Consider the following 108,821-nt stretch of genomic DNA (forward strand, 5'->3'; position numbering starts at 1 on the left):
CAGCATGGGCGAGAACCTCAGCCTGCAGGGCCTGCTGGAAAGCCAGGTCTGGATCGGCGATGTCTTGCGCTTTGCCGACTGCGAGCTGGTGGTCAGCGAGCCGCGCTTCCCCTGCTTCAAGTTCAACGCGGTGATGGGCTTCAACCAGGCCGCCAAGCTGATGACGCAGAACGCCTGGTGCGGCTTCTATCTGGCGGTGCAGCGCCCCGGCAGCCTGAGCGCCGGGGAGTCCTTCGAACTGATCGCCGGTCCGCGCGAGGTCGGCGTGACCGAGCTGTTCAAGGCCCGGACCAGCAAGAAGAAGAACTGATCAGGCGGCCAGTGCCGGGTAGTCGATATAGCCCTGGGCCTCGCCGCCGTACAGCGTGGCCCGGTCCACCGGCTGCAGCGGCGCATTGAGCTTCAGGCGGCGCACCAGGTCGGGATTGCTGATGAAGTCGCGGCCGAAGGCCACCATATCGGCCTGGCCCTCGGCCACGGCCTTGAGCGCCATCTCGCGACTGTAGCCGTTGTTGACCATCCACGGACCCTGGAAGCGCGCGCGCATCGCCGGGTAGTCGAAGGGCGCGACATCGCGAGCGCCGCCGGTCTGGCCCTCGATGATGTGCAGAAAGGCCAGCTTCAGCGGCGCCAGCTGCTCGGCCACATGGTTGAACAGGGCCTGTGCATCGCTGTCCTGGCCGGCGTCGTTGACCGGGGTCACCGGCGACAGGCGCAGCCCGGTGCGACCCGGGCCGATCGCCGCGGCGATGGCCGTCATCACCTCGACGGTCAGGCGGGCGCGGTTGGCGATGCTGCCGCCGTAGGCGTCGGTCCGGTCGTTGATGCTGTCGCGCATGAACTGGTCGAGCAGATAGCCGTTGGCGCCGTGCACCTCGACCGCGTCGAAGCCGGCCTCCATCGCGCAGCGTGCGGCATGCACGAACTGGGCGATCACGGCCGGGATCTCCTCGGTCCTCAGCGCGCGCGGCGCCGACACATCGACAAAGCCCTCGGCCGTGAAGGTCTTGCCCTTGGCCGGCTTGTCGGTGGCCGACAGCGGAGCGGCACCGGCCGGCTGGAACAGCACATGCGAGATGCGGCCCACATGCCAGAGCTGCACCGCGATCTTGCCGCCCTCGGCATGCACGGCGTCGGTGACCCGCCTCCAGGCGGCGATCTGTTCGGGCGTGTGGATGCCCGGGGTGTCCAGATAGCCCTGGCCTTGCGGGGCCACCTGGGTGCCCTCGCTGATGATCAGGCCGGCGCTGGCGCGCTGGCGGTAGTACTCGACGGCCATGGCGCCGGGCAGCAGGCCCTTGGAGCGGCTGCGCGTCAGCGGCGCCATGACGATGCGGTTGGCGAGCTCGAGATCGCCGATCTTGATGGGGTCGAAGAGATTGGGCATGGGGTCGGCTATTAATTACGGAATGATCACTATGATACTCAGATGTGCGATCTGCCGCCGTCCGGTGCGCGACAGCCGTGCCGGCCCCAAGGGCTTGGCGTCATCCGGCCTCGCTAGACTGCACAAGCTGTTACGTGGAGGCCATGCGATGAGTGCTGCAAGAGTCGGTGAGGCGCCGGGGCGCCGCGAGCTGCTGGGCCTGGCGGCGGGGCTGTGCCTGGGGCGGCCGGTGCTGGCGCAGCCGGCGCTGCTGCGCGTCGGCCCCAAGCAGGCGGTGCGCAGCCTGGCCAGCGCGGCTCAGCAGGCGCGCGACGGCATGGTGATCGAGGTCGAGGCCGGTGACTATGTGGCCGATGTGGCCAGCTGGGGCCGAAACGACCTGAGCCTGCGCGCGGTCGGCGGGCGGGTGCGCCTGATCGCCAACGGGGCCGTTGCCCAGGGCAAGGGCATCTTTGTGATCAGCGGCCAGCGGGTCAGCGTCGAGGGCTTCGACTTCATCGGCGCCACCGCCCCCGACACCAATGGCGCCGGCATCCGCTTCGAGCGCGGCTCGCTGCGCCTGCGCGACTGCAGCTTCGCGGAGTGCGAGATGGGGCTGCTGACCAACAACGATGCTGCTGCCGAGCTGGAGATCGAGAACTGCGAGTTCGCGCGCGCCGCGCGCCGCGCCGACGACCGGCCGGCCCATCTGCTCTACGCCGGCGCGATCGCCCGGCTGACGGTCAGCGGCTGCTATTTCCACCATGGCCGCAGCGGCCATCTGCTGAAGAGCCGTGCGGCCGTCAACCACATCCTCTACAACCGCCTCAGCGACGAGCTCGGCGGCACGGCCAGCTACGAGCTGGAATTCCCCAACGGCGGCCGCGCCGTCGTGATCGGCAACCTGATACAGCAGAGCGCGACGACAGCGAACGCCCACCTGATCTCGATTGGCGCCGAGGGCTACAAGCATGCCGACAACGAGCTCTGGCTGGCTCACAACACCCTGGTCGACAACCGGCCCCGCGAGGGCGTCTATCTGCGCGTCGCGCCCGGCCGGGTGCGGGTGCGGGCGGTCAACAATCTGCTGGTCGGCGGCGGGCGCTTCAGCGCCGACGCCGACTGGGATGTGCGCAACAACCCGGCGGTCGACTGGGACGCCTTCGTGCTCGCCGCGCGCGAGAACTATGCGCTGAAGCCCGACTCGGCGCTGCGCGGCAAGGCGGTCGACCCTGGGCCGGGGCCCGAAGGCTTTGCCTCACTGCGGCCGCTGCGCCAGTACCAGCACCCGCGCCGCAGCGTCGCGCTGCCCGGGCCGGCCCTGCATCCGGGGGCGCTGCAGCAGCCGTGAACCGGCCCGGGCAGGCTACAGTTCGCCCATGCTCGCCTATCGACACGCTTTTCATGCCGGCAACCATGCCGATGTCCTCAAACACCTCGTTCTCTCGGAGGTGTTGCGTTATATGGCCGAGAAGGACAAGCCCTACACCCTGGTCGACACCCATGCCGGCGCCGGCGGCTACTCGATCGAGAGCCGCTATGCGCAGAAAAAGGGCGAGTATGCACTGGGCGTCTCACGCCTGTGGGATGCCAAGGACCTGCCGGCGCCGCTGGCCGCCTACCGCGAGCTCTTGCGCCAGTTCAACCCCGACGGCCAGCTGCGCCAATACCCCGGCTCGCCGGCGATTGCCAACCTCTTGATGCGCGAAGAAGACCGGCTGCGCGTCTACGAGCTGCATCCGACCGACTTCCGCATCCTGCAAAGCTATCTGGAGACCCGCCCCAATACCCAGGTGGCCGACACCGACGGCTTTGCCTCGCTGCGCGGCGAGCTGCCGCCGCCCTCGCGCCGCGGCGTCGTGCTGATGGATCCCTCCTACGAGCTCAAGACCGACTACGCCAAGGTGCTGACTGCGCTGCGCGAAGGCCTCGAGCGTTTTGCCGACGGCGTCTTCCTGATCTGGTATCCGCAGCTGCAGCTGCTCGAATCGCACCAGCTGGCCCAGCGCATGAAGGCCGCCGCCGACAACCCCAAGGCCGGCGCCAAGAAGGGCTGGCTGCATGTGCGCCTGACCGTCAAACCGCAGACCGATACGCGCGGCTTCGGCATGCTGGGCAGCGGCATGTTCATCGTCAATCCGCCGTTCACGCTGCACGACAAGCTGCAGGAATGCCTGCCCTATCTGGTCGACAAGCTGGGCCAGTACGACGGCGCCAACTTCGTGCTGGAGCAGAAGACGGTCTGAGCGTCAGTAGCCGACCGTGAAGCGGCGCTGGATGTGCTGCGGCGTCTCCAGCTCGTCGACGATGGCCACCGCCAGATCGGCCACCGAGATATGCGCCGGGCCCTTGCTCGGGTCGATGTCCATCACCGGCGACTCCAGGCCCAGCCTGTAGCGGCCACGGCGCTCGCCCGGCTCCAGATGCACGGCCGGCGACAGGAAAGTCCAGTCCAGCGTGGTCTCGGCGCGTATCAGGTTCAGCGCCTCGCGGGCCGCCAGCGCGCCCTGCTTCCATTCGGCCGGGAATTCCGGCGTGTCGACGAGCTGCAGGCCCGGCGCCGCATAGAGGCTGCCGGCACCGCCCACCACCAGCAGCCGCTTCACGCCGGCCTGCTTGACGCCGGCATAGATGGCGCGCGTGCCGTCGAGGAACTCGGTGTAGATGTCCGCCACGCCCCAGCCCGGGTTGTAGGCGCTGACCACCGCCTCCGCGCCCTGGACGGCGGCGGCCACCGAGTCGGCGTTCTTGGCGTCGGCCTCGACCACGCTGAGGCCGGGCTGGGCCGCCAGCTTGGCCGGGTTACGGGCCAGGGCGACGACCTGGTGGCCGCGCGCCAGCAATTCCTGCAAAACCGGGGCACCGACGAAGCCGGTGGCGCCAATCAGGGCGATCTTCATGAGCAGTCCTTTGGAACTCGTTGCAATGGGATCAACTGTATGAACTTCACGGTGAATCGATAAGCCGGCAAAATTCGCCAGCATTGTTTAGAGAAACTTCATGCTGGACCAATTGAAACGGATGGCGGTGCTGGCGACCGTGGTCGAGCAGGGCAGTCTTGCCGGCGCCGCCCGGCTGCTGCAGACCAGCACCTCGGCGATCAGCCAGCAGGTGCGGGCGCTGGAGCGCGATATGGGCGTGACCCTGCTGCACCGCTCCACCCGCAAGCTCAGCCTGACCCCGGCCGGCGCCCGCTTCCACGAGGGCTGCGTCGCGATGCTGGCGGCCGCCCGCGGCGCCCAGGCCCAGCTGCTGCAGCTGCGCGACGCGCCCGAGGGCGAGCTGCGCGTGGCCTCACCAGTGGGTTTCGGCCGCCAACTGGGGCCGGCGCTGGCGCCGCTGCTGGCTGCCCATCCGCGTCTGAGCCTGCATCTGGAGGTCGAGGACGGCTTCACCGATCTGGTGGCCCAGCGCATCGATCTCGCCGTGCGCTTCGGCCGCCTGCCCGACAGCAGCTGGGTGGCCCAGCCCATCGGCGAAAAAAGCATGGGGCTTTATGCGGCACCGTCCTATCTGGCGCGCTGCGGCGTGCCTTCCAGCCTGGCCGAGCTGGGCCGGCATGACTGGCTGCTGCTGCGCCGGGGTGCCGCCGGCGTGCTGCTGCCGCTGCAGGACGCGGCCGGCCAGCCGGTCCAGCTGAACATCCAGCCGCGTGCCAGCAGCAACAACCAGCTGAGCCTGCAGCAGTTCTGCGAGGCCGGCATGGGCCTGGCGATGCTGAGCCCCAGCGATATCGGTGCCGCAGCCCAGGACGGCCGGCTCGTGCCCCTGTTGCCCGGCTGGCGGCTGCCCAGCCTGCCTATTTATGCGCTGACTCCGCAGCGCGATGCCCAGCCCGCCAAGGTGCGCTATGCGATCGAGGCGTTGAAATCCCATCTGACTGCGGCGAGCACCCCATGAGCCAAGACATTCTGCGCATCGGCGCGCTCGCCCGCCTGAGCGGCGCCACGCCCAAGGCCTTGCGGCTGTACGAGGCGCTGGGCCTGATCCCCGAACCCCGGCGCCAGGGCAGCTACCGCGTCTATGAGCAGCGCCATCTGGACGCGGTGCGCCTGATCCGCCAGGCCCAGGCCGTGGGCTTCAAGCTGCAGGAGCTGCGCGCGCTGACGGCGAGCGCCAACCGGCCCGCCCCGGGCGAGCCGCTGGCCCGCGATGTGGCGCTGCAGGCAGTGCAGGCCAAGCGCGCCGCGCTGACCGCCCAGCAGCAGCGCCTGCAGCTGCAGCTCGACGAGCTGGCGGTCTGCGAGCGCTTGCTGCTGCAGGCCTTCGACTGCCCCGATGTGCAGCCCGCTTGACTCTGTCCCTAGGGACAGGGTGGATGCTGGCGGGCATGAACACGACAGCCAAGAAAACCATTCTCGTCATCAATGCCAACCCCAAGCCGCACAGCCTCAGCGAGGCCCTGGCCCGGCGCTATGCCGAGGCCGCTGCGGCGGCCGGCCACCGCGTCAGTCTGGTGCAGCTGCGTGAGCTGCACTTTGCATCCGATCTCCCGCAGGGCCATGACGCCGATGCCGTGCTGGAACCCGATCTGCAGCGCCTTCAGCAGCAGCTGACCGAGGCGGAGCATCTGGTCTGGGCCTACCCGGTCTGGTGGGGCTCGGTGCCGGCCCTGCTCAAAGGCCTGCTGGACCGGCTGCTGCTGCCTGGCTTCGCCTTCCGCTACCACCAGGGTCAGGCCTTGCCCGAGCGTCTGCTGAAAGGGCGCAGCGCGCGTCTGCTGGTCTGCATGGACACGCCGGCCTGGTACTTCCGCTGGCTGCAGGGCGCCCCGGCCCACCGCATGATGAAAGACGCGGTACTGGAGTTCTGCGGCATTGCCCCGGTACGCATCAGCGCGTTCACGCCGGTCATCAAGAGCACGCCGGCGCGGCGCGAGCGCTGGCTGGCCGAGGCGGGGCGGCTGGGGGCGAGGGGGGCTTGAATAGGAAGGCATGAAAAAAGCACCTGGCCGTGAGGGCAGGTGCCGCTTTTCGCAACTTCATTCATGGTGCGCCCGGTTGGGATCGAACCAACAACCCCTGCCTTCGGAGGGCGACACGTGCCCGTAGCTAAGGCAAGACGCGCCGCAAAGGAAGCAAGTCACTTGGCGTACCCCCTTCCGAGGGATTGAAACCTCTCACCTGCTCACTACAGTCGCCAGCAGCAGTCCTCCGAGGCTGCATCAGGGAGCGGAGCGAACCCATGTTCAAGACCTTGCCGCGCGTGCTGCGCGGAGTGCTGCTGTGCGCTGGCCTTCTTGTTGTCTCGTCGACCGGCCTTGCTCAATCGTCGAGTTCAACCACCTTGGACTTGACAGCATCGGCTGCTGCGGGCCAACCGCAAGAGCTCTACGTTCAGACCGCACAAGCCTCCAGCACACCGTCGACGACCGTGTACATGGAGCAAGGACAGCTTGCTCGGGCCTCGCAGAACGTCACGGCGCTGGGCGCGGATCTGATGGGTGACCGTGTCAATCTCTACACGGGTGCCCTGGAGTTCAACCACACCGATGTCAGCTTGCCGGGCAACAGCGGCCTGGCCGTTGCCTTGAACCGTCGCCTGACCGCCGGACGCTCCGAGATGGTTGTCGGCCACTTCGGTAACTGGGACCTCGACATCCCGCGCTTGCAGGGGGTGTTTACCGCGAGCAACGGATGGGTCAACGGCGCTGGTGCCATCAATCGTTGCTCCTGGTACAGCCAGCCGCCAACGGCAATGGGCGGATCGAACACCAGTTGGTGGGCTCTGGAGTATTGGCAGGGCAATACCTTGCAATTACCAGGTGGAGGGGGCGAAGAAATACTGACGCGCGCTCCCGCCAACACCGCCACGCCCACTGATGGCCACAGCTACCCGCTCGTGACCCGAGGTGGCTGGCAGTTCCGCTGTCTGCCCAGCCTGGCCTCTGGAGCCGGCGAAGGCTTCCTGGCCGTAGCACCCGATGGCACGCAGTACCGCTTCGACTGGATGGCATCACGCTACTACCCCTCGATGCGGCATGAAAACGGCGCGCTATTGCTGCGCCGTGAAGTCTGGCTCATGCCGACGCTGATCACCGACCGCTTTGGCAACACGGTGACCTACAGCTACGACCCCGCCAACCCTTGGAAGCTGCTGCGTATTGAAGCCAGCGACGGTCGTTATCTGCAGCTTGGCTATGCCCCTCTGGGCAATACCGTGGCGGTGCAATCTGTCAGCGATGGCATTCGGACCTGGAACTACGACTACAGCGCGGCCGGCGAGCTTGAACGCGTGCGCCAGCCCGATGGGTCCAACTGGCAGTTCAATCTCAGTGGCTTGGTGCGGCCGCTGACCAATGAAGAGACGGGTGCCACCTGCAACTGGGCCGGCGCGGTACCCAGTGGCACCTACAGCGGCACCATCACCCATCCTTCGGGGGCGGTGGGTCAATTCGTCACGGCCTTCACGATGCATGGGCGCGCCGGAGTCGACAAGGTCTGCCGCCAAAAGCGAGCTCAGCCCGATGCACCGACATTTGCACAATGGCCGCACCAGTTGATCACGCAGGCGCTTAGCAGCAAGACAATCTCCGGTCCAGGCCTCGGCAATCAGACCTGGAGCTACGGCAGCAGCTCAGTCGGCAGTTGGGCACCTTGCAACGGGTGCAACGATAAGCGCATCGTGACGGTCACCGACCCGCAAGGTCATGTGACCCGCCATGTCTATGGCAATCTGTTTCGTGTGAACGAGGGGCAGCTGCTGCGGCAAGACCAGGGCTGGAACGGCAGTACGGCGCTGCGCAGCACCAGCTACGCGTATCAGTCGCCGTCGGGCATGAGCTATCCAGAGCCGGTTGGCATCAGCCCCTCCGAGGTGAGTGATGACTTGGCTTCCCGTCACCGTCCCCAGCACCAGCGCGTGATCACGCAACAGGGCACCAGCTTCAGTTGGACCGCCAACAGCTTCGACAGCTTCGCCCGCCCCACCAGCGTCACGCGCACTGGTCCCAGCGGCAGTCGCAGTGAAACCATCAGCTACTTCGATCAGACCTCGCGCTGGGTGCTAGGCCAGACCGATGCCATCGTGTCCGGCGGAATGACGGTACTGGACCATGACTATGACACCGGCACCGCGTTGCCGACAGCTATCCGTAAATTTGGCGTGCTGCAGCAGAGCTACACCTATCACGCCGATGGCACAGTGGCCACGGTCAGTGATGGAAAAAGCCAGACCACCCACTACAGCGACTACAAACGCGGCCTGGCTCAGCGCATCGATCATGCCGACGGCAGCACCCAGAGCGCCCAGGTCAACGACATCGGCCTGATCACCAGCCTGACCGACGCGGCCGGCTACACCACCGGCTACAGCTATGACGAGATCGGCCGGCTCGAACAGGTCACGCCGCCAGCCGGATGGAACGCCACCAGCATCGTGTTTGAACCGGTGGCTGGCAGCGAGTACGGCCTGAGCAGCGGCCATTGGCGCCAGACCATCAGTCGCGGCAATGCCCGCACGATCAGCTACTTCGATGCGCTGTGGCGTCCGGTGATGACGCGCACTTTCGATGCCGCTGACGAGGCGAGCACGCGCAAGGTCGTCGTTCGCGGCTTCGATGTCGACGGACGCAAGGTCTACGAGAGCTATCCCCAGCGTGACGCCGCCAGTGTCAGCAGCAGCCTGCCTGCTGGCACGCGTACGGCCCATGACGCACTGGGGCGCGCCTTTCGTAGCGAGGCCGATAGCGAACTGGGCGTGCTGACCAGTACGACCGACTATCTGGATGGCTTCCAGACCCGCACCATCAACCCCCGTGCCAAAGTGACCACGCAAGGCTTCTGGGCTCTGGACAATCCAGACGAGGCCGCGCTGGCCACTGTTGCGGCGCCGGCTGGCGTCAACCTCAGCATTGTTCGTGACGCGTTCGGAAAACCCACTGCCATCACGCGAAGCGGCCTCCACTTGGGAGCGCCGATCAGCGTGACACGGCGCTATGTCTACGACGGAGGCCAACGCTTGTGCAAGACCATCGAGCCTGAGCTTGGTGCCTCCGTGCAGGACTATGACGGCGCCGGCAATCTGGCTTGGCGGGCGCCGGGCCAGAGCCTGCCGAATGCGAGTGAGTGCGATCGAGCCAGCGTGGCGGCGGCAGCAAAGATTGCCTACGGCTATGACGCGCTCAACCGCTTGACGAGCACGGCCTATGGCGATGGCAGTCCCAGCATCAGCCGCAGCTACTGGCCAGACGGCAAGCTACGCAACGTCAGTACCAGCAGCGGCTCCAGCTGGAGCTATGCCTACAACGCACTGCGGCTGTTGAGCAGCGAGACTCTTGGCTATGGGGGCAGCAGCCATGAGCTGAGCCGAAGCTATGACAGCAATGGCAATCTGAGTGCTCTGGTCTACCCCTCGGGCGGACCGACGCTGACCTACAGCCCGAACGCGCTGGGCGAGCCCAGAAGTGTTGGAGCCTACGCCAGCGCCATCAGTTTCCATCCGAACGGCGCCGTGGAGGCCTACCGCTTGGGCAATGGCATCCAGCACACCCAAAGCCAGAATCTGCGCGGACTGCCGCTGCTCAACCGCGACGCGGGCGTGGTGCAAGACCTCTATGCCTATGACGCCAATGGCAATGTTTCCAGCATCACCGACCAGCAGGAAAACCACTTCCATCGCACGCTGGGGTACGACGACCTGGACCGGCTGATCAGCGCCAATGCACCCAATGTCTGGGGCAATGCCAGCTATAGCTACGACCCGATCGATAACCTGCGCTCGGCAACGGTGGGCAGCCGGTCCAGCACGCTCAACTATGACGCGACCAACCGGCTGAGCAGTGTCACCACCAATGGCGGCACGACCAGCTATGGCTACGACGCCCTGGGCAATCTGCGCAGCAAGGGGCTGCAGACCTTTACCTTCGACATCGGCAATCGCTTGAGCAGCGCCAGCCTGGGCGGCAGCTATGTGTATGACGGCCACGGGCGGCGCATCAAGATCGTCAGCACCGATGGCAGCACGCGGCTACAGGCCTACAGCCAAGACGGGCAGCTCTTGTGGGCGCAGCGTAGCGGCGGCGCCTCGGTGCCGGCGGTGCTGGTGTATGAATGCCCGGCGGGTACGACCTTGTCGGGTGATCGATGCCTGGGCAGCAGCAGCGTCTCGGCCACGCTGAGCTATAGCTGTCCGGCCGGCTACACGCTGTCGGGCAGCCAATGCAGCCAAAGCACGCAGAGCAGCAGCCCCGCCACGCTGAGCTACAGCTGCCCTGGGGGGTACACGCTGTCGGGCAGCGAATGCCTCAGCAGCAGCAGCGTGGCGGCGATGCCCATCTATGCCTGCCCCGCCAGCTATCAGCTCAGCGGCTCAAGCTGCTCGCGCCCCACGGTGAACGAGGCCACGGCCAGTTATAGCTGCAAGGGCTATGTAAACACTGATCCGTATAGCCCCGGCTACTGCTTCACGACCTATGTTGCCGGGGAGATCGACTACGAGGCGGTGGCTAACTGCCAAGTTGAAGCGAACGCTCGCGGTCTGCGGTACGGTCAGGTTCAGCGCGTCTATGAAGGTCTCTATCGCTGCTATCTTGCGGCGGCTATCAGCTACAGCTGCCCTGCGGGAGCGGTGCTTAACGGCAGTCAATGCATGGGCACCGAAGTCCAGAATGCCAGCATCGCCAGCTATAGCTGCAGCAGCGGCAGCCTGGTCGGCAGCAGCTGCGTCACGACCACGGCCAGCCCGGCCAGTGCCTCCTACAGTTGCCCGAGCGGCCAAGTGCTGTCGGGTCAGACCTGCTATGCAAGCAGCACTCACACCATCGCGGCCCAGGCGAACTACAGCTGCCCCGGCGGCTATGTCCTCCAGCCCAACAACAGCTGCCTTGCCAGCAGCAATATCGCCGCTACGTCGCGGTACACCTGCCCGCAGGGTGGCACGGTCAGCGGCAGCCAATGCCTGGGCGGCACCAGCTGGACTTATTACATCCACCTGGGCGGCAAGCAGATCGCCGAGACCGGAGCAGGCGTAACCCAGTATGTGCACACCGACGCGCTGGGCAGCCCGGTAGCACACAGCAATGCGGCGGGCGGCATTCTCAACCGCAGCCGTTACGAGCCCTATGGCTATGTGGCCCAGGGCACCAAACCCAGCCCGGCCACCAGCGTGATCGGCTTCACCGGCCATGTACAGGACGCCGAAACGGACCTGGTGTACATGCAGCAGCGGTATTACGACCCGATTGCGGGGCGATTCCTCAGTGTGGATCCGGTAGTCACCGATGCCAACAACGGCAAGTCGTTTGGGCGGTACCACTACGCTGAGAACAAGCCTTATACGCTGATTGATCCTGATGGGATGCAGGCCGATGATCCTGCCAATCTGGAAGCTAGATTGGCAGGGCGTGGTGGCGGGGCTGGACTTCTGGGTGCTCGTGGAATTGACGGGGGGCCGATACGTCAATCCGTTGAAGGCTCGCGTGCCAACCTTGGCGAGGCTCGGGCATCGATTCAAGGCAATGCGCAAGTTACCAGGTCGGGTGGAACGGAGACCACGCACGCATCAACCAGCCAGCGGCTAGCCAATGAAGCAGCTAGATCGGCCGATGCCAAGTCTGTTCACATGAATCAGACCATTAGCACTGTCACAGGCGGCAAGGTAAATTCTGCTGTTCGTCCCGACGTGGCAACCGTGCGACAAGACGGAAAGGTCAATGTGACGGAGGTGTTGTCGCCAGGTCAATCCTCAGCAGCACAAATTCGGAAGAACCAAAACGCTCTCGGAAATCTCGCCGGAGAAATCAAGGCAGTTCCCCCGGACCCAAAGTTAAAGTGAATGTGGCGACGGGGCTACTTGCTCCCACCGACGCTTGGAGTCACCTGTGTTTGAAATTGACGAAAACGACCCGATTCCCAACGTTGATTTGATTGACATCAATAAGGTCAAGCATGGCGGGGGCTCCGATCTATACCTTGTGATAGCCACGCCTATCTCTGGGGAACGGCGCTCTCTGGAGAGATTGCTTCGCAAGCTGGAGAACTACTTGGTCTTCATTCAATCCGATCAGTTCAAATCAGAAAGCGGTGTTCCGACGACGGCGAACACTCGGGTAGTGGTGAAGTTGCACCCCGACTCGGATCCGAGGGCATTTGAACTGATCGAACGAAATCGGCCTTGGGTTGAGAACAACGATGCTACGTTGGTCGTCGATACGAACTTGCTCGCTCTTTGACGCAAGGGCGGCCGGGGGGGCTCCAACCTGAAGTCAAGGCCTGACCCTCAGGCTGGTTCACGTAGGTCATGCGGCCACCCGGACACGTTGACGTAGTAGCGCAGGGCCTTTCCCGTGCTGTGGCTGAAGGGACCTGCCCCTCCTTGCCATACCGACGTCAGGGCAGCGAAGTCTGTCAACCCGAAGAACGACCGTCAACCCAAACACAAGCCACTTCTCAGGTCGCGCGGGAAACAACAGGGGTACTTGAGTCCAAGTTTAAGTCCATGCAGCCGGCCTCCAGTAAGCGGGGTCTAGCATTCATGCGGTCTAGCGGCCAACTACCGTACTTTGTATCGGGGGCGCGTCCAAACGAGCAGCCGCGAACTCCGAATCGGGTCTCTTCGGCGACAGGCTGTTTGGCCTACTTTTGGCCTACCGGAAACGAAAAAGGCCACCTCTGGCAGCCTAAGTCCTTGATTCATATGGTGCGCCCGGCTGGGATCGAACCAGCAACCCCTGCCTTCGGAGGGCAGTACTCTATCCATTGAGCTACGGGCGCAGCGCGTCGCATTCTAGCAGCGCTTGTGGCACCCGGCGCCGAAGGCCGGTGGGGTCTCGCTATAATCTCGCGGTTGTGCTGCCCGCGCCTGAGCGGGGGCCCGATCTACTCCACTGCCCGACGCCAACGAGGATTTCATGAGCGGAACCCAAGACCACGTGCACGACCACGACGCCCAGCACGAAGAGGCGCATGAGGGACCGATCAAGACACCCAAGCAGCTGATCTGGGCCGTGGCGTTTGCCTTTGTCGTGCCGGTGATCGTGATCGTGATGCTGGCCAGCTATGTGACCTCGGACAGCAAGCCGGCCGCCGGCAGCGAGGGCCTGGCGGAGCAGGCGGTGGCCGCCCGCATCCAGCCGGTCGGCGCGATCGAGATCAAGGACCTGTCCGACGCCAGCGCGCTGAAGACCGGCGAGCAGGTCTACTTGGCCCAGTGCGCGGCCTGCCATGGCGCCGGCGTGGCCGGTGCGCCGAAGCTGGCCGATGCGGCCGCCTGGGGCCCGCGCATCAAGACCGGATTCGACACGCTGCTGACCTCGGCCCTGAAGGGCAAGGGTGCGATGGGTGCCCAGGGCGGCGGCGATCACAGCGACTTCGAGATCGCCCGTGCCGTGGTCTATATGGGCAACCAGGGCGGCGCCAAGTTCGATGAACCGAAGGCCCCGGCCCCGGCCGCTTCCGCCGCGCAGTAATCAAGAACCGGCGGCGCTGGCGCGCCCCGCCAACAACCGGCCTCGGCCGGTTTTTTTGTGCCCGCTCGCGGCTATGCTGGCGGCGTGAAGATATTCCAGGGATGGATTTTGATGGTCCTGCTGGCATGGCAGGCAGCACCGCTGGCCGCACAGCCGGTGGACTGGCGCGTCTGCGTCACCGACATCGTCGTGCCACCCTATCTGCACAACAATCCACAGCGCCTGGGCGTGGCCGAGCGCCTGCTGATCGATGCCGGCGAGGCGGCCGGCCTGCGGGTCGAGCTGCTGAGGCTGCCGCCGCTGCGCTGCCGCCTGATGCTGGACAGTGCTCAAGTCGAAGCCACGCTGGCCGCGCCGACGGCGCACAACATGGCCGAGCTGGGCTTCCCGATGCGCCATGGCGCCGTTGACCGCACGCGCAGGCTGGCGCATCTGCGCCTGATGTGGGTCAAGCGCGCCGGTCGTGAGCTGGTCTGGGATGGCCGCCAGATGCATGGGGCCGAGCCCGCCGCGCTGACCGTCGGCGCGCGCGCGACGATGCGCTCGGCCACCGAGGCCTTGCAGAGCCAGGGCTTCAAGGTCGACAGCGCCGCCCTCAACACCCGCCAGCTGCTGGGCAAGCTGTTGGCTGGCAGGGTCGACCTTGCTGTCGGCATCGAGGAAGACCTGCGCCACGCGATGCGCGTGGCGGATCTGCAAGACCTGACCCTGCTGCCGCAGCCCTTTCTGGCGGTGGACTATTACGCCGCGCTGGCCCCGGGGCTGCTGCCGGTGCAGCGCGAGCTGGCCGAGCGCTGGTGGGCCGAGATCGCGCGGCTGCGCGAGCTGCCGCCCTATCGACCTGACTGAGGCGCTGCGGGTCGGTCGATCACGCCATGGCGGCGCAGCAGTTCGGCATGGCTGCAGGGCTCGGGCTGCCACAGCCCGGCCTCGACGGCGTCGGCGGCCAGCTCCATGTCCAGGCTGTGCACCAGGCCCAGGCCCAGCTCGGTGCTCAGCAGCAGCCGGCCCTGTTCATCGAGCCAGACGGCGTCCACCTGGTGCGCCGGCCGCCCGGTATGGCTGTGGATCAGCGGCGCGCCCGCCGGGCCCTTTGTCAGCCGCCAGATCCAGGGCGTGGCCTCCAGCTCGACATAGACGCGCTGCGGCCCGTTCTGGAAGTACCAGGCGCCCTGCGCATCGGCGGCGTAGTTGCGCTCGATGAACTCGCGCAGCTTCTCATGGTTGATGCGGCTGCCCTTGACTTGCGGGAAGGGCCCGGCCGCCTGGATGCGCTCGTCGCGCATATACCAGTCGCCGCGCGCGTCCAGCGCCAGCCAGCCGTAGCAATGCGGCACATTCGGCCATTTCTTCAGCGCGGCTTCGACGATGGGGTCCATGGACGGCAGTCTAAAGCGCCTGCGCCAGCCAGTCGCAGACCTGGCCCGGCATCGCCAGCACATGGCCCGGTGGTGCGCCGGCCGGGAAGCCGACATGGCCGCCCTGGGCCGGCTGCCACAGGGTCACATGGGCGCCGGTGTCGGCCGGGCCGGGCAGGCAGGCGGCCGGGATAAAGGGGTCGTTGAGGGTGTTCAGCACCAGGGCTGGGATGCGGATCTGGCGCAGATGCGGCTTGGCCGAGGCGCGCGACCAGTAGTCCTCGGTGTCGCGAAAGCCGTGCAGCGGCGCGGTGAACAGATTGTCGAACTCGTAGAGATCGCGCGCCTGGCGCAGCCGCTCGCCGTCGAACAGACCCGGGTGCTGCTGCAGCTTGCGCAAGGCCTTGGGCACCATGGTGCGCAGGAACATGCGGGTATAGACCAGGCGGTTGAAGCCACGGCCGATCGCGTGGCCGGAGGCCGCCAGGTCCACCGGTGAGCAGATCGAGCAGACCGCGCGCGCGGTGGCCGCCGCGCTCTGGCCCATCTCCTCGGCCCAGCGCAGCAAGGCATTGCCGCCCAGCGAGACGCCGGCGGCGACCAGCGGCCCGGGGTGGCCGGCCTTGAGCCGGTCCAGCATCCAGCCGATCTCCTCGAAGTCGCCCGAGTGGTAGGCGCGTGGCGCCAGGTTCAGCTCGCCCGAGCAGCCGCGGAAATGCGGCAGCGCGAAGGCCCAGCCGCGCGCGCGGGCGATGGCCGCGAAGGCCTGCACATACTGGCTTTGCGAGCTGCCTTCCAGGCCGTGGAACAGCACCAGCAGCGGCTGGCCGGGGCGGGTCGGCGCAGCGAGGAAATCGACATCGACGAAGTCGCCGTCCGGCGTGATCCAGCGCTCGCGCCGGAACTGCGGCGCCGTGCCCTCGAAGCGGCGCGAGAACAGTGCCGGCCAGATGGTCTGCGCATGGCCGCCAGGCAGCCACGGCGGCGCCCGGTAGGCGAGCGCCATCAATGCAGGGTGGCCGGTTCCTCGACCACTTCCTGGATATCGTGCGCGGTGCCGGGGCTGGCATGGTGGACCACCATGCGCCAGCCCATCGCGGTCTTCAGATAGACATTGGTGGCAATGACCCAGGCGCTTTGCTGGCCCTCGGGACCCTGCACCTGGACTCTCTCCAGCACCTGGTGGATGGCGGTGTCGCCGGTGTGCAGGCGCCGCACCCGCTCGGGATGGACCGAGATCGCGCCCTGGCCGAACACCGACTCGAAGGCCGCACGAATGGCGCCCAGGCCGACAACGCGCGGGCCGCCGGGGTGCACGCAGGAGACTTCCTCCTCATCGGCCCAGACCTCCATCAGCCGCTCCAGATCGGCGCTTTGCAGCGCCTCGTAGAACTGTTGCTCGGTGTCTTCCGGCGCAGCGAGCAGGGCGGCGGTCTGGGCTTTGGGTCGCATCATGATGGGCCGATTGTAAGAAGCGGGGGCGGCGCCGGCATGTCAAAGGGTTGTCCATGCATCCAAATGCAAGGCCGGCACGTAAGAATGGGGCATGAGCACACCCAACCCCGCATGGAGCGAGCGCAGCCAGGAACTGGCCCAGCTGCTCGCCCGCACCGCCCTGGGCGACCGCCAGGCCTTCGAGGCCTTGTACCGCGCCACCAGCGCCCAGCTGTTCGGTGTGGTGCTGCGCATCAACCATGACCGGGCCCAGGCCGAGGAGGTGCTGCAGGAGGTGTTCGTCAATATCTGGCGCGCCGCCAGCGGCTTCGATGCCCGGCTGGCCCAGCCGCTGACCTGGCTGACCAGCCTGGCCCGCAACCGCGCGATCGACAGCCTGCGCCGGCGCTCCGCCGAGCCGGCCACCGTCAGCCGCTTCCAGGGCCTGGACGATGGCAGCGATGAGGGTGGCGAACGCGATCTGCTGGAGGCCATGCCCAGCGCCGAAGCCGGCCCGCTGGACCTGCTCGACGCCGCCAGCCAGGCCCATGAGCTGCAGCGCTGCATGCAGGCCTTGAGCGGCGAGCAGCGCTCCAGCCTGGCGCTGGCCTATTACCAGGGCTTGTCCCATGCCGAGGTGGCCCAGCAGATGAGCCAGCCGCTGGGCACGGTCAAGAGCTGGGTGCGGCGTGGCCTGCAAAGCCTGCGCAACTGCCTGGACCGCGCGGCCGGCCTGGTCGGCGCCAGCAAGGGAGCGCTCTGATGGACTACAGCCGCCCCGATCTGGCCGAGAAACTGGCCGCCGAATATGCGCTGGGTGTGCTGCGCGGTGGCGCACGGCGGCGCTTCGAGCGCCTGCTGCCGGCCCATCCGGCGCTGCAGGATGCCGTGCAGGCCTGGCAGCAGCGCCTGCAGCCACTGGCCGCGCCGGTGGTGCCGGTGACGCCGCCGCCCCAGGTCTGGGCTGCGGTGCAGCGCCGCCTGTTCGGCGCGCCCGAGCGCTCGCCGAGCTGGTGGCAGCGCCTGGGCCTGTGGCAGGGCTTTGCCGGCGTGGCCGGCACCGGTGCCCTGGCCCTGGCTCTGCTGCTGGCCCAGCCGCAGCCGGTGCAGCCGCCGCTGGTGATCGTGCTGAACGCGACGCCCGAGGGCGCCGGCTTCGCCAAGGCCGGCTTTGTCGCCAGCGTCAGCGCCGACGGCGGTGCCCTGGTGCTGAAGCCGCTGGGCGAGCTGACGGTGGAGCAAGGCCGGGCACTGGAACTTTGGGCTGTGCCGGGCAAGGGCGCGCCACGCTCGCTGGGCCTGGTCTCGACGGCGGCGGCAGCGACGACCGTGCTGCGCGCCCGTCTGCTGCAGGACACGGCGGCCTTCGCCGTCAGCCTGGAGCCCAGCGGCGGCTCGCCGACCGGCGCGCCGACCGGGCCTATCGTCTCGGCCGGCCACATCTAGTTCTTTTCTTTGCATCCGATCCTCGCAGGGCTGCGTAAGAGGGGACTCCAACCCCAATCCTTCGAGGAGTTCGCGATGAAAAAGACGTCCCTGATGCTGCTGCTGCCGGTCGCCCTGCTGGGCGCCTGCGCCTCCACGCCGATGATGACGAGCATGGTCGACAACGCCGCGCTGCCCGAAGCGGTGCGCGCGCCGGCCGGCAGCAAGCAGACGATGTGGACCGTCGGCGCCGGCGAGATCACCTATGAATGCCGCGAGAACGCGGCCGGCCAGTACGAGTGGGTCTTTGTCACCCCGGTGGCGACGCTGAAGAACGCGGCTGGTGCGGTGGTCGGCAAGTATTACGGCGGCCCGACCTGGGAGGCCAACGACGGCTCCAAGGTCACCGGCAAGCAGCTGGCCGTGGCGCCGAGCACGCCGGGCAATATCCCGCTGCAACTGGTCAAGGCCGACCCCGCGATGGGGATGGGCGCGATGCAGGGCGTCAGCCACATCCAGCGCCTGAAGACACAGGGCGGTGTGGCGCCGGCGGCGGCCTGCGGCATGACCAACAAGGGCGAGCGCCGCCAGGTGGCCTATCAGGCCGATTACGTGTTCTACAGCATGTAAGCGCCAGCCGGCGGGGACATAGCGCCCCCGTCTGGCGCTCGCTCAGTGGGCGCCGTGCAGCACTTCGCCGGCCTTGAGCTTGTAGACCGTGCCGCAGTAGGGGCACTTGCCGCCGCCCTCGTGCGTGACGTCGATGAAGACCTTGGGGTGGTTGCTCCACAGCGCCATCTTGGGGTTGGGGCAGGCCACGACGCCGGGGCCTTGCACGTCCTGGGCGGTGACTTCGATGATGGATTTGTTGGTGTCGCTCATGTTCTTTTTCTCTGTCTGATCAGACCAGGCTTAGCCACTCGGCGTACTTGGGGTTGCGGCCGTTGACGATGTCGAAGAAGGCCGTCTGGATCTTCTCTGTGATCGGGCCACGGCTGCCGGCACCGAGCTCGATGCGGTCCAGCTCACGGATCGGCGTCACCTCGGCGGCGGTGCCGGTGAAGAAGGCCTCGTCGCAGATGTAGACCTCGTCGCGCGTGATGCGCTTCTCGACCAGCTTCAGGCCCAGGTCCTGGCAGATCGCGAACATGGTGTTGCGGGTGATGCCGTTGAGCGCGCCGGCCGACAGATCGGGCGTGTAGACCACGCCGTTCTTGATCACGAACAGGTTTTCGCCCGCGCCCTCGGAGACAAAGCCCGAGGCGTCCAGCAGCAAGGCCTCGTCATAGCCGTCCTCGGTAGCCTCCATATTGGCCAGGATGGAGTTGGTGTAGTTGCTCACCGCTTTGGCTTGCGTCATCGTGATGTTGACGTGGTGGCGGGTGTAGCTGCTGGTCTTGACGCGGATGCCGCGCTTCAGGCCTTCCTCGCCCAGATAAGCGCCCCAGGCCCAGGCGGCGACCATCAGGTGGATCTTGTTGCCCTTGGGGCTGACGCCCAGCTTTTCCGAGCCTATCCAGGTCAGCGGGCGCAGATAGCAGCTCTCCAGCTTGTTCTCGCGCACCACCTGCTTTTGCGCTTCCTCGACCTGCTCGATGCTGAAGGGGATCTTCATGCGCAGGATCTTGGCGCTGTTGAACAGGCGCTCGGTGTGCTCGCGCAGGCGGAAGATGGCCGTGCCCTTGTCGGTCTTGTAGGCGCGCACGCCCTCGAAGGCGCCGCAGCCATAGTGCAGGGTGTGGCTCAGCACATGGATCTTGGCGTCGCGCCAGTCGACCAGCTGGCCATCCATCCAGATCTTGCCGTCGCGGTCTTCCATGGACATGGGGAACTCCTGTTGTGCTGAGAGAAATGGGTGAGAGCGAGATTCTATGCAAGCCGGCGCCGCCCGGCACCGCGGCCCGTTGGCCGGTGCGCGGTGTGACGCATCTCACGACTGCTCCACGGGTGCGCGGCCGCCACTGTGGCCGACCCCCGTGGCTGCGGGGGGCTTGCCGGCAGCGGCGACCGTAGCGACCGATACAGTGCGTCCTCATTCCCGTTTGACCGTTTCCCCTTCATGCAAAAAGCCATCGCCATTGCCGCCCTGAGCTGCCTCGCACTCGCCCATAGCGCCTGGGCCGCCAAGCCCTCGAGCTCGCAGCCCGAACTGGGCAGCCCGGCCTGCACGGCCGGCGGCGGTGCCTCGGTGACGGCCTTCATCGACTGCGCCGGTTCCTTCAGCGGCAATCTGGGCGGCGCACTGACCCAGGGCCAGATCGCGGTGCTGAACACCGAGTTTGGCGACAAGGGCTTCAGCTACGGCAGCGGTCTGACTTACAGCAAGAGCGATGCGACCGGCCACGGCCTGTTCACCGATCTCGGCGACGACTTCACGCTCAGCTTCGATGGCGGCGCCAGGGCCACCGGCCTGTTCGTGATCGGCCTGAAGCAGGCCAACACCGCTACAGCTTCTATCTGTTCGACGGCGGCACGGCCGGCATCGGCACGATCGATTTCAATGTGCTGGGTGTGGTCAGCAAGCAGACCGATGGGCTGTCGCATGCCGTCTATCTGGGCAATGCGTTGACCGCGCCGGTGCCCGAGCCCGAGAGCTATGCGCTGATGCTGGCCGGCCTCGGCGCGATCGGCTTCATCGCCCGGTGCCGCGCCGGCCGCTGAGCCCGCCCGGGTTCAGTCCTGGCCCGTCTCGGGCCGTTGCAGGGTCCAGTGCGTCACGCGGCCCTGCTCCAGCACCACCTCGACCGAGACCTCGCCCGGATCGGTCCAGACAAAGGTCTCCGGTTCGCTAGCGGTCTTGCGGCCCAGGCTGCGGGCCAGCGGCAGCACCTCCAGCAGGCGCATGCCGACCTTGAGCTTGGCATTGAGCATCACGGCGCTGTCGACATGGCCGATCGGCGCGTCCTTGGCCATGCGCATCACCCGCATCAGCCGGCTGAACTGCATCAGCAGCCAGAACACCACGCCGGTGAGCGCGAAGATCACGCCCTGCCAGCCGAAGAACACGCCGCCCGCCAGCAGCGCCGCCAGCGCCAGGGCCAAACCCAGTTTCTGATTCATGGGGCGGCATCCTAACGCCTGAGCGCTTGAACGCTGAGGCGGCCCGCTCAGGGCCAGAACACGGCCAGCCAGACGCCCACGGCCAGCAGCAGGCTCAGCATCACGGCCGCGCTGCCCAGGTCCTTGGCCCGGCCCAGCAGCGGATGGCGCTCCACCGTCACCGCATCGGCCAGGGCCTCGATGGCCGAGTTCAGCAGCTCCACCAGCCAGACCTGGACGATGGCCGCCGTCAGCAGCAGGGCCCGCCAGCGGTCCGGTGCCAGCCACCAGGCCAGCGCGATCAGCGGCAGGCCGACGGCCAGCTCCTGGCGGAACGCCGCCTCGTGCCGCCATGCGGCGCGCAGCCCGGCCCAGGAATAGCCGGTGGCGCGCCACAGGCGGGCGAGGCCGGAGCGGCTCTTGAAGGCGCTGGTCGGGGTCTTGTCGTCGGGTGGGCTCATGAGGCGGTGTCGGGCTGGGGATGGCCGCAGCATAGGCCGGCTTGCTTAAGCTCAGCTTCATCGGCGCCGGTTGCAATGCGGGCGATGCAAAGCCTGTCCCTCCCTTTGTCCCTGTGGCGCCGTTACCGCCTGGCGAGCCTGGCGCTCGGTGCCAACACCTGGCTGGTGCTGGCCGCCCTGTTCTGGACCCTGAGCGCCAACCGTCTGTTCCTGGGCGCGGCCCTGCAGGGGCGCAGCGCGGCCGAGCCGGCCAGCTGGGGCTTCGCGCTGGCGCTGCTGCTGCTGGTGTTTGCTCTGCATCTGCTGCTGCTGGGCCTGCTGGCCACGCGCTGGACGCTCAAGCCGCTGCTGGTGCTGCTGACGCTGGGGACGGCGTTCGCGAGCTATTTCATGCAGGCCTACGGCGTCTTCCTCGACCCGTCGATGCTGCGCAATGTGTGGCGCAGCGATGCGGCCGAGGCCCGCGAGCTGCTGAGCCCGGCGCTGCTGCTGCATCTGCTGCTCTATGCCGGCCTGCCCCTGCTGGTGCTGAGCCGGCTGCGGCTGCGGCCCGAGCCCAGCTGGCTGCGTGCGGCCGGGCGCCGGCTGGCGCTGCTGGGCCTGGCTCTGCTGACGGCGCTGGCCAGCCTGTTCTCGATCTACCAGCCCTTCTCGTCGCTGATGCGCAATCACAAGGAGCTGCGCTACCTGATCACGCCGGCCAACTACCTGTGGTCCGGCGCGGCGGTGGCGATCGGCGAGGCGCGCGGCGCCGCCCACCCGCGCCAGCCGGTGGGCCTGGACGCGGCACCGGGCGCCTCCTGGGCGCAGCGCCGCAAGCCTCTGGTGCTGGTGCTGGTGGTGGGCGAGACCGCACGCGATGCGAACTGGGGGCTGTCGGGCTACGCGCGCCAGACCACGCCGGAGCTGGCCCAGCTGGGCGTGGCCAATCTGGGGCCGGTGCTGGCCTGCGGCAGCAATACCGAGGTGTCTGTGCCCTGCATGTTCTCGGCGGTGGGGCGGCGCGACTATGACGAGGCCCGCATCCGCGGCCAGGATTCGCTGCTGCATGTGGTGGCCCGTGCCGGCGTGGCCGTGCAGTGGCGCGACAACCAGAGCGGCTGCAAGGGCGTCTGCGCCGACCTGCCCAGCGAGCAGGTCGATGCGCAGAACGGGCCGGGCCCGTGCGCCGAGGGCCGCTGCCTGGACGAGGGCCTGGTGCATGACCTGGACCGGCGCCTGCGGGCCGCGCAGGGCACCCAGCTGTGGGTGCTGCATATGCTGGGCAATCACGGCCCGGCCTACCACCGCCGCTACCCGCGCGAGTTCGCCCGCTTCCAGCCCGAATGCCGCAGCGATGATCTGCAGCAGTGCACGCCGCAGCAGATCGTCAACGCCTATGACAACGCGCTGCTCTACACCGACCATCTGCTGGCCAGCGCGATAGCGCAGCTGAAGGCCCAGGCCGACAAGGTCGATTCGCTGCTGATCTATGTCTCCGACCATGGCGAGTCGCTGGGCGAGCATGGCCTGTTCCTGCACGGCCTGCCCTATGCGATCGCGCCCACGGTGCAGACCCGCGTGCCCATGGTGGTCTGGGCCAGCCCGGGCTTTGCCGCCGGCGCCGGCCTGGCGGACGACTGCCTGCGCCGCGCCCTGCAGCCCCAGGCCCAGCGCCCGGTGAGCCATGACCATCTGTTCCACACCGTGCTGGGTCTGCTCGATGTGCGCAGCCGTGTGCATGAGCCGGCCTGGGACTTGAGCCAGGGCTGCCGATCATGAGGCGCGGTGCCGATGCATGGCTCACCTTGCTCGCGCTGGCAGCCTTATTGCTGTGGGAGCTGCTGGGCTGGGACCTGGGCCTGAGCCGGCTCTACGGCGGTCCGGCCGGCTTTGCCTGGCGCGACGCCTGGCTGACCCGCGATCTGCTGCACGAGGGCGGCCGGCTGCTGGGCCTGGCCGGGCTGGCCCTGCTGGCTTGGCAAGTTGTGCACCCGCCCGCCGATGGGCCGGGGCGGGCCGAGCGCGGCTACTGGCTGGCGGTGATGCTGGCTTGTGCGCTGCTGGTGCCGGCGCTGAAGAGCCTGAGCGACAGCAGCTGCCCCTGGAGCCTGGCCGAGTTCGGCGGCAGCGTCGCCTATGTGCCTCATTGGATGTTGGGCGTGGCCGATGGCGGCCCGGGCCACTGCTTCCCCTCGGGCCATGCGGTGTCGGGCTTTGCCTTCTTCGGGCTCTATTTCCAATGGCGCGACAATGACCGGCGGCGTGCGCGCCGCTACCTGGCGGCCACCCTGCTGCTGGGCACTGCCTTTGGCTGGGCTCAGCTGGCGCGCGGCGCGCATTTCGCCAGCCACAGCGCCTGGTCGGCCTGGCTGTGCTGGACCTTGGCGGTGCTGGCCGCGCGCTGGGCGCCGGCCAGGAAGAACCCGGGCACCGAGCCGCCATCGCACGCTCTCCCCATGCGCTGACGGCCCGGGGCCCGGGGGCTTCACAACTTCCTGTCGATCAACGTACCACGGCCAGTGCCTCGCGCGTGCCGGCCTTGTAGGTGTAGAGGGTCAGTGCGCCGTTCTTGATGTCGCCCTTGCTGTCGAAACCGATCGTGCCGGTCACGCCAGGGTAGCCTTCGGTCTTGGCAAGTACCGGCAGGTACTTGGCCGGCTCGGCCGAGCCGGCCTTGACCATGGCCGCGACCAGCACGCCCACCGCGTCATAGGAGTAGGGCGCATAGACCTGCACCTCCAGCTTGGAATAGGCCTTGAAGCGGGCGCGGAAGTCGTCCATCGCCTTTTTCTGCGTCGCGTCGACGCCGCCGGCCTCGGCGCAGAAGACCTGGCCGTCGGCCATCGTGCCGGCCGCAAGCTTGGGCAGCTCGGCGGTGCAGATGCCGTCGCCGCCGATCAGCTTGATGTTCAGGCCCAGGGCTTTCATCTGGCGCAGCATCGGGCCGGCCACCGCGTCCATGCCGCCGAAGAAGACCACATCGGGCTTCCTGGACTTCAGGGTGGTCAGGATGGCGCTGAAGTCGGTGGCCTTGTCATTGGTGAACTCGCGGCCCACGATCTTGCCGCCACTGGCTTTGGCGCCCTTCTCGAACTCATCGGCCACGCCCTGGCCGTAGGCGGTGCGGTCGTCGATGATGGCGATGGACTGGCCCTTCAGCTCCTTGACCGCATAGCGACCCAGGGTGCCGCCCAGATGCACATCGTCGGCGACCACGCGGAAGGCGGTCTTGTAGCCGTTGCGGGTGAATTTGGGGTTGGTCGACGAGGGGCTGATCTGTGGAATGCCGGCATCGGCATAGACCTTGGACGCCGGAATCGTGGTGCCCGAGTTCAGATGGCCCACGACACCGTTGACCTTGGCGTCGGCCAGCTTCTGCGCGGCCTGCGTGCCCTGCTTGGGATCGCCAGCATCGTCCTCGCCCATCAGCTCCAGCCGCACTTTCTTGCCGCCGATCACGACGCCCTTGGCATTGAGCTCCTGGATCGCCAGGCGGGCGCCCAGTTCGTTGTCCTTGCCCAGATGGGCGATGGGGCCGCTGGTCGGGCCGACATGGCCGATCTTGACGACCTGGTCCTGTGCCAGGACGGTGCCGCTACAGAGTGCCAGCGCGGCGGCGGCGATGGTTTGATGAGGACGGTGGGTTTGCATGGTGGGTGTGCTCCGGTTGAGAGTAAGCCGCTGCAGGCTCAGGGTGTGGGCAGGGAAAGAAGCCAGCGCGCCGCCTGCTCGGCCTGGGCCGGGCTGAGCTGCGTGTTGGCCGGCATGCGCGCGGTGCCCCAGATGCCGCTGCTGCCTTCGAGAATGCTTTGCTTCAGATGGGCCAGCGCGCCGGGCTGGCCCCGGTAGCGCTCGGCGATGCGCAGAAAAGGCGGTCCCGCCAGCGGCTCGCTGAGCGTGTGGCACAGCACGCAGCTGTCGGCCCAGGCCGGCGGCTCCATCGCGGCAGCCGCGGCCGGCAGGGCCAGCGCGAGCAGGCAGGACCGCAGGGCCATCATTTCTTGGCCGGCAGGTCGAAGACCGGCGCGCCCAGCAGCGGGCTGGAGATCGCGTAGCCGCCGTGGTTGGTGAAGACCCAGATCAGCTTGCGGTCCCATTCGATGAAGACGCCATGGGTCTGGTCGCCGAAGTGCTGGTTCATCTTCGGGTCCACCGTCGGCGGCACGAAGTAGCCGGCGATCTTGGGCGCGGCGGGGTTGCTGACGTCAAAGATCTGGGCACCGGCGTTGTAGAAGGCGTAGACCAGGTATTGGTCGCTGGGCGTGCCCGGCTGGTGCCAGTAGCCGCTGCGCTTGGGGCCGAAGCTGCCGCGGCGCTGGCAGTAGTCGGTGAAGGTCGCGCCCTTGGGCGGTGTGGGTCGCGGCAGCGTCGCGATCACCTTGGGGCTGGCCGGGTTCTTGACGTCGATAGCGTAGATGTCCTTGTAGGGCTCGTAGCAGTCTTCGTTGAGCGGGTAGCCGCTGTAGTAGACGACGCCGCTCTTCTCGACCTTGCTGACATCGATGTTGTCACCCTCGGTGCCGGCCTGGCTGACCGGCATGTCGAGCTTGCCGACGCGCGTCAGCTTGGCCGGGTTGGAGACGTCGATCACATGGAAGCCCATGCCGCCCATCGCCGCATAGCCGTACTTGCCGCCCTTCTCGGGGTCCTTGGGGATGAACAGCGGCATGCGCGCGCCCATCCACGCAGTCTTCTTGCCGACGCGCGGGTTCTTCTTGTATTCCTCTTCCTCGCCGGCGCGCGAGCCCGGCACCCACCAGGTCGACAGGCGCTTCGGTGCGCGCGGGTCGCTCAGATCGAAGGCCATCTGGGCCTGGTTGTAGAGGAAGTTGGCGTATTCCTGGTTCGAGAAGCTGTCGTCCGGCGCTCCCGAGACGAACAGGTACTTGCCACCCCAGTAGACGGGGATGTCGCCGCAGCCCGAGCCCTGCTGCGGGAACTTGTCGGCGCTGCTGTTAGCGTCCAGCGGCAGCTCGGAGAGCTTCTTCCACTGGGCCGGGTCGGGGCCGTCCAGCTCGAAGACGCGGAAGCCCCGCAGAATGGGCTGCTTGCGGATGGTGTCTATCTTGTCCTGCTGCTCCGGCTTGTACTTGTTCTCGAGGATGCCGAAGCGCGTCACCTCGTAGCACTGCACGGCCACATGCTTGCCGAGCTTTTCGTTGAACTGGATGGTCAGCGGGCCGAAAGGGTGCTCGCTGCTGCCCCAGCCCCACTTCTTCTGCGCGATCAGCTGGGCCTTGCGCGGGTCGGTGATGTCGAAGACCTTGTAGAAGGACTTCTCGTGGATGACCATATAGCGGCGGCCGTTCATGTCCACCGTGGTCTGCCAGCTGTGATACGGGCTGCCCAGCATCTCCGGGTGCAGGGCCTCGACCTTGGTGTTGTGCAGATAGCTGCTCTGGTCCAGATGGTCGAGGCTGCCCTTGAAGGGATGGGTGCCGCCGATGCTGGGGGTCTCGGCCGGGTGCTTGTAGACGCCGGTGGCCGGGTTCAGGCCGTAGCTGGCGGGGTCAGGTTTTGCCGGTTCCCCGGCGATGCCCTTGGCGGACTCGGGGTTCTCCTTGACCGGCAGCTTGGGCGTGCCGGCGGCCGGCGCGACGATGGTCTGGGCCAGCGCCTGCTGGGCCAGGCCGGCGCTGATCAGCAGCGCGATGAGTTTGAGTTTCATGACGGGATCTCCTCGATCAGAATTTGTGGCGCAGGCCCAGCTGCAGCCCGCGCGGGTTTTCGTTGGACAGCGGGTTGGCGTGGTTGAAGCTCACCGGGAAGCGCATGTCCGAGTCGCGCGCATGCTTGACCGCGCCGACGATGGCGTAAAGGTCGGTGCGCTTGGAGAAGCCGTAGAGATAGCCGGCCACCCAGCTGGTGGCGTCGGACAGCGCGGCGTCGAGCTTGTCGTTCTTGCGCACGACGCTGGCGAACACGCGCTGCTGGGCGTTGAACTCGTAGCGCAGGCCCAGCTGCAGGTCCTGGCCCTTGGACGTGAAGTCCGCATAGGGCGGGTAGGCGTAATAGCCGTTGTAGCGGTGGTAGAGAAAGGTCAGGTCCAGCGCACTGCTGACGCTGTAGACGCCGCCCAGGTAGTAGTCGCGCGAGCGTCGCATCTGCTTGGCGTCGGACAGATCGCGGCGGTGCTGCTGGTCGACAGCGGCCATCAGGTAGAGCTCGCCGGCGAAGTAGTCGAGGGCGGCGCTGCGCACCTGGGCGTCCTTGCTGCCGTCTTCGCGGCCGGCGGTGGCGGCCAGCTGGGCCTGGAAGTTGGCGATGCGTGGCGTCGTGTAGAACAGGCCGTTGCTCTCGCGCCAGGGTGCGTAGTACAGCATGGTGTTGCTGATCGGGCTGTAGTCGCCCGAGTAGGTCGGGTCGATATAGCCATACATCTCGGCCGAGGGCAGGTCGCGGCGACCGGCGCTGAGTTCGCCCCAGTCCTTGGATCCGATCTGCGCATAGGTGTGGCGCGGCGAGCCCTGCTGGCCGCTGTCGGCCTTCAATGTGATCTCGTGCACGGCCGTGACCTTGAGGCCGCCGCCCAGGTCTTCCTGGGCCTTGAACTGCAGGCGCGAGGTGTTCAGGCCGCCGGAGCTGAGGCCCTTGATGGATTTGCCGCCGGACTTGGCGTGCTCCATATTGATGTCGACGAAACCGGACAGCGTCACCTGGGCCAGCGCCGGGCCGGCGGCCAGCGCGGCGGCCAGCGGCCACACACTCTTCTTGATACTTCTCTTCTTCAACTTCATCTTCATGGGAAGCTCCTGGACGGGGTAGGTAAGAGGAGGCGCAGGGAGAGTGCGGGGAGGGAGGGAAACGAAAAACTCAGGTCACTGCCTTCTTGGCCTGGTGCTCGGGCAGCGCCCATTCGCGCCGGGCCATCACGGTCTGCAGCGCGGCCACCGCGTCCCAGACATCGGCGTGGCTGAGGTAGAGCGCGGCAAAGCCGAAGCGCAGGATGTCGGGGGCGCGGAAGTCGCCGATCACGCCGCGCGCGATCAAGGCCTGGACGATGGCGTAGCCCTGCTCATGGGTCAGCGAGACCTGGCTGCCGCGCAGGGCCGGGTCGCGCGGCGTCGCCAGGCTGAAGCCCTGGCCGGCCAGCTGCCGGTCGACCAGCGCGATAAAGGTCTCGGTCAGCGACAGGCTCTTGGCGCGCAGCAGCTGCAGGTCCACGCCGTCAAAGGCCGTCAGCGCCGCCTCCAGCGAGATCAGGCCCAGCTGCGGCGCGGTGCCGACCAGCATGCGGTCCATGCCGGCGCCGGGCGCATAGGTCTGGCCAAAGGCAAAGGGCCTGGCATGGCCATGCCAGCCGGTCAGCGGCTGCTGCACCGCGGCCTGGTGGCGCCGCGCGACGAACACAAAGGCCGGTGCACCGGGGCCGCCGTTCAGGTATTTGTAGCCGCAGCCCACCGCGAAATCGGCCTCGCAGGCGTTCAGCTCGCAAGGCATCGCGCCGGCCGTGTGGCACAGGTCCCAGACCACCAGCGCGCCGACCTCGTGGGCGCGCCGCGTGATGGCCGCCATGTCGTAGACCTGGCCGCTCTTGTAGTTGACATGGGTCAGCGAGACGATGGCCACGTCCTGGCCGTACTGGTCCAGCGCGGCCAGCACCGCATCGGCGTCGACGGCGCGGAACTCGGCCCCCATCAGCTCGGCCACGCCGCCGGCCACATAGGCATCGGTCGGGAAGTTGGCGTTCTCGCCGAGGATGATCTTGCGGCCGGGCCGCAGGCGCAGCGCCGCGACCAGCACCTTGAAGAGGTTGACCGAGGTCGAGTCGGCCATGATGACCTCGTCGGCCGCCGCACCGATCAGCGCCGCCACCTGGCCGCCGACCCGCTGCGGCGCCGGATACCAGTCGGCATCGTTCCAGGAGCGGATCAGGCCCACGGCCCATTCCTGTTCGATCGCGCGCTGCATGCGCGCCGGCACCGCGCGCGGCATCGCGCCCAGCGAGTTGCCGTCCAGATAGATCACGCCCTCGGGCAGTGCGAAGCGCGCGCGGCAGGCGGCCAGCGGATCACGGGCGTCCAGGGCCTGGCAGTCGGCGCGGGTCAGCGCGCGGGTGGCAACAGAGGGCAGGGCAGAGTTCATATGGGCTGGAATGCTGTATTTGCATTCGTGTTTATGTATACAACAAGGCCAGTCTATGCATTGCACGTCTTGTTTATCACCCTGCTAACCCTACCCATGCTTGTTTGGGGCAAATTGATCCCGTAAGCTGGCTTTAGGAGATTTTTTTATGCAAGTAGAGATCGACCCGACCGACCGACTGTTGCTGCAAGCCCTGCAGGCCAATGCCCGGCTGACCACCTCGGAGCTGGCGCAGCAGACCCAGCTCTCGCAATCGCCCTGCTGGCGCCGCATCAAGCGGCTCGAAGATGCCGGCCTGATCGCCGGCTATCACGCGCGGCTGGACCGGCGCGCGCTGGGCTATGGGGTGATGGCCTTCGTGACCATCAGCATCGAGGGCCAGGACGAGGGCCACTCGCTGGACTTCGAGCGCGCGGTGCGCGACATCCCCGAGGTCGTGATGTGCCACGGCGTCTCCGGCCCCGAGGACTTCGTGCTGGTGGTCGTGGCCCAGGACCTGGATGCCTACTCGGCGCTGATGCAGCACAAGCTGCGCCGGCTGCCGGGCGTCAAGATGGTCAGGACCAGCTTCTCGCTGCAGGAGGTCAAGGGGTTGGACGGGCTGCCTATCCCTGCTTGAGGGGCGGGGGCGGGAGGGCGGGGCCGAGAGCAGCGGGTGAGTGGCTCCGCTCCTGTCCCCCGGGCCGTGCCGGCCCTCCTCCTTTACCTCGCTGAGCCACTCACCCGCTACTCTCGGCAACAGGTTCTGGAGTTTTCCTTGAACTCAACACCCGATGCCAGATCAGGTCGGCTGGGGGCTTTGCGTAGCGAAGTAAAGGAGGAGGGCCGGAACGGCCCGGGGGACATGAGCGGAGTAAAGCCCGCAGGCGGCCTGATCGTGCGACAACGCCAAGTGCCTCACAGCACCAGGCAGGCCGTATCGAAGTCGAGGCGCGGATGCCTTGGAAACAAGCCCGCCGCATCCCCATAGCCCAGGCAGCAGATGAAGTTCACCATCACCTCGCCGCCGAAAAACTCGCGGTTGACGCCGACGGCATCGAAGCCCGACATCGGTCCGCAGTCCAGCCCCAGCGCGCGCGCCGCCAGCATCAGGTAGGCACCTTGCAGGCTGCTGTTGCGAAAGGCGGTGGCTTCGGCCAGCGCCGGGTTGGCTGCGAACGGCGCGGCGGCGTCCGGGTTGTGCGGGAACAGCTGGGGCAGCCGCTCGTGAAAGCGCTTGTCGTAGGCTATCAGCACGCTCACCGGTGCCGCCTGCACCTTGGCCTGGTTGCCGGGCGCCATCAACGGCACCAGCCGAGCCTTGGCCGCCGCGCTGTGGACGAAGACCAGGCGGGCCGGCGAGCCGTTGGAGCTGGTGGGCCCCAGCTTCATCAGCTCGTAAAGCTCATGCAGCTGGGCTGCGCTGACCGGCTTGTCCAGCCAGGTGTTGTGGCTGCGCGCGCTGCGGAACAGCAGGTCCAGCGCGGCGTCATCGAGTCTGGGCATTAGCAGTCCTCCAGCAAGCAGGCGGTGGCGGTGATTTCAACACGCATATCCGGATGCGGCAGCTGGTGCACCGCCACCGTGGTGCGGGCCGGGCCGCTGAGGTCAGGGAAGAATTCGGCGTAGGCGGCGTTGTAGGCGGCGAAGTCGGCCATGTCGACCAGATAGCAGCTCAGGCTGACGCAGTGAGAGAGATCGGCGCCTTCGGCCGCCAGTGCCGCGCGGATCTTCTCGATCACCAGCCGGGTCTGGCGGGCCGCATCGCCGGGCACCGAGCCGTCGGCCTGGCGTGCGCTCATGCCCGAGACGAAGAGCCAGGGGCCGCACCGCCGCAGCGCCGGATAGTTGCCCAGCGGCGCGATGCCGGCGGCGGCGCTCACAGCTTGAAGCCGGCCTCGGCCAGCTCGGCATGCAGGGCCTGCGCGGCCTCGGGCGCCAGGCCCACCAGCGGCGCACGCACACGGCGCCAGCCGGGCTCGCCCAGGCCCTCGGCCAGCACCTCCTTCAGCGCGGCAATCATTGGCCGGGCCTGGGCGATCTGGCGCACCCTGTCGACACCGGCCTGCAAGACCTGCCCCTCGGGGCGGTCCCAGTGCTCGACCAGCCGGCTGATCGGGCCCGGGTTGATATTGACCGTGGCGGAGATGCAGCCGCGCGCCCCCAGCGGCCGGGTGCGCGAGATGAAGCTCTCCGAGGCCGGGAAAATCGCCAGCTCGGGGAAGCGCTCCAGCATCGTGCGCAAATTGTCCCAATCGCCCGAGCTGTCCTTGATGCCGACGACGATGCCGGGAAAGTCGCGCAGCAGGCGCTCGATCACGCCATGGCTGATCGGCACGCCCGACAGCGCGGGGATGTGATACAGGTACAGGCGCAGGCGCGGATCGGCGATGCGTGCGATCACCTCGGCGTAGAAGGCGTAGAGGCCGTCGTCGCTGATGCCTTTGTAGAAGAAGGGCGGCAGCATCAGCACGCCGGCGCAGCCGCGCTGTACCGCATGGCGCGACAGCTGGGCGGCTTCGGGGGCCGAGCAGGCGCCGGTGCCGGGCAGCATGCGGGCCGGCGGCAGGCCGGCATCGATCAGCGCATCCAGCAAGGCCATGCGTTCGAGGGCGCTCATCGAGTTGGCCTCGCTATTGGTGCCGAAGGGCGCCAACCCCGCCCCCTGCGCCAGCAGCCAGCGGCAATGGGCGATGAAGCGGTCCACATCGGGCCGGCCATCGGACAGGAAAGGGGTGACGACGGGCGCGAACGCGCCGGTCAGGACATCGTTGACCATGGGCAGAACTCCAGCAGAAAGAAGGGAAGAGTGGGCGGGCGCCGGCTAGGGGCTCAGGCCGCGCGCGAAGCTCAAGAGGCGCTGGCCGAAGCCGTCGTCGCCGATGCCGCTGTCGAGATGGGCGACGATGGAGGTATGGTTGTGCTCGGGCACCCAGACCAGCTGCGGGCTGCGGCCCTGCGCGAGGCCGACGCGGTGGGCGAACTCCATCGCATAGACATCGAGCCAGGGGTTTTCGTGCTGGGCCACCGCCAGCAGCAGCGGCACTTGCAGATGCGCGGCATGGCTGACCGGCGAATCGGCCTCGTAGCGACTCTCGTCCGTGCCGAAATAGGCGCGCACGCCGGCCGCGTTCGGGTTGTCGGCGCGCTGATCGGCGCGCAGCCGCGCGCTGATCAGCACCGCGCCGGCGATATGCGTCATCAGGGGGCCGGCCAGCGGCTGCAGGCGCGGGTCGGCGAGCAGGCTGGCCACATGGGCGCCGCCGGCCGAATGGCCGATCAGCAGCATGCGCCGCGCGTCGCCGCCAAAGCCGGCCGCGTTGGCGCGCAGCCAGTCCAGCGCCAGGGCCAGGTCTTGCGCGCCGGCCGGGAACGGGGCCTCGGGTGCCAGCCGGTATTCGATATTGACGCCGACAAAGCCGTGGCGCGCGAAGAAGCGCGCCACATTGCCATAGACCTGCGCATTGCTGTCCTTCTGCCCGCGCAGGAAAGCGCCGCCGTGGACGAAGACCATGATGGGCAGGCGCGCGTCGGCGCTCCGGGCCTCGCGGCCCTGATAGATGTCGAGGCGCTGGCGGCCATGCGCGCCGTAGGCGATGTCGCGCGTGACTTCCAGCCCCGGCAGCGGGTTGGCGGCCAGCAGCGGCGTATAGGCCTCGACGATCTGGGCGCGGTGCTTGTTGATGTCCTCGGCCCAGCGCGGGCCGATCTCGCGCAGCAGCTGCTTGAGCATGATCAGTAGACGCCCATCAGCTGCGACAGCTCGGCCATGTACTCGGCATAGCGGGGATGGGCTTTGATCGTCTCGGGCCGGCGCGGGCGCGGCAGATCGATGGTGACCTCGCGCACCACCTTGCCGGGCCGGCCCGACATCACCAGCACCCGGTCCGACAGGAACACCGCCTCGGAGATGCTGTGCGTCACCAGCAGCACGGTCTGGCGCTGCTCCTGCCAGATGCGCAGCAGCTCGACATTGAGCTTGTCGCGGGTCAGCGCATCGAGCGCGCCGAAGGGCTCGTCCATCAGCAGGATCTGCGGGTCCAGCGCGAGGATCTGGCCGATGGCGGCGCGCTGGCGCATGCCGCCGCTGAGCTGGTGCGGGTGGTTGTTCTCGAAGCCCTTGAGCCCCAGCATCGCGATCAGCTCGGCCATCTTGGGCGCGGCCTGGGCCTCAGGGATCTTGCGCAACTTGGCGCCCAGCGCGATGTTCTGGCCCACGGTCAGCCAGGGCAGCATATTGCTGCTCTGGAACACCACGCCGATCTCGGGGCTGGGCCCCTTGACCGGCCGCTGGTTCACCAGCACCTCGCCGCCCTCGTAAGGCGTCAGCCCGGCGACGATGCGCAGCAGCGTGCTCTTGCCGCAGCCGCTGGGGCCGAGTATCGAGACGAACTCATGGGGCCGGATCTCCAGATCCACCGCCTCCAGCGCCTTGACCTCGTGCTTGCCGGCAAAGGTCTTCAGCACCGCGCGTGCGCTGATCGCCGGCAGGCTGGGTGCGGCCACCGGCTTGGGAAGGACTTGATGCAACATCAGGGCTCACCTTAGAAAGAGATGCCACGCCACCAGACGGCCTTGGCCAGGCGCTCGACCGCGGCATACAGCAGCACGGCCAGCGCGGTGATGGTCAGGATGGCGGCGAACATCAGATCGGTCTGCGCATTCGCGGTGGCCATGGTCATCAGATGGCCCAGGCCCTGCTCGGCGCCGATGAACTCGCCGACGATGGCGCCGATCACCGCCAGCGGCATCGCGATCTTGATGCCGTCGACGAAGGCTGGCAGTGCCGCCGGCACCTGCAGCCGCCAGAAGGTGTCCAGGCGCGAGGCGCCCAGCGCGCGGAAATGCTCGTCCAGATTGATGGCCACGTTCTGCATGCCGCCCAGGGTCGCGATCACGATGGGGAAGAAGGCGAACAAAAAGGTGGCCGCCACCTTGGAGCCGAAGCCATAGCCGAACCAGACGATCATCAGCGGCGCCAGCGCGATCTTGGGCATGCTTTGCAGCGCGGTGATCAGCGGATAGAGGGTGCGGCGCGCGAAGCCGCTCAGATGGATCAGCACCCCCAGCAGCACGCCGCCCAGCACCGCCGCCGCAAAGCCCACCAGCACCTCCAGCAGGGTCACCCAGGTGTTCTCCAGCAAGGCGCCGCGCGCGTTCCAGCCTGCCAGCAGCACATCGGACAGCGGCGGCAGCAGGTAGCGACGTATGCCCAGCCAGCCGACGCCGAATTCCCACAGCAGGGCCAGCAGGCCCCAGAACGTCAGGGTCTCCAGCCAGCGCTTCAGCATCGCGTTCATCAGCTCTGCCCCCCGTCATCCGTCGTGTCGGCCTTCGCGCCACCCTGCTTGGCCGCGACCACGGCGGCCGGCGGCGGCACGACAAAGCGCTCGAAGCGGAACTGATCGAAGGATTCGATATTGCGCTCCCAGACCCTGGCCTCGTAGGGCCGCTCGGCCGTGATCTGGGTCATCTCGCAATAGAGCTCGACGTTGTTGCCGTCCGGGTCCTTGAAGACCAGGAACAGGTTCTCGCCAGGCCCGTGCTTGCCGATGCCGCGCACGATCTCGACGCCATGGGCCTGCAGCACGGCCACAGAGCGCTCCATCTCGGCCATATCGTCGACCAGATAGGAGAAATGCTCGACCCCGGGGCGGTCATAGCGCGGCAGATCGTTCAGCGCCGCCGAGTCCTTGGGAATCTGCGACAGCGCCAGGTCGTGGTGGTCGCTGCTGGCACGCAGGAACACCATCTGGTCGCTGATCCAGTCCGACACGGTCAGCCCCATCACCTCGGTGTAGAAGCGCACCGAGGCGTGGATGTCGCGCACCATCAGCACGATATGGCCGAGGCGGCGCGGTCTCAGGCTTGCTCTTGTCTCCATGCTTGTCTGCTCCTGCTTGGGTCTGCGCGCTTCAGTCGCCGATGACGAAGCGGTTGGTGTAGATCTCGGCGCCGCGTACGGCGGCCGTCACATTGAAGGCCTTCTTCGCGAACTCCACCGTGCCATGCATGCGGTCGGCGCGGATATAGCCGGGCTTCTTGTTGTCGGCCGCCGGGTCGCTGATGATGGCCGTGGTTTCCTTGATCTGCTGCAGCAGGATGTCGCGGTTCAGCAGCTTGTTGCCGGCGACGATCAGGTCGGCCGCCTCCTCGGGGTTCTTGCGCATCAGCTCATAGCCGCGGTAGGTGGCCTTGACGAAGCGCCGGACCAGATCGGGGTTGTTCTCGATCAGCTTCTCGCTGGTGACGAGGCCGTTGCCGTAGATGTTCAGATTGAAGTCGCGGTAGGGCAGGGCGCCGAGCTTCTTGCCCTCGCGCGCCACCAGCGATTCCAGCAGCGGCTTGTTGGCGCCCTCCCAGCATTCGGCCAGGTCGATCTTGCCCTGCAGAAAGGAGGGGTTGATCACGGTGGGGTCCAGGCGCAGCAGCTTCAGATGGTCGGCCGGCAGCCCGTTGGCGGCCAGCCAGGCCGGCACGATGTTCTGCAGCGGCGAGGCCGCGCCGCCGCCCAGACTCAGGCCCTTCAGATCGGCCATGCTGCGCAGCGGCTTGCGCTTGCCGTCCTGCAAATAGCACAGCGCCGCCGGCCACACCGTGTTGATCGCGCCCACCATCACGGTCTTGCCGCCGTTGGCGCGGTTCAGCATCACGCTGATCGGGTCGCCGTAGCCGAACTCGAACAGGCCCTGGTCGATCTCGTTGACGGTGCGCTGGCCGCCGTAGCCGCGCTGCGCCTGCACCTCGAGGCCGGCCTCGGCGTAATAGCCCTTGGCGGCGGCCACCAGCACGCCGCCGGTGCTGCCCTGGGGCAGCCAGGCCAGGTTGAACTTGACCTTGTCTTGCGCAAGCGCGCTGCCTGCAGCGCAGGCCAGCGCGAGGGCGAGGCCGCGCAGGACGGTGATGGAAGAGGGCATGGGGCTTCCTTGGCTGGGGTGGGAGGTTCAGAGCGCGGCCGCGACGACGCGGTTGCGCAAGGTGCCGATCTGCTCGATGCTGGCCGTCATCACATCGCCGGGCTGCAGAAACCTGCCCTGGCCCATGCCGACGCCGGTGGGCGTGCCGGTGGCGATCAGGTCGCCGGGGCGCAAGGTCAGCATCGACGACAGATAGGCGATCTGCTCGGCGATATTGAAGATCATGCCCTCGGCGGTGTCGTTCTGCATCAGCTCGTCGTTGACCGCCAGCCGCATGCGCAGCTTCTGCGGCTCGGCGATGCATTGTGCCGGCACCACCCAGGGCCCCATTGGACCGAAGGTGTCGAAGCTTTTGCCGCGGAACCAGTCGTGGGTGAAGGGATAGTCGCTGCGGCGATTCAGGTCGCGCGCGCTGATGTCGTTGAACACCGTGTAGCCGGCGATCACCTCATGGGCCTGCTCGACCGAGACATGGCGGCAGCTGCGGCCGATGATCACGCCCAGCTCCACCTCCCAGTCGAGCTTGTGCGTCGTGGCCGGCTTGACCACATCCTCCTCGGTGGCGATCACGCTGCTCTCAGCCTTCATGAAACAGTAGGGTGCGCTCTCGCTGCGCGCGATCAGCTGGGTGCCCATCTCGGCCGCATGCTCGTAGTAGTTCGATGCGGCGCCGAAGATGCGGCCCGGCTGGTAGGGCACCAGCAGCTTGTAGCTGCCGGCGGGCAGCGGGCGGGCGCGGCCGGCGGCGCGCTCGGCATGCAGGCGCCGCGCCAGCACATCGACCGCGGCGCGCTGCTGCTCCCACTGCGTGATCACATGCTGGCTGCCCAGCAGCAGCGGGTTGGCCTCGGCGCCCAGTGCTGCGGCGTCGTAAAGCTGCTCGTCCAGCACCAGGGCGGCGCGCGGGCCGGAACCCTGCTCGTAGGAGGCGATGGCGTACCAGTTGTTGTGCATCGGTGGTGGTCCTCGGTTTGTTGTTGTGAATACAATATCATTTACATGTATACATAACAAGCCATTCAAGCGACGACTCCGGGAAGTCACCTACACGAAAGCGATGCGATGACCTTGAACGATGCCCAGCCTGACCGCGAGCCGCTGCTGGTCCTGATCCCCCTGCAGCCCGAGGCGTTGGCGGCGCTGGACGCGCGCTATGCGCTGATCTACGAGCCGGCCGGCCTGCGCGATACCGAGGCCCTCGACACACTGGGGGCGCGCCTGGGCGAGGCGCGGCTGGGCCGACTGCGCGCGGTGCTCAGCAACGGCAGCACCGGCCTGAGCGCGGCCGCGATGGCGAGGTTGCCAGCGCTGGGCCTGGTCGCCAGCTTTGGGGCCGGTTACGAGAACATCGACCTGGCGGCGGCGCACGCGCGCGGCATTGCGGTGACGCATGCGCCGGGCGTCAACAATGCCACCGTGGCCGATCATGCGCTGGGCCTGATGCTGGCGCTGGCGCGCGGCTTCGTCGGGCTCGATGCGGCCGTCAAGCGCGGCGACTGGGAGGCCAGCCGCGCCGCCCGCCCGACCCTGAACGGCGCCCGCCTGGGCCTGCTGGGCCTGGGCCATATCGGCCAGCAGATCGCGCGCCGCGCCCAGGCTTTCGATATGCAGATCGCCTACACCGCGCGCACGCCGCGTGTCGAGCTGCCCTATCGCCATGTGGCCGCGCTGACCACCCTGGCCGCCGAGTCCGACTTCCTGGTGCTGGCCTGTCCAGGCGGCCCGGCCACCCGCCATCTGGTCGGTCGCGAGGTCTTGCGCGCGCTCGGGCCGGCCGGCTATCTGGTCAATATCGCGCGGGGCTCGGTTGTCGACACCGCCGCGCTGATCGCGGCGCTGGAGGCCGGCGAGATCGCCGGCGCCGGGCTCGATGTGCTGGAGAGCGAGCCCGCCGTGCCGGCCGCGCTGGCCGCCTCGCCCCGGGTGCTGCTGACCCCCCATGTCTCGGGCCGCTCACCGGCCGCCCAGCGTGCCCAGGTGGAGAACGTGATCGCGAATCTGCAAGGCTTCTTTGCCGGCAGCGGGCCGCTGACGGAGGTCGCTGCCGTCTAGATTTGCCGCCCGGCCCAGGCCGGGCGTAGCATGCTCCAGCGGCCGCCGGTGGCCGCCGCCGGCAGCGCCGCAGAACGGCGTGGCAGCAAGGGAGCTCGCGATGTACGAGAAAAAAGATGTCCCGCAGGAATATATGGAGCGCTGGCAGCAGTCGGCCGATCTGGTGGCGGCCGCGGTGCAGGTGCCGGCCGCGCTGGTGATGCGGGTCTGGCCCGAGCAGATCGAGGTGCTGATCTCCAGCCTCGGCGATGACAATCCCTACGAGGAGCATGAGAAGGCCGATCTCGGCACCGGGCTTTACTGCGAGACGGTGATGGCCACGCGCGAATCGCTGCGGGTGCCCAATGCCTTGCAGGATCCGGCATGGATGAACAACCCGGATATCAAGCTGAACATGATCAGCTATCTGGGCGTTCCGCTGGTCTGGCCCGATGACAGCATCTTCGGCACCGTCTGCGTGCTGGACCGCAAGACGCGCGACTTCATGCCGCCGTCCGAGCAGCTGCTGCGCGGGCTGAAGCAGCTGATCGAGGGCGACTTCCGGGTCATCTGCAAGCTGGAGCGCGAGGCCCAGAACGAGGCGCGGCTGCAGGCCTTCGAGGCCGATGTGCGGCGGCTTTGCCCGCACTGAGTGATGGACCTCGATAGCGGCAGCCCGCAGCCGCACCAGGTCCCCGGCCTGTATCTGCGCAAATGGCAGCGCCTGGTCGATCTGCTGGCCGAGGTGTATGCGGCCGATGCCGCGCTGATCAGCTGCGTCGGCCCGGCGGGCCTGCGGGTGCAAGTCGCCAGTCGCTCGGACGCTCCGCTGTTCGAGACCGGCGACGAACGGCCGTTGCCGGCCGAGGCCTATTGCGCGGCGGTGGTCGCCGGGCGCGCCGCGCTGACGGTGGATGATGCGGCGCAGGACCCGCTGTGGCGGCCGCGGCTGGCTGCCAACGGCCAGATGCGGGCCTATCTGGGCGTGCCCCTGCTGTGGCCGGACAAGACGGTGTACGGCACGCTGTGCGTGCTGGCGCGCGAGGCGGCACCCCGCTCGGCGGCCATGCAGGGCTTGCTGGGCCAGCTGCGCCAGCTGATCGAGAGCGATTTCCGCGCGCTGCACTTTGTCCGCGCGGTCGATCAGCGCGCGGCATCGCTGGAGTCGCTGATACAGGCGCGCACCCAGGAGCTGCAGCGTGTCAACAGCCGGCTGGAGCACGAGCTGGACCAGAGCCATCGCCTGGAGCAGGTCTTGCGCGAACTGGCCGTCGGCGGCTCGGGCAGCTATGGCGAGGCCTATTTCCGCAATCTGGTGCAGCAGCTGGTGCGGCTGTTCGGCGGCGACCATGCTTTCGTCGCGGTGCTGGAGGGGCCGGGCGGTGCCAGCGCCCGCACGCTGGCCTTTTGCTGCGATGGGCAGCAGCAGAACAACCTCAGCTATGTGATCGCCCAGATGCCCTGCGCCGAGGTGGTGGGCCGGCAGAGCCTGGTCGTGCCCGAGGGGCTCAGCCGGCGCTATCCGCAGGCCGCGCTGCTGCAGGGGCTGGTGGCCGAGAGCTATGTCGGCGTGCCGCTGTTCGATATCCGCGGCACGGCGATCGGCGTGCTGGCCGTGCTGGGCCGCGCCAGCCTGCCCGACAGCCGCCTGGCCACCGAGCTGATGGAGCTGCTGGCGGTGCGGGCCAGTACCGAGATCCAGCGCATGCGCGCCGAGCAGCATCTGCGCCGCATGGCCCATGAGGACGATCTGACCGGCCTGCCCAACCGGGCCCGGCTGCAGCAGCGGCTGCGCCAGGCGATCGCGCTGGCGCAGCGCGAGCAGCATGTGCTGGCCGTGCTGTTCATCGATCTGGACAATTTCAAGACCATCAACGACACGCTGGGCCACGAGGTCGGCGATGCACTGCTGATGGATGTGTCGCAGCGCCTGCTCGACTGCCTGCGCGATATCGACACCATCGCGCGCCTCGGTGGCGACGAGTTCGCCGCGCTGCTGGAGAACATCGATGCGCTGCAGGTCAACACGGTGTGCGAGCGCATCGTCACCGCCTTGAGCCAGCCCTTCCAGTGCCTGGGCCACGAGCTCTATGTGAGCGCCAGCATAGGCATCAGCCAGTTCCCCGGCGATGGCGACGATTCGACCAGCCTGCTGCGCGCCGCCGATGCCGCGATGTACCGGGCCAAGGAGCTGGGCAAGAACCAGTTCCAGTACTTCGCCCAGGACATCAAGCAGGCCCTGCAGCGCGACCTGACCCTGCTGACCCATTTGCGCCGCGCCATTGCGCAGCGCCAGCTGGGTGTGCATTACCAGCCCAAGATCCGTATCGCGGACGGCGCGCTGATCGGGGCCGAGGCCCTGGTACGCTGGACCGATGCGGAGCTGGGTCCGATCTCGCCGGCCGAGTTCATCCCGCTGGCCGAGCGCTCCGGCATCGTCGCTGGCATCGGCGAGCTGGTGCTGATGCGCACCATCGCCGACATCGTGGCCTGGCGCGAAGCCGGCCTGGTGGTGCCGCCGATCGCGATCAATGTCTCGCCCAGCCAGCTGCGCGGCAGCGGCTTCGCCGGCTGGCTCAGCGACAGCCTGGCCCGTTGCGGCCTGGCGCCGGCCAGCATCATCATCGAGCTGACCGAGGGCACGCTGATGGAGCGCGGCGAGGCCGGCCTGCAGGTGCTGGCCGAGCTGACCGGGCTGGGCTTCAAGATCAGCATCGATGACTTCGGCACCGGCTACTCCTCGCTGTCCTATCTGAAGCGCATGCCGATCAGCGAGCTCAAGATCGACCGCAGCTTTGTCAACGGCATCGCCGACCATGCCGACGACCGCGCGATCGCCAGCGCCATCCTGAGCCTGGCCCGCACCCTGGGTCTGGCGGTGGTGGCCGAGGGCGTCGAGACCGAGCAGCAGCTGCAGGCCCTGCGTGCCCTGGGCTGCGGCGCCGCCCAGGGCTGGCTGTTCCACAAGCCGATGGCCGAACCGGCGTTCCGCGCGCTGCTGCAGCTGGCGGCGTCGCAGCCCTCGCGTTAAAGAAAAGTGGCCGAACCGTCGCCTCTATCCTGATGAACAAACCCGCCAAGCACTGATTGACAGGCCGCACCTCCACTCCCTACGGAATTTGAATCGATATGTCAGGCCAAGAACTCCCCGCCGACGGCGCTGCCGCCCCTATCCCCGCGTCGATCACGGCTGCCCTGAGCGACTGGGCCCGGCAGTTGGCCGAGGACGCGGCGGCGCCGCTGCGTGACAGCCTGGCGCAAACAGAGGGCGAACTGGCCGCACTGCGGCAGTCGAACGAGCAGGCCTTGGCCCAGCTGGCGGAGCGCGATGCCAGCATCGAGCGGCTGACAGTGGAGCTGCGCCATGCCCGCGATATCGCCTCCAACGCCCTGGTCGGCAAGGCCAAGGATCAGCTGGCCATCGAGGGCAAGGACGCCCAGCTCGCCGAGCTGCGCCGCCAGCTCGAGCGCCAGCTGGCGAGCGCGGCGGGCGAGTCCGATGCGCGCCTGGCCGCCGAGATGGAGCTGGTCGGCGCGGTCACCGCGCGCGACAACCTGGCCGCCGAGGTCGCAGAGCTGCGCGCCCAGCTCGACGCCGGCCGCGCCGCACGCGGCGCCTGATGCCGTGAGGGCCGGTGCCCTGACAACATAAGAAACACAGCGATACGCGGCGCGAAGCGCGGCCGATACCTGCGCTTCTGACACTGCCTCTCGTGCGCCAGCCCGGCGCGTCGACCCGAGAGGCCCTGATGAGCATCCACCTGTCCGCGCTGCTTCGCCGCCACGTCATTGCGCTGCTGCTGGGCTCGATGGCCGGCGCGCTGTGGGCGCAGGACGATGGCATGGAGGCCTTCAAAGCCGTCTTTGCCGCTGATAGCCTGACGGGGCTGGAGCAGCTGATCGCGCGGCAGCAGCGCAGCGGCAAGCCCTATCCGATCGACCCGATGGGCGGCGCCACCGTGCTGCACAAGGCGATACACCTCGGTGCGGGCGAACCGGCCTTGCAGCGCCTGCTGGACGCGGGTCTGGACCCCAACGCGCGCACCAGCGACGATGCCGAGACCACTCTGCACTTTGCGGCCCGCTTCGGCTGCGGGCCGTGCGCCCGGTTGCTGATCGCCCGCGGGGCCCGCATTGATGCGCTGGATGCCGAGGGCAGGCAGCCCATCCATATGGCCGGCTACGCAGCGGTGGATGCCTTGCTGGACGGTGGTGCCGACCCGCTGGCCACCGACCCGCGCGGCAACGTGCCCCTTCACACGGTGTTCCACCCGCGCCTGCTGGTGGCCGGGGTGAATGTGCGCAACCAGAGCGGCCTCACGCCGCTGCACTTTGCCGCCCTCCATGACAGCGTGCGCGGCATCGACTGGTTGCTGGCGCAGGGGGCCGACCCGCAGCTGCGCAGCACGGCACCCTACCGATACCGGGCTCCCATCATGTCGCGCGCCTTCGGGCCGGGCGAGCCTCTGGCCGTCGGGGCGCGCCCGCTGGATCTGGCGCGCCAGCGCGCCGAGGCCACGGCCTGGAATCTGCAGACCCACAAGCGCGCCGTGGCTCGCCTGGAGGCGGTGACGAAGCCGCGTTGGCTGGGCCTGTGGTGAGGCGGTCCGTGATGAGACAGCCACGACTCCTGCTCTTGCTGCTGCTGGCGCTGGTCTGGCGGCCGCTGTGGGCCGAGGACTTTGCCGGTTTCCATGCCCGCTTCCGCGCTGCCGTCGGTGCCCAGGATGGCCCGGCCTTGGCCGGGCTGAGCCGGCTGCCCTTTCTGTTCGAGGGCCGCGCGCTGGACCGTGCCGGTTTCCAGCGCGATATGCCCCGGCTGCTTTTTGCCGACGCCCAGCGCCGCTGCCTGGCCAGGCAAGCGGCGCTGCCGGATGGCGGCGATCGCCGGGTCGTGTTCTGCCGGCCCTACGCCTTCTATTTCGGCCGCGTGGACGGCCAGTACCGCTTCCTCGAGTTCGCCGCCGATGGCGAGGACGCCCCCTGAGCCATCGGCACCACCCCACCCTTAGAAGCAAGGAGTCTTGCCATGAAACCCTGGAAAAAGATCGCCGTCGCCCTGCTGGGCCTCGCCTCCATCGCGGTCAGCGCCGGCCTGTACTTGACCGCCGGCCTGGCCAGCACCGCCGACCAGTTCTTCAGCGCCGCACGCCAGCACGACATGGCCGGCGCACGCGCGCTGCTGGCCCGCGAGCTGCGCGACAGCCTCGGTGAAGAAGGCCTGACGCGCCAGCTGCGCAGCCAGGGCATGAGCGATATTGCCGGCACCAGCTGGTCGGAGCGCAAGGTCAGCGGCGCGCGCGGTGAGCTGCGCGGCATGCTGGAGGCGGCGGGCGGCGCCACCATCCCGGTCAGCATCACGCTGGTCAAGGAAGGCGATGCCTGGCGTATCCAGGCCATCGGGCGCGACCCGGCCGGCATCGCCGACGCCACGACGCCGACCCCGCAGCCCGCCTTGCCCGACGAGCGCGCCAAGGCCGAGATGGTCAAGCTGGCGATGCACGAGTTCACCGTCTCCACCCGCGAGCGCAGCATGGCGCGTTTTCACCGCAATATCTCGCAAACGTGGCAGCGGCAGTTCAGCGTCGCCAAGCTCGACGAGGCCTACCGCCCGCTGTTCGATATCGGCGACCTGACCGTGCTGAACCAGCACGAGCCGCAGATCGAGGCCGCCCGCCTCGACGCCCAGGGCGTGCTGGTGCTGCCCGGGCACTACCAGCTGCGCAAGAGCCGTGTGGACTTCGAGCAGCGCTATGTGCTGGAACAAGGCCAGTGGAAGCTGCTGGCCTTCGATCTGGAGGTGCGCAGCTGAGCTCAGAGCCCGCTGCGCTCGGCCTTCAGTTCCGGATGCCGCAGCTCAGGGCCGTCGGGCCGGGTACCGCCGTCCTTGGAGGCGCCGCCCCAGCCGTGGTCGGTCAGGTCGATGATGACGCCGTTCGGGTCGCGGTACTTGACCTCGTAGAAGCTGTTGCCTTTCACCGGCACCTCGCCCATGTAGTACGTGCCGCCGGCGGCCTCGCACTCGGCGCGCGCCTGCTTGATCTCGTCGACCCAGAAGCCGATATGGTGCAGGCCCACATAGTCGCGGCCGCGCTCGCCGGCGGCCTCGTCGGTCTTGTACTTCAGCAGCGCGATCGTCACGGTGCCGTCGCTGAGATAAATGCCGCGGGCCAGCGAGGAATCGGTCTCGCCGACCTTCTTCAGGCCGAAGGACTCGATGTAGAAGGGTGCGACGGCCCAAGGGTCGGGCACCGAGATCGCGATGTGGCGCAGCTTGCCATTAGCCATGAGAGGGTCTCCTGTGGATGGGTAATTGAGGGGTTCGGGTGATCAAGGTCATATGTATACATGATAATTAATGTGTATTCAATAAGCGCAAAACAAGGCTGTCTTGTGTCTGGCGCAGCTAAAATCCCCGGGGCCAGGTCTTGCGCGTTGTCATCGCGCCTGGCCTGGCGCTACGAACAAGGGCTGGCGCAGCCCACACCCGGGGATTGATCACGCATGGCCAATAACGCATCCGCCGCCATCTGCCGCAGCCTGACCGAGGACATCGTCAGCGGCAAACTGCCGCCGGGCCAGAAGCTCGAGGAGCTGGTGCTGGCCGAGCGCTTCCAGGTCTCGCGCACGCCGATCCGCGAGGCGCTGCGCGAGCTGGCCGCGCGCGGCCTGATCGATCTGCAGCCGCGCAAGGGCGGCATCGTGCGCAGCATCGGGCTGAGCGATCTGTCCGACATGCTGGAGGCGATGGTGGAGCTGGAGGCGCTGTGCTGCCGCATCAGCGCCGAGCGCATGAGCGCGGTGCAGAAGAAGCAGCTGCAGATGTTGCAGCAGCAGAGCGAGGACTGCGTGGCGCGCGGCGACGAGGCCGGTTATCTGGAGCTGAACCACCAGTTCCACCAGCTGATCGGCGCTGGCGCGCAGAACCGCACGCTGACCGGCGTGCTCGACAGCCTGCGCGAGCGGCTGGCGCCGTTCCGTGCCGCGCAGAAAAAGGTCGAGCGCCGGCTGACCGTCTCGCACGACGAGCACCAGGCCGTGATCGCGGCCATCGTCGCGTCGAACGCCGAGGCCTCCTACGAGGCGATGCGCAACCACACGGCCCGTCTCTCCATCAACGTGCTGGAGCTGCTGCGCGAGCAGCAGGCCGGCGAGGCGGCGGCAGCGCCGGCCGCGCGCCCGCGCCGTGCCGCTGCCGCCAAGCCGGCCGCCAAGGCCGCGACGCGCGGCCGGCCGCGCAAGACCGCCGCCTGAGCCGCCACCAGGCATCGGCACCGCCCTCAGAAGCGGTGCGTGATGCCCAGTCCCAGGCCCTGCGGGTCCTGGCCGGCCTGCAGCCCGGCCAGGCTATTGGCTGACAGGTTGTAGAGCGCGTCGGCGCCGTTGCTGATGCGGGTGTAGGCGGCCCACAGCTCGGTGCGCTTGGACAGGGTGTGGCCATAGCCCAGCGACACCTGGCTGGCACCCGAGTCGCTGCCCGGCCGCGCGATGCCGCCGATGGCCGTGCTGGCATTGCCGCTGGAGCGCCCGGCCCGCACATAGGAGGCGCGCAGGCTGCCGCTGGCGCTCAGCTGATGGGTCACGGCCAGCTGCCAGGCATTGCGGCTGAGGTGCTGGCCCGGCGCCGGCTCGTAGCGCAGCCGCTCCCAGCTGCCGCGCAGCCGCGTCGGTCCGAATGAGTAGGCGATGCCAAAACGGTGCGCGCTGTCGGCGCTGCCGGGGCCGAAATACTCGCGGTGCAGCTCGTAGCCATAGGCGGCATAGAGGGGGCCCTGGCTGTAGCTGAGCAGGCCGGAGAACAACTCGGGTGCGGTCTTGTCGGTCTTCTCCTCGCTGGGCGCCCAGGCCAGCCGGGCGCTGAAGCCCTGGATGCTGGGGCTCCAGTACTGGATCAGATTGGGCTGGCGGCGGTCGAAGGAGGCGGCCGCCGCGCCATTGGCCGCGGTCGCGAAGCCGTTGCCTATCAGGCTGTTGGAAGCAAAGATGCCGGCCGTGAAGGGGTCGACTGCATAGATCGAGACAAAGCGCAGCGGTGTCTCCCACTGGCCCAGCACCAGCTCGCCCAGGCTGCCCTTGAGTCCGATGCCGGTGTTGCGGCCGCCCCAGGGACCCTCGCCGGTGTCGGCCCGCACATTGGTTTCGATCTGCGCCCAGACGCTGAGGCCGCCGCCCAGGTCCTCGCGGGCGCGAAAGCCCAGCACCGAGAGGTTGTTGGCCAGGCGCTTCAGGCTGCCGTTGCTGCCGCCGCTGACGATCTCGGCATCCACCTTCAGAAAGCCGTAGATGCTGACCGCGCTGCCCTCGGCCTGAGCCAAGGCGGCGCCGCTGGCGCCCAGCATGGCCACAGCCAACAGCGCGGCCAGCCGGCTGGTCTTGCGCGGCGCAGGGGTCGGAACAGTCTTCTTCATGACATCGGCCTCGTTGAGATGGGATGCTTCAATGATGTCATGTATACACAATATTTATTAGGTATCCAAAATATCCGAACTCCTTTGCGTTCCGGTGCTGCAATCGATCCAGAAACAAAACCACTGAATCAACAAATATTTTGCGTTTGTATTGCTGCTAGGCCCTGTGTCCAATTGCCCCCATGCCTACCGAACAAGCCGCCATCCCCGACGCCGTCGGCTTTCTGCGCGTCGAAGACCCAGCCCTGCTGAGCGGGCGCGGGCGCTTTGTCGGCGATATCCGCCTGCCTGGCCAGGCCCACGCGGTCTTTGTGCGCAGCCCCCATGCCCATGCGCGGCTGCTGGGCCTGGAGATGGCCGAGGCGCGGGCCCAGCCGGGCGTGCTGGCGGTGCTGGGCCCGGCCGATTTCGCCGGCCTGCGCCAGCCCCGCGTCAACCGCCTGCTGGCCGGCATGACCCTGCCCGAGGCCGAACTGGTGCCGGCCGACCGGGTGCTGGCGGTCGGCGCACCGGTGGCCCTGGTGCTGGCCGAGAGCCGGGCCCAGGCCCAGGCGGCGGCCGATCTGGTCTGGGCCGACTATCAAGACCTGGCCCCGGTTCTGGACCACCAGAGCGAAGGCGCCCCCGCGCTTTATCCCGGCCTGCCCGACAACATCGCGCTGCGCAGCGATTTCGCCGTGGGCCGCCTGCCCGGGAACCCGGCCGCCGCCGAGGCGCAGATTGCGCTGCCCCGGGTCGCGCCGGCGCCCATGGAGCCGCGCGCCGCGCTCCTGAGCTGGGACGGCCGGGGCCTGCAGGCCTGGCTGTCGACCCAGACCCCCAGCCGCGCCCGCGAGGACCTGGCGCTGGCGCTGGGCCTGGCACTGGAACAGGTGAGGGTGGTGGCGCCCGATGTCGGCGGCGCTTTCGGCGGCAAGGCCTCGGTGTTTCCGGAAGACCTGATGCTGGCCTGGGCCGCGCGCCGGCTGGGCCGGCCGCTGCTGTGGCAGTCCACCCGTGGCGAGGACCTGCTGTCGGCCACCCACGGCCGCGCCGCGCGGCTGCAGGGCCGGCTGTGGCTGGACGCCGACGGCCACCTCGCCGCGCTGCAGGCCGATCTGTGCTTTGCGTTGGGCCACTGGCTGCCCTATAGCGCGGCCGCGCCGCTGCGCAATGCCTGCCGCATCCTGCCCGGGCCCTACCGCGTGCCGGTGCAGGCGGTGCGCGGCGAGGGCCGCTTGTCGAATGCCGCCGCAGTGGGCATCTACCGCGGTGCCGGCCGGCCCGAGGCGGCCATCCTGATGGAGCGCTTGATCGACGAGGCGGCCGCCGGCGCGGGCCTGGACCCGCTGGCGCTGCGCCTGCGCAACTGCTGGGCGCCGCAGCAGCTGCCCGCCGACTGGCCCAATGGCCAGCGCCTCGATGCCTGCGATCTGCCGGCCCTGCTGCGCCGCGCCGCCGAGATGTTCGGCTACGAAGAGCGCCGCGCCGAGCAGGCGCGCCGCCGCGCGGCCGGCGAGGTGGTGGGCCTGGGCATCGCCCTCTATGTCGAGCCCTGCGGCCAGGGCTTCGAAAGCGTGCGCCTGACGGCCCAGGCCGATGGCCGCTACCTGCTGTCCACCGGCGCCACGGCCCAGGGCCAGGGCCGCGAGACCAGCTATGCGCTGATCGCCGCCGAGGCGCTGGGCTGTGCGAGCGCCGACATCCGCGTGCTTCATGGCGATACCGCCGCCTGCCCGGTGGGCATCGGCGCGCTGGCCAGCCGCAGCACGGCCATCGGCGGCAGCGCGGTGCTGAAGGCGGCGCAGCAGCTGCGCGCCGAGCTGGCCGCCGGCGCGGCATTGCCGCACACGGTGGACCTGGTGCACGAGGTCGCGCACGAGGCCTGGGCGGCCGGCTGCGTGATGCTGGCGCTGACCATCGATCGCGAGACCGGCCAGCCCCGCATCGAGGACCTGGTCTGGGTCGACGATGCCGGCCAGGTGGTCGTGCCGGCCCTGGTCCATGGGCAGCTGATCGGCGGCCTGGCCCAGGGCCTGGGCCAGGGCCTGATGGAGCGCCTGGTCTATGACGAGCAGGGCCAGCTGCTGACCGGCTCGCTGATGGACTACGCGCTGCCGCGCGCCGACGACATGCCGGCGCGCCTGCGGCTTGCCAGCCTGCCGACCCGCAGCGCCGCCAATGCGCTGGGCGCCAAGGGGGTCGGCGAGGCCGGTTGCATCGGTGCGCCGGCCGCACTGCTGAACGCCGCGCATGACGCGCTGCGGCCGCTGGGCGGCCACCCACAACTCGACTTTCCGCTGACGGCCGAGCGCCTGTGGCGGGCCATCCACCAAGACAACACGGAGAGCAAGTCATGAACTACAGCAAGCAAGACGCCAAGGCCTATGCCAAGGCGCATTTCACCGGCGTCTGGGCCGCCACCCTGACACCGTTCGATGCCAGCGGCGCCGTCGACGAAGAGGGCTTTCGCGCGAATCTGCGCCACTGGATGGGCGGGCTGAAGCTCGGCGGCCTGTTCGTCTGCGGCAAGCAGGGCGAGTTCTTCGCTATGTCGCTGGCAGAGCGCAAGCGCAGCTTCGCGATCGCCGCCGAGGAGGCCGCAGCCCTGGGTTCGCGCACCGTGATGTCCTGCTCCGACACCAATCTGGACACGGTGCTGGCGCTGGGCCGCCATGCCCAGGCGGTGGGCGCCGACTGGATCGTCGTGCACAGCCCGGTGCTGCATTTCGGCGCCGATACCGACGAGACCATCTACGAGTACTACCGCCATATCAGCGAGCAGCTGGACATCGGCATCGCGATGTGGAACCACCCGGACTGCGGTTACCTGATGAGCCCGGCGCTCTGTGCTCGCATCGCGCAGCTGCCCAATATCGTCGCGATCAAGTACAGCGTGCCGCGCGAGATGTATATCGAGCTGAGCCGCCTGGTCGGCGATCAGATCCAGGTCAGCACCGCCTCGGAGGAGGAGTGGCTGGACAATATCGAGGAGCTGGGCTGGCGCCTGTACCTGTGCTCGACCCCGCCACTGCTGCTGCAGACCGGCGCCGACCAGCGCATCAACGACTACACCCGCCTGGCCTTCGAGGGCAAGTTCAAGGAGGCCAGGGTGGTGCGCGACAGCCTGGAGTCGGCGCGCCAGGCCTTCAAGGCCTGCAAGCCCAAGGGCAAGCCGCAGGCGCACAGCAAGTACTGGCTGGAGCTGCTGGGCCGCGTCGGCGGACCGGTGCGCCGGCCGCTCTTGCCGCTGACCGAGGCCGAGAAGGCCACGATCCGCGAGCAGTTCGCCCTCAGCGGCCTGAAGCTGGATTGAGCGCGATGCCGCGCCTCACGCTCACCGTCAATGGCCAGGCGCAGGACCTGGACCTGCCGGCCAGCACCTTGCTGCTGGACCTGCTGCGCGAGCAGCTGGGCCTGAGCGGCAGCCACCGCGGCTGCGACACCGCCCAGTGCGGGGCCTGCACCGTGCTGCTGGACGGTCGCGCGGTCAAGGCCTGCAATCTGCTGGCGCTGCAGGCCCAGGGCGCTGCGGTGCGGACCGTCGAGGGCCTGGCGCCTGCGGGTGGCTGGCATCCCTTGCAACAGGCTTTCTCCAAGCACCATGGCCTGCAATGCGGCTTCTGCACGCCGGGCATGTTGATGCGGGCCTGCGCGATGGCGCGGGAGGATGTGCCGGCCGAGCCCGGCCCGGTCAGCGTGGCGCTGGCCGGCAATCTGTGCCGCTGCACCGGCTACGAGGGCATCGTCTCTGCGGTCTGCGAGGGCCTGACGGTGATGCGCGGGGAGGCGGACCATGCATGACTTCGAGTACTGCCGCCCCGGCTCGGTGGCCGAGGTGCTGGCCTTGCTGCGCGACGGCGTCGATGCCAAGCTGCTGGCCGGCGGGCAAAGCCTGCTGGCGGCGATGAAGCTGGGCCTGATGGCGCCGGCGCGGCTGATCGACCTGGGCGGCATCGCGGCGCTGCGCGAGAGCCGCGAGCAGGGCGGCCGCTTGCTGCTCGGCGCGATGCAGACCCATCGCGAGCTGGCCGCGTCGGCAGCGCTGCGCGCCTGGGTGCCGGGTCTTGCGACGATGGCCGGCCATATCGCCGACGCCCAGGTGCGGGCGATGGGCACGGTGGGTGGCTCGGTGGCCAATGCCGATCCGGCCGCCTGCTGGCCGGCCGGGCTGCTGGCGCTGGACGCGAGCTTTGCGACCGAGCGGCGCGAGCTCGTCGCCGATGACTTTTTCACCGGCTTCTTCGGCACCGCGCTGGAGCCGGACGAGCTGCTGTGCGGCCTGCGCCTGCGCCGGCCGCGGCGTTTTGCCTATCAGAAGATCGAGCAGCCGGCCTCGCGCTTTGCGCTGGTGGGCGTGGCGGTGGCCCAGCTGGACGATGGCGCGGTGCGCGTCGCCGTCAGCGGCACGACCCAGGGCGTGCAGCGCCTGCCGGCCTTCGAGGCCGCGCTGGCGCGCCGCTTCGAGCCGGCCGCGCTGCAAGGCCTGCGCGTCGATCAAGACCTGATGGCCGGCGATCTGCACGCCGGCTCCGATTACCGCGCCCATCTGGCGGCCGTGCTGGCCCGCCGTGTGGTGCATCAAGCCCTGGAGATGGCAAGGTGAAACAAGACAACAAAGCAATGAGAGTGGCCCTGATCGGCCATGGGGCGATTGGCCGCGTGATCGCCGCCGAGCTGCTGGCGCTGGGGCCGGCCGCCGGGGTCGAGCTGGTGGGCGTGCTGTGCCGCCATGCGGAGGAGGGCGCGGGCCTGGCCGTGCCGGTGCTGACCGAGATCGAAGCGCTGCTGGCCCTGGGCCCGCAGCTGGTGGTCGAGGCCGCCGGCCACGAGGCGGTGCGCAGCCATGGCGAGGCCTGCCTGGAGGCCGGGGCCGATCTCTTGATCGTCTCGGTAGGGGCGCTGTCCGATGCAGCCCTGCTGGAAGCGCTGCAGCGCAAGGCCGGCGCCGAGGGGCGTCAGGTCCTGCTGCCCTCGGGCGCGCTGGCCGGGTTGGACTGGCTGCAGGCAGCGCGGCTGGCCGGCCTGGACAGCGTCTGCTACCGCTCGCGCAAGCCGCCGCAGGCCTGGCGCGACACGCCGGCCGAGGCCTTGCTGGACCTGGCTGCGGTGCGCGAGCCGGCCGTGTTCTTCCGTGGCACGGCCCGCGAGGCGGCACGCCAGTATCCGAAGAATGCCAATGTGGCCGCGACCCTGGCGCTGTGCACCCTGGGCCTGGATCAGACCCGGGTCGAGCTGATCGCCGACCCGCAGGCCAGCGGCAATGTGCATGAGATCGAGGCGCAAAGCCGGGTCGGCCGTATCAGCCTGCAGGTGCAGAACCTGCCTTCGCCCGACAATCCCAAGACCTCGCTGGTGACGCCTTACTCGGCGCTGCGCACCATCATGGCGCGGTGCGCCGCCGTGAGCGTTTGACCGCGACCGGAGCCTGCAGATGCGTCCTCAGATGCTCGACCATGGCGCGCGCCGCCGGCGACAGCGAACGCTGTTTCAGCTGGGCCAGGCTCAGCTGGCGCAGCACCCGGGGCTCGGTCAGCGGCACGCCGACAAGACCCTGCGGCGCCGCGCCGCCAGCCTTCAGCGCATAGGCCGGCAGGATGGCCACACCCAGGCCGGCGGCGGCCATCGCCATCGCGGTGCTGATATGGGCCACTTCCTGGGCCGGGCGCGGGCAGCCGCCCAGCGGCGCAAAGCTCTGCTCGACCAGGGCGCGCAGTCCGCTGCCGGGCTTGATCAAGAGCAGCGGCTGGTCCAGCAGATCGGCCCAGCGCAGCTGCTGGGCGCCGGCCAGCGCATGGCTGGCGGCGCATACCAGCACCATAGGATCAGCCAGCAGCGGTTCGAACTGCAGATCGGGCTCGGCCGCGTCGTCGAAGGTGGCCAAGGCCAGGTCCAGCTCGCCCAGGCGCAACTGGCCGACCAACTGGTCGGCGCTGGCGTCCAGCAGGCTCAGCGCGATGCCGGGATGGGCGGCCTGGAAGCTCTGCATCAGCTCGGGCATCATGCTGGCGGCCAGCAGCGGCGTCGTGCCCAGGCGCACCCGGCCGCGGCGCGCCTCGGCCACCGCGCGCAGGTCATGGGCGGCATGGTCCAGATCAGCCAGCACCCGCTCGACGGTGGGCACCAGCTCATGGCCGGCCTCGGTCAGCTCCAGCCGGCGCGTCGTGCGGTCCAGCAGGCGCAGGCCCAGCTCGGCCTCGAGCGCGCGTATCAGCGCCGACAGCGCCGACTGGCTCAGGAACAGCTGCTGGGCCGCACGCGTGAAACTGCCCTCGCGCGCGACGGCGGCAAAGCCGCGCAGCTGCTTCAGCGACACATTGGCGGGCCGCAGCTGGTGGGTGGCCGTGCTGGGAAGAAGAGGGTCGTTCGACATGGGCGGCCGGATCATAGATGGAGACTTTTCTAAATGCTTAAATTTGGACCCCCGCTGAATCTGCAGCGCTGGATCGCCGATCACGCGGCCGAGCTGAAGCCCCCGGTGGGCAATCAGCAGATCTGGCAGGACGCCGACTTCATCTGCACCGTGGTCGGCGGCCCGAACCAGCGCACCGATTTCCACGACGACCCGCAGGAAGAGTTCTTCTACCAGCTCAAGGGCAAGGCCCATCTGCTGCTGTGGGAGCGCGGCCAGTATCAGCGCGTCGATCTCCGAGAGGGCGATATCTTCTTGCTGCCGCCCCATGTGCGCCACTCGCCGCAGCGGCCCGAGGCCGGCAGCGTCTGCCTGGTGATCGAGCGCCAGCGCGCGCAGGGCGTGATCGACGCGTTCGAGTGGACCTGCGCCCATTGCGGCGGCCTGGTGCTGCGCCGCGAGCTGCAACTGCAAAGCATCGTCAAGGACCTGCCCACGGTCTATCAGGCCTTCTACGACACCCCGGCCGAGCAGCGCCGCTGCCCGGGCTGCGGCGAGATCCACCCCGGCCGTGCCTGGCGCGACTGGCATGCGGTGCTGGCCGCCAAACATGGCCACGCCGCCGTCCCTCTGTCCACGGACCTGCCCTGATATGTTGATCAAGAACGAGAAACTGCTGCGCTGCGGCCAGGCCGCGGCCTGGGCGGCGCTGAACGACGATGCGGTGCTGCAGGCCAGCATCCCCGGCTGCGAGAGTCTGCGGCGCAGCGCGCCCGAGCAGCTGGAGGCCGTGGTCGCCGCCGCGCTGGGCCCGGTGCGGGCGCGCTTCACCGGCAAGCTGAGCCTGGCCGATATCGAGGCGCCGCACGGCTACCGCCTCAGCTTCGAGGGCCAAGCCGGCCCGGCCGGCTTCAGCAAGGGCACGGCCAGCGTGCGGCTGACGCCGCAAGGCCCGGACCAGACCCTGCTCAGCTACGAGGCCCAGGTGCAGATCGGCGGCAAGCTGGCCCAGATCGGCTCGCGCGTGATCGAGGCCGCCGCGCAGAAGATCATCGGCGAGTTCTTCGGTCGCTTCGAGGCCCAGCTGGCGGCGCCGGTCGCAGCCCCAGTGCCCGTCAACGACGGCCTGTGGGCCCGGCTGCGGCGCTGGCTGCGCGGCCGGCTGTTCTAGGCTCGTAACCCGGCTTGCCGTATTCTTGGCCCGGTCTGGGCTGTGACGGGAGACCGGTGTGAGGAATCGGGAACGAGGCTGGTTGCTGCTGCTCGTGCTGGCCGGCTGCCTGGGCCTGGCGCAGGCCAGGCCCGACTGTTCGCGCCCGCTGAGTCTGGCCCTGCATGACCATGGCCTGCTCTACTCGGCCGAGACCGGTGAGGGCATCGACAAAGACATCGCCGACGAGCTGGCGCGGCGCAGCGGCTGCCGTTTCCATGTCTCGCTGCTGCCGCGTGCACGGATCTGGCAGCTGATCGAATCTGGCGCGCTGGACTTCAGCCTGTCGGGCATCAGCAACGCCGAGCGCGAGAAGTTCGCCGCCTTCGCCTGGTATTTCTCCAACAAGTACTACCTGCTGGTGCGCCGCGATGCCCAGGTCGCGCGGCTGGAAGACTTCGAGCGCAACCCCCGGCTGAAGCTGGGCGTGATCCGCAGCTTCCGCTACAGCGCCAGCGCGAATCGCCTGGTCGATGTGGTCGATGCCCGGCAAGGCCTGACCCTGTCCTCGGGCCTGGCGCCGCTGTTCAAGGCCCTGCAGGCTAATCAGATCCAGGCCATGATCGTCGAGCCCTTCGACCACCCGACGCTGGAGTCGGAGCGCTTGCGCGAGCTGAGCCAGATCATCGAGTTCGGCGATCCGCCGGTGCCGCATGGGCTGATCATGTCGCGTGCCAGCCTGTCCGAGGCCGAGCAGGGCCGCTGGCGGGCCCTGGTCGACGAGATGCGGCGTGACGGCACGGTGCTGCGCATATTTGAGAAATATTTCAAACCCGAGCTGGCAAGGGCTATGGTTCAGTTCTGAAATCAAGAGGTCCTCCATCTTGGGCACCACCGGTCCACATGCCATGGGTTTGCGCTGGCGCGGCTTGCCGTGGCTGGTGCTGGCCGCCGGCCTGGGCCTGAGCCTGCTGGTCTGGCAGCAGCAGTGCCGCCACGAGGAGCGGCAGCTGCGCGCCGCCTTCGATGCCAGCCTGCGCGATGTCGGTCAGCGCGTCGAGCAGCGCATGGCGGCCCATGAACACCTGCTGCAGGGGCTGCGCGGTTTTGTCGAGGCCTATCCGCAGACCGATGCGGCGGCGCTGCGCCGCTATGTCGACGCCTTGCCGCTGGGCGCCGACTACGCCGGGCTGCAGGGCCTGGGCCTGGCCTTGCTGGTCGATGCCACCGACCTGCCCGAGCTGCTGCGCCGGCAGCGCCTGGCCGGCAACGAGTCCTTCCGGATCTGGCCCGAGGGCTCGCGCCCGCGCCATGCCCCGGTGGTGCAGATCGAGCCCGGCGTCGCGCGCAACCAGCTAATGCTGGGGCGTGATCTGCTGGCCGAGCCGCTGCTGGCCGAGGTGCTGGAGGCGGCGCGCGACTCGGGCCGGCTGGCGCTGTCGACCAAGCTGGCCCTGCCGGGCCCGCAGACCGGCAACCCGGCCGGCTTTCTGATGGCCTTGCCGATCTATCGCGGCAATGAGCCGCCGATCTCGGTGACGCAGCGGCGCGAACGGCTGCGCGGCTGGGTGGTGGCGCCGGTGCTGGTGCAGGAGCTGATGGCCAGCCTCTACGGCGAGTTGCCGCCCGGTCTGCTGCTGACGCTGTACGACGGCCAGGAGCTGGCTGCGGACCGGCTGCTGTACCGCTCGGTGCTGGCGGCCGAGGACGAGCCCGTCCGGCCGCTGTTGCAGGCCCAGGAGTTTCTGGTGGTGGGCGGCCACACCTGGACGGTAAGCCTGCAGGCTCAGCCGCGTTTTGCCAGCCTGCGCGGCGCGCTCGGCACCGAAGCCGTCTTGCTGGCCGGCGTCGGCCTGTCGGTGCTGCTGTCGCTGCTGGCCTGGCTGCTGGCTACCTCGCGGGGCCGGGCGCTGGCGCTGGCCGAACGCATGACCCGGGCGCTGCGCGAGAGCGAGCAGCGCTGGGCCTTCGCGCTGGAAGGGGCCGGCGACGGCGTCTGGGATCTGCACACCGCCGACGGCAGCATCAGCAGCTCGGCGCGCTGGAAGACCATCATGGGGCTGCGGCCCGGCCAGGGCGAGCCGAATCTTTCGCAGCTGCTGGCCTGCACCCATCCCGAGGACCTGCCGCGCCTGCAGTCCGAGCTGCAGCGCTGCCTGGATGGGCACAGCCCCAGCCTGGTCAGCGAGTACCGGGTGGCCAGTGGCAGCGGCGATTGGAACTGGGTGCTGGCGCGCGCCACCGTGGTCGAGCGCGACGAGCAGGGCCGGCCGCTGCGCATCATCGGCACGCTGTCCGACATCAATGCGCGCCGCCAGTCCGAGGAGCGGCTGCGCTTCATGGCCTTGCACGACCCGCTGACCGAGCTGGCCAATCGCGCCCATTTCGACGAGCGCATGCATTTCGCGCTGGCCAACTCACGCCGCTACAACGAGAACCTGGGCCTGATCCTCTTGGACCTGGACCGCTTCAAGCCCATCAATGACCAGTTCGGCCATGCGGTGGGTGACCAGCTGCTGCAGACCGTGGCGCGCCGCATCAAGAGCTCGGTGCGCGAGACCGACACGGTGGGCCGCATCGGCGGCGACGAGTTTGTCGTGCTGCTGACAGGCCCGGTGACGCGCGAGACCGCCCAGCTGGTGGCCGACAAGATCTTCAACCAGGTGGCGCTGCCGATGGAGCTGAACGGCCTGCATATCGAGATCACCTGCTCGCTGGGCCTGGCGCTCTATCCGGAGGACGGCCAGGACGAGCTGAGCCTGACCAAGGCGGCCGATGACTCGATGTACCGCAACAAGCGCGCCGGCCGGCGCCTGATGGGCGGGGAGGCGCGTACGCCGGGCGAGTTCAAAGCCCCCTGACCAGATCCATCGCGTCCTCGATGCGCTCGACCGCATGCACGGTCAGGCCCTCGAGATCCTTCTTCGGCGATCCTTTTGGCATATTGGCCTTGGGCACGACGGCGACGCTGAAGCCCAGCTTGGCCGCCTCCTTGAGGCGTTCCTGCCCGCGCGGCGCCGGCCGCACCTCGCCGGCCAGACCGACCTCGCCAAAGGCGATGAAGCCCTTGGGCAGCGGCCTGCCGCGCAGCGAGCTCTGGATCGCCAGCAGCACGGCCAGATCGGCCGCCGGCTCGCTGATGCGCACGCCGCCGACCGCGTTGACGAACACATCCTGGTCCATGGTCGCGACGCCGGCATGGCGGTGCAGCACGGCCAAGAGCATCGCCAGCCGGTCACGGTCCAGGCCGACGCTCAGGCGGCGCGGGCTCGGCCCGCCGCTGTCGACCAGGGCCTGCAGCTCGACCAGCATGGGCCGCGTACCCTCCAGCGTCACCAGCACGCAGCTGCCCGGCACCGGCTCGCCATGGGTGGACAGAAAGATCGCGCTGGGGTTGGCCACGCCCTTGAGCCCCTTGTCCGTCATCGCGAACACGCCGATCTCGTTGACCGCGCCGAAGCGGTTCTTGATCGCGCGCACCAGGCGGAAGCTGCTGTGGGTATCGCCCTCGAAATACAGCACCGTGTCGACGATGTGCTCCAGCACCCGCGGCCCGGCCAGCGCGCCCTCCTTGGTGACATGGCCCACCAGCACCATCGCGCAGCCCGTGGCCTTGGCCGTGCGGGTCAGATGGGCCGCGCATTCGCGCACCTGGGCCACCGAGCCGGGCGCCGAGCTGAGGTGCTCGGAGTAGACGGTCTGGATCGAATCGATCACGCAGAACGCCGGCTGCTCGACCTCGATGGTCGCCAGTATCTTCTCCAGGCTGATCTCGGCCAGCACCCGCACCTTGGCGCCGGCCAGGCCCAACCGGCGCGAGCGCATCGCGATCTGGGCGCCCGATTCCTCGCCGGTGACATACAGCACCGGCAGCCGGGTCGACAGATCGTCGATGGCCTGCAGCAGCAGGGTGGACTTGCCGATGCCCGGGTCGCCGCCGATCAGCACCACGCCGCCGGCCACGATGCCGCCGCCCAGCACCCGGTCCAGTTCCTCCTGGCCTGTGGGGGTGCGCTCGAAGTCGCTGGCCTCGATCTCGCTGAGCGTGGCCACCGGCTGGCTCTTGGCCAAGGCCTGGAAGCGGTTCTTGCCGCCGCTGCCGCCGACTTCGGCCGGGCCTTCGATCAAGGTATTCCAGGCCCCGCAAGCCGGGCATTTGCCCAGCCATTTGGCGCTGGTGCCGCCGCAGTCGGAGCAGGTGAAGATGGTTTTGTCTTTGGCCATAGGGGGATTGTCGCGGCTGGTCTTGGCAGTGCGCCCGACCATGCAAATCTTCCATGTGTTGGAAGACATGCATGGTTGGAAGCGCGGGTCAGGCCGAATGCAGCAACTTCAAGGCATGCGGCAGCGACTGCGCCTCGGGCAGCCAGTGGTCGATCGCCGCGCCGAGCGCAACACCGAGCACCAGCATGGCCAGCGCCGCGCGCCAGGTGTGGCCCAGCGCCCGCAGCAGCCAGCCCTCGCGCTGGCGCCGCCAGGCGAAGCCGCCGGCCAGCGCGGCCAACGCCACCTCGACCGCCACCGCCATCAGCACCTCGACGCCGAACAACGCAAACACCCCGGCGCCCAGCAGCCCGGCCAGCAAGCCGGCGATGGCAAGCACCGCGACCAGCGGCAGAACCACCACCGCGCCTTCGTCGAGGGCCCCCAGTGCCTCGCCGCCGACCTTCAGTGCGCCCTCGGCGAAGTCGCCGCTGGCACCGCCGCCGCCAAAGTCGCCGCCACCACCGCTGCTGAACTCTGGCCCGGAGGAGCCGCCCCGGCGCGGCAAGGGCAGTTCGCCGGCGAGCTCGGCCGCATCGGGCGAGCCTTCTTCGCGGCTCAGCAGATAGGCCGCCCAGACCCGCAACAGACCAAGGTAGACCAGGTAGGTGAAGGGCAGGACCAGCGCAAAGCGCCAGGCCAGCGATTCAACACCCGCTATGCGCAGCAGCGCGCCGCCCAGCCACAGGCAGCCCAGGGTGCAGACCGCGATCAGCAGCACATGCAGGCGTAGCCAGCGCTGGTGCCGCAAGCGCTGCCGGGTCTGCTCGATGAGCCTGCGCTCACTTCGGTGCTGAGAAGCCTGGTTGTGCATTGATCCTCCCGCTATTGTCCGTACCGTTCACGGCACCGTCTGCCGCACGACTGTAAAGCCCGCGCCGGCGCGATCAGGCCCGCCCGTGCTACAAAGCCTGTCTGCGGCGGGCGATGAGCCCGCCGTCTTGCGTTCAGGAGCAGTGGTGATGGATTTGTCGGTGTGGCTGGCTTTTTTTGCGGCGTCCTGGGCGATCAGCCTGTCGCCCGGTGCGGGTGCGATCGCGGCGATGAGCGCGGGGCTGAACCATGGCTTTCAGCGCGGCTACTTCATGACCTTCGGCCTGGTGCTGGGCATCCTGACCCAGATCGTCGTCGTCGGTGCCGGCCTGGGCGCGCTGATCGCGGCCTCGTCGATGGGCTTTGCCATCGTCAAATGGCTGGGTGTGGCCTATCTGGTGTTTCTGGGCGTGCAGCAATGGCGCGCGCCGGCCAAGCCCATGGTGGCGGCCGATGCCGAGGGCGCCGCAGTGACGACGCGCGGCCGCCTGGTGCTGCGAGGCTGGGCCATCAACGCGGTGAACCCCAAGGGCACGGTCTTTCTGCTCGCCGTCGTGCCGCAGTTCCTGGATCTGGGCCGCAGCCTGGCGCCGCAATACCTGGTGATCGCCGCGACGCTGTGCTTCACCGACCTGGTCGTGATGGCCGGCTACACGGTGCTGGCCGCCAAGGTGCTGGCGGCGCTGCGCTCCGAGGCCCATCTGAAGCTGCTGAACAAGACCTTCGGCTCGCTCTTCATCGCCGCCGGTGCCTTGTTGGCAACCTTCAAGCGCGTGGCTTGAACCCCTTCCCCTATCTTTGAAGGCGGGCCGCCGGTGCCTTGGCAATAGGGCGGCCCGATTTTTTGATGCCCACCCTCGCGCAGCAACGCTGGCTGTTCTGGATTCCCACGCTGATCTGGGCCAGCACCTGGCATGTGATCCTCTACCAGCTGGACTCGCCGGTGCCGGTGCTGAACTCGGTGGCCTGGCGCTTTGCGCTGGCGGCCCTGCTGCTGGTCGGCCTGGCGCGCTGGCGCGGCGAGAGCCTGGGCCTGCCGGCCTCGGCCCATCTTTTGATGGCGGCCACCGGCATCGTGCAGTACAGCGGCAATTACTGGTCGGTCTACGAGGCCGAGCGCCACATCCCCAGCGGCCTGGTCGCGGTGCTGTTCTCGCTGATGGTGTTCGGCAATGCGCTGTCGGGCCGGCTGTTCTTCGGCCAGACGGTGACGCGGCGCTTTCTGCTCGCGTCCAGCGGCGGGGTGCTGGGCGTGGTGCTGATCTTCTGGCCCGAGATCGCCGCCACCGGCGCGCGGCCGACGGCCGCGCTCGGTCTGGGCCTGGGCCTGCTGGCGGTGCTGTGCGCCTGCATAGGCAATGTGCTGACCCTCACCCTGACCCGGCGCCAGCTGCCCCTGGTGCCCATCCTGGCCTGGAGCATGGGCTATGGCGCGCTCTTCCTGCTGGCGCTGTCGCTGGGCAGCGGGGCCGGCCTGCAGTTCGACACCCGGCCGAGCTATCTGCTGTCCCTGCTCTATCTGGCGGTGTTCGGCTCGGTGCTCGCCTTCGTGCTGTATTTCAAGCTGGCCCAGGCGCAAGGGCCGGCGCGGGCGGCGCTGACCGGGGTTGTGATCCCGGTGATCGCGCTGCTGATCTCGGCGGTCTTCGAGGGCTGGCAGCCGACGGCGATGTCGCTGGCCGGCATGGGGCTGAGCCTGGTCAGCCTCTATATCGCGACGCGGGCGCGCTGAGCCGCCTCGTGCTTCAGCGCCGCCAGCCGATTTCGCGGGCGCTGCGCGCGCCGACCAGGGTCTCGCCCAGGCCCGCCGGGATGCGCGACTCGGTCTCGCTGAGCGGGATGCGGCCGGCCATCAGCTCGGCCTTCAGCTGGGGCAGCGGCGGGAAGCGCTCCGGCTCGGCATAGCCCTCGGGTGGCAGCGGCTGCAGGCTGGCGCCGTCGTACTTGTCGCTGGCGCCGAAGGTGTGCAGCAGCTCATGGGCGATCACGACCTGGTTGCTGCCCTGCTGGGCCGGGCTGGCGAACAGATGGGCCAGACCCAGCCGGCCTTTTTGCAGGCCGACCGAGTGCGGCAGGCGCTGGGTCTCGCGGCTCGGCGCATGGAACATCAGATAGAGCCGCACATCGGGAACCGGCGAGGTGGCCGGGGTCTCGCGCCAGGCCCACCAGCGCATGCGCAGGCTCCAGCCGATCGCGGCCAGCGGTCCGGCCTGGCTTGGCGGCGCCGGCGGCTGCTTGACCATGCGTCGGCCCAGCTCGAAGCGAAAGGGCTGAACCAGCGCCAGACCATGGCGGGCCGCCTCGGCGGCGAAGAAGTCCTGCAGTGCGCCGAAGGCCGCGCCATCGAGCCGCTGCAGATAGGCCTCGGTGGCCGGCAGGCCGTCGGCGCTGATCGGGTAGAGCGCGACCACCTGGGGCCGGTCCCAGGCATGCATGCGCCAGCGGGCCAGCGCGGCGCTGAGCACGACGGCCAGCAGGATGAAGAGCAGGATCAGCAGGCGCAGGCGCTTGACCATGAGAGTTTTTCTATTCGATGCCGGGCTTGCCCCGCCCGGCCTTGATGCCCGAGCGCAGCGACTTGCCCTGCAGCCGGCGCTGCTGCGAGCCATAGGTCGGCTTGGTGGCGCGGCGCGCCTTCGGGGTGTGGGCCACGCTCTGCACCAGCGCGACCAGCCGCTCGATCGCGTCGGCACGGTTCATCTCCTGGCTGCGGTGCTCCTGGGCCTTGATCACGACCACGCCCTCGCCGGTGATGCGCTGGTCGCTTAAGCGCAGCAGCCGTTCCTTGATCAGCGCCGGCAGGCTGGAGCGCTGGATGTCAAAGCGCAGATGGACGGCGCTGGAGACCTTGTTGACGTTCTGGCCTCCGGCCCCCTGGGCGCGGATAAAGCTGAGCTCCAGTTCCCAGGGCTGAGGCTGCCAGTCGAGTTTCAACAAGCCCCCGGCTGGCGGATCTGCTGGAAGCGCTGCTCCAGCTCCTGGCGCAGCTCGCGGCGCAGCTGGGCCGAGGCGAAGCGCCGGCATTCGTCCGGCGTCACCGGCTTCAGCGGCGGCACCTTGGCCGGCTTGCCGGCGTCGTCGACCGCCACCATCGTGAAGAAGCAGCTGTTGGCATGGCGCACGATCTGGCTGCGGATGTTCTCGGCCACCACCTTGATGCCGATCTCCATCGAGGAACTGCCGGTGAAGTTGACCGAGGCCAGGAAAGTCACCAGCTCGCCGACATGGATGGGCTGGCGGAACATCACCTGGTCGACCGAGAGCGTCACGACATAGCGGCCGGCATAGCGGCTGGCGCAGGCGTAGGCGGCCTGGTCCAGGAGCTTCAGGATGGTGCCGCCATGCACATTGCCGGAGAAATTGGCCATGTCCGGCGTCATCAGGACCGTCATGCTGAGTTGGTGCGCCGGCATGTCCATGGTGTTCACTCCAGATGTTGAATCGTCACAGGCACTCTTCGTGCCAGCGCACACATCAGCTCGTAGCCGATGGTGCCGCCGGCCTTGGCCACCTCGTCGATCGCCAGCACCGCGCCCTTGGGGCCGCAGCCCCACAGCGTCACCTCGCTGCCGAAGCCGGCCTGCGGCAGCTCGCTCAGGTCGACCGCCAGCATGTCCATCGAGACCCGGCCCACCGTGCTCGTGCGCTGGCCCTCGACCAGGATGGGCGTGCCGCTGGGGCAGTGGCGCGGATAGCCGTCGGCATAGCCGCAGGCGACGATGCCGATGCGCATCGCCCGCTCGGCGGTGAAGCTGCTGCCGTAGCCGACCGTGTCGCCGGGCTGCAGGTTCTGGATGGCGATGATCTTGGAGCGCAGCGTCATCGCCGGGCGCAGGTCCCAGTGGGCGGCGTCGTGCTCGGGATAGTCCGGCACGCCGCCATAGCTCATCACGCCGGCGCGCACCCAGTCGCTGCGCACCCGGGCCGTGTGGCGCAAGGTCGCGGCGCTGTTGCTGACCGAGCGCTCGCCGGGCAGGTCGGCCGCGACGGCGTCGAAGGCCGCCAGCTGATGGGCGATGCCGTCGCCGCCCAGGCGGTTCGCATCGGCGTCGGAGAAATGCGTCATCAGCGAGATCTCGTCGACCTGGGGCAGGGCGTTGAGCCGGTTCCAGGCGGCGCGCAAGGCGCTGGCCGTGAAGCCCAGGCGGTTCATGCCGCTGTTCATCTTCAGGAAGACGCGGTGCGGCTCATGGGTCTTGTGCATCGCCAGCCAGTCGATCTGCTGCTCGCAGTGCACCGCATGCCAGAGCTTGAGCCGCGAGCACAGCTCCAGATCGCGGGTCTCGAAGCAGCCTTCCAGCAGCAGGATGGGGCCGCGCCAGCCCAGCTCACGCAGGGTCTGGGCCTCGGCAAGATCCAGCAGCGCGAAGCCGTCGGCGCCGCGCAGGCCCTCGTAGGCCGCGGCCAGGCCGTGGCCATAGGCATTGGCCTTGACGACGGCCCAGACCTTGGCGTCCGGCGCGCAGGCGCGGGCGCGGGCGAGGTTGTGGGCCAGGGCGGGGACATGGATCAGGGCTTCGATAGGACGCGGCATGGGCCGAATTGTGGCATCGCCCCGGCACGCCGATGGTGCAGGCCCGCTGTCCCCCAAAAGGGGTGCATGCTATAAAGCCGCGCTCTTGCCCATTTGTGAAACTTTGCTTCCGGGGGCCAGGCTGGCCCCAGTTCCCGCAGCATTTCCACGCAGTTCACTCACGGGCAGATGAAAAAAGGTTTCTACACCATCATGTCGGCGCAGTTCTTCAGCTCGCTGGCTGATAACGCGCTGTTTGTCGCCGCCGTGGAACTGCTGCGCACCTCGGGCGAGCCGGAGTGGCAGCGCGCCGCCCTGGTGCCGATGTTTGCGCTGTTCTATGTGATCCTGGCGCCCTTTGTCGGTGCCTTTGCCGACGCGGTGCCCAAGGGCAAGGTGATGTTCTACTCGAACAGCATCAAGGTGGTCGGCTGCCTGATGATGCTGTTCGGCAGCCATCCGCTGATGGCCTACGCCATCGTCGGCCTGGGTGCGGCGGCCTACTCGCCGGCCAAGTACGGCATCCTGACCGAGCTGCTGCCGCCCTCCCAACTGGTCAAGGCCAATGGCTGGATCGAGGGGCTGACGATTGCCTCCATCATCCTGGGCGTGCTGCTGGGCGGGCAGTTGGTCGGCCCGCATGCCTCGGCCTGGCTGCTGAGCCTCGGCCTGCCCGGCATCCACAGCGCGCCGCAGGCGGCGATTGCCAGCCTGGTCGGGCTGTATGTGATCGCGGCCCTGTTCAATCTGCGCATCCCGCGCACCGACGCACCGCTGCAGCCGGTGGGTCTGGGGCCGCTGGGCCTGGTGCGCGATTTCGCCAATTGCAATTCCCGCCTCTGGCAGGACAAGCTGGGCCAGATCTCGCTGGCCACGACGACGCTGTTCTGGGGCGTTTCCGGCAATCTTCGCTACATCGTGCTGGCCTGGGCCGCCGCCGCGCTGGGCTATGGCACGACCCAGGCCTCCAGCCTGGTCGGCGTGGTGGCGATAGGCACGGCGGTCGGCGCCGTCGTGGCCTCGATGTATATGCGGCTGGAGCGCGCCACCGCGGTGATCCCGCTGGGCATCGCGATGGGATTGCTGGTGATCTTGATGAATGTGATCAGCAATGTCTGGGTGGCCGCGCCCTTTCTGATCGTGCTGGGCGGCATCGGCGGCTTCCTGGTCGTGCCGATGAATGCGCTGCTGCAGCATCGCGGCCACAACCTGATGGGCGCCGGCCGCTCGATCGCGGTGCAGAACTTCAACGAGCAGGCCTGCATCCTGGGCCTGGGCGCGCTCTACACCGGCATGACCAAGTTCGGCATGTCGGCCTTCGGCGCGATCACGATCTTCGGCATCGTCGTCGCCGGCACCATGTGGCTGATCAAGCGCTGGCACCATAACAACTGCCTGCGCCACCCCGAGGAACTGGAACGCCTGCTGAAGCTGGCGCGCAGCGACTGCCACTGAGGCAGGCCCGGCCGTCTGCCAACGACCGGCTGCCTAGGCCTGGCTCAGGAGCGAGCCCGGGACTGGGCCGGGCTGCGCGGCAGCGGCAGACCCGCGCGGTCCAGCACCGCCTCGATATGCTCCGACCAGGCCCGCGCGATCTTGAAGCTGCCGCTGTGGTTCAGATGGATCTCGTTGTACCAGTCGCCGCTGATGCCGGCGCTGCCGGGCGTGGCCAGGGCCAGCGGCACGGCGGTGGAGTCGAACACATGCAGGCCCGGGTAGGCCGCCGTATCGGCCGCCAGGTTCTTCAGCAACTGGGCCAGATGCATCACCATCAGGCGGCTGACCGCCGCCCAGTCGGCGCTGGGGATGTTGTAGGCCTTGAAGGCCGGGTACAGCCAGGGCCCGGCGCCCTCGGTGCCGGCCGGACGCGGCATCGGCACCGCATAGCAGTGCATGAAGACCGGCTTGCCGGCGGCCGGCCCCTGGTCGCGCAGGCTCAGCAGATGGCGCAGATTGGCGCTCAGATAGGCCGCCAGCGTCTGCCAGCCCGGTTCGGAAAAATAGCGCGCCACGCCATGCGAGGGCGGGCCCCACTCGGTCTGGTGGCGCAGCAGGCGCAGCTGCAGCGGGGTCAGCTCGGCCGCCGGGGTCGGGTCTTGCCCGGGGCGGGTCTCGGGGTGGGCCAGCACGCGGGCGGCGGCGATCAGGTCATTGCCGCCCACTGACAGCAGCACGCCGTCCCAGGTCGGAGCGTCGGCGCCGGTCAGCAGCCGCACGAAATCGGGCTGGGCCTGCAGGTCGACCAGATGGGCCAGGCCCTCGCCCTGGCCGGCGCAGTTGACGGCCGCCGCCGGCTGCTTGAAGACCAGTTCCTGCAGCAGATTGGCATGGGCATCCAGCTTGGCGGCGGCGTTCGAGAACCAGGAGTCCCCCTGCGCCAGCAAACGCCAGCGATAGCCGTCCAGGGTGGGCGCCGGGTTCGACCGCAAGTCCCCCGGCGTGAAGCAGGCCAGATGATCCAAGAGCTGTTCTCCCATAGATAGTGTTGGTGCCGGCGCGCCGGGGCGACCCGCGTGCGCCCGCCGATTGGAAGGCCTAGGGCCGGCATTTCGCCATGCTATAAACCCTGGGCATTGTTGGCCGGCGGCGCACCGTCTAGCCAGCAATTTGCAGAGTTTTCCCCGTGCTTTGGGCCAGGATGTTGCGGCCAGCCAACCGGGCTTGCCTACCCCTAGCCGCTTCTGTTCACTTGGCCTACCTCGCGCTGATCTTCAATGCCCTGATCTGGGGGCTTTCCTGGTGGCCGTTTCGGCAGTTCCAGGCCGCCGGCCTGCACCCCTTGTGGGCCACGGTGACGCTCTATCTGATCTCGCTGGGCGTCATCAGCCTGAGCGCCGGCCGTGCCTGGCGCGAGTTCCTCGGCACCCCCTCGCTGTGGCTGATCATGCTGGCCGCCGGCGCCACCAATACCGCCTTCAACTGGGGCGTGGCGCTGGGCGACGTGGTGCGGGTGGTGCTGCTGTTCTATCTGATGCCGCTGTGGGCCGTGCTGCTGGCGCGGCTGATCCTGGGCGAACGGCTGACCGGGCTGGCCCTGCTGCGCATGGTGCTGGCGCTGGGCGGGGCGGCCGTGGTGCTGGCGCCCGAGGCGGGCGGTTTCCCGCTGCCCTCCGGCCTGGCCGACTGGCTGGGTGTGCTGGGCGGCTTCACCTTCGCGCTGAACAATGTGATGCTCAAGCGCGAATCACACCGGGGCGCCCATGCCCGGGCGTTGGCCATGTTCAGCGGTGGCGTGCTGGTGGCCGGTTCGGCGGCGTTGCTGATGGGGGTCCAAGGCCTGGTGCCCTGGCCCAGCCTGCCGGGCTGGATCTGGCTGCTGCCGCTGACCGGCATGGCCGTGCTGTTCTTCTTCTCGAATCTGGCGCTGCAGTACGGCGCCGGGCGTCTGCCGGCCAATGTGACGGCCATCGTGATGCTGGTCGAGGTGCCGGCGGCGGCCATCTCGGCGCTCTGGCTGGGCGGCGGCAGCCTGGACCTGAAGACCGCCATCGGCGGTGCCTGCATCGTCGCGGCCGCCGTGCTGGCGGCGCTTGAGCGCAACGGGGGCCATTGAGCTAGCATCGCTTCCCAATCAGAGGAGCGCTGCCATGAGCCAGACCGTCTACGACTTCCAGGCCCGGTCCATCAAGGGCGAACCGGCCGACCTGGCCAGCCAGCGCGGCAAGGTGCTGCTGATCGTCAACACCGCCAGCGCCTGCGGCTTCACGCCGCAATTCGCCGGGCTGGAGCGGCTCTGGGAAGACTATGCGGCGCGCGGCCTGGTCGTGGTCGGCTTTCCCAGCAACGAGTTCGGCGGCCAGGATCCCGGCAGCAACGAGGAAATCGCCTCCTTCTGCGAGCTGAACTACGGCGTCAGCTTCCCGATGATGGCCAAGATCAAGGTCAATGGCGCCGAGGCCCATCCGCTGTGGAAATGGCTGAAGGGCGAGAAGCCCGGCATCCTCGGCACCGAGGCGATCAAATGGAACTTCACCAAGTTCCTGGTCGGCCGCGACGGCCAAGTGATCAAGCGCTATGCGCCCAATGACGCGCCCGAGAAGCTGCGTGAGGACATCGAGGCGGCGCTCAAGATCTGAGCCACAGGCGTCGATAGCCACTGCGCAGCCGCCCCTGGACCACCGCCTCGCGCAGCAGCGTGTTGACGGTCTGGCGAGACAGACTGGCCAGTGCGGCCAGATCGGCCTGGGTGGCGGTGATGGCCTGCCAGCCTTCAGCATCGGGCGGGCCGTCGGCGCGTTCGCGCGCCAGCTGGGCCAGGGCCAGGCCGAAGCGCTGGGCCGCACTGCGGTGGCGCGCGGCTTCCAGCAGGCCCAGGGTGCCGGCATAGCGCTGGGCGAACTCGCTGAGCAGGGCGCGGGCAAAACCCGGCACCTCATCCATCAGGAACTGGTAGGCCTGCGGGCCGAACACCCACAGCCGGCTGGGCCGGCGCGCCAGCGCCTCGTAGGCCGAGGGCCGGCCGGTGGCGAAGGCGGCGAGGCCGAAGAGCTGGGGCGGCTGCACATGTTCCAGCACCGAGATCGAGCCGTCGGCCGCGGTGAAGCGGGTCTCGATCTCGCCCTCGGCCAGGCCATAGAAGGCGGCGGTCGACTGGCCCTGGACGAACAGGCTGCGGCCGCGCGCCAGCCTGCGCTCCGTGGCCAGGCTGTTCAGTCTTGAGCACTGGAGGGCGCTCAGCGTCAGCGCCGAGAAGTTGGCGCGCAGCAGGGCCGGCAGATCGTCTGACATGGCCCCATTGTCGGGTAGCCGACATTCATCGCGGCGGCCCGGCCTTAGGCTTGCGCCATGAATGAAGACAGCCAGACACTGGATCAATGGGCGGCTCAGTACCGTCACTTCGCCGAGGTCGAATGCCCGCAGGACCCGCTCTATGTCGCGATCTGCCGCAGCGTGGCCGATTCGGCCGAGCTGCTGGCCCTGATGGCCGAGGCGCCGGCCACGCAGCGCCGGCCCAATCTGCTGCTGGCGGCGCTGCACGAACGGATTCTCTCTGGCGCGGACCATGAGCTGGCCGCCTACTACCCCAGCGTCGGTGGCACCCGCCTGCCCGATGCCGAGCTGCCGGACTTGCTGCTGGACTTCGTGCGCCGGCAGCGGTCGGCGCTGATCGCGCAGCTGCGCTCGCGCAGCACCCAGACCAACGAGATCGGCCGCTGCGCGGTGCTGTGGCCGGCGCTGCAGCACATCAGCGCGCTGAGCGGCCGGCAAGACCTGGCCCTGCTGGACTTCGGCTGCAGCGCCGGGCTGAATCTGGGCGTCGACGCCTACCGCTATGACTACGGCGGCTTTGCGCTCGGCGCGCTGGCGGCGACCGAACGTCCGACCGTCAACTGCCAGTGGCTTGGTGACGCCGCGCCACCGGCGCCCGAGCCCTGGCGGCTGCAAAGCCGCCTGGGCCTGGACCCGGCGCCCATCGATGTGCGGGACGAGGCCGCAGTGCGCTGGCTGCGCGCCTGCCTGTGGCCGCATGACCGCGAGCGCGCGCACCGGCTCGATCAGGCGCTGGCCCTGGCGCGCACGGCCGCCCATCCGCTGCGCCGGGCCGAGGACTGCCTGGCCGAGATCGAGCCCTGGCTGGACGGTCTGCCGGCCGGCGTGCAGCCGGTGTTGTTCAACAGCTGGGTGCTGGCCTATCTCGAGCCTCGGGCGCTGGCCCGGCATCGCGCCCAGGTCGAGCGCCTGCTGCGCGAGCGCGGCTTGATCTGGCTCAGCGCCGAGGCCGCCGCGCTGCGCCCGCCGGCGCTGGCGCAGCCGGCGGTCTGCGAGGCCAGCGACACCTTGTGGACCCTGCAATGGGCCGCCGGCGCCCTGTGCCAGGCGGTGCTGGCCTGCTCGCATCCGCACGGTCGCTGGCTGCGCTGGCTGGCCCCACCGATTCGCGGGTGACCCTGTAAGAGTTGTCAGTGGCGCGCGCCGGCAAAGCAGACTTCGGCCTGTATGCTGGATCTTCAGGGAGATCCACCCGCCACGATGCGAGTCCGCCGTCACTGTTGTCTGCTGTTGAGTGCGCTGTTCTTGCTGCCGGCCTTGCAGGCCCAGCCGGCGCTGCTGCGTGTGGTGGGCAGCGCCGATCCGCCGTTCCGCATCTTTGCCGAGAGTGGGGCGACCGGGCTTTACTACGATCTGATGAACGAGGCGGCGCGCCGCCTGGGCTGGCGTGTCAGCTATGCCGAGGTGCCGTCGGCACGGGCCTTCAAGCTGATGGAGCAGGGCGAGGCCGATCTGATGCTGGGCCCGCTGCGCACGCCGGAGCGCGAGCTCTTTCTCAGCTACACCCGCGTCGTGCTGCCCAGCGAGGACAAGGCCTTCTACACCCGGCCCGACGCCGCGCCGGTGCGCAGCCTGGACGACCTGGGCGGCCGCAGCATCGCCGTGCACCGCGGCAAGCGCTATGGTCGCGTCTTCGATGCCGACACCCGGCTGCAGCGCCAGGAGGTCAACGACTATCGGGCGGCGCTGGAGATGGTGGCGCGCGGCCGTCTCGACATCGCCGTGGCGCCGGAGCGCGAGGGCGATCTGCTGCTGCGCGAAACCGGGCTGGGTCTGCTCAAGCAGCCCTGGCTGCTGGCCGGCGAGCCGCCCCATGTGGTGCTGGCGCGTGCCTCGCCCTGGCTGGCCCGCCAGGCCGAACTGGAGCGCGCCTTCCTGGCCATGCGCGAGGACGGCGCCTGGCGCCGCATCCTGGAGCGCTACGGCCTGCGGGCCGCCCCATAATGCCGGCTGTCCCGATTGGAGTTGCACACCATGTTCAAGCACGTCGACGCCTACGCAGGCGACCCCATCCTGAGCCTCAACGAAGCCTTCCAGAAGGACGAGCGCGCGGGCAAGATCAATCTGTCGATCGGAATCTATTTCGATGACGACGGCCGCATCCCGATGCTGGACTCGGTGCGCCGCGCCGAGCTGGCCGTGGTGGCCGAGGCCGGTGCCCGGCCCTATCTGCCGATGGAGGGCGCGGCAAATTTCCGCAGCGCGGTGCTGGCCCTGCTGTTCGGCGAGAACCATCCGGTGCGCGCACGCACGGTGACGATCCAGAGCGTGGGCTCCAGCGGCGGCCTGAAGGTCGGTGCCGATTTCATCAAGCGCTACTTCCCCGACAGTGCCATCTACGTCTCCGATCCGACCTGGGACAACCACCGTGCGGTGTTCGAAGGCTCGGGCATTGAGGTCAAGACCTATCCCTATTACGACGCCAAGACCGGCGGCGTGCGCTTTGCCGACATGCTCGAAGCCATCCGCGCCCTGCCAAAGAAGAGCATCGTGCTGCTGCACGCCTGCTGCCACAACCCGACCGGTGTGGACCTGAGCCCCTTGCAGTGGGATGAGCTGATCCCGGTACTGGCCGAGCGCGAGTTGCTGCCCTTCCTGGACCTGGCCTACCAGGGCTATGGTGAGGGCATTGAGGAAGACGCCTTCGCGATCCGTGCGATGGCCGACGCGGGCCTGTCCTTCTTCGTCGCCAACAGCTTTTCCAAGAGCATGAGCTTGTATGGCGAACGTTGCGGCGCGTTGAGTGTGGTCTGCCCCGACGCGGCCCAAGCGGTCAATGTGCTGGGCCAGCTGAAATTCATGATCCGCCGCAACTACTCGAACCCGCCGCTGCACGGCGGCCAGATCGTGGCCCGCGTGCTCAGCGATCCGACACTGCGTGCGCTGTGGGAGGGCGAGGTGGCCGAGATGCGTCAGCGCATCATGGCGATGCGCAACAGCCTGTTCGAGGTGCTCAGCGCCAAGCAGCCGGGCCGCAATTTCGACTACTTCCTGACCCAGCGCGGCATGTTCAGCTACACCGGCCTGTCGGCCGAGCAGGTGGACCGGCTGAAGAACGAGTTCGCCGTCTATCTGGTGCGTTCGGGCCGCATGTGCGTGGCCGGGCTCAACAGCAAGAACGTCGAGGCCACGGCCGTTGCGATGGCGGCGGTGCTAGGCTGACGATGCGGCCACATGCGGCCAGGTTATAGGCGGCGCTCGCGCTTTCATTGGTCCTGAGCCCGTCTTGTCCTTACTCTGCCGGCAGATCAGTGTCCAAGAGTCGGGATGAGTCAACATATTGTGGTGATCGGGGGCGGGGTGGTCGGTCTGACGACTGCCTGGGCCCTGGCCGAGCGCGGCCATCGGGTCACACTGCTGGAGCGGGAAGCCGCGCTGGCTTCAGGGGCCAGCCGCGCCAACGGCGGCCAGCTCAGCTACCGCTATGTCTCGCCGCTGGCCGATGAGGGCGTACCGCTGAAGGCGCTGCGCTGGTTGCTTGATGCCGACGGGCCGCTGCGTTTCAAGCCCGAGCTACGCTGGCACCAATGGGCCTGGATGCTGCAGTTCCTGCGCGCCTGCCGGGGCCCGGTGAACCGCCGCACGACGGCGCGGCTGCTGGAGCTCGGCGCGCTGAGCCAGGCGGCGTTCGCCGAGCTGCATCGCAGCGCCGGCCTCGACGCCGACGACATTGCACTGCGTGCGCCCGGCAAGCTGGTGGTCTACCGCAAGCCCGAGGAATTTGCGCGGGTGGCCGCGCGCGTTCGCGCCCAGGATGATGCCGCCGAGCGGGCGCTGAGCCATCAGGAGTGCGTGACGCTGGAGCCGGCGCTGGCCGACGGCGATGCCCAGCTGGCCGGCGGCATCTTCACCGAGGGTGAGGCCGTGGCCGACTGCCACCGGCTGTGCCTGCAGCTGGCCGAGCGCCTGGGTCGGCATGGCCAGTTCCAAGGCGTCGTGCGGGCGCAGGCCCAGGGCTTTGTGCTCTCGCAAGGCCGGGCGGTGGCGCTGCAGACCGATGCCGGCGAGCTGCCGGCCGATGCCTTTGTGCTGGCCGCCGGCCTGCACAGCCGGGGCCTGGGCAAGAGCGCCGGCCTGAACCTGCCGATCTACCCGCTGAAGGGCTACAGCCTGACCGCGCCGATCGGCGCCCAGCATCGCCCGCCCGAGGTCAGCGTGACCGACTTCGAGCGCAAGGTGCTGTACGCCCGCATCGGTGAGCAGCTGCGCGTGGCGGCTATGGTGGACCTGGTCGGCAACGATGCCCGCATCGATCCGCAGCGCATCGCCTCTTTGCAGCGCGCGGTGCGGGCGATGTTCCCACAGGCGGCCGACTATGACGCCGCTGCAGCCTGGGCCGGTCTGCGGCCAGCCACGCCCAGCGGCGCGCCCATCCTGGGCGCCAGCCCGGTGCGCAATCTCTGGCTCAATGTCGGCCATGGCGCTTTAGGCTTCACCTTCTCCTTCGGCTCGGCCCGCATCTTGGCCGAGCTGATTTCCGGCCTCCCCAGCCCGATCGCGCTGGACGGCCTGCGGCTGCCGGCATGAGCGCTCGGCTGATCCCCGCGCTGCCCTATGGCGCGACGCTGGGCCTGATCGCGCCGGCCGGTCCGCCCGCAGTAGGCAGCCTGGAGCGGGTGCCGGCCCTGCTGGCCGCCAATGGCTTCAAAGCCAAGCTGTTTCCCGGCTGCGCCGGCCCCACGCATCTGGACTATCTGGCCGCTAGCGACGCGCAGCGCCTGGCCGATCTGCATGCCGCCTTCGCCGACCCTGAGGTCGACGCGGTGCTGGCGCTGCGCGGCGGCTATGGCTGCGCGCGGCTGCTGGAATACATCGACACCGATCTGCTGCGCCGTCACCCGAAGCTGCTGATCGGCTTCAGCGACATCACCGCCTTGCACGGGCTGCGCGACGGCCTGGGGCTGGTGGGCCTGCATGCGCCGATGCCCGCCTCCAACTTGCTTGACGCCGACGCAAGCGCCGACGCCCATGCCTTGTTCAATCTGCTGCATCGGGGCTTGGGCGTCGGCGAGCAGATCGCACCGGCCCTGCCGGCCCATGGCCTAAACCAGGGTCAGTGCGCGGCGGGCCGCCTGATCGGCGGCAATCTGGCGGTCTTCGCGGCCCTGCTCGGCACGCCCTGGGCGCCGCGCGCCGAGGGCGCGATCCTGTTTATCGAAGATGTGGGCGAGGCGCCGTACCGGGTCGACCGTCTGCTGGTGCAACTGCGCCAGGCCGGTGTGCTCGACGCGGCGGCCGGCTTCCTGATCGGCAGCTTCAGCGACGCCGAATCGCCCGACGCGGTGCTGGCCGATCTGCTGAGCCCGCTGGGCAAACCGATGCTGGCCGGCTGGCCCTCGGGCCATTGCCGTCCGCATATCGCCTTGCCGCTGGGCTTGCAGGTCGAGATGGATGTCGCGGCGGGCTGTCTGACCCTGCTCTGAGCGGGCCGCGCGCTACGCTGTTCTGGGGATGGCGGGCGATCGCCCGGCCGCAAGAATGACGGCCTTGTCCCATTGATGTCCGGGAGATCGCCATGCTGCCCCACCATCCCACACTCGCGCTCGGACTGGCCGCAGCGCTGTTCGCCCCGCTGTTTGCGCCGGTCTGCTGGGCCCAGGACGGGCTGCTGACGCCGCAGGAGATCCAGCAAACCCTGGTCGGCAAGAAGCACCGCTCGACCATCAAGGCCAGCGGCGTGGTCACCCAGTGGGAGATGCGCGCCGACGGCACCATGCAGCTCTTCTATCCGGGCGGCAATGACAGCGGCACCTGGCGCCTCGACGACAAGGGCTACTGCACGATCTGGCGCAAGATGCGCGAGGGCAAGGAAGGCTGCTTCACCGTGCGCCGCCAGGGCGACCAGCTCGAGATCCTCAATGCCGAGGGCGTGGTCGGCTCGACGATCAGCTTGGGTAACTGAGTCCCGGCACGCCAAGGCCCGCCATCGGCGGGCCTTGGGCTTGCTGGCTTACCTGAACGAGTAGCGCAGCGACAGCGATAGCGTGCGGCCGAACGGGTCGCCGACGCGCGGATCCCAGCCGGCACCGACCACGTCATCGACGTTGTGATAGCTGAACGGCGGTGCCGTGTCGAGCAGATTGTTCAGCCCTGCGGTGATGACCATGTTCTTGAAGCCGGTGTAGCTGCCGAACAGATTGAAGGTCGTGTAGCTGTTGACATTGCGGCGCGGCGTGCCGAACCGGGTCATGTCCTGGTCCTTGTAGTCGGACTTGTAGACCGTCGTCAGCGTGGCGCTCCAGTCGTCCCGGCCCCAGCCCAGATCGGCGCTGAACTTGTCGCGCAGGTACAGCGTGCGCAGCGAGAACTCGCCGACCAGTTCCTGCAGCGGCAGGTTCGCCAGCGCACGCTCCTTGTGGCTCAGCATATGGGTGCCGTTGATGCTGGCACGCCAGGTGCCGCTCGTGTGCTTGAACTGGTAGGCGGCGCCCCAGTCGAGGCCCTTGGTCGAGCTGTCGGCGGCGTTTTCCCAGCCGGTGGTGACCAGTGTCACGCGGCCGGAGGCGTCGCGGGCGAAGCGGTCCGAGAACAGCGCGTAGTTATTCTTCACTTCGGACAGCGTCAGCTTGCGCAGACGGTCGTCCAGATCGATACGCCAGTAGTCGGCATACATCGTCAGGTCGCGCACCGGCGACACGACGATACCTATCGTGCCTTGCTTGGACTTCTCGGGCTTCAGATTGGGGTTGCCGGTGACGATGTAGTCCAGCCGGCGTGCGCAGTTCGGGTTGGCTGGATCGGCGACCGGACATTGCGCCGGATCGCGCCAGTCCGAGGTATCGAGCAGCGGCGCCGTATTGGGCGCCAGCTGCTGGAAGCTCGGGGCCTTGAAGCCAGTGTTGACCGAGCCGCGCAGCAGGAAGACATCGTTGGGCTGGTAGCGGAAGGCGATCTTGGGATTGGTGGTGCTGCCGACGTCGCTGTAGCGGTCATGGCGCAAGGCCAGTTGCAGATCCAGCCCCTTGAACACGGGCACGGCCAGTTCGCCGTAAACCGCCTTGATGTCGCGCGACTGCTTGCCGATGGCGCTGTTGCCGGGGCACAGCAGCACATCATTGGCGCCGTTGCTCATGCCGGAGACGCAGTTGAAGGCGTCGGGCTGCGGCGCGAACTCATAGGTCTCCTTGCGCAGATCAAAGCCCAGCGCGAAGTCCAGCGAGCCGGCCGGCAGTTTGAACAGCTCGCCCGACAGCGCGCCGTCGAACTGGGTCAAGGTGGTTTCGCCGCCCTGCAGACGACCGCGCGCCTTGGTCGATTCGATCAGCTCCATCGCGGCCTGGGTCTGCTTCTCGCCGGGCTTGAGCCAGGGGTTGATCAGACCCGTCTTCAGTGCCGTGTTGAGCTTGGCGGTATAGGCATAGCCGTCGATCAGGTTGGACCAGGCCTCGGCCTTGGCGCTCGACAGTCCCAGCTTGTAGGCATAGGCGCCGATCTCGCCGTCCAGACCTGCGGCCAGGCGCTGGTTCTCCGACACGTTCTCGATCACGCGGTTGCCAAAGTCCTGCATGCGCCAGCGGTAGGCGATCGGCTTGGTCGGGTCGAAGTCGTTGACGCCGTAGTCCTTCAGGTTCAGGTAATGGGGACCGTTGACCGGGTAGTGGTTGCCTGCCGCTGCAGTGGTGCTGAACTGTGCCGGCGTCAGCTCGGCCTTGCTTTCGGTGCGCGAGGCGGTCAGTTCGACGAAGGCCGTGTGGCGGTCGTTGATCAGGAAGTTGCCACGCGTCACCAGGTTGTAGGCGTCGTTCGGCGCAGCCAGCATGTACTGGCTGCCGTAGTCGGTGTTGCAGAGGTAGCGAGTCGCCGGTTGAGCGGCGTTCCACAGCTGAGGTTGGTACTGCACGCCGGTCGCGATGGCATCGCAGTCGCCCTGCATGCTGAGCAGATTGATACGCGTGTACTTGGTGGCGTCGCCATTGCCGACAGTGGAGCCGGTGGCGCCCAGGGCCGTGTTGGCAATGTTGATGATGTTGGCAAACGGGTGGCTGGAAGAATCGGGCGAGAGATAGCGACCAGGCTGGAAGCCATTGGCCCAGCTGCGCTCGCTGCCGCGCAGGATGTCGTCCTTGTCCAAGGTCAGGCTGCCAAGGATGTTGAAGCGGTCGCGGTCCAGATTGCCGAAGCCGCCGGTGATGCTGGCGCGGCGCTTGGTGCCGCCACCGGATTCGAGCGGCTGCGAGTAATTGACGGCGACATCGACGCCCTGCATGTCCTTCTTCAGGATGAAGTTGATCACGCCGCCGATCGCATCGGTGCCGTAGATCGCCGAAGCGCCGTCCTTCAGGACCTCGACCCGCGCCACGGCGGCCATCGGGATCGCGTTCAGGTCGACCGCGCCGCCACTCATGCCATGGGTCGAGATGCGGCGGCCGTTCAACAGCACCAGCGTGCTGCCCGGGCCCAGCCCGCGCAGATTGGCATTGGCCGAGCCGCCGGTCAGGCGGTCGGTGTCGCTGCCGAACACATTGTTATTGGCCACTGCGCTGTCGGCGCCGGTGCCGTTGATGCCCATCTGGCTGAGCATCTGCTCGGCCGTCGTGATGCCCTTGCTGTTCAGTTCGGCGCCGGTGATGACCTGCACCGGCAGTGCACCCTCACCACTGAGTCGCTTTATGCTGGAACCGGTGATTTCCACCCGCTCGACTCTTTGTACCGGCGCGGCACCCTGTGCCCATGCCACGCCCAAGGCTTGCGCGCCGATGCCGATCAGCGCAAGGCTGCGCGCGAGTTTGCTCAGTTTCAAAGTGCTACTCCTCTTTGGATTTGTCATGACGCTGGCGCGTCCCCGACGAATGATTGGTGTGCCCGCCTTGCCCTTCGGCCTCGTGGGCCGGCAGGCCGCTCTCGGCTTGCATTCATGATCAAGCACACCCCGGGTTTGCCACCATAGGGCTGCCACCTGTTTGTTGCGCTGGCCCCGATGAATGCTTGTCGCGTGCATATAACCTGTTGGAATGCGGGCCCGGCTTGGGCGGCAGCCAGGCGCTACAGTCGCAAGCCATCCCGGCCCTATCGATACCGTCATGTCTTCGAGTTCCTTGTCCCGACTGGCTCATTCGGTGAGCCTGCTGCTGGCCACGCTGAGCCTGGCCGGCTGCGCCAGCCTGCAGCCCGCTGCGCCCTCGCTGCCCGCCGAGGTCAGGACGGCGCTGGATGCGGCCGGCATGCCCGAGAGCGCGCTGGGCGTCGTGGCCTTTGCGCTCGACGCGCCGGACCAGGGCCTGCGCCTGCAGGCGGATCGCGCGATGCAGCCCGGCTCGGCGATGAAGCTGGTGACGGCCATCGTCGCGCTGGACCGGCTGGGGCCGCACAGCCGCGGCCGCAGCGAGCTGCTGGCCGAGGCCGCGCCGCAGGGCGAGCGGCTGGCCGGCCCGCTGTATCTGCGCGGTGGCGCCGACAGCGCGCTCGACTGGGGCGCGCTGTGGCTGATGCTGCGCCAGCTGCGCGAGCAGGGCGTGCGCGAGATCCAGGGCGGCCTGGTGGTGGACCGCCAGCTCTTCCTTCCGGCGCGTGCGGACCTGGGTGCCCCGCCCTTCGATGAGGCGCCCGAGTTCCCCTACAACGTGATCCCCGACGCGCTGAACCTGAACGGCCAGCTGCTGCGCTACCTGCTGCAGTCCGACGGCGAGCGGGTGCAGGCCCGGCTGTTCCCGGCCTGGCCCGGCATGAAGGTCGACACCAGCCGGCTGACGCTCAATGAGCGGCCCTGCGCCGACTGGGCGCGCGACTGGCGGGTGCCCGAGCTCGGCCGCGACGCGGGCGGCGTGGTCGTGATGCTGCAAGGCGGCTTTCCGAAGCACTGCCGCGCCGCGCCCGAGCTCAATCTGGTCGACCGCCAATGGCTGGCGGCGCAGTCCCTGCGCCAGCTCTGGCGCGAGCTGGGCGGCGTGATCGAGGGCCCGGACCGCGAGGCCGCGACGCCGGCCGGCGCTGTCGTGCTGGCCAGTCACCAGGGTCGGCCGCTGATCGAGGACCTGTTTCCGATGATGAAGCGCTCCGACAATGCGCTGACCCGGCTGACCTATCTGCGACTGGGCGCGGCCGCAGCGGCGCCCGGCGAGCCCACGGCGGCGGCGGCCGAGCGCGTGGTGCGGGCCTGGTTCGCCGAGCAGGGCATTGCCGACCAGGGCCTGGTGCTGGACAACGGCTCCGGCCTGTCGCGCAGCGAGCGCATCACGCCGGCCCAGCTGGCGGCCCTGCTGCAAGCGGCCCAGCGCGGCCGCCATGGCCCCGAGCTGCTGGTGAGCCTGCCGGTGGCCGGCGTCGACGGCACCTTGGCGCGGCGCTTCAAGGGCGGGCCGGCCGAGGGCCGGGCACGCCTGAAGACCGGCACCCTGCGCAATGCGATGGCGCTGGCCGGCTATATGCCCGATGCGCGGGGCCGGCTGTGGGTGGTGGTGGCCTTGCTGAACGACGAGCAGGCCGCGGCCAAGGGGCGGCCGGTGCTGGATGCGCTGATCGAGTGGCTGGCGCGCCGCTGAGCGCGGCGGCTCAGGCGGGCGCCCACTCGATCTCGAAGCAGCTGCCCCGGCCCGGTTCGCTGTCCACGCTCAGCCGTGCCCCCAGGCGCTGGCTGCAGGTCACATAGGCGATGAACAGGCCCAGGCCGCTGCGGCCGCGGCCGAACCGGCTGGAGACATAGGGGTCGAAGATGCGCAGCAGCAGCTCGGGCGCGATGCCGGCACCGGCATCGCGCACCCGCAGGCGCAGCAGCACAGCCTCGGCCATATCGATCTCGACCCGCACCTGGCCGGGGCCGCCGACATAGGCATGCTGACGGGCGTTGTCGAAGAGCTGGGCCAGCACTTCGCTCAAGGCCTCGGGTGCGACCATCGCGCGCTGCCGGGCATCGAAGTCGAGCAGCAGCTGTTGCTGCAGCGGCAGCTCCTCACCCTCGGCGCAGCCGCGCTGCCAGACCGATCGCAGCAGTGCGGCCAGCTGCACCTGCTGGCGCGGCTCGGCCTCGATCTTGAGCTTGTCGTAGCTGGACAGCAGCGCGATGGTGCGCTCCAGGCTGCGCGTCACCAGCGCGCAGGACTGCTGGCATTGCTGCAGCAGGCGCTCGAACTGGCTGCGCGTCAGCCGGCCGGCCGCGCTGTCGTCGGCCAGCTGCTGCAGCTGCTCGGCGACGGTGCTGGCGGCCGTCAGCGCCGAGCCCAGCGGGGTGTTCAGCTCATGGGCCACGCCGGCCACCAGGGCACCCAGACTGGCCAGCTTGCCGGCCTCGACCAGGCGCTGCTGCAGCGCCTGCAGGCGCCGCATGCCTTCGGCCTGGGCGGCCGCATGCTGCTCGGCGCTGAGTCGCTCGGCCTGGGCATGCTCCAGCTGCAGGCGCTGGTGATGCAGGGTCAGGTCTTGCCGGGCGGCCTCGCGCACATCGTCCAGCTGCAGCTCGTAGGCGCGCGCCTGCGCGGCCAGGGCCTCGTCGACCCGCCCCAGCCGGGCCAGCAGCGGCGCCAACTGCTTGAGCCGGCGCGAGATCTGCGGCAGCGCGCGGCGCTGTTCGTAGTGCGCCAGCACCTCCTGCAAGGCCTGCACCGCCGCCTCGGTCCGGCCGCTGGCCGCCAGCCAGACGCCCTCGGCGCAGCGCATCTCGGTGCGCGCCATCGAGACCTTGTCGCCGCCCCGGGCCACATAGTCGAAGCCGCGCGCCAGATCGGCGGCGGCCGCCTCCAGCTGGCCCAGTGCGACCTTCTCCTCGATCACGCCGGACAAGGCATTGGCCGCCGCGCCCCAGCGCTGCTGCGCGGCATTGACGGCCACGCCCTCGTCCAGCGCGGCGAGCGCGGCCGCCGGCCGGCCCAGCGCGCGCTCGCACTGCGCGATGCCGACGAACATCTGCGCCCAGGGACCGGCATCGCCGTTGGCGCGGTACAGCGCGATCGCCTCGCGCCGCACCGCGATCGAGCGCTCGAACTGCTGCAGGCGCTGCAGCGCAAAGCCCAGCTGCATCAGGGCCTGGGCCAGCAGGGCGGGGCGACCCTCGTCGCGCGCCAGACCCATGCCGCGCTCCAGCGCCTGCAGGCCCGGCTCGAAGCGGCCGCTGCGCACATGGCTGCGGCCCAGCGCCACCTGCAGCGTGCTCTGTGCCGCCCGGTCGCCCAAGGCCTCGGCCCAGGGCAGGGCGCTGGCGACCAGTGCGTCCAGCTCCGGATAGCGCATGGTCTCGGTCAGCAGCTCCACCAGCAGCAGCGCCAGATCGACCCCGGCCGCGCTGGCCGGCTCGGGCGGCAGCGCCGCGAAATACTGCAGCGCCGGCTCCACCAGCTCGGACGCCAGCGTGGGCTGGGCCAGATAGCGCGGGCGCTGCTGCGCCAGCCAGTCGGAGAGGGCGTCAGCAGGGCTCATGTCGAGTGATTCTGCCTGCAGCTCAGGCCGGCACCGGCCACTCGATCTCGAAGCGGCAGCCCTGGCGCGGCCGGCTCTCGACGCGGATGCGCCCGCGCAGGCGCTGCATCACGGCCGCCTGCGCGATGAACAGGCCCAGGCCGCTGCGCCCGCGGCCGAACTGGCTGGACACATAGGGATCGAAGACGCGCGGCAGCAGCTCCGGCGCGATGCCGGCGCCCTGGTCCTGCACCAGCAGCCGCGCCTGCCCCTCGCGCACGCCGGCCTGCACCCGCACATGGCCCGGTGCACCGGGCGCATAGGCATGGCGCTCGACGTTCTGGAACAGCTGCACCAGCACCTCGCCCAGGGCCTCGGCATGGGTGTGCAGCTCCAGCGCCGCATCCAGCTCCAGGCACAGCCGGGTGCCGGGGCTCAGCGCCCGCTCCCAGGCCGAGCGCACCAGTGTGTCCAGGCGCAGGCGGCGCGGCAGATCGGGGGCCTGGCCGGCCGCCTGGTAGGCCTGCACCAGGGCCAGGGCCTGTTCGATATTGCGCCGCGCCAGCTCGGCGCCCTGCTCGCAGCTTTGCAGATCGCTGAGGAAACGGCTGCGCGACACGGCCCCGCCGGCCACGCAGCTGCCCAGCGCGCGGCTCAGGTCGGCGGCCGTGCTCAGCGCGGTCAGCGCGGTGCCCAGCGGGGTGTTCAGCTCATGGGCCATGCCGGCCAGCAGCTGGCCCAGGCTGGCCAGCTTGCCGGCCTCCAGCAGCTCGGCCTGCAGCTCGCGCTGCAGCGCCAGCGCCTGCTCCAGCGCGCCGTTCTTGGCCTGCAGTTCCAGCGCATGGGTCTCGCTATGGGCCTGCTGGCTGCGCGCATGGGCCAGCTCGGCGCGCTGCAGCTGGGCGGCGGCGTCCTGGCGGCCGGCCTCGCTGACCTCCTCCAGCTCCAGCGCATGGGCCTGTTCCAGCGCCGCGCAGGCCGCCTCAGCCCGGCCATCCTGCAGCAGCCAGGGCACGGTCTGGCGGATGCGCCGCGCCACCTGGCGCCGCATCGACCATTGCCGGCTCTGCACCACCACCTGCTGCATCAGCTCGACCGCGCGCGCGAACTCACCGCGCCGGGCCGCCAGCAAGGCCTCGGCCGCCAGCAGCTCCTTGACGATGCGTTCGGCCCCGGGGCCGGCCAGCGCCAGGCAGCGCCGGCCCTCCAGCAGCGCGGCCTCGGCGGCCGCCTCGTCCTCGCGGGCCAGGCTTTCCTCGGCCACGCCGGACCAGCTGTTGACCGCCGCGATCCAGCGCCGCTGCGCCATCGCCATCTGCGCGCCCTCGCGCAGCGCCGCCAGCTGGGCCTCGGGCTCACCTAAAGCGCGGTGCGCCACCGAGATCGAGACCAGCAGGTCCACCCAGCGACCGCGATCACCGCCGCTGGCCGCCAGCCGCAAGGCCTCGCGCATGCAGTCAATCGCGCGCCGCCATTCGCGCTGGGCCGACAGGGCCTGGCCCAGCACACGGGCGCGGTGCGCCTGGTCGGCCGGCTGCGGGCTGGCCTCGCTGAGCACCGTCAGCGGCTCCAGCAGGGCCAGGGCCTCGCTCAGGCGACCGAAGCGCAGATGCATGCGGCAGCGCAGCGACAGCGCCGCGATGCGGCTGCTCAGCGAGCCATGGCCGGCCAGCAGCCAGGGCAGCACCGGATCGAGCACCGCCTCGATCTGCTCCGAGCGCCACAGCTCGCCCAGCATCTCGGCCAGGTGCTGGGCCAGATCGACCGCGAAGTCGCTGGGCCCCTCCCGCATCACCTGGTCCAGCAGCGCGCGCGCCGGCTCGATCAGCACCTCAGCGGCGCAGGGCTCGGCCAGATAGGCCTCGCGCTGGACTTGCAGCCAGCGAGTGCGGGCCTCGGGCGATGAGGGACTGCTCTCGGACATGGACCTGTACCTGAAGCTCTGGGCCGATTCTGCGTCATTGCGCGAACCCCTGCCGTTCGGACCGGGGGCCGCGACCAAGCCGTCATCGCGGCTGGCTAACTTCTGGCGCTCACAAAACCCACAGGAGATCCCATGCGCCCCATCCCCCTGGCCACCGCCGCCATTCTTGGACTGGCCCTGCTGGCCCCCGCCCAGGCCGCCGTGTCATTGAACAACGGCAGCCTGGCCTACAGCCAGGACTTCAACAGCCTCGCCAACGTCAACGGCAGCGATCCGCTGTGGAGCAATGACGCCAGCCTGGCCGGCTGGCATCTGCAGGCCGGCGCGGCGCTGGAGCTCAGCCCCGAGCGCCTGCGCGTCTCGACCAGCAGTGGCTCGGACCGCGCCCATATCAGCTACGGCCGCAACGGCGTCAGCGAGCGCGCGCTGGGCATGCAGGGCGGCTCCTCGCACCGCTACAGCCCGGTGGAGCCGGGTGTTGGCGAGGCCTTCGGCGCGATCGCGGTGGCCTTTGTGAACGGCGGCAGCGCGACGCTGGACGGCTTCTCCTTCGGCTACACCGGCGAGCAGTGGCATGTGTCCACCAATGCCAATACCGCGCACAGCCTGACGGTGCAGTACGCGCTGGGCGCGGCCGGCAGCCCGGCTCACACACTGAGCTGGACCGGCCTGGCCGGCGCCGATTTCCACAGCCCCACGCTGTCGGGCGGCACCACGGGCAATGGCAATCTGGCCGCCAACCGCATCACCGGCCTGGGCGCCACCGTGACCGGTCTGCAATGGCAGACGGGCCAGACGCTGTGGCTGCGCTGGGTCGACATCAACGACCCGGCCTCCGACCACGGCCTGGCCATCGACGACTTCAGCTTCACGGCCAGCGTCTCGGCCGTGCCCGAGCCCGGCAGCTGGGGCCTGATGCTGGCCGGCTTGGCGGGCCTGGGCTGGCGCGCACGCCGGCGCGCGGTCTGAGCGGTTTCAGCTGACCACCGGCCGCAGGATCTGCAGCGTACCGGCGTCGGCGTCGATCTCGGCATCGGCGCCGACCGGTATCGTGAACTTGCGCTTGATGTGGCCGATCATCGCGCCGCGATAGACCGGCACCTTCAGCGGCAACAAGTAGTCGTCGAAGACCTCGTCCAGGGTCAGCGTGCCGAAGCCGTCGCCGGGCTCGCATTTGGTGAACTTGCCGATCACGACGCCGGCCAGTTGCTCGAGCACCCCGGCCAGGCGCAGGGTCGACAGCATGCGGTCGACCCGGTAGATGTATTCGTTGATCTCTTCGAGGAAGAGGATGGCGCCGCGGCAGTCGGGGAAGTAGGGCGTGCCGACCAGCGAGGCCAGCACCGCCAGATTGCCACCGACCAGAGGGCCGCGCGCGCGGCCGCCGCGCAAGGTCGTGATGCGGTCCTGGGTCTGCACCAGATGGTCGCCGCGCTCGCCCGTCGGGTTCTTCAGCAGCGGGGCCTCGGCGTCCATCACCAGCGCGCGGAAATGCGCAACGCTGAAGGCATTCCATTCCGACACCGCCACCGGCGCATGAAAGGTCACCAGACCGCTGCGCTGATGGATCGCATTGACCAGGCTGGTCAGGTCCGAGAAGCCGCCGAAGAACTTGGGCTGGCGCGCGATCAGCGCGTAGTCCAGCCGGTCGACGATGCGGTTGCAGCCCGAGCCGCCGGTCATCGCGAGGATGCCGGCCACCTGCGGGTCGGCGAACTGGGTGTTGATGTCCTCGGCGCGCTGCGCATCGCTGCCGCCGAACTGGCCGTAGCGGCCGCGCAGATGGGCACCGTGCCTGACCTTGAAGCCCAGCGCTTGCAAGGCCTCGGTGGCAATGGCGATGGGCTCACGCTCGTAGGTGGCGTTGGCCGGGCTCACCAGGGCCAGCGTGTCGCCGGGCTGCAGGCGCTTGGCGTAGATGGCCGGGCGGCGGGTCTGGGCCAGTGCCGGGGCGGCGGCCAGGCCGCTGCCGGCCGCAACCATCAATGCTTGGCCGAACTGGCGGCGAGCGAGGGTCATGTCTTGCCTTAGAGGACGCGGGGCAGGTCGCGGCGCACCGCGACCCGGTCGCCGAAGTCGAAATGCCACCACTCGGTGGCAATGCCCTGGAAGCCGGCCTCGCGCATCGCCGCGCGCAGCCAGCCGCGCTCGGTCAGCTGGGCGGCGCTGAGCAGGCCGCGCGCCAGATGCTCGGCCTCGTGGTCGGGATGCGAGGTCAGCGCCATCTCGTCGAAGCCCGAGCCCATATCGACCTCCTGGCCCTGCGGGTCCAGCAGGGTCGCATCGACCGCCATGCCGAAGCTGTGGATGGAGCCGCGCTCGGGGTTGGCCAGATACAGGGTCAGCGGCGTGCCCTGCAGCTCGGCCCACAGCACTTCCTGCACCCGCTGCGGCCGCAGCGCGTCCAGCACCCGCAGCCGGTAGCCGGGGCGGTGGGCGGCCAGCCAGGCGGCGGCGCGCTCCAGCGCATCGGCGGCCTCGCGGCGCAGATAGCCGCAGTCCAGCCCGCCATAGACATTGCGGCCGACGAAGTTGTCGCGCGTGGCGTAGCGCAGGTCCACCTCGATGCCGGGAATGCTCAGCAGCGCGCGGAAGTCGGGGTGCTGCGGCACCTCTTCGCAGGGGATCATGTCAGCACCCCGCTCGCCGGGTACGGCGAGCGACCCTCCGTGAGGGTAGGGCCTTGCTTGGGGCGGCCCGGCGCTGCGGCCCGCCGGATTGATGCGTCGCTCTCATCAGTGGATGCTTTCCAGATTCTGTTTGGCGGCCTCGCCCAGGTACTTGACGAGGCGGCGCGCGCTCTGCGCCAGCGGCGCGTTGGCTGCGGTCAGCAGATAGAGCTGCACGGGAATAGCCGGGGCCAGCGGGCGCAGGCGCACGCGGCTGCGGTCGGCGCTGGCGGCGGTGAAGGGGTCGACGATGCTCATGCCGACGCCGGCCTCGACCAGGGAGCGCGCCAGCTGGTAGGTCTGGACCGTCAGCCGGCTGATCGGCTGCAGGCCCAGGGCCTCGCAGGCATTCATCACCACATTGCCCAGCGGGTCCTCGGCCGGCAGCGCCACCAGCTCGGTGCCGATCTGCTCCAGCGGCAGCGGGCCGTCCTCGGCCGCCTCGGGCGAGCCGACCGGGCACAGCGCGATCATCGGGCCGCTGGCCAGCACCTCGGTCTTGATGCCGGGGTGGCGCGGGTCCTGCAGCGACAGCGCCAGATCGGCCTCGCCCAGCAGCAGGGCCGAGACGATTTCGCGCGTGTGGTTGGTGGCCAGCGTGCAATGGCCGGCCGGGTAGGCGCGGCACCAATGCGTCATCGCCGCCGGGATCACCGAGGCGCCCAGGGTCGGCGTCGCGACCAGGCGCACCTGCTCGGACTCGCCGCTGCGCAGATTGGCGGCCAGACGGCGGATCGCCACCAGATCGCGGTTGAGCTTGTCGATCTCGACGAACAGGCGCTCGGCCTCGGGGGTCGGATAGAGCTTGCCGCGCACCCGGTCGAACAAGGCCATGCCCAGCTGCAGCTCGCAGTGCTGCAGCACCTTGGTGACGGCCGGTTGCGAGATATGCAGCAGCTGGGCGGCGCCGCTGATCGTGCCGGCCTGCATCACCGCGTGGAAGACTTCGATATGGCGCAATCGCATGGTCAGCGTCCGTGCTGACAGCAGCGATTCAAGGGGCGGGCGAGGGACGGGAAGGGCTTCATGGCGCGGGAGCAATGGTCGGAGAGCGTGCCGACGCTCGCAACTGAATAGGGCTGGACAGAATATAACTTTTGGTTATCCGCTGCCGGGCGCAGCCCGCACGGCAATGAAAAAGGCAGGTCGGTGACCTGCCTGGCGCTTCGAGCCTGACCCTGCCTCAGAACTTGTAGCGCGCCTCGAGGTAGTACTGGCGGCCGCTGGCATCCACCTTCTGCTGTTCGGCCTCGCTGTAGCGGTAGGTGGCACGCACCGGGTTCAGCAGATTGGTGGCGTTGAACGAAAGTTGCAGCGCATCGCTGATGTTGTAATTCATCGAGAACGCGAGATTGGAGACCGGCGCGGCCATGGTCGGGGCGGTCGGCATCGCGACGCCGTTGATCACGCTCTGGCCCTGGCTGTTGGCAGTGGGCGAGGGCGCGGTCGAGCTGGACACGTACTCGCTGCGGTAGTTGTAGACCAGACGGGCACTGAACACATCGTTCTCGAAGTAGCCGCCCAGATTGGCCGCGTACTTGGAGGCGCCGACCATGGGCCGGCCGTCCTGTACCTTGGTGCTGGCGCTGCTGGCATTGGCGCTGAAGCCGAAGCCGGCGCCGATCGGCTGCTCGTAGCTGATCTCTATGCCGTGGATACGTGCCTTCTGCTGCGAGGCGGTGTTGATGAAATAGGTCTTGACGCGGTTGTCTACCGGGTCGACCAAGTCCACCGTGCTGTCCTGGCGCACCGAGCCGGTTTTCGGGTAACCCTGCATGCGCGAGCTGAACAGATTGACAGCCAGGATCGAGCGCTTGGCGAAGTACCAGGCCAGCGAGACATCGGTGTTGTTGGCCGTCAGCGGCGCCAGGTTCGGGTTCGGGCCGGTGACGGTGCAGCCGGCGGGCCCGCAGCTCTGGCCGCTGAAACCGGAGCCATAGACGTTGTAGTTCTGCCGGCCTATCGTGCGGCTCAGTCCCAGCCGGCCGATCAGGCGGGGGCTCAGTTCATAGCGCAGATTCATGCTGGGCAGCAGATGGTCGAACTGCTTGTGGCTGGGCACCTTGTAATAGACCGTGCCCTGGGCCGGATTGAAGGCCGCGCCGTCGAAGAAGGTGCTGCCGTCGCCGGCCGTGTTGATCGCGCCGGGGAAGGCCGCGCAGGGCGTGGCCGGCTTGCCGGGTTCGATCTTGGCGCAGGTGCCGGCCGGCAGCGGCGTGACGATCTGCGCGTCCACCGTGGTGCGCACCAGGCGCAGGCCGACATTGCCGGACCAGCGGTTGTTCGGGCCCTCCAGGTTCTGCATCAGATAGAGCGCACTTTGCTTCTCGCGCATCTCGATCTCGGAGGCGACGCGGCGCTCGAACTCGGGCGTCGTGGCCTTGAACTGCGAGGCCATGAAGCCGGTCAGCACGTCTTTCGGGAAGTAGAAGCCGCTGCGGTCCCAGTTGCCGCCGCCCAGCTCCTGGCCGAAATTGCCGGGATAGCCGATCGCCAGCGAGGGGTCGGGGCCGGCCAGCGCGGCGCTGCGGAAGGTCGGGGCCCAGCGGCGCAGGTCGCGCTTGTGCTCGGCATGGCGGGCGCCGAAGGCCAGGCTGGTGAACACGCCGCTGTCCTGGGTGTACTCGGCGTCGATCGCCAAGCTCTGCTCGCTGTCCACCGTCTTGGTGCTGGAGGCGGCACGCCCGACCAGCTTGTAGCCACTGCCATCGGCATTGAGCACCGGCAGATTGGCGCCGGCGCCGTGGTACTGGACGAACGGCGCCTCGTCGACCTTGCCCAGCGCATAGGACACGCCGGTGCCGTAGCGCGCATAGGTCAGGCCCTGGTCGAGCTGGGTCTCGCCGACACCCCGGGTGGTGCTGAACAGGCCCTTGACCACCAGGTCCTTGCTGAGCTGCCACTTGGCGTCCAGATCGAGGAAGCCGCTGCTGGCAGTCGCGCCGTCGCGGTAGAAGGCCTCGGAATTGCCGATGTACTGCGGGCTGGTGCCGTCGGCAAAGACGATGTCGGCGCTCTTCAGCACGCGCAGCTTGTGGCCGTACATCGTCGTCTGCTCGACGATCACCGGGTTACGGATCTGCGCGAACACCTGCTGGCCATTGGAATTGGTGTTGGCGGCCGCAGCGCCGGTAGCGCCGACCGAGTCGGCCTTGCCCAGCAGCATGCTGTACATAGCTCCCGAGTTCAGGCGGCCGAAGTTGTTGGCCTTCATCGACGAGTAGAAGCCCGTCAGCCCGATATCCAGGTTCTGGGTCGGGCGGGCCTGCAGCGCCAGCATGCCGCCGCTGCGGTCGCGCACGCCCTCGACGAACTCGCTGGACATCGAGCCCGGCAGGCGCACGCCGTTCAGGTCCGCCGCCTTGTAGCCGGTGCCGGCCAGCGATGCATCGGTGATGCCCTTCATCGTCGCGGTGTTGATCTCGCCCCAGCCGCTGCTGGTGCCGTAGGCGAAGCGCGAGGCGGTATCGCGGCGGATGTGGCGCTTCTCCTTGAAGACCTGTCCGATCACGCCGAAGTTGTTGGCCTCGTTCTTCCAGTTGAAGCTGGCGTTGAGCTGGGGGCTGGTCTTGCCGGGCAGGTCGGCATAGACCGCGCCGGCGCTGGCGACACCGCCGAAGCGGGACTTCTCGTCCAGCGGCTTGCGCGTCGTCACATCGATGGTGCCGGCCAGGCCGCCGTCGACGATATTGGCCTGCGAGGTCTTGTAGACGGTGGCCTGGTTCAGCACCGACGAGGGCATCAGGCTCAGCGAGGTGCTGCGCGAGCTGGACAGCTGGTCGGCCACATACCAGTCGCCGCCGCTGACCGTGTGGCCGTTGAACAGGATCAGGCTCATATCGGCATTGGTGCCGCGCATCGAGACCTTCTCGGCCTCGTCATAGTCGCTGCGCACCGCGACCCCGACCAGACGCTGCAACGAGTCGGCCAGATTCTTGTCGGGCATCTTGCCCACGTCGACGGCGGTGATCACCTCGACATTGCTGGACGCCATGCGCTTGATATTGATCGCCTGTTCGACCGAGGCGCGGATGCCGGTGATGGTCACGGTGCCGAGCTGCTGCGCCTTGAGCTTCTCCTCGGCGGCCTCGCGTGCCTTGCGCTGCTCGGTGGTTTCCGTGCTGTCCGGCGTCTGCGCGGCCGCGATCAGCGGGCTGCCCAGCAGCAGGCTCAGGGCCACGGCTTGGGCAATCTGGGTGGGTTTGAAGGTCATGCGAAGACTCCCCGGTTCGGACGTTTGGTTCTGCGACCAGCATCCGGGCCCGGAGGGCGGCTGTGCCTCCGCTACACGCGAACTATTGCTGGCGTGTGAATCATGGTCAGCGGCGCCGCCGCACAACAATTCCTTGTTGGCGGTGTTGCATGCATGGGTGTTATGGGTCGGCGCTTACCAGCGCGAGGTATAGGGCTTGGTCGGCCCTTCCAGCGGGGTCGTGGCCATGCGCATGCCGCCGGGTGTGGTCGCGGTGTCCAGCAGCGCGGCGGTCTCGGCGTCGAGCACGCCGTCGTAGAGCGCCGGGCGGTACTTCATCTGGAAGGTGACCAGGGTCTGCTTGGTTAGCTCGTCGAGCTCGCCGTGGCGCGGCACGTTGTAGCCGATGCGGGCCAGCTTGTCCTGGGCCCAGGCGGTGTCGGGCAGCAGCGCGGCATAGCCGCTGATCTTGGCCGCCACCTGGGCGGCGTCGGGCCAGGCGATCAGGCCGGCCTGGTGGAGCTGCTTCCAGGGGAACATCGGGCCCGGGTCCTGCTTGCGGCCCGGTGCGATATCGGCATGGCCGATCACGCGCTCCGGCTTGATGCCGTGGCGCGCGACGATGTCCTGGCTGAGCTTGATGACCGCGTCGATCTGCGGCTGCGAGAACGGCGCGTAGACGCGGCCCTCGGGCGTGTCCTTGTAGCCGGGGTTGACGATCTCGATGCCGATCGAGCTGGAATTCAGATTGCTGTGGCCGGCCCAGAAGCTCGGGCCGGCATGCCAGGCGCGGCGGTTCTCGTCGACCAGGCGGTAGATGGTCGGCGGCTCGTCGCGCACCAGATAGTGGCTGCTGACCTGGCCGCCGGTGGTCAGCACCCGCAGCGACTTCTCGTAGTCCAGCACCGTGTAGTGCAGCACCAGGAAGAGGGCGCGGCTGTCCTGGTTCTGCGAGGTGTGGCTGGTGTCGATGTGCAGGCCCTGGGGGCCGGTGGCGCAGGCGCCGAGCAGCAGGGCGCTGGCGAGAACGAGCAGGGTGTTTTTCATAGACGAGCCGCCAGCCGGGCGGCGGTGAGGTGAGGTTGCAGATCTTGCACGCGCAGCGCAATGGCTTCGGGCAGCGCCGCGCGCAGCCCTTCGATGATCAGGGGATGGAGCTGCAGCGCGCGGCCGGCGGCCACCACGGGGCGCGTCCCGTAGCGGCGCAGCAGGGCCAGCGCCAGCCGGGCCAGCTCGCCGCCGGCGCGCCGCAGCAGCGCGCGCGCATCCGCATCGGTCTCGGCGGCGGCGGCCACGGCCAGCGCCAGCCGGCCTATCGTGCCGCGCTCGCCGCCGTAGATGAACTGGCGGGTCAGGGCCCAGTCGCTGCCGCCTATGGCCTCGAACAGCGCGCGCGCCAGTGCCGACTCCTGCCAGCTGCCGGGCGCCTCGTCCTCGCGCCGCCAGACCCCGGCCAGCGCCTCGCGGGCGATCCAGAAGCCGCTGCCCTCGTCGCCCAGCAGCGCGCCGCGGCCGCCGGCCCGCTGCATGCGGCCCTGCGCGTCGATGAAGGCGGCGATCGCGCCGGTGCCGGCGTAGAGCAGATAGCCCTGGCCGGGCTCGAAGGCGCTGCGGTAGGCGATGTCCATATCGCTACCGCAGACCATCGCGGCCGGCTTCAGCCCCAGGGCCTGGGACAGGATGTCCTTCAGCTGGGCCGCGGCCGGGCCGTCGGCCTCGCCCAGGCCGGTGATGCCGGCGTACAGGCCGCTGGGTCGGCCGTGGGCCAGGGTCGCGAAGGCCAGCTGGTGGGCGGTCTGCGCCAGCGCCACCCGGCCCTCGACGCTGGCCAGCTGCAGGCCGCTGATGCCGGCCACATGGCCTTCGGCCAGGCGGCGCCCGGCTGCATCGGACAGCGCCCAGCGGGTCTGGGTGCCGCCGGCGTCCAGACCCAGGCCGAGCCGGGCGTCGCGGGGAGTGTCTAGCGGAACAACAGGCATGCGTCGGACGAGGTGTGGGCGGCTCAGCTTAGGGGCGCGGCCGCCGGCTCGCCAATGTCAATGCGCGCAGCGGGCATAACTTGAATCAATGTGCCGGCGCTCCGGTCAGTGCGCCCACCACCTCCAGCGCGGTCTTGACCTTGAAGGGCTTGAGCATGATGCGCTGCACCTGCAGCGGCTTGAACAGCGCCAGCAGGCTGGCGTCGACGCTCTCTGCCGTCAGCGCCACCGGCAGGTCGGCCGGGCTGCGCAGCGCGCCGTCGCGCAGGCTTTGCAGCAGGCTCAGCGCGCCCAGGCCGTCGCCGATGTCCATCAGCAGCGCGTCGAAGGTCTGTGATTCGAGCAGGCGCTGCGCCGCCTCGTGGCTGCTGGCCTCATGCACATCGGCGACATCGAGCTCGCGGGCCACCAGGGCCACGGTGCGGCGGAACAGCGAATGGGGATCGACCAGCAGCAGGGTCTTGCGGCGTGCCGGCATGCTCAGGCCCCGTCCATGCCGTGGCCGCGCAACTCGGCCAGCACCAGGTCGCGCAGCGAACCGAGGATGGCCAGCTCGGTGCGGTCGAGCCGGCGCGGCCGCGGGTCCAGCAGACACAGGGTGCCGACCCGAAGACCGGGCTGCAGCTCCAGCGGCGCCCCGGCATAAAAGCGCACATGCGGCGGGCCGGTCACCAGCGGGTTGTCGACGAAGCGCGGGTCCAGCAGCGCGTCCTCGATCATCAGGATGTCGGGCTGCAGGATGGCGTGGCCGCAGAAGGAGGTGCTGCGCGGGGTTTCGCTGGCCTCCAGGCCGGTCTTGGCCTTGAACCACTGGCGGTTCTCGTCGACCAGGCTGATCAGCACGGTGGCGACCTCGAACTCCTCGCGCGCGAACTGGGCGATGCGGTCGAAGCGCTGCTCCGGCGGCGTGTCCAGGATCAGCAGCTCGCGCAGCGCCTGCAGGCGCTCGGCGTCGTTGGCGGGGATGGGGGCGGCTTGCATGGGCCGACTGTATCGAATTCAAAAGCAAGCAGCGGGATGCCGGCTCGGGCGAGCCCGCCTAGATTTCGGTCATCATGCAACGGAGATCGATGATGAATATGAGCAGCAAGACCGAAACCCGGGCCCTGGCCGCGCTGGACGACCCGCGCTGGGCCGCGCTGCGCGCGCGCGATGCGGCGGCGGACGGGCAGTTCTTCTACTCGGTCCGGACCACCGGCGTCTATTGCAAGCCCTCCTGCGCGGCGCGGCCGGCGCGGCCCGAGAACATCGCCTTTCATGCCACGGCGGCCGAGGCCGAGGCCGCCGGTTTTCGCCCCTGCCGGCGCTGCAAGCCCGATCAGCCGCCGCTGGCCCAGCGCCAGGCCGCGCTGGTGGCCGAGCTGTGTCGCTTCATCGAGCAGGCGCCGAACCCGCCCAGCCTGGACGCGCTGGCCGAGCGTGCCGGTCTGAGCCCGCACCATCTGCACCGCCTGTTCAAGGCCCAGACGGGCCTGACGCCCAAGGCCTACGCCGATGCCCACAAGGCCAGGCGGCTGCGCGAGCTGCTGCAGGAATACGGCAGCGTGACCGACGCGCTCTACGGCGCCGGCTATGGCGCCAGCAGCCGCTTCTATGCCCAGGCCGACGCGCTGCTGGGCATGGCGCCGCGGCGCTACCGCGACGGCGGCGCGGCGGCCGAGATCCGCTTTGCGCTGGGCCAGTGTGCGCTGGGCGCGATCCTGGTGGCGCAGAGCGAGCGCGGCCTGTGCGCGATCAGCCTGGGCGACGATGCCGAGGCCTTGCTGCGCGAGCTGCAGGACCGCTTTCCCAAGGCCCGCCTGATCGGCGGTGATGCCGGCTTCGAGCAACTGGTGGCCCGGGTGGTCGGCTTTGTCGAGGCGCCCGGCCTGGGCCTGGACCTGCCGCTGGATGTGCGCGGCACTGCCTTCCAGCAGCGCGTCTGGCAGGCGCTGCGCGAGATCCCGCCGGGCGGCAGTGCCAGCTATAGCGAGATCGCCCAGCGCATCGGTGCGCCGCGCGCGGTGCGTGCGGTGGCCTCGGCCTGCGCGGCCAACACCCTGGCCGTGGCCATCCCCTGCCACCGCGTGCTGCGCCAGGACGGCAGCCCGGGCGGCTATCGCTGGGGCGTAGCGCGCAAGCGTGAGCTGCTGGCCCGCGAGGCCAAGCCATGAGGCCTGCGATCGACTGGGCCGCCGCCGAGCAGGCGCTGGACGAGCGCGGCAATGCGCTGCTGCCGGGTTTCCTCAGCGCCGAGCGCTGCGCCGAGCTGATCGCGCTGTATGAGCGGCCCGAGCTGTTTCGCAGCAAGGTCGTGATGCAGCGCCATGGCTATGGCCAGGGCGAGTACCAGTATTTCGCCTATCCGCTGCCGGAGCCGGTGGCCGCGCTGCGCGCCACGGTCTATCCGAGGCTGGTGACGATCGCCAACCGCTGGCAGCAGGCCCTGGGGCTGGAGACCCGGTTCCCGGCTAGCCATGCCGAGTTCATCGCGCGCTGCCATGCGGCCGGTCAGTGCCGGCCGACACCGCTGCTGCTGCGCTATCGCGAGGGCGACTACAACTGCCTGCACCAGGATCTGTATGGCGAGCAGGTCTTCCCGCTGCAGATCGCGGTGCTGCTGTCGCAGCCGGGCGAAGATTTCGAGGGCGGCGAGTTCGTGCTGACCGAGCAGCGCCCGCGCCTGCAGTCGCGCCCCGAGGTGGTGCCGCTGCAAAAGCGTGGCGATGCGGTGCTGTTCGCCGTCAACCAGCGGCCGGTCAGCGGCACGCGCGGGGTCTACCGGGTCGCGATGCGGCACGGCGTCAGCCGGCTGCGCGCCGGCCGGCGCCATACCCTGGGCCTGATCTTCCACGACGCGACATGAACGCCGAGCTGTTCGCGCCCGAACCCGGCCAGCGGCAAGACCTGGCCCCCGGCGCCTGCCTGCTGCCCGGCTTTGCGCTGGCGCAGGCCGCCGAGCTGCGGGAGATGGTCGAACAGGTGTATGCGGCCGCGCCGCCACGCCGCTGGCTGACGCCCGGCGGGCGGCGCATGGCGGTGGCGATGAGCAATTGCGGGCCGCTGGGCTGGGTCAGCGATGAGCGCGGCTACCGCTATGCCGCGCTGGACCCCGACAGCGGCCGGCCCTGGCCGGCGCTGGATGAGCGGCTGGCCCGGCTGGCCGGCGCGGCGGCGGCTGCGGCCGGCTTTGCCGGCTTCGTGCCCGACGCCTGCCTGGTCAACCGCTACCAGCCCGGCACCGCGCTGTCGCTGCACCAGGACAAGGACGAGCGCGATCTGGGCCAGCCCATCGTCTCGATCTCGCTGGGCCTGCCGGCGGTGTTCCTGTTTGGCGGCCTGCGGCGCGACTATCCCTGCCTGCGGCTGGCGCTGCGCGATGGCGATGTGGTGGTCTGGGGCGGGCCGGCGCGGCTGCGCTATCACGGTGTCGCGGCGCTGAAGCCGGGCCGCCATCCGCTGTGGGGAGAACAACGCATCAATCTGACCTTGCGCAAGGCCGGCTGAGCGCGCCGCAGCCACTATCATCACAGCGGTCCGACGCCCGATGTCCCGGGGGCTGCGGTTCAAGCGCTCAAGGGGAGGGACTCCAGAATGCTGTTGCGTCGCGCGTGCCCTGTGCTGTGGCTGGTGTGTGTGATCCTGCCCGGCCTGTCCGCCGCGGCCGAGCCGACCGTGCTGAAGCTGCTGGCCGACAGTTTTCCGCCGCTGCAGTACGAGTTGCCGGGCGGCGCGCCGGCCGGCTATGTCCATGCTTTTGTGCAGGAGGTGGTGCAGCGCGCCGGCCGCAGCCACGCCCTGAACGCCCAGCCGCTGCAGTTCCTGCCGCTGAAGCGGGCCCTGGCCCAGGCCCAGACCGAGCCGAATGTGCTGGTGCTCAGCGTCGCGCGCACGCCCGAGCGTGCCGAGGCCTACCGCTGGCTGCGCGAGGTCTCGCCCTACCAGCTCTGGCTGTACCGGCTGCGCACGGCGGGCGCGCCGCCGGTGCGCTCGCTGGCCGAGCTGAAGGGGCGCGGCCTGCGCTTCGGCGTGCAGGACCAGTCCAACTTCCAGGAATGGCTGCGCGCCCAGGGGGTGGGCCAGCCGCCGGACAACAGCGTGATCGATCCGGTGCGCACCAATGCGCTGAACCTGCGCAAGGCCCAGCTGCAGCGCATCGACTTCTTCGCCCACCCGGATGTCAGCTTTGCCTACCGGGTCCATGAGGCGGGCCTGCGGCCGGAGGATTTCGAGCCGGTGCTGCAGATCCAGGCGCTCAGCGCGCCGCTGTGGCTGCTGATCAGCAAGAACAGCGAGCCGGCCCTGGTGGCGGCGCTGCAGCAGGCGCTGGACACGCTGATCGCGGCCGGCCGGCTGGAGGCGCTGCGGCGCGACACGCTGGCACAATTCGGCGCCCGTTGATTTAAGTCCTCTGTCCATGCGTCGCCCTGTGACAGCAGCGACAGGACTGTTGAGGTGTTTTTTTGCTCCGCGCCGGCGATATCTACCGTTACCCGATCCAGACCTCGGCCTTCGCCGTCGACCCCTTGCAGCAACATCGCCAGCAGGCCAAGGACGCGCTGGCGCATGACTATCAGCCGCTGGGGGGCGCGCCGCAGCCGATCAAGAGTTCCAGCACACCGGCCTACAGCCGGGGCAGCACGACGCTGTATGCCGACGAGCAGCTGCGCATCAGCGTCGAGTTGGGGCCGCTGCTGTGGTTTCATACCGCGCGCGGCGGCACGATAGGCGGGCTGGTCGATACCTTCGCCTGAGCGCCTGAGGGCGATCAGTCCAGCGCCAGCGCCAGCCGCGGGCTCTCGTTGCCGACCCGGTCTATGGCCGAGATCACCAGACCCAGCAGGCCTGCACGGGGCAGGCTCAGTTCGCTGCCACTGACGACGCGCAAGCGCCAGCCCTGATCCCGGTAGCGCAGCCACAGCGCATGGCGCAGCACCGGCTTGCCAGGGCCGGGCTGGACCGCCAGGCGCAGCGTTTGCTCGTCCAGCCCCACGAGGCTGAGCAGCGGCGCGCTCGGCGCATCCGCCTCCAGCCAGGGGCAGGCCGGCGGCAGCGCCTCCTGTGCATAGGGGCCGGCGGCCAGCGCGTCGGCCAGGCCGCGGCGGTTCTGCTGCAGCGCGATCATGCTGAAGTGGGCATGGCCGCTGCCGGGATAGCGTGTGCGCACCTGCTCGATCTGGCCGAGGATCTCGGCCACCGGCCAGCTGTCGGCCTTGTCAGTGATCTTGCTGGTGAACAGGCCGGGCCAGACATGGCGCTTGTGCGGGTTCTGGCCATGCCAATAGTCCAGCAGTGGTACGAAAGCCTGCGCCTTCTGCGCCATCGGCCAATAGAGCTGAGGTACCAGATAGTCCAGCCAGCCGCGCTCCAGCCAGCGCTCGACATCGGCATAGAGCTTGTCGTACTGGCTGAAGCCGGCAATGCCCTCGGGGCGCAGCGCCGGCTTGCCAAGACCGAAGGGGCTGATGCCGAAACGCACCCAGGGCTTGGTCGCGCGGATCATGCCGTGCAGGCGCGCTATCAGGTCGTCGACGTTCTTGCGCCGCCAGTCATGCCGGGCCAGGCCGCCGCCGCTCTGGAGATAGCGCTGCCAGGACGGCTCGTCCGGGAAGTCCAGTTCCTGCCCGTCGTTGCTGATGGGATAGGGATAGAAATAGTCGTCGATATGGATGCCGTCGACCTCGTAGCGCTGCAACACATCCCGGAACACCGCCAGCGTGTGCTCGGCGGCGGCCGGCTCGCCCGGGTCGATCCAGAGCTGCTCGCCATAGCGCTTGACCCACTGCGGCTGGGTCTGGCTCAGGTGGCTGGCCGCGTGGGCCGACTTCGCGCCGCTCTGGCGCGCGCGGAAGGGGTTGAACCAGGCATGCAGTTCCAGGCCGCGCTGGTGGGCCTGGTCTATCCACAGCGCCAGCGGGTCGTAGCCCGGCGAGCGGCCTTGGACCCCCGTCAGGTATTCGCTCCACGGCTCCAGCGCCGACTCGTACAGCGCATCGGCGCTGGTGCGGATCTGCAGGATCACGGCATTGAGCTTCAGCGCGGCGGCGCGGTCCAGCATGGCGTGCATCTCGGCCTGCTGCTGGGCGGCGCTCAGGCCCGGCTTGCTGGGCCAGTCGATATTCGCCACGGTGGCGACCCAGGCGGCGCGGAACTCGCGCGGCGCGGCCGGCGCCTGGACCAGCAGCTCGGGCGCGGCGCGCAGTCGCGGCCCGGCTGGCAAGAGCGGATTCGAGGAACAGGCGGCCAGCGCGGCGGTGCTGGCGAGGACGGTACGACGAGTGAGCATGTTCAGACTTTCACAAACCATTGCTTGCGCCACATCAGCCAGGCGATGCCGTACATCAGACTCAGGAACAGCAGCGCAAACAGCAAGGAGGCATTGACCGGCGCCAGCCCGAGGGCCTGGATCGGCGCATAGATCAGCGCCTTCAGCGAGCGGCCCTGCCACTGGAAAAAGCCCAGCAGCTTGGCGAGCAGGCCCGAGAGCGCGAACAGGAATAGCGCGTTCATGCCGAAGACGATCAGTGGATGGGCCAGCCGGGCGATGCGTGCGCGCAGCAGCGGCAGCGGCATGGCATCGAGCAGCCAGTAGCACAGGCCGAACATCAGATGGCCCCAGCCGGCCATCGCGAACACATAGGATGGGGTCCACAGGCTTTTGTTGATCGGCATCAGCCAGGCATCGAGCAGCTGGCCCAGCCACAGCCCGGCAAGCCCCGATACCATCAGCCACATCGCCTTCTCGCCCGGTTCGCGCCGGGCCGCCAGCAGATGGCCGGCGAGCACGCCGAAGAGCTGGCTGGCCACGGCCGGCACGGTGGACAGCAGGCCCTCGGGGTCCCAGGTCCGGCTCTGGCGCCACAGGTGGTTTTCTCCGATCAGCAGCCGGTCCAGCCAGGCGCCGACATCCTCGCCCGGCTGCAGCGAGCCGGCGCGCCAGATACCGTCAGGCCCGGGCACCGGCAGCAGCAGCATCACCAGGCTGTAGGCCGCCAGCAGGCCCAGGGCCCAGGCCAGCTGGCCGCGCCAGCCGCACCACAGCACGATGGGCGCGGCCAGCAGGGTGCACAGGCCCAGGCGCTGAAGCACGCCGGGGATGCGCAGCTCGGCGAGATTGAAGCTGGGAATCAGGTTCAGCAGCAGGCCGATGCCGATGATGACGGCTGCACGGCGCGCGGTCTGGGCCAGCAGCGCCGGCTTGTCGGCGCCCTGCTGCGCGCGGCGGCCCAGGCTGATCGTCATCGCAATGCCGCTGATGAAGACGAAGAAGGGGAAGATCCAGTCGGTGAAGGTCCAGCCATGCCAGCTGGCATGGGCCAGCGGGCCGTAGAGATGGCCCCAGTCGCCGGGATTGTTGACCAGCAGCATCGCGGCGATCGTGAAGCCCCGGAACGCATCCAGGGACAGCAGCCGGCCGGCGCTCATTCGTCGACCTTCCTGCCGAAGTCCGCCGGAATATTCACCAGCGCCGCGACCGCGAACGAGGGAATCGTCGCGACCAGCACCCAGATGAAGAAGTTCAGATAGCCGATCTGGTCCTGCAGCCAGCCGCTCCACATGCCCGGCAGCATCATGCCCAGGGCCATGAAGCCGGTGCAGATCGCGTAATGAGCCGTCTTGTGCGGACCGTCGGCCACCAGGATCATGTACATCAGGTAGGCGGTGAAGCCCAGGCCGTAGCCGAACTGCTCGACCGCCAAGGCCGTGCTGATCAGCCAGAGATTGCCCGGCTGCGCCAGCGCCAGCGCCAGGAAGGCGATATTGGGCACATGCATGCTCAGGATCAGCGGCCACAGCGCGCGCTTCAGTCCGATCTTCGAGATCACCCAGCCACCGGCCAGGCCGCCCAGGGTCAGCGCCGTCAGGCCGACCGTGCCGTAGGCGATGCCGACCTCTTTGTTGCTCAGGCCCAGGCCGCCGAGCTCGGGCTTGTCGAGCAGAAAGGGCGTGGCCAGCTTCAGCAGCTGGGCCTCGGGGAAGCGGTAGAACAGCAAAAAGGCCAGGATGACCCAGATGCCGGGCTTGCGGAAGAACTCGGCGAAGACGCGGAAGAACTCGCCGACCCAGTCATGCTGGGGCGCGGCACGCTGGTCGCTGGCCGGGCGCGGCAGCATCAGCGCGTGATAGGCCCCCATCAGCAGGAACAGGCCGCACAGCACGCCGAACACCAGACTCCAGGCGGTCTGCATGCTGCCGGTGCGCTCCTGCAGCTCGCCGGCCAGATAGACCAGGCCGCCCTGGCCGCCGATATTGGCGATGCGGTAGAAGGTCGAGCGCACGCCGACGAAGGCGGCCTGCTGGTGTTGCTTGAGCGCCAGCATGTAGAAGCCGTCGGCGGCAATGTCGTGCGAGGCCGAGGAGAAGGCCATCAGCCAGAACATCGCCAGGGTCAGCTGGAAGAAGCGCTCGGCCGGTATCGTCAAGGCCACCAGGGCCAGCGAGGCGCCCACCGCGAACTGCAGCGCGACGATCCACAGCCGCTTGGTGCCGAACAGCTCGATCAGCGGCGACCACAGCGGCTTGATCACCCAGGGCAGGTAGAGCCAGCTGGTGTAGAGCGCGATCTCGGTGTTGGAGACCTCGAGGTTCTTGTACATGATGACCGACAGGGTCATCACGACGACATAGGGCAGGCCTTGGCCGAAGTACAGCGTCGGGATCCAGGTCCAGGGGCTGCGAAGGGTCGGGTCTTGCGGGTGGCTGTTCATGCGCGGGGCGGGGGCGTGGGGAGCTGGAGGCGTCGCCATTCTCGACTCAATGCCGAGCTCAGCCCGCCAGGGCCTGGCGCACGCTGTCCTGGTGGCGCGCCAGTGCCGCGCGGGCCTCGTCGACGCTGCAGCCGCGGCGCAGCGCCACCACAGCCACCTTGACATGGAAATCGCACTGTTCCAGCACCGCCCGGGCTGCTTTCTCGTCGACCCCGCTGGCCTGCATCGTCAGCGCCACCGCACGCTTGAGCAGCTTGATATTGCTGGCGCGCAGATCCACCATCAGATTGCCGTAGACCTTGTTCAGCCTGACCATCAGCGCGCTGGAGAAGGTGTTGAGCGCCATCTTCTGCGCGCTGCCGGCCTTCAGCCGGGTTGACCCAGAGATCACCTCGGGCCCGGTGTCCAGCAGGATGGCGATCTCCGCCGCCGCCAGCACCGGCGCACCCGCGTTGTTGGCAAAGCCCAGGCTTAGCGCGCCGGCCGCGCGCGCGGCCCGCAGAGCGCCCAGCACATAGGGCGTGCCGCCCGAGGCGGCCAGCGCCAGCAGCACATCGTTCGGGCCCAGGGTCAGGCCCTGCAGATCGCGCTCGCCCTGGGCCTCGTCGTCCTCGGCGCCCTCGACCGCGACAAACATCGCCGACTCGCCGCCGGCGATCAGGGCCAGCGCGCGTTCGCGTGGCCACGAGAAGGTGGGACCCAGCTCGACGCTGTCCAGCACGCCCAGCCGCCCCGAGGTGCCGGCGCCGGCATAGATCAGCCGCCCGCCGGCCTGGATGCGCGGCAGCGCGGCCTCGACCGCCTGCTGCAGCGCCGGCAGTGCGGCGCGCAGCGCGGCGACGGCCTGCAACTGGTCGTCCGCCAGCACCTGCAGCAGCCGGGCGTTGTCATAGAGGTCGAGATCGGAATGGTCGCTGTTGGGGGTTTCAGTCTTGAGCATGGGACTTCTTGGCTGATACAGGAACGCTGGTGGCCGGGTGCCGGGTCAGGCGGCAGGCTCCGGGTCGGCGGCCGTCGGGGGGCGGCGCACTTGCAGTTCGAAGCGGTAGCGGTCGGCGCGATAGAGGCTCTTGGCGAACTCGATGATCTCGCCGCTGTCTCCCAGCGTCAGGCGCTCCACCAGCAGCGAGGGCGAAAAGGCCGGCACTTCGAGCAGATCGGCCTCTTCCTCGGAGAGCACGGTGGCCTGCACCTGCTGCATGGCCGAGCGGACATGGATGTCGAAGCGCTGCGCCAGCAGCTCGTAGAGCGAGTGCCGGGTCAGCTCGGCCGGCTCCAGCGTTTGCAGCTGGCTCGGCACCAGATACGTGGTCTCCAGCGCCATCGGCTCGTCGTTGGCCATGCGCAGGCGTCTGAGTTCCATGACCGACGAGCCTGGAATCAGCTTGAGCCGGCTCGCCAGCTTGGCCCCGGCCGCCACACGCCGGCATGACAGGATCTCACTGGACGGGGTCAGGCCGCGTTCGCGCATCTCCTCGGAGAAGGAGCGCAACTGTGGCTGTTTGAGCACCGGTTGGCCGGATACGAAGGTGCCGGCGCCCTGCTTGCGCTCCAGCACGCCGTCCTGCTCCAGCTCGCGCAGGATGCGTCGGAGGGTCTCACGCGCGACCGCGAAGCGCTCGCTGAGCTCGCGCTCAGGCGGAAGGCGGCCGCCGTTGGCATTGCTTTTGATCATGGCCAGCAATTGCTGCTTGATCTGCTGGCGTTTCTGGGCGCGGTCCATGGAGGGTCTTGATGAGGGGAGAGAAAGCCGTGACGTGAGCGGCCGGTTCCGGACATCGTAGGAGAAAAGGGGCGGGGCGCGAGACCCCGCCAGGATTCCGACGCTTTGGTTGCGACTGATGTCGGACGTCAGAATTTCATGCGCAGGTTCAGGTAGAACTGGCGACCGCTTTCATGCCAGTAGCCGGGGGCGTTCTCGCTGAGGTCGTAGGTGTGGCGGACCGGGTTCAGCAGGTTGTTGCCATCCAGGTGGATGCTCAGGTCCTTGCTGATGCGATAGCCCAGCGAGGCCGACAGCGAGCCGGAGCCCTTGTAGTAGCGCAGGCCGTTGTAGGTCGTGACGACACCGGCCGGCGTGGTCGGCTGGACATTGGTGCCGTTGCCGACAAAGCCGAAGCTGTAGTCGGTGCGGTAGTTCCAGGCCAGGCTGGCGGAGAACTTGTCGTCCTCATAGAAGCCGCGCAGGTTGTAGGTCCACTTCGAGGTGCCCAGCATCTCGACGCCGTCCTTGTCCTCGGAGTCGATATAGGTGGCGTTGACGCCGAAGCCGAAGCCACCCGCGATCGGCATCTCCAGCGCGGCCTCGGCGCCCTGCAGCTTGGCCTTGACGCCGACGCGCGAGGTCACGGTGTAGGTCGTGTTCTTGCCCTGGCTGATGTTGAAATACTCGATCGCCGAGGTGCCGGCCTTGACGTAGTTCTGCAGCCGCTGCGTGAACAGGCCGCCCGACAGCACGGCGCGCGGCGCGAAGTACCAGGACAGGGTGGCGTCCATATTCGTGGACAGCACGGGCTTGAGCTGCGGGTTGCCGCTGGTGCCGGTCAGCAGGGTGTCGTTCAGCGAGACGGCGCCGGCCAGCTCGTTGTAGTTCGGGCGGCCCAGCGAGCGCGAGGCCGAGGCGCGCGCGATCAGGTCGCTGCGCAGGTCCCAGCGCAGGTTCATGCTCGGCAGGATCGTCGAATGCTTGGTGCTGGTCAGGCGCGGCAGATAGGTGCCGAGCTTGGAGCCGACGATGGCGCCGGGGACGGCGCAGGGCTGCAGGGCCACGCATTGCGTCAGCGCCTGGTAGGACAGCGAGTCCACGGTCGTGCTGACATGGCGCAGGCCGGCATTGCCGCTGATCTGCGGGCTCAGCTCGAACTCGCCCATGAAGTACAGCGCGTCGTTCTTCTCGTCGACCGCGTAGCCGCTGGTCAGCGAGCGGTTCAGCACCGGGTCCCAGTTCATGTACTGGGCGCCGAAGGCACGCAGCTGCTCGGCGCTGTAGCGGAACAGGCCCTGCGGCAGCTGGGCCTTGACGCCCGAGGCCCAGTCCGAGGGGTAGGCACCGGCCGGCGCCGGGAAGGTGCCCGGCGGGATGATGTTGTCCACCAGCTGGCCGCCGGTGACGGAGATGAAGGCCACGCCCTGGTCGGTGGCGTTCCAGCGGGCGCCGATGACGTCATAGCTGCGCTTGTGCTTGGCGCTGCGCAGGCCCCACTTCAGGTTGGTGATCAGCGAGCCGCCCACCGCGTACTCGGCGTCCAGGTGCAGGTAGTCCTCCTTGTCCTTGGACACCACCGCGGCGGCGGTGTTGCTCATCATCACGAAGTTCGACACATTGCCCATGTCGATGGGCTGGTTGGCCGAGTTCAGCATCGTCCAGCTGGTGCCCTTGGACGGGTCGATGCTGTAGCTCATATTCGGGTTGACCAGGCCGAAGGTCAGCTGCGGCTGCTGCTTGGTCTCGCCCTGGCCCTTGGTCGTGCCGATGCGGCTGCGCAGCGTCAGCTTGTCGGTGGGCGTGAACTTGAGGTCGAAGTCGTAGAAGGAGCTCAGCGACTCGGCGCCGTCGCGCAGGATTTTGTCGTACTCGAAGCCGATCACGCGCTGGGCGGCCGGCGCATTGGCCGGGCGCTCCAGGCGCGCGCTGCTGATGACGTTGCCGTCGATCTTGGCGTCCTTGATCAGCCAGCCGGCGCCCACCAGCCCGGTCGGCAGCGCGAAGCCGGAGGTGTTGTAGTTGTCCGCCTTGAGCACGCTGCGGAAGCCGCTCAGCGAGGCCTCCAGCTTGTCGCTGGGCTTGAACTGCAGCACGGTCGAGATGCCGGTGCGCTTGCGCACGCCCTCGAACATTGCGTTGTTGATGCTGCCGGGCATGCGTTTGCCGGCCAGCTCGGGGTTGCCGGAGGCGGCCGCCTGGGCGGGCGTGATCACGCCGTAGCTGAAGGTCTCCTCGCCATCGCGGCGCAGATGGCGGTCTTCCTTGTAGGCCTGCAGCAGCACGCCGAAGGTGTTGCTCTCGTTCTTCCAGGAGATCAGGCCGCTGAGCTGCGGGTCGGTCTTGCCGGGCAGGTCCGCGTAGACGGCGCCAACCGCCAGCTCGCCGCTCAGGCGCTGCTTGAAGTCCAGCGGCTTGCGCAGCAGGATGTCCACGCTGCCCGAGATGCCGCCCTCGGTCAGGTCGGCGCGCTGGGTCTTGTAGACGATGGACTGGCCGATCAGCTGCGAGGGCAGCAGGCCGAAGCCCACCGAGCGGCCGCTGCTGCCCTGGTCGCCGACGTGCCAGTCGCCCGAGCTCAGGGCGTGGCCGTTGACCGTCACCAGATTCAGGTTGGGGCTGGTGCCACGGATGGCGACGCGCTCGGCCTCGTCCATCGCCAGCGCGCCGCCGAACTGCACATTCACGCCAGGCAGGCGGGACAGCGCGTCGGCGATGTTCTTGTCGGGCATCTTGCCCACATCCTCGGCCGAGACCACCTCGATGTTGGTGTCGGCATTGCGCTTGGTATCGATCGACTTCTGGATCGAGGCGCGGATGCCGGTCACGACAACCTGTTCGAGCTGCTGGTTCTTGCCGGTTTCGGTATCCGGCAGGGGGGCGGCCTGCTGGGCCAATGCCAGGGCGGGCAGCAAGGCTAGCGACGCGGCGCTGGCGATCTGGGTGAGGGGGAAGCGCTTCATGGTGTTCGGTCTCCTGGATGGCGCGGCGCCTGTATATCTGGACCACTTGCCGCAGTGTTAGTAGACCTTTTTCTGTACCAAATCGCAATCCACCCCATGAAAACCACTAGAAAATATGGTTCATATCCACGAATGCCTGGTGGGCTTGTGTGGATTATTGGCCTCGATGATTTTCATAAGGTCTTATTTTATGGTACCAATTCTTGATGGTTGATCTTCTTGCTCTCTTCTTCCGCCGAGGGGCTCGAGCGGAAAAATCTTGGGTCGGTGGTGTAAGGCCGGGCTCGGCGTTTGCGACAGAGCCAGCGCAAGCGATCTGACTTGCTTTACTGGTCCCCCCGGGATCGAACGGAGATTCATCATGCTGACCAAGACCCAAGGATCTGCCCTCGCCGCCGCCGCCGCACTGTTTGCGATGAACGCGTTCGCTGCCCCGGCGCCCGCCGGCAGCACCGGCCTGGCCGTGGCCGCCAGCGACAAGGTGCACTGCTACGGCGTGCATGAGTGCAAGGGCAATTCCGACTGCAAGACCAGCGAGAACGCCTGCAAGGGCCAGAACGGCTGCAAGGGCCATGGCTTCAAGGGCATGGAGGCCAAGGCCTGCCTGGACAAGGGCGGCGTGATCGCCGATCTCGTGGCCAAGAAGTAAGCGAAAGGCCGCCGATGTCCTCCATCACGCGGCCCGGCCCGGGCTTCGGCCTGGGCCTGCGCAGCGCCCACTACAGCGCTTTTCTCGCCGAGCCCCAGCCGGTCGACTGGCTGGAGATCATCTCCGAGAACTATATGGTGCCCGGCGGCAAGCCGATGCAGATGCTGGAGGCGATCCGCGCAAGGTATCCGATGGCCATGCATGGCGTGTCGCTGTCGATCGGCGCGGTGGCTGGCCCTGACCCCGGCTATCTGCGCCAGCTGCGCGCGCTGACCGAGCGGGTGCAGCCGCTATGGGTCTCCGACCATCTGTGCTGGACCGGGGTGCACGGCCGCCAGATGCATGATCTGCTGCCCCTGCCCTATACCGAGGAGGCGCTGGCCGTGGTCGCCTGCAATGTGGCCCGGGTGCAGGAGGTGCTGGGCCGGCGTCTGGTGCTGGAGAACGTCTCCAGCTATATCGAGTACCAGGACTCGGCGATGAGCGAGGCCCAGTTCCTGGCCGAGCTGTGCCGGCGCAGCGATTGCCTCTTGCTGGTCGATCTGAACAATATCCATGTCAGCGCGGTCAACCATGGCTTCGATGCGCTGGACTATCTGGACGCACTGCCGCGCGATCGCGTGCAGCAATTCCATCTGGCCGGCCATAGCGACTACGGCGACCACCTGGTCGACACCCATGACTACTCGGTCGCATCGCCGGTCTGGGCGCTGTACCTGGCGGCACTGCGCCGCTTCGGGCCGGTGGCCACGATGATTGAGCGCGATGACCGCATCCCGCCGCTGCCGGAGCTGCTGGCCGAGCTCGACACCGCGCGTGCCATCGCATCGGAAGCGGCTGTCGAGGAGTTCGCGGCATGATGCTCGAAACCCTGCAGGCCGAGTTTCAGGCTCTGCTGCTGGACCAGCCGCAACAGTTCGCCGCCGCAGTCAGGCCCGGCGGCATCGGCATTGAGCGTCGGCTGGCGATCTACCACCAGGCCTACCGCGCCCGTCTGGTCGAAACCCTGCTGGACAGCTACGGCCATACCGCCACCTATCTGGGCGATGAGGCCTTCGAGCGCGAGGCGCGCGCCTACCTGATCGCCCACCCGTCGAGCCATCCCAGCCTGCGCTGGTTCGGCGCCGCCTTCCCGGCCTGGCTGGCCGAGCGCCATCCGCAGGACCTTGACATCGCCGAGCTGGCCGCGCTGGACTGGGCCTTGCGCGAGGCCTTCGATGCCGCCGACGCGCAAGCCCTGACCCCCGCCGACCTGGCGGCGCTGCCGGCCGAGGCCTGGGCCACGATCGGCTTCGGCCTGCCGCCCAGCTATCGCCGTCTGCGTCTGTCCCACAACACGCTGGCGATCTGGCAAGCGCTGGATCAGGACGAGGCGCCGCCCTCGGCCGAGCCGCTGGCGCAGGCGCTGGATGTGCTGATCTGGCGGCGCGGCAGCAGCCCGCACTTCCGCAGCCTTGGCAAGCTGGAGGCCGCCGCGCTGGATGCCCTGGCTCAGGGCCAAAGCTTCGCCGCGCTGTGCGAGGCATTGAGCGAGCGCTTTCCCGAGACCGACATCGCCAGGGAGGCCGGCGGCCTGCTACGGCGCTGGGTCGAGGATGCGCTGCTGACGGCTCCTTGCTTTTAGAGTTGGGCCTCGTAGTTCAGCCGCTGCGTGACCTCGTAGGCGCCAGTGATCCGGCCGTGATGGTTCAGCGTCGTGGCCGCCTGGCCCCGGATTTCGTGGGCCCAGGTGACCGTCAGCTCGCAGCGCCTGACGAAGGGGGTCGTGACGACGCCGTTGTTGGCCGCGATGCTGCGTTCATTGAGCTTGATATCCAGCACCGCAGGGTCGACCTGGTAAGTCTGGCGATCTGCTACAGCCGAGATCAGTTTGATCGGCAACTGGGTCTCGGCCTCGAACCGACTGCCATCGACGCGCTCGCAGCGGCCGCTGAGCAGATTGCCTGGCAGGACGCTTGCTGGCAGGCCCAGGACGATGGTGATGCCGGTGCCATTGCGGGTCTGAGTGACTGGGCCTAAGGGCTCCAGCATCACAAAAGGGCGGGGCGGGGCGGCTGTGCTGACATGGCTGTCGGTGCCGCGATGGAACAGCACGCTGACGCTGGGCTGTTCGCCCGTGTGGGTGAAGCTGGCGCCATAGCGTTCGCGCATGCCGTCGCTGAGGTCGCGCAGCTCGATTGACCGGCCACCAAAACTGGCGCTGAGGCGATCACCGCCGCTGGGGCGTACAACGGTCAGCACATTGGCACTCTGGCTCAGCTGCGCCAGGATCGTGACGGTGTTGCCGCTCTGGCTGATGCGGTGGCGCGGACTGATGTCCTCCAGCCGCATATCGGCCGAGTCCTTGCAGTTCGAGAAGATGCAGCCAAGGACTTCGCCAAGTTCTTCGCCAATGTCTGACCCGATGCTGCAAGCGGTCAGCAGCATGGCAGTTGCTGCCGTCGCGACCAGCAGGCATAGACGGGGCGGCGCAGTCAACCGCCCGACGGATTTCTTGTGCTTGGTTTTCATGACTCTCCCTGATGGATTGATCTTGGGCGCATGCCCAGATCCCCTTTTTTGTGCTGCGCATGCTAGCGCAAGAATCAGGTCAGAGAGCCTTGATCAATACCGTCGTTGTCAGCTCGCATTCATCGCAATTCCCGCCCGGCCCGGCCCGGTCAATCACCAGGAAGTCGCTCGGCGCCTGCAGCGCCAGCAAGGGGTGATGCCAGACGCCCGGCGCGTAGTTGATGCCTTGATCGGCGCGGGCCGCAAAGCAGTGCAAGTCCTCGGCCCCTGGCGCGGTGCCGGGTCTTGCCACAACGATCAGATAGGGCCGGCCGGACAGCGGCACAAAGGCCTGCGAGCCCAGCGGGTGGCGCTCCATCAGGACCAGCGTCAGAGGCAGGGTGCGCGGCTGGCCGCGGAAGATGCTGACGATCAGCCGGCCCTCGGGACCGGCTTGCAGCTGCGCGAGGTCGTGATAGCGCTCGGTGGTGCCGCCGTTGATGGGGAAGTG

General features: G+C 68.6%; 109 protein-coding genes and 1 tRNA gene (2 of these 110 running past the window's edge). 56 read left to right on the top strand and 54 right to left on the bottom strand.

The genetic code is table 11. The features are described 5' to 3' along the window. Positions 1-310: the 3' portion of an MOSC domain-containing protein gene (locus O5M90_RS17635; RefSeq protein WP_137945112.1), read on the top strand. The gene continues 266 nt to the left of window position 1, outside the view; 310 of the gene's 576 nt are visible here — the last part of the coding sequence; its start codon lies off the left edge, out of view; the stop codon is at positions 308-310. Here O5M90_RS17635 and O5M90_RS17640 read toward each other — a convergent pair whose 3' ends face one another. After that, positions 311-1,387, bottom strand: a complete 1,077-nt coding sequence (locus tag O5M90_RS17640) for an alkene reductase (RefSeq protein ID WP_269839768.1) — start codon at positions 1,385-1,387, stop codon at positions 311-313. It abuts the gene before it with no gap. Between the two features lie 148 nt (positions 1,388-1,535). Between O5M90_RS17640 and O5M90_RS17645 the strand changes: the two genes are divergently transcribed. Then, positions 1,536-2,717: a hypothetical protein gene (locus tag O5M90_RS17645; protein WP_269839769.1), complete on the top strand. Its 1,182-nt coding sequence runs from the start codon at positions 1,536-1,538 to the stop codon at positions 2,715-2,717. Between the two features lie 28 nt (positions 2,718-2,745). Beyond that, on the top strand, positions 2,746-3,612 hold the full coding sequence (locus tag O5M90_RS17650; protein ID WP_137945115.1) for a 23S rRNA (adenine(2030)-N(6))-methyltransferase RlmJ: 867 nt from the start codon (positions 2,746-2,748) through the stop codon (positions 3,610-3,612). 3 nt (positions 3,613-3,615) lie between these two features. Here the strand turns inward: O5M90_RS17650 and O5M90_RS17655 are convergent, their stop codons facing one another. Beyond that, on the bottom strand, positions 3,616-4,266 hold the full coding sequence (locus O5M90_RS17655) for an NAD(P)-dependent oxidoreductase (RefSeq protein WP_269839770.1): 651 nt from the start codon (positions 4,264-4,266) through the stop codon (positions 3,616-3,618). A gap of 100 nt (positions 4,267-4,366) precedes the next feature. Here O5M90_RS17655 and O5M90_RS17660 point away from each other — a divergent pair, with 100 nt between their 5' ends. The 5 genes from O5M90_RS17660 to O5M90_RS17680 all read left to right on the top strand — a co-directional run bounded on the left by O5M90_RS17660 (position 4,367) and on the right by O5M90_RS17680 (position 12,536). Continuing rightward, positions 4,367-5,266 (top strand): LysR family transcriptional regulator, encoded by a 900-nt coding sequence (locus tag O5M90_RS17660; RefSeq protein WP_269839771.1) that lies wholly within the window; start codon positions 4,367-4,369, stop codon positions 5,264-5,266. Further along, positions 5,263-5,661: a MerR family transcriptional regulator gene (locus O5M90_RS17665; RefSeq protein ID WP_269839772.1), complete on the top strand. Its 399-nt coding sequence runs from the start codon at positions 5,263-5,265 to the stop codon at positions 5,659-5,661. The genes O5M90_RS17660 and O5M90_RS17665 overlap by 4 nt, the downstream gene beginning before the upstream one ends. A 35-nt stretch (positions 5,662-5,696) precedes the next feature. Further along, a complete protein-coding gene (locus O5M90_RS17670; RefSeq protein ID WP_269839773.1) occupies positions 5,697-6,290 on the top strand; it encodes an NAD(P)H-dependent oxidoreductase in 594 nt (197 codons plus the stop codon). 260 nt (positions 6,291-6,550) lie between these two features. Further along, the gene (locus O5M90_RS17675; RefSeq protein ID WP_269839774.1) at positions 6,551-12,139 is read left to right on the top strand and encodes an RHS repeat-associated core domain-containing protein; all 5,589 of its coding nucleotides are present in this window, start codon (positions 6,551-6,553) and stop codon (positions 12,137-12,139) included. Between the two features lie 46 nt (positions 12,140-12,185). After that, on the top strand, positions 12,186-12,536 hold the full coding sequence (locus O5M90_RS17680; RefSeq protein WP_269839775.1) for a hypothetical protein: 351 nt from the start codon (positions 12,186-12,188) through the stop codon (positions 12,534-12,536). A 465-nt stretch (positions 12,537-13,001) separates the two neighbouring features. Here O5M90_RS17680 and O5M90_RS17685 read toward each other — a convergent pair. Continuing rightward, positions 13,002-13,077 (bottom strand) — tRNA-Arg (locus tag O5M90_RS17685). A 137-nt stretch (positions 13,078-13,214) separates the two neighbouring features. Here O5M90_RS17685 and O5M90_RS17690 point away from each other — a divergent pair. Next, positions 13,215-13,772 carry a c-type cytochrome gene (locus O5M90_RS17690; protein WP_137945118.1) on the top strand — a complete coding sequence of 186 codons (558 nt, stop codon included), beginning with the start codon at positions 13,215-13,217 and terminating at the stop codon, positions 13,770-13,772. A gap of 111 nt (positions 13,773-13,883) precedes the next feature. Beyond that, on the top strand, positions 13,884-14,621 hold the full coding sequence (locus tag O5M90_RS17695) for a hypothetical protein (RefSeq protein WP_262972027.1): 738 nt from the start codon (positions 13,884-13,886) through the stop codon (positions 14,619-14,621). On the opposite strand, the gene O5M90_RS17700 is transcribed toward O5M90_RS17695, so the two are convergent. From O5M90_RS17700 to O5M90_RS17710, 3 genes are read right to left on the bottom strand one after another with little or no spacing between them, the layout of a single operon-like run. Further along, positions 14,606-15,151, bottom strand: a complete 546-nt coding sequence (locus tag O5M90_RS17700; protein ID WP_269839776.1) for a DUF2946 family protein — start codon at positions 15,149-15,151, stop codon at positions 14,606-14,608. The two genes, O5M90_RS17695 and O5M90_RS17700, sit on opposite strands and share 16 nt — an antisense overlap. A gap of 10 nt (positions 15,152-15,161) precedes the next feature. Next, a complete protein-coding gene (locus O5M90_RS17705; RefSeq protein ID WP_269839777.1) occupies positions 15,162-16,136 on the bottom strand; it encodes a YheT family hydrolase in 975 nt (324 codons plus the stop codon). After that, entirely contained in the window at positions 16,136-16,585 is a 450-nt protein-coding gene (locus tag O5M90_RS17710; RefSeq protein ID WP_137945122.1) for a YybH family protein, read from the bottom strand. The genes O5M90_RS17705 and O5M90_RS17710 overlap by 1 nt, the downstream gene beginning before the upstream one ends. A 91-nt stretch (positions 16,586-16,676) precedes the next feature. Between O5M90_RS17710 and O5M90_RS17715 the strand changes: the two genes are divergently transcribed. From O5M90_RS17715 to O5M90_RS17725, 3 genes are all read left to right on the top strand, one after another. Then, complete coding sequence (locus O5M90_RS17715) at positions 16,677-17,327, top strand: sigma-70 family RNA polymerase sigma factor (RefSeq protein ID WP_269839778.1); 651 nt, start codon at positions 16,677-16,679, stop codon at positions 17,325-17,327. After that, complete coding sequence (locus tag O5M90_RS17720; protein WP_269839779.1) at positions 17,327-18,010, top strand: anti-sigma factor; 684 nt, start codon at positions 17,327-17,329, stop codon at positions 18,008-18,010. Before O5M90_RS17715 ends, O5M90_RS17720 begins: the two co-directional genes overlap by 1 nt. A 75-nt stretch (positions 18,011-18,085) precedes the next feature. Continuing rightward, positions 18,086-18,619 (top strand): DUF3455 domain-containing protein, encoded by a 534-nt coding sequence (locus O5M90_RS17725; RefSeq protein WP_269839780.1) that lies wholly within the window; start codon positions 18,086-18,088, stop codon positions 18,617-18,619. Positions 18,620-18,661: 42 nt separating this feature from the next. On the opposite strand, the gene O5M90_RS17730 is transcribed toward O5M90_RS17725, so the two are convergent. Both O5M90_RS17730 and O5M90_RS17735 read right to left on the bottom strand, forming a co-directional pair. Next, a complete protein-coding gene (locus tag O5M90_RS17730) occupies positions 18,662-18,871 on the bottom strand; it encodes a zinc-finger domain-containing protein (RefSeq protein ID WP_137945126.1) in 210 nt (69 codons plus the stop codon). Positions 18,872-18,890: 19 nt separating this feature from the next. Continuing rightward, positions 18,891-19,814, bottom strand: coding sequence for a branched-chain amino acid transaminase (locus O5M90_RS17735; RefSeq protein WP_269839781.1), 924 nt, complete (start codon positions 19,812-19,814; stop codon positions 18,891-18,893). A gap of 234 nt (positions 19,815-20,048) precedes the next feature. On the opposite strand from O5M90_RS17735, the gene O5M90_RS17740 reads away from it, so the two are divergent. Together O5M90_RS17740 and O5M90_RS17745 are read left to right on the top strand one after the other, a co-directional pair. Further along, a complete protein-coding gene (locus O5M90_RS17740; RefSeq protein WP_269839782.1) occupies positions 20,049-20,558 on the top strand; it encodes a hypothetical protein in 510 nt (169 codons plus the stop codon). Next, positions 20,555-20,650, top strand: coding sequence for a PEP-CTERM sorting domain-containing protein (locus tag O5M90_RS17745; protein ID WP_269839783.1), 96 nt, complete (start codon positions 20,555-20,557; stop codon positions 20,648-20,650). The genes O5M90_RS17740 and O5M90_RS17745 overlap by 4 nt, the downstream gene beginning before the upstream one ends. 12 nt (positions 20,651-20,662) lie before the next feature. On the opposite strand, the gene O5M90_RS17750 is transcribed toward O5M90_RS17745, so the two are convergent. Together O5M90_RS17750 and O5M90_RS17755 are read right to left on the bottom strand one after the other, a co-directional pair. Then, positions 20,663-21,049 carry a hypothetical protein gene (locus O5M90_RS17750; RefSeq protein ID WP_262972021.1) on the bottom strand — a complete coding sequence of 129 codons (387 nt, stop codon included), beginning with the start codon at positions 21,047-21,049 and terminating at the stop codon, positions 20,663-20,665. Between the two features lie 47 nt (positions 21,050-21,096). Then, positions 21,097-21,489 carry a diacylglycerol kinase gene (locus tag O5M90_RS17755; RefSeq protein WP_269839784.1) on the bottom strand — a complete coding sequence of 131 codons (393 nt, stop codon included), beginning with the start codon at positions 21,487-21,489 and terminating at the stop codon, positions 21,097-21,099. Positions 21,490-21,573: 84 nt separating this feature from the next. Here O5M90_RS17755 and O5M90_RS17760 point away from each other — a divergent pair, with 84 nt between their 5' ends. Both O5M90_RS17760 and O5M90_RS17765 read left to right on the top strand, forming a co-directional pair. Continuing rightward, positions 21,574-23,250 (top strand): phosphoethanolamine transferase, encoded by a 1,677-nt coding sequence (locus tag O5M90_RS17760; RefSeq protein ID WP_440402219.1) that lies wholly within the window; start codon positions 21,574-21,576, stop codon positions 23,248-23,250. Further along, on the top strand, positions 23,247-23,936 hold the full coding sequence (locus O5M90_RS17765) for a phosphatase PAP2 family protein (protein ID WP_269839786.1): 690 nt from the start codon (positions 23,247-23,249) through the stop codon (positions 23,934-23,936). Before O5M90_RS17760 ends, O5M90_RS17765 begins: the two co-directional genes overlap by 4 nt. A gap of 37 nt (positions 23,937-23,973) precedes the next feature. On the opposite strand, the gene O5M90_RS17770 is transcribed toward O5M90_RS17765, so the two are convergent. The 5 genes from O5M90_RS17770 to kynU all read right to left on the bottom strand — a co-directional run bounded on the left by O5M90_RS17770 (position 23,974) and on the right by kynU (position 29,556). Continuing rightward, positions 23,974-25,122, bottom strand: coding sequence for a branched-chain amino acid ABC transporter substrate-binding protein (locus O5M90_RS17770; RefSeq protein ID WP_269839787.1), 1,149 nt, complete (start codon positions 25,120-25,122; stop codon positions 23,974-23,976). A 38-nt stretch (positions 25,123-25,160) separates the two neighbouring features. Beyond that, on the bottom strand, positions 25,161-25,469 hold the full coding sequence (locus O5M90_RS17775; protein WP_262972017.1) for a c-type cytochrome: 309 nt from the start codon (positions 25,467-25,469) through the stop codon (positions 25,161-25,163). Next, positions 25,466-27,139, bottom strand: a complete 1,674-nt coding sequence (locus O5M90_RS17780; protein ID WP_269839788.1) for an LVIVD repeat-containing protein — start codon at positions 27,137-27,139, stop codon at positions 25,466-25,468. The genes O5M90_RS17775 and O5M90_RS17780 overlap by 4 nt, the downstream gene beginning before the upstream one ends. A 16-nt stretch (positions 27,140-27,155) precedes the next feature. After that, complete coding sequence (locus O5M90_RS17785) at positions 27,156-28,214, bottom strand: porin (protein WP_269839789.1); 1,059 nt, start codon at positions 28,212-28,214, stop codon at positions 27,156-27,158. Between the two features lie 70 nt (positions 28,215-28,284). Next, positions 28,285-29,556 carry a kynureninase gene (gene kynU / locus O5M90_RS17790; RefSeq protein ID WP_269839790.1) on the bottom strand — a complete coding sequence of 424 codons (1,272 nt, stop codon included), beginning with the start codon at positions 29,554-29,556 and terminating at the stop codon, positions 28,285-28,287. A gap of 148 nt (positions 29,557-29,704) precedes the next feature. Between kynU and O5M90_RS17795 the strand changes: the two genes are divergently transcribed. After that, positions 29,705-30,175 (top strand): Lrp/AsnC family transcriptional regulator, encoded by a 471-nt coding sequence (locus O5M90_RS17795; protein WP_269839791.1) that lies wholly within the window; start codon positions 29,705-29,707, stop codon positions 30,173-30,175. A gap of 278 nt (positions 30,176-30,453) precedes the next feature. On the opposite strand, the gene O5M90_RS17800 is transcribed toward O5M90_RS17795, so the two are convergent. Genes O5M90_RS17800 through O5M90_RS17840 form a run of 9 tightly spaced genes read right to left on the bottom strand, consistent with a single transcriptional unit; the run spans position 30,454 to position 37,406 of the window. Further along, on the bottom strand, positions 30,454-31,041 hold the full coding sequence (locus O5M90_RS17800; RefSeq protein WP_269839792.1) for a malonic semialdehyde reductase: 588 nt from the start codon (positions 31,039-31,041) through the stop codon (positions 30,454-30,456). Further along, positions 31,041-31,418, bottom strand: coding sequence for a RidA family protein (locus tag O5M90_RS17805; protein WP_269839793.1), 378 nt, complete (start codon positions 31,416-31,418; stop codon positions 31,041-31,043). Before O5M90_RS17805 ends, O5M90_RS17800 begins: the two co-directional genes overlap by 1 nt. Next, the gene (locus O5M90_RS17810) at positions 31,415-32,314 is read right to left on the bottom strand and encodes a dihydrodipicolinate synthase family protein (protein WP_440402221.1); all 900 of its coding nucleotides are present in this window, start codon (positions 32,312-32,314) and stop codon (positions 31,415-31,417) included. The genes O5M90_RS17805 and O5M90_RS17810 overlap by 4 nt, the downstream gene beginning before the upstream one ends. Before the next feature lie 45 nt (positions 32,315-32,359). Then, on the bottom strand, positions 32,360-33,268 hold the full coding sequence (locus O5M90_RS17815) for an alpha/beta hydrolase (RefSeq protein ID WP_137945686.1): 909 nt from the start codon (positions 33,266-33,268) through the stop codon (positions 32,360-32,362). A 2-nt stretch (positions 33,269-33,270) separates the two neighbouring features. Further along, positions 33,271-34,068 carry an ABC transporter ATP-binding protein gene (locus tag O5M90_RS17820; protein WP_269839794.1) on the bottom strand — a complete coding sequence of 266 codons (798 nt, stop codon included), beginning with the start codon at positions 34,066-34,068 and terminating at the stop codon, positions 33,271-33,273. 11 nt (positions 34,069-34,079) lie between these two features. Next, entirely contained in the window at positions 34,080-34,835 is a 756-nt protein-coding gene (locus tag O5M90_RS17825; RefSeq protein ID WP_262972008.1) for an ABC transporter permease, read from the bottom strand. Continuing rightward, the gene (locus tag O5M90_RS17830) at positions 34,835-35,419 is read right to left on the bottom strand and encodes a VOC family protein (protein WP_269839795.1); all 585 of its coding nucleotides are present in this window, start codon (positions 35,417-35,419) and stop codon (positions 34,835-34,837) included. The genes O5M90_RS17825 and O5M90_RS17830 overlap by 1 nt, the downstream gene beginning before the upstream one ends. Before the next feature lie 31 nt (positions 35,420-35,450). Continuing rightward, complete coding sequence (locus tag O5M90_RS17835; protein ID WP_269839796.1) at positions 35,451-36,452, bottom strand: ABC transporter substrate-binding protein; 1,002 nt, start codon at positions 36,450-36,452, stop codon at positions 35,451-35,453. A 27-nt stretch (positions 36,453-36,479) separates the two neighbouring features. Then, positions 36,480-37,406: a fumarylacetoacetate hydrolase family protein gene (locus O5M90_RS17840; RefSeq protein ID WP_269839797.1), complete on the bottom strand. Its 927-nt coding sequence runs from the start codon at positions 37,404-37,406 to the stop codon at positions 36,480-36,482. Between the two features lie 108 nt (positions 37,407-37,514). On the opposite strand from O5M90_RS17840, the gene O5M90_RS17845 reads away from it, so the two are divergent. The 7 genes from O5M90_RS17845 (at position 37,515) to O5M90_RS17875 (ending at position 44,295) form a co-directional block, all read left to right on the top strand. After that, positions 37,515-38,504, top strand: coding sequence for a 2-hydroxyacid dehydrogenase (locus O5M90_RS17845; RefSeq protein ID WP_269839798.1), 990 nt, complete (start codon positions 37,515-37,517; stop codon positions 38,502-38,504). A gap of 100 nt (positions 38,505-38,604) precedes the next feature. Next, the gene (locus O5M90_RS17850; RefSeq protein ID WP_171018480.1) at positions 38,605-39,135 is read left to right on the top strand and encodes a GAF domain-containing protein; all 531 of its coding nucleotides are present in this window, start codon (positions 38,605-38,607) and stop codon (positions 39,133-39,135) included. A gap of 3 nt (positions 39,136-39,138) precedes the next feature. Further along, entirely contained in the window at positions 39,139-41,514 is a 2,376-nt protein-coding gene (locus O5M90_RS17855) for a bifunctional diguanylate cyclase/phosphodiesterase (RefSeq protein ID WP_269839799.1), read from the top strand. A 98-nt stretch (positions 41,515-41,612) separates the two neighbouring features. Further along, positions 41,613-42,104: a hypothetical protein gene (locus O5M90_RS17860; protein ID WP_262972003.1), complete on the top strand. Its 492-nt coding sequence runs from the start codon at positions 41,613-41,615 to the stop codon at positions 42,102-42,104. A gap of 128 nt (positions 42,105-42,232) precedes the next feature. Then, positions 42,233-43,084 (top strand): ankyrin repeat domain-containing protein, encoded by an 852-nt coding sequence (locus tag O5M90_RS17865; RefSeq protein WP_269839800.1) that lies wholly within the window; start codon positions 42,233-42,235, stop codon positions 43,082-43,084. A gap of 11 nt (positions 43,085-43,095) precedes the next feature. After that, positions 43,096-43,470 (top strand): hypothetical protein, encoded by a 375-nt coding sequence (locus O5M90_RS17870; RefSeq protein ID WP_269839801.1) that lies wholly within the window; start codon positions 43,096-43,098, stop codon positions 43,468-43,470. 42 nt (positions 43,471-43,512) lie between these two features. Then, a complete protein-coding gene (locus tag O5M90_RS17875; protein WP_269839802.1) occupies positions 43,513-44,295 on the top strand; it encodes a hypothetical protein in 783 nt (260 codons plus the stop codon). Between the two features lie 2 nt (positions 44,296-44,297). On the opposite strand, the gene O5M90_RS17880 is transcribed toward O5M90_RS17875, so the two are convergent. Beyond that, complete coding sequence (locus O5M90_RS17880) at positions 44,298-44,771, bottom strand: VOC family protein (RefSeq protein ID WP_137945697.1); 474 nt, start codon at positions 44,769-44,771, stop codon at positions 44,298-44,300. 216 nt (positions 44,772-44,987) lie between these two features. On the opposite strand from O5M90_RS17880, the gene O5M90_RS17885 reads away from it, so the two are divergent. Further along, positions 44,988-45,737, top strand: a complete 750-nt coding sequence (locus O5M90_RS17885; protein ID WP_137945698.1) for a GntR family transcriptional regulator — start codon at positions 44,988-44,990, stop codon at positions 45,735-45,737. A gap of 26 nt (positions 45,738-45,763) precedes the next feature. Here O5M90_RS17885 and O5M90_RS17890 read toward each other — a convergent pair whose 3' ends face one another. Beyond that, a complete protein-coding gene (locus O5M90_RS17890) occupies positions 45,764-46,891 on the bottom strand; it encodes a porin (RefSeq protein WP_269839803.1) in 1,128 nt (375 codons plus the stop codon). 182 nt (positions 46,892-47,073) lie between these two features. Between O5M90_RS17890 and O5M90_RS17895 the strand changes: the two genes are divergently transcribed. From O5M90_RS17895 to O5M90_RS17915, 5 genes are read left to right on the top strand one after another with little or no spacing between them, the layout of a single operon-like run. Beyond that, positions 47,074-49,230 (top strand): xanthine dehydrogenase family protein molybdopterin-binding subunit, encoded by a 2,157-nt coding sequence (locus O5M90_RS17895; RefSeq protein WP_269839804.1) that lies wholly within the window; start codon positions 47,074-47,076, stop codon positions 49,228-49,230. After that, on the top strand, positions 49,227-50,186 hold the full coding sequence (locus O5M90_RS17900; RefSeq protein ID WP_269839805.1) for a dihydrodipicolinate synthase family protein: 960 nt from the start codon (positions 49,227-49,229) through the stop codon (positions 50,184-50,186). Before O5M90_RS17895 ends, O5M90_RS17900 begins: the two co-directional genes overlap by 4 nt. A gap of 5 nt (positions 50,187-50,191) precedes the next feature. Beyond that, entirely contained in the window at positions 50,192-50,674 is a 483-nt protein-coding gene (locus O5M90_RS17905; protein WP_269839806.1) for a (2Fe-2S)-binding protein, read from the top strand. Then, positions 50,667-51,476 carry an FAD binding domain-containing protein gene (locus O5M90_RS17910; protein ID WP_269839807.1) on the top strand — a complete coding sequence of 270 codons (810 nt, stop codon included), beginning with the start codon at positions 50,667-50,669 and terminating at the stop codon, positions 51,474-51,476. Before O5M90_RS17905 ends, O5M90_RS17910 begins: the two co-directional genes overlap by 8 nt. A 17-nt stretch (positions 51,477-51,493) precedes the next feature. Then, the gene (locus tag O5M90_RS17915) at positions 51,494-52,285 is read left to right on the top strand and encodes an aspartate dehydrogenase (RefSeq protein ID WP_269839808.1); all 792 of its coding nucleotides are present in this window, start codon (positions 51,494-51,496) and stop codon (positions 52,283-52,285) included. Here O5M90_RS17915 and O5M90_RS17920 read toward each other — a convergent pair. Then, a complete protein-coding gene (locus O5M90_RS17920) occupies positions 52,254-53,243 on the bottom strand; it encodes a LysR family transcriptional regulator (RefSeq protein ID WP_269839809.1) in 990 nt (329 codons plus the stop codon). The genes O5M90_RS17915 and O5M90_RS17920 overlap by 32 nt on opposite strands. A gap of 33 nt (positions 53,244-53,276) precedes the next feature. Between O5M90_RS17920 and O5M90_RS17925 the strand changes: the two genes are divergently transcribed. From O5M90_RS17925 to O5M90_RS17940, 4 genes are all read left to right on the top strand, one after another. Continuing rightward, the gene (locus O5M90_RS17925) at positions 53,277-53,873 is read left to right on the top strand and encodes a 3-hydroxyanthranilate 3,4-dioxygenase (protein WP_269839810.1); all 597 of its coding nucleotides are present in this window, start codon (positions 53,277-53,279) and stop codon (positions 53,871-53,873) included. A gap of 1 nt (position 53,874) precedes the next feature. Continuing rightward, positions 53,875-54,393, top strand: coding sequence for a CoxG family protein (locus O5M90_RS17930; protein WP_269839811.1), 519 nt, complete (start codon positions 53,875-53,877; stop codon positions 54,391-54,393). 82 nt (positions 54,394-54,475) lie between these two features. Then, the gene (locus O5M90_RS17935; RefSeq protein WP_269839812.1) at positions 54,476-55,237 is read left to right on the top strand and encodes a substrate-binding periplasmic protein; all 762 of its coding nucleotides are present in this window, start codon (positions 54,476-54,478) and stop codon (positions 55,235-55,237) included. Between the two features lie 43 nt (positions 55,238-55,280). Beyond that, a complete protein-coding gene (locus tag O5M90_RS17940) occupies positions 55,281-57,233 on the top strand; it encodes a diguanylate cyclase domain-containing protein (RefSeq protein WP_440402224.1) in 1,953 nt (650 codons plus the stop codon). Here the strand turns inward: O5M90_RS17940 and radA are convergent. Both radA and O5M90_RS17950 read right to left on the bottom strand, forming a co-directional pair. Then, complete coding sequence (gene radA / locus O5M90_RS17945) at positions 57,220-58,596, bottom strand: DNA repair protein RadA (protein ID WP_440402226.1); 1,377 nt, start codon at positions 58,594-58,596, stop codon at positions 57,220-57,222. The genes O5M90_RS17940 and radA overlap by 14 nt on opposite strands. An 88-nt stretch (positions 58,597-58,684) precedes the next feature. Continuing rightward, the gene (locus O5M90_RS17950) at positions 58,685-59,449 is read right to left on the bottom strand and encodes a hypothetical protein (protein ID WP_269839815.1); all 765 of its coding nucleotides are present in this window, start codon (positions 59,447-59,449) and stop codon (positions 58,685-58,687) included. Between the two features lie 148 nt (positions 59,450-59,597). On the opposite strand from O5M90_RS17950, the gene O5M90_RS17955 reads away from it, so the two are divergent. After that, positions 59,598-60,230, top strand: a complete 633-nt coding sequence (locus tag O5M90_RS17955; RefSeq protein ID WP_137945710.1) for a LysE family transporter — start codon at positions 59,598-59,600, stop codon at positions 60,228-60,230. A 65-nt stretch (positions 60,231-60,295) separates the two neighbouring features. Next, complete coding sequence (locus O5M90_RS17960; protein ID WP_269839816.1) at positions 60,296-61,180, top strand: DMT family transporter; 885 nt, start codon at positions 60,296-60,298, stop codon at positions 61,178-61,180. A gap of 13 nt (positions 61,181-61,193) precedes the next feature. Here O5M90_RS17960 and O5M90_RS17965 read toward each other — a convergent pair whose 3' ends face one another. Genes O5M90_RS17965 through alr form a run of 4 tightly spaced genes read right to left on the bottom strand, consistent with a single transcriptional unit; the run spans position 61,194 to position 63,982 of the window. Beyond that, positions 61,194-61,964, bottom strand: coding sequence for a hypothetical protein (locus O5M90_RS17965; RefSeq protein WP_269839817.1), 771 nt, complete (start codon positions 61,962-61,964; stop codon positions 61,194-61,196). 10 nt (positions 61,965-61,974) lie between these two features. Continuing rightward, complete coding sequence (arfB, locus tag O5M90_RS17970) at positions 61,975-62,382, bottom strand: alternative ribosome rescue aminoacyl-tRNA hydrolase ArfB (protein WP_262971985.1); 408 nt, start codon at positions 62,380-62,382, stop codon at positions 61,975-61,977. Further along, the gene (locus O5M90_RS17975; protein ID WP_137945714.1) at positions 62,379-62,867 is read right to left on the bottom strand and encodes an acyl-CoA thioesterase; all 489 of its coding nucleotides are present in this window, start codon (positions 62,865-62,867) and stop codon (positions 62,379-62,381) included. Before O5M90_RS17975 ends, arfB begins: the two co-directional genes overlap by 4 nt. A 5-nt stretch (positions 62,868-62,872) precedes the next feature. Further along, positions 62,873-63,982, bottom strand: a complete 1,110-nt coding sequence (gene alr, locus O5M90_RS17980) for an alanine racemase (protein WP_269839818.1) — start codon at positions 63,980-63,982, stop codon at positions 62,873-62,875. A gap of 168 nt (positions 63,983-64,150) precedes the next feature. Here alr and lplT point away from each other — a divergent pair, with 168 nt between their 5' ends. Then, on the top strand, positions 64,151-65,416 hold the full coding sequence (gene lplT, locus O5M90_RS17985; RefSeq protein WP_137945716.1) for a lysophospholipid transporter LplT: 1,266 nt from the start codon (positions 64,151-64,153) through the stop codon (positions 65,414-65,416). Positions 65,417-65,460: 44 nt separating this feature from the next. Here lplT and O5M90_RS17990 read toward each other — a convergent pair whose 3' ends face one another. Then, positions 65,461-66,438, bottom strand: a complete 978-nt coding sequence (locus O5M90_RS17990; protein ID WP_440402228.1) for a hypothetical protein — start codon at positions 66,436-66,438, stop codon at positions 65,461-65,463. A gap of 212 nt (positions 66,439-66,650) precedes the next feature. On the opposite strand from O5M90_RS17990, the gene O5M90_RS17995 reads away from it, so the two are divergent. Then, entirely contained in the window at positions 66,651-67,514 is an 864-nt protein-coding gene (locus O5M90_RS17995; RefSeq protein WP_269839820.1) for a DMT family transporter, read from the top strand. A 34-nt stretch (positions 67,515-67,548) separates the two neighbouring features. Then, positions 67,549-68,037: a glutathione peroxidase gene (locus O5M90_RS18000; protein WP_269839821.1), complete on the top strand. Its 489-nt coding sequence runs from the start codon at positions 67,549-67,551 to the stop codon at positions 68,035-68,037. Here O5M90_RS18000 and O5M90_RS18005 read toward each other — a convergent pair. Beyond that, entirely contained in the window at positions 68,027-68,689 is a 663-nt protein-coding gene (locus tag O5M90_RS18005; RefSeq protein ID WP_269839822.1) for a Crp/Fnr family transcriptional regulator, read from the bottom strand. The genes O5M90_RS18000 and O5M90_RS18005 overlap by 11 nt on opposite strands. Before the next feature lie 57 nt (positions 68,690-68,746). On the opposite strand from O5M90_RS18005, the gene O5M90_RS18010 reads away from it, so the two are divergent. The 6 genes from O5M90_RS18010 (at position 68,747) to O5M90_RS18035 (ending at position 74,633) form a co-directional block, all read left to right on the top strand. Continuing rightward, positions 68,747-69,847, top strand: coding sequence for a DUF2332 domain-containing protein (locus O5M90_RS18010; protein WP_269839823.1), 1,101 nt, complete (start codon positions 68,747-68,749; stop codon positions 69,845-69,847). 114 nt (positions 69,848-69,961) lie between these two features. Further along, the gene (locus O5M90_RS18015) at positions 69,962-70,675 is read left to right on the top strand and encodes a substrate-binding periplasmic protein (RefSeq protein WP_269839824.1); all 714 of its coding nucleotides are present in this window, start codon (positions 69,962-69,964) and stop codon (positions 70,673-70,675) included. Between the two features lie 30 nt (positions 70,676-70,705). Further along, positions 70,706-71,893, top strand: a complete 1,188-nt coding sequence (locus tag O5M90_RS18020) for an amino acid aminotransferase (RefSeq protein ID WP_269839825.1) — start codon at positions 70,706-70,708, stop codon at positions 71,891-71,893. Between the two features lie 105 nt (positions 71,894-71,998). Beyond that, on the top strand, positions 71,999-73,258 hold the full coding sequence (locus O5M90_RS18025; RefSeq protein ID WP_269839826.1) for a D-amino acid dehydrogenase: 1,260 nt from the start codon (positions 71,999-72,001) through the stop codon (positions 73,256-73,258). Next, entirely contained in the window at positions 73,255-74,154 is a 900-nt protein-coding gene (locus O5M90_RS18030; RefSeq protein ID WP_269839827.1) for a S66 peptidase family protein, read from the top strand. The genes O5M90_RS18025 and O5M90_RS18030 overlap by 4 nt, the downstream gene beginning before the upstream one ends. A 92-nt stretch (positions 74,155-74,246) precedes the next feature. Next, on the top strand, positions 74,247-74,633 hold the full coding sequence (locus O5M90_RS18035) for a hypothetical protein (protein ID WP_269839828.1): 387 nt from the start codon (positions 74,247-74,249) through the stop codon (positions 74,631-74,633). A 48-nt stretch (positions 74,634-74,681) separates the two neighbouring features. On the opposite strand, the gene O5M90_RS18040 is transcribed toward O5M90_RS18035, so the two are convergent. Beyond that, positions 74,682-77,471: a TonB-dependent receptor gene (locus O5M90_RS18040; RefSeq protein ID WP_269839829.1), complete on the bottom strand. Its 2,790-nt coding sequence runs from the start codon at positions 77,469-77,471 to the stop codon at positions 74,682-74,684. Positions 77,472-77,751: 280 nt separating this feature from the next. Between O5M90_RS18040 and dacB the strand changes: the two genes are divergently transcribed. Then, complete coding sequence (gene dacB / locus O5M90_RS18045; protein ID WP_262971974.1) at positions 77,752-79,209, top strand: D-alanyl-D-alanine carboxypeptidase/D-alanyl-D-alanine endopeptidase; 1,458 nt, start codon at positions 77,752-77,754, stop codon at positions 79,207-79,209. Positions 79,210-79,219: 10 nt separating this feature from the next. On the opposite strand, the gene O5M90_RS18050 is transcribed toward dacB, so the two are convergent. Then, a complete protein-coding gene (locus O5M90_RS18050; RefSeq protein ID WP_269839830.1) occupies positions 79,220-81,076 on the bottom strand; it encodes a sensor histidine kinase in 1,857 nt (618 codons plus the stop codon). 22 nt (positions 81,077-81,098) lie between these two features. Further along, positions 81,099-82,979, bottom strand: coding sequence for a sensor histidine kinase (locus O5M90_RS18055; RefSeq protein ID WP_269839831.1), 1,881 nt, complete (start codon positions 82,977-82,979; stop codon positions 81,099-81,101). A gap of 132 nt (positions 82,980-83,111) precedes the next feature. On the opposite strand from O5M90_RS18055, the gene O5M90_RS18060 reads away from it, so the two are divergent. Continuing rightward, complete coding sequence (locus tag O5M90_RS18060; protein ID WP_269839832.1) at positions 83,112-83,948, top strand: PEP-CTERM sorting domain-containing protein; 837 nt, start codon at positions 83,112-83,114, stop codon at positions 83,946-83,948. Positions 83,949-83,954: 6 nt separating this feature from the next. On the opposite strand, the gene O5M90_RS18065 is transcribed toward O5M90_RS18060, so the two are convergent. The 8 genes from O5M90_RS18065 to O5M90_RS18100 form a co-directional block, all read right to left on the bottom strand. Continuing rightward, positions 83,955-84,998 carry a S66 peptidase family protein gene (locus O5M90_RS18065; RefSeq protein WP_269839833.1) on the bottom strand — a complete coding sequence of 348 codons (1,044 nt, stop codon included), beginning with the start codon at positions 84,996-84,998 and terminating at the stop codon, positions 83,955-83,957. Between the two features lie 8 nt (positions 84,999-85,006). Continuing rightward, a complete protein-coding gene (locus O5M90_RS18070) occupies positions 85,007-85,609 on the bottom strand; it encodes a M15 family metallopeptidase (protein ID WP_269839834.1) in 603 nt (200 codons plus the stop codon). A 105-nt stretch (positions 85,610-85,714) separates the two neighbouring features. After that, on the bottom strand, positions 85,715-86,614 hold the full coding sequence (locus O5M90_RS18075; protein ID WP_269839835.1) for a LysR family transcriptional regulator: 900 nt from the start codon (positions 86,612-86,614) through the stop codon (positions 85,715-85,717). Positions 86,615-86,831: 217 nt separating this feature from the next. Continuing rightward, complete coding sequence (locus O5M90_RS18080) at positions 86,832-89,861, bottom strand: TonB-dependent receptor (protein ID WP_269839836.1); 3,030 nt, start codon at positions 89,859-89,861, stop codon at positions 86,832-86,834. Positions 89,862-90,035: 174 nt separating this feature from the next. Then, entirely contained in the window at positions 90,036-90,887 is an 852-nt protein-coding gene (locus tag O5M90_RS18085; RefSeq protein WP_269839837.1) for an N-acetylmuramoyl-L-alanine amidase, read from the bottom strand. Further along, complete coding sequence (locus O5M90_RS18090; RefSeq protein ID WP_269839838.1) at positions 90,884-91,819, bottom strand: N-acetylglucosamine kinase; 936 nt, start codon at positions 91,817-91,819, stop codon at positions 90,884-90,886. Before O5M90_RS18090 ends, O5M90_RS18085 begins: the two co-directional genes overlap by 4 nt. Before the next feature lie 85 nt (positions 91,820-91,904). Continuing rightward, positions 91,905-92,297, bottom strand: coding sequence for a response regulator (locus O5M90_RS18095; RefSeq protein ID WP_137943790.1), 393 nt, complete (start codon positions 92,295-92,297; stop codon positions 91,905-91,907). 2 nt (positions 92,298-92,299) lie between these two features. Beyond that, positions 92,300-92,800, bottom strand: a complete 501-nt coding sequence (locus O5M90_RS18100; RefSeq protein ID WP_137943791.1) for a GAF domain-containing protein — start codon at positions 92,798-92,800, stop codon at positions 92,300-92,302. A 92-nt stretch (positions 92,801-92,892) separates the two neighbouring features. Here O5M90_RS18100 and ada point away from each other — a divergent pair, with 92 nt between their 5' ends. The 5 genes from ada (at position 92,893) to O5M90_RS18125 (ending at position 96,552) form a co-directional block, all read left to right on the top strand. After that, a complete protein-coding gene (gene ada, locus O5M90_RS18105) occupies positions 92,893-93,972 on the top strand; it encodes a bifunctional DNA-binding transcriptional regulator/O6-methylguanine-DNA methyltransferase Ada (protein ID WP_171018319.1) in 1,080 nt (359 codons plus the stop codon). Then, positions 93,969-94,664, top strand: a complete 696-nt coding sequence (locus tag O5M90_RS18110) for a 2OG-Fe(II) oxygenase (protein ID WP_269839839.1) — start codon at positions 93,969-93,971, stop codon at positions 94,662-94,664. The genes ada and O5M90_RS18110 overlap by 4 nt, the downstream gene beginning before the upstream one ends. After that, positions 94,661-95,305 carry a DNA oxidative demethylase AlkB gene (gene alkB, locus O5M90_RS18115; RefSeq protein WP_262971963.1) on the top strand — a complete coding sequence of 215 codons (645 nt, stop codon included), beginning with the start codon at positions 94,661-94,663 and terminating at the stop codon, positions 95,303-95,305. Before O5M90_RS18110 ends, alkB begins: the two co-directional genes overlap by 4 nt. Positions 95,306-95,392: 87 nt before the next feature. Beyond that, positions 95,393-96,199, top strand: coding sequence for a substrate-binding periplasmic protein (locus O5M90_RS18120; protein WP_137943795.1), 807 nt, complete (start codon positions 95,393-95,395; stop codon positions 96,197-96,199). Between the two features lie 62 nt (positions 96,200-96,261). Next, complete coding sequence (locus O5M90_RS18125) at positions 96,262-96,552, top strand: hypothetical protein (protein ID WP_137943796.1); 291 nt, start codon at positions 96,262-96,264, stop codon at positions 96,550-96,552. 14 nt (positions 96,553-96,566) lie between these two features. Here the strand turns inward: O5M90_RS18125 and O5M90_RS18130 are convergent, their stop codons facing one another. The 6 genes from O5M90_RS18130 to O5M90_RS18155 form a co-directional block, all read right to left on the bottom strand. Then, complete coding sequence (locus tag O5M90_RS18130; RefSeq protein ID WP_269839840.1) at positions 96,567-98,084, bottom strand: glycoside hydrolase family 10 protein; 1,518 nt, start codon at positions 98,082-98,084, stop codon at positions 96,567-96,569. Between the two features lie 2 nt (positions 98,085-98,086). Continuing rightward, complete coding sequence (locus tag O5M90_RS18135; RefSeq protein WP_269839841.1) at positions 98,087-99,223, bottom strand: acyltransferase family protein; 1,137 nt, start codon at positions 99,221-99,223, stop codon at positions 98,087-98,089. Beyond that, a complete protein-coding gene (locus O5M90_RS18140) occupies positions 99,220-100,506 on the bottom strand; it encodes an AmpG family muropeptide MFS transporter (RefSeq protein ID WP_269839842.1) in 1,287 nt (428 codons plus the stop codon). The genes O5M90_RS18135 and O5M90_RS18140 overlap by 4 nt, the downstream gene beginning before the upstream one ends. Positions 100,507-100,564: 58 nt before the next feature. Continuing rightward, positions 100,565-101,446 carry an N-acetylmuramic acid 6-phosphate etherase gene (locus O5M90_RS18145; protein ID WP_269839843.1) on the bottom strand — a complete coding sequence of 294 codons (882 nt, stop codon included), beginning with the start codon at positions 101,444-101,446 and terminating at the stop codon, positions 100,565-100,567. A gap of 45 nt (positions 101,447-101,491) precedes the next feature. Continuing rightward, positions 101,492-102,229: a GntR family transcriptional regulator gene (locus O5M90_RS18150; RefSeq protein WP_137943801.1), complete on the bottom strand. Its 738-nt coding sequence runs from the start codon at positions 102,227-102,229 to the stop codon at positions 101,492-101,494. Between the two features lie 128 nt (positions 102,230-102,357). Next, positions 102,358-105,171, bottom strand: a complete 2,814-nt coding sequence (locus tag O5M90_RS18155; RefSeq protein ID WP_269839844.1) for a TonB-dependent receptor — start codon at positions 105,169-105,171, stop codon at positions 102,358-102,360. 361 nt (positions 105,172-105,532) lie between these two features. On the opposite strand from O5M90_RS18155, the gene bufA2 reads away from it, so the two are divergent. The 3 genes from bufA2 to O5M90_RS18170 are packed head-to-tail and all read left to right on the top strand — an operon-like array spanning position 105,533 to position 107,444. After that, positions 105,533-105,820 (top strand): BufA2 family periplasmic bufferin-type metallophore, encoded by a 288-nt coding sequence (gene bufA2 / locus O5M90_RS18160; RefSeq protein ID WP_262971955.1) that lies wholly within the window; start codon positions 105,533-105,535, stop codon positions 105,818-105,820. 14 nt (positions 105,821-105,834) lie between these two features. Beyond that, positions 105,835-106,680: an MNIO family bufferin maturase gene (bufB, locus tag O5M90_RS18165; RefSeq protein ID WP_269839845.1), complete on the top strand. Its 846-nt coding sequence runs from the start codon at positions 105,835-105,837 to the stop codon at positions 106,678-106,680. Further along, positions 106,677-107,444, top strand: a complete 768-nt coding sequence (locus tag O5M90_RS18170) for an HvfC/BufC N-terminal domain-containing protein (protein WP_269839846.1) — start codon at positions 106,677-106,679, stop codon at positions 107,442-107,444. The genes bufB and O5M90_RS18170 overlap by 4 nt, the downstream gene beginning before the upstream one ends. On the opposite strand, the gene O5M90_RS18175 is transcribed toward O5M90_RS18170, so the two are convergent. Together O5M90_RS18175 and O5M90_RS18180 are read right to left on the bottom strand one after the other, a co-directional pair. Then, on the bottom strand, positions 107,441-108,331 hold the full coding sequence (locus O5M90_RS18175; protein WP_269839847.1) for a hypothetical protein: 891 nt from the start codon (positions 108,329-108,331) through the stop codon (positions 107,441-107,443). The genes O5M90_RS18170 and O5M90_RS18175 overlap by 4 nt on opposite strands. Before the next feature lie 79 nt (positions 108,332-108,410). Then, positions 108,411-108,821: the 3' portion of an ureidoglycolate lyase gene (locus tag O5M90_RS18180; protein ID WP_269839848.1), read on the bottom strand. It continues 93 nt past the right edge of the window; 411 of the gene's 504 nt are visible here — the last part of the coding sequence; its start codon lies off the right edge, out of view; the stop codon is at positions 108,411-108,413.

The organism is Paucibacter sp. M5-1 (assembly GCF_027498415.2).
Lineage (GTDB): Bacteria > Pseudomonadota > Gammaproteobacteria > Burkholderiales > Burkholderiaceae_C > Roseateles_E.

What these genes read in the sequence shown, in the direction of transcription:
- O5M90_RS17640 (WP_269839768.1), bottom strand. Translation starts at nt 1,387, where the DNA reads ATGCCCAATCTCTTCGACCCCATCAAGATCGGCGATCTCGAGCTCGCC.
- O5M90_RS17645 (WP_269839769.1), top strand. Translation starts at nt 1,536, where the DNA reads ATGAGTGCTGCAAGAGTCGGTGAGGCGCCGGGGCGCCGCGAGCTGCTG.
- O5M90_RS17650 (WP_137945115.1), top strand. Translation starts at nt 2,746, where the DNA reads ATGCTCGCCTATCGACACGCTTTTCATGCCGGCAACCATGCCGATGTC.
- O5M90_RS17655 (WP_269839770.1), bottom strand. Translation starts at nt 4,266, where the DNA reads ATGAAGATCGCCCTGATTGGCGCCACCGGCTTCGTCGGTGCCCCGGTT.
- O5M90_RS17660 (WP_269839771.1), top strand. Translation starts at nt 4,367, where the DNA reads ATGCTGGACCAATTGAAACGGATGGCGGTGCTGGCGACCGTGGTCGAG.
- O5M90_RS17665 (WP_269839772.1), top strand. Translation starts at nt 5,263, where the DNA reads ATGAGCCAAGACATTCTGCGCATCGGCGCGCTCGCCCGCCTGAGCGGC.
- O5M90_RS17670 (WP_269839773.1), top strand. Translation starts at nt 5,697, where the DNA reads ATGAACACGACAGCCAAGAAAACCATTCTCGTCATCAATGCCAACCCC.
- O5M90_RS17675 (WP_269839774.1), top strand. Translation starts at nt 6,551, where the DNA reads ATGTTCAAGACCTTGCCGCGCGTGCTGCGCGGAGTGCTGCTGTGCGCT.
- O5M90_RS17690 (WP_137945118.1), top strand. Translation starts at nt 13,215, where the DNA reads ATGAGCGGAACCCAAGACCACGTGCACGACCACGACGCCCAGCACGAA.
- O5M90_RS17695 (WP_262972027.1), top strand. Translation starts at nt 13,884, where the DNA reads ATGGTCCTGCTGGCATGGCAGGCAGCACCGCTGGCCGCACAGCCGGTG.
- O5M90_RS17700 (WP_269839776.1), bottom strand. Translation starts at nt 15,151, where the DNA reads ATGGACCCCATCGTCGAAGCCGCGCTGAAGAAATGGCCGAATGTGCCG.
- O5M90_RS17705 (WP_269839777.1), bottom strand. Translation starts at nt 16,136, where the DNA reads ATGGCGCTCGCCTACCGGGCGCCGCCGTGGCTGCCTGGCGGCCATGCG.
- O5M90_RS17710 (WP_137945122.1), bottom strand. Translation starts at nt 16,585, where the DNA reads ATGATGCGACCCAAAGCCCAGACCGCCGCCCTGCTCGCTGCGCCGGAA.
- O5M90_RS17715 (WP_269839778.1), top strand. Translation starts at nt 16,677, where the DNA reads ATGAGCACACCCAACCCCGCATGGAGCGAGCGCAGCCAGGAACTGGCC.
- O5M90_RS17720 (WP_269839779.1), top strand. Translation starts at nt 17,327, where the DNA reads ATGGACTACAGCCGCCCCGATCTGGCCGAGAAACTGGCCGCCGAATAT.
- O5M90_RS17725 (WP_269839780.1), top strand. Translation starts at nt 18,086, where the DNA reads ATGAAAAAGACGTCCCTGATGCTGCTGCTGCCGGTCGCCCTGCTGGGC.
- O5M90_RS17730 (WP_137945126.1), bottom strand. Translation starts at nt 18,871, where the DNA reads ATGAGCGACACCAACAAATCCATCATCGAAGTCACCGCCCAGGACGTG.
- O5M90_RS17735 (WP_269839781.1), bottom strand. Translation starts at nt 19,814, where the DNA reads ATGTCCATGGAAGACCGCGACGGCAAGATCTGGATGGATGGCCAGCTG.
- O5M90_RS17740 (WP_269839782.1), top strand. Translation starts at nt 20,049, where the DNA reads ATGCAAAAAGCCATCGCCATTGCCGCCCTGAGCTGCCTCGCACTCGCC.
- O5M90_RS17750 (WP_262972021.1), bottom strand. Translation starts at nt 21,049, where the DNA reads ATGAATCAGAAACTGGGTTTGGCCCTGGCGCTGGCGGCGCTGCTGGCG.
- O5M90_RS17755 (WP_269839784.1), bottom strand. Translation starts at nt 21,489, where the DNA reads ATGAGCCCACCCGACGACAAGACCCCGACCAGCGCCTTCAAGAGCCGC.
- O5M90_RS17760 (WP_440402219.1), top strand. Translation starts at nt 21,574, where the DNA reads ATGCAAAGCCTGTCCCTCCCTTTGTCCCTGTGGCGCCGTTACCGCCTG.
- O5M90_RS17765 (WP_269839786.1), top strand. Translation starts at nt 23,247, where the DNA reads ATGAGGCGCGGTGCCGATGCATGGCTCACCTTGCTCGCGCTGGCAGCC.
- O5M90_RS17770 (WP_269839787.1), bottom strand. Translation starts at nt 25,122, where the DNA reads ATGCAAACCCACCGTCCTCATCAAACCATCGCCGCCGCCGCGCTGGCA.
- O5M90_RS17775 (WP_262972017.1), bottom strand. Translation starts at nt 25,469, where the DNA reads ATGATGGCCCTGCGGTCCTGCCTGCTCGCGCTGGCCCTGCCGGCCGCG.
- O5M90_RS17780 (WP_269839788.1), bottom strand. Translation starts at nt 27,139, where the DNA reads ATGAAACTCAAACTCATCGCGCTGCTGATCAGCGCCGGCCTGGCCCAG.
- O5M90_RS17785 (WP_269839789.1), bottom strand. Translation starts at nt 28,214, where the DNA reads ATGAAGATGAAGTTGAAGAAGAGAAGTATCAAGAAGAGTGTGTGGCCG.
- kynU (WP_269839790.1), bottom strand. Translation starts at nt 29,556, where the DNA reads ATGAACTCTGCCCTGCCCTCTGTTGCCACCCGCGCGCTGACCCGCGCC.
- O5M90_RS17795 (WP_269839791.1), top strand. Translation starts at nt 29,705, where the DNA reads ATGCAAGTAGAGATCGACCCGACCGACCGACTGTTGCTGCAAGCCCTG.
- O5M90_RS17800 (WP_269839792.1), bottom strand. Translation starts at nt 31,041, where the DNA reads ATGCCCAGACTCGATGACGCCGCGCTGGACCTGCTGTTCCGCAGCGCG.
- O5M90_RS17810 (WP_440402221.1), bottom strand. Translation starts at nt 32,314, where the DNA reads ATGGTCAACGATGTCCTGACCGGCGCGTTCGCGCCCGTCGTCACCCCT.
- O5M90_RS17815 (WP_137945686.1), bottom strand. Translation starts at nt 33,268, where the DNA reads ATGCTCAAGCAGCTGCTGCGCGAGATCGGCCCGCGCTGGGCCGAGGAC.
- O5M90_RS17820 (WP_269839794.1), bottom strand. Translation starts at nt 34,068, where the DNA reads ATGTTGCATCAAGTCCTTCCCAAGCCGGTGGCCGCACCCAGCCTGCCG.
- O5M90_RS17825 (WP_262972008.1), bottom strand. Translation starts at nt 34,835, where the DNA reads ATGAACGCGATGCTGAAGCGCTGGCTGGAGACCCTGACGTTCTGGGGC.
- O5M90_RS17830 (WP_269839795.1), bottom strand. Translation starts at nt 35,419, where the DNA reads ATGGAGACAAGAGCAAGCCTGAGACCGCGCCGCCTCGGCCATATCGTG.
- O5M90_RS17835 (WP_269839796.1), bottom strand. Translation starts at nt 36,452, where the DNA reads ATGCCCTCTTCCATCACCGTCCTGCGCGGCCTCGCCCTCGCGCTGGCC.
- O5M90_RS17840 (WP_269839797.1), bottom strand. Translation starts at nt 37,406, where the DNA reads ATGCACAACAACTGGTACGCCATCGCCTCCTACGAGCAGGGTTCCGGC.
- O5M90_RS17845 (WP_269839798.1), top strand. Translation starts at nt 37,515, where the DNA reads ATGACCTTGAACGATGCCCAGCCTGACCGCGAGCCGCTGCTGGTCCTG.
- O5M90_RS17850 (WP_171018480.1), top strand. Translation starts at nt 38,605, where the DNA reads ATGTACGAGAAAAAAGATGTCCCGCAGGAATATATGGAGCGCTGGCAG.
- O5M90_RS17855 (WP_269839799.1), top strand. Translation starts at nt 39,139, where the DNA reads ATGGACCTCGATAGCGGCAGCCCGCAGCCGCACCAGGTCCCCGGCCTG.
- O5M90_RS17860 (WP_262972003.1), top strand. Translation starts at nt 41,613, where the DNA reads ATGTCAGGCCAAGAACTCCCCGCCGACGGCGCTGCCGCCCCTATCCCC.
- O5M90_RS17865 (WP_269839800.1), top strand. Translation starts at nt 42,233, where the DNA reads ATGAGCATCCACCTGTCCGCGCTGCTTCGCCGCCACGTCATTGCGCTG.
- O5M90_RS17870 (WP_269839801.1), top strand. Translation starts at nt 43,096, where the DNA reads ATGAGACAGCCACGACTCCTGCTCTTGCTGCTGCTGGCGCTGGTCTGG.
- O5M90_RS17875 (WP_269839802.1), top strand. Translation starts at nt 43,513, where the DNA reads ATGAAACCCTGGAAAAAGATCGCCGTCGCCCTGCTGGGCCTCGCCTCC.
- O5M90_RS17880 (WP_137945697.1), bottom strand. Translation starts at nt 44,771, where the DNA reads ATGGCTAATGGCAAGCTGCGCCACATCGCGATCTCGGTGCCCGACCCT.
- O5M90_RS17885 (WP_137945698.1), top strand. Translation starts at nt 44,988, where the DNA reads ATGGCCAATAACGCATCCGCCGCCATCTGCCGCAGCCTGACCGAGGAC.
- O5M90_RS17890 (WP_269839803.1), bottom strand. Translation starts at nt 46,891, where the DNA reads ATGAAGAAGACTGTTCCGACCCCTGCGCCGCGCAAGACCAGCCGGCTG.
- O5M90_RS17895 (WP_269839804.1), top strand. Translation starts at nt 47,074, where the DNA reads ATGCCTACCGAACAAGCCGCCATCCCCGACGCCGTCGGCTTTCTGCGC.
- O5M90_RS17900 (WP_269839805.1), top strand. Translation starts at nt 49,227, where the DNA reads ATGAACTACAGCAAGCAAGACGCCAAGGCCTATGCCAAGGCGCATTTC.
- O5M90_RS17905 (WP_269839806.1), top strand. Translation starts at nt 50,192, where the DNA reads ATGCCGCGCCTCACGCTCACCGTCAATGGCCAGGCGCAGGACCTGGAC.
- O5M90_RS17910 (WP_269839807.1), top strand. Translation starts at nt 50,667, where the DNA reads ATGCATGACTTCGAGTACTGCCGCCCCGGCTCGGTGGCCGAGGTGCTG.
- O5M90_RS17915 (WP_269839808.1), top strand. Translation starts at nt 51,494, where the DNA reads ATGAGAGTGGCCCTGATCGGCCATGGGGCGATTGGCCGCGTGATCGCC.
- O5M90_RS17920 (WP_269839809.1), bottom strand. Translation starts at nt 53,243, where the DNA reads ATGTCGAACGACCCTCTTCTTCCCAGCACGGCCACCCACCAGCTGCGG.
- O5M90_RS17925 (WP_269839810.1), top strand. Translation starts at nt 53,277, where the DNA reads ATGCTTAAATTTGGACCCCCGCTGAATCTGCAGCGCTGGATCGCCGAT.
- O5M90_RS17930 (WP_269839811.1), top strand. Translation starts at nt 53,875, where the DNA reads ATGTTGATCAAGAACGAGAAACTGCTGCGCTGCGGCCAGGCCGCGGCC.
- O5M90_RS17940 (WP_440402224.1), top strand. Translation starts at nt 55,281, where the DNA reads ATGGGTTTGCGCTGGCGCGGCTTGCCGTGGCTGGTGCTGGCCGCCGGC.
- radA (WP_440402226.1), bottom strand. Translation starts at nt 58,596, where the DNA reads ATGGCCAAAGACAAAACCATCTTCACCTGCTCCGACTGCGGCGGCACC.
- O5M90_RS17950 (WP_269839815.1), bottom strand. Translation starts at nt 59,449, where the DNA reads ATGCACAACCAGGCTTCTCAGCACCGAAGTGAGCGCAGGCTCATCGAG.
- O5M90_RS17955 (WP_137945710.1), top strand. Translation starts at nt 59,598, where the DNA reads ATGGATTTGTCGGTGTGGCTGGCTTTTTTTGCGGCGTCCTGGGCGATC.
- O5M90_RS17960 (WP_269839816.1), top strand. Translation starts at nt 60,296, where the DNA reads ATGCCCACCCTCGCGCAGCAACGCTGGCTGTTCTGGATTCCCACGCTG.
- O5M90_RS17965 (WP_269839817.1), bottom strand. Translation starts at nt 61,964, where the DNA reads ATGGTCAAGCGCCTGCGCCTGCTGATCCTGCTCTTCATCCTGCTGGCC.
- O5M90_RS17975 (WP_137945714.1), bottom strand. Translation starts at nt 62,867, where the DNA reads ATGGACATGCCGGCGCACCAACTCAGCATGACGGTCCTGATGACGCCG.
- alr (WP_269839818.1), bottom strand. Translation starts at nt 63,982, where the DNA reads ATGCCGCGTCCTATCGAAGCCCTGATCCATGTCCCCGCCCTGGCCCAC.
- lplT (WP_137945716.1), top strand. Translation starts at nt 64,151, where the DNA reads ATGAAAAAAGGTTTCTACACCATCATGTCGGCGCAGTTCTTCAGCTCG.
- O5M90_RS17990 (WP_440402228.1), bottom strand. Translation starts at nt 66,438, where the DNA reads ATGGGAGAACAGCTCTTGGATCATCTGGCCTGCTTCACGCCGGGGGAC.
- O5M90_RS18000 (WP_269839821.1), top strand. Translation starts at nt 67,549, where the DNA reads ATGAGCCAGACCGTCTACGACTTCCAGGCCCGGTCCATCAAGGGCGAA.
- O5M90_RS18005 (WP_269839822.1), bottom strand. Translation starts at nt 68,689, where the DNA reads ATGTCAGACGATCTGCCGGCCCTGCTGCGCGCCAACTTCTCGGCGCTG.
- O5M90_RS18010 (WP_269839823.1), top strand. Translation starts at nt 68,747, where the DNA reads ATGAATGAAGACAGCCAGACACTGGATCAATGGGCGGCTCAGTACCGT.
- O5M90_RS18020 (WP_269839825.1), top strand. Translation starts at nt 70,706, where the DNA reads ATGTTCAAGCACGTCGACGCCTACGCAGGCGACCCCATCCTGAGCCTC.
- O5M90_RS18025 (WP_269839826.1), top strand. Translation starts at nt 71,999, where the DNA reads ATGAGTCAACATATTGTGGTGATCGGGGGCGGGGTGGTCGGTCTGACG.
- O5M90_RS18030 (WP_269839827.1), top strand. Translation starts at nt 73,255, where the DNA reads ATGAGCGCTCGGCTGATCCCCGCGCTGCCCTATGGCGCGACGCTGGGC.
- O5M90_RS18035 (WP_269839828.1), top strand. Translation starts at nt 74,247, where the DNA reads ATGCTGCCCCACCATCCCACACTCGCGCTCGGACTGGCCGCAGCGCTG.
- dacB (WP_262971974.1), top strand. Translation starts at nt 77,752, where the DNA reads ATGTCTTCGAGTTCCTTGTCCCGACTGGCTCATTCGGTGAGCCTGCTG.
- O5M90_RS18050 (WP_269839830.1), bottom strand. Translation starts at nt 81,076, where the DNA reads ATGAGCCCTGCTGACGCCCTCTCCGACTGGCTGGCGCAGCAGCGCCCG.
- O5M90_RS18055 (WP_269839831.1), bottom strand. Translation starts at nt 82,979, where the DNA reads ATGTCCGAGAGCAGTCCCTCATCGCCCGAGGCCCGCACTCGCTGGCTG.
- O5M90_RS18060 (WP_269839832.1), top strand. Translation starts at nt 83,112, where the DNA reads ATGCGCCCCATCCCCCTGGCCACCGCCGCCATTCTTGGACTGGCCCTG.
- O5M90_RS18065 (WP_269839833.1), bottom strand. Translation starts at nt 84,998, where the DNA reads ATGACCCTCGCTCGCCGCCAGTTCGGCCAAGCATTGATGGTTGCGGCC.
- O5M90_RS18070 (WP_269839834.1), bottom strand. Translation starts at nt 85,609, where the DNA reads ATGATCCCCTGCGAAGAGGTGCCGCAGCACCCCGACTTCCGCGCGCTG.
- O5M90_RS18075 (WP_269839835.1), bottom strand. Translation starts at nt 86,614, where the DNA reads ATGCGATTGCGCCATATCGAAGTCTTCCACGCGGTGATGCAGGCCGGC.
- O5M90_RS18080 (WP_269839836.1), bottom strand. Translation starts at nt 89,861, where the DNA reads ATGACCTTCAAACCCACCCAGATTGCCCAAGCCGTGGCCCTGAGCCTG.
- O5M90_RS18085 (WP_269839837.1), bottom strand. Translation starts at nt 90,887, where the DNA reads ATGAAAAACACCCTGCTCGTTCTCGCCAGCGCCCTGCTGCTCGGCGCC.
- O5M90_RS18090 (WP_269839838.1), bottom strand. Translation starts at nt 91,819, where the DNA reads ATGCCTGTTGTTCCGCTAGACACTCCCCGCGACGCCCGGCTCGGCCTG.
- O5M90_RS18095 (WP_137943790.1), bottom strand. Translation starts at nt 92,297, where the DNA reads ATGCCGGCACGCCGCAAGACCCTGCTGCTGGTCGATCCCCATTCGCTG.
- O5M90_RS18100 (WP_137943791.1), bottom strand. Translation starts at nt 92,800, where the DNA reads ATGCAAGCCGCCCCCATCCCCGCCAACGACGCCGAGCGCCTGCAGGCG.
- ada (WP_171018319.1), top strand. Translation starts at nt 92,893, where the DNA reads ATGAATATGAGCAGCAAGACCGAAACCCGGGCCCTGGCCGCGCTGGAC.
- O5M90_RS18110 (WP_269839839.1), top strand. Translation starts at nt 93,969, where the DNA reads ATGAGGCCTGCGATCGACTGGGCCGCCGCCGAGCAGGCGCTGGACGAG.
- alkB (WP_262971963.1), top strand. Translation starts at nt 94,661, where the DNA reads ATGAACGCCGAGCTGTTCGCGCCCGAACCCGGCCAGCGGCAAGACCTG.
- O5M90_RS18120 (WP_137943795.1), top strand. Translation starts at nt 95,393, where the DNA reads ATGCTGTTGCGTCGCGCGTGCCCTGTGCTGTGGCTGGTGTGTGTGATC.
- O5M90_RS18130 (WP_269839840.1), bottom strand. Translation starts at nt 98,084, where the DNA reads ATGCTCACTCGTCGTACCGTCCTCGCCAGCACCGCCGCGCTGGCCGCC.
- O5M90_RS18135 (WP_269839841.1), bottom strand. Translation starts at nt 99,223, where the DNA reads ATGAGCGCCGGCCGGCTGCTGTCCCTGGATGCGTTCCGGGGCTTCACG.
- O5M90_RS18140 (WP_269839842.1), bottom strand. Translation starts at nt 100,506, where the DNA reads ATGAACAGCCACCCGCAAGACCCGACCCTTCGCAGCCCCTGGACCTGG.
- O5M90_RS18145 (WP_269839843.1), bottom strand. Translation starts at nt 101,446, where the DNA reads ATGCTCAAGACTGAAACCCCCAACAGCGACCATTCCGATCTCGACCTC.
- O5M90_RS18150 (WP_137943801.1), bottom strand. Translation starts at nt 102,229, where the DNA reads ATGGACCGCGCCCAGAAACGCCAGCAGATCAAGCAGCAATTGCTGGCC.
- O5M90_RS18155 (WP_269839844.1), bottom strand. Translation starts at nt 105,171, where the DNA reads ATGAAGCGCTTCCCCCTCACCCAGATCGCCAGCGCCGCGTCGCTAGCC.
- bufA2 (WP_262971955.1), top strand. Translation starts at nt 105,533, where the DNA reads ATGCTGACCAAGACCCAAGGATCTGCCCTCGCCGCCGCCGCCGCACTG.
- bufB (WP_269839845.1), top strand. Translation starts at nt 105,835, where the DNA reads ATGTCCTCCATCACGCGGCCCGGCCCGGGCTTCGGCCTGGGCCTGCGC.
- O5M90_RS18170 (WP_269839846.1), top strand. Translation starts at nt 106,677, where the DNA reads ATGATGCTCGAAACCCTGCAGGCCGAGTTTCAGGCTCTGCTGCTGGAC.
- O5M90_RS18175 (WP_269839847.1), bottom strand. Translation starts at nt 108,331, where the DNA reads ATGAAAACCAAGCACAAGAAATCCGTCGGGCGGTTGACTGCGCCGCCC.